Here is a 96,286-nt window from a genome sequence, read left to right as displayed (position 1 = left end):
ACTCTCAATGGTTTGGTGGCGATAGCGAAGAGGTCACACCCGTTCCCATGCCGAACACGGAAGTTAAGCTCTTCAGCGCCGATGGTAGTCGGGGGTTTCCCCCTGTGAGAGTAGGACGCCGCCAAGCTTTTCTAAAATTTTATCATCGCGGGGTGGAGCAGTTCGGTAGCTCGTCGGGCTCATAACCCGAAGGTCGCAGGTTCAAATCCTGCCCCCGCAACCAAAAATTAAATGGTCCGGTAGTTCAGTTGGTTAGAATGCCTGCCTGTCACGCAGGAGGTCGCGGGTTCGAGTCCCGTCCGGACCGCCATTTTTATTGTAAACGAAACGATCATGTTTTCGTTTTTTTTGTGTTTTCTTTTAATGCTGGCAGCTTGGTATCTAACCAAGCTTTCTTTTATATCGTTAAAGTCTTGGATATTGAAACATAATCCGATACACTAGAAAGAGCTGTATTTCACAAGAGCGTCAGAAAGGGAGACGGGAGATATATGGATGAGTTTGAGTTGATTCACAGTATTACGCCGCATTCGCATTATCATCCTTCCGTCGATGTAGGGATCGGTGATGATGGTGCGGTTTATACAGCGTCACCCCATATGCAGCAAATTGTCTGCCTTGATACAATGGTGGAGAATGTCCATTTTAAATTAGAGTATTCCTCTCCTCATGATATCGGTTATAAGGCGCTTGCTGTTAACATTAGTGACGTTGCGGCGATGGGAGGCATTCCGAAGTTTTATTTGGTGTCTCTAGCGGTTCCTTCTTGCTGGCAGAAAGCTGACGTCCAGGCAATGTATGAAGGGATGGCGGAACTGGCGAAACTATACCAAATGGATTTGATCGGGGGAGATACCGTCTCCGCTTCCGGTCAAGCCGTAATTACCGTTACTGTCATCGGTGAAGTTGAGAAGGATTGCGCTTGTCTGCGAAGCTCGGCAAGACCCGGAGATGTTGTGTTTGTTACGGGGGATATCGGCTCGTCCGCAGCAGGACTGTCTCTTTTGTTGGGAGAAACACTTCCTTCTGCTTTTCACACGAGTGATTATTTTATCCGAAAACATAAACGGCCCGTTCCGAGAGTTCAAGTCGGCCGCTTCTGCTCTCAGCTTCAGCGCGCGGCTCTGAATGATATCAGTGACGGATTGGCCAGTGAGCTGCATGAAATAGCTGCGGCAAGTTCAGTTACGATAGAAATTGAAGAACAACTTCTGCCGGTGCATCCGGATTTGCCTGAGGCAGATTCCGAGTGGAAGAAATGGGTGTTATTCGGCGGTGAAGATTTTGAATTGGTTGGAACGGTTTCTCAGCAAGAGTGGATTTCTCTGCTTGATTACTGCACTCAATCGGGCATTCCGATTGCGAAGATAGGAGCGGTATCTGAACGGAAGGAAGCATGTGTTCTTTTGACAGCCAATGATCAGAGACAAATCGTCCTTGAGAAAAAAGGATACAATCATTTTAAATAAGACGGGTGACTCACTTTGAAGACATTACAATGGAGAACGAAAAACCCCGAAGAAACGAAAGCCGTAGCCAAGCTTGCCGCTTCTTTGGCAAAGCCGGGAGACATTTTGACACTGGAAGGCGACTTAGGCGCGGGAAAAACGACTTTTACAAAGGGTTTTGCCGAAGGACTGGGAATCACGAGAGTGGTAAACAGCCCGACTTTTACAATTATAAAAGAATACCATGACGGTTCGATTCCTCTATATCATATGGATGTGTATCGTATGGAGGATGAAAGCGAAGACTTAGGGCTTGAAGAATATTTTGAGGGACAAGGCGTCTGTTTAATTGAATGGGCTCATTTAATTCAGGATCAGCTGCCTGCTGAACGGCTGCAGATCGTCATCAAGAGAGCCGGTGATGAGGCAAGGGACATTACCTTTACGGCTTTCGGAATACGGTATGAAACGCTTTGTGAGGAGATAAATAAACATGACAATACTGGCAATTGATACGTCAAATTACACGCTGGGTGCCGCGCTCGTTCGTGACAAAACGGTGATGGCGGAGTATATTACATATTTAAAAAAGAATCATTCCGTGCGGGCGATGCCTGCTGTCAATTCATTGCTGAAGGATTGCGGCCTAACACCGCAGGACCTTACGAAAATAGCGGTGGCGAAAGGACCTGGATCGTACACAGGTGTCAGAATCGGTGTGACGCTGGCAAAAACATTGGCATGGTCGCTGAAGCTTCCGGTTTCCGCTGTCTCGAGCCTGGAGGTGGTGGCGGCTAACGGACGGCACTTTCAAGGACTGATCTGCCCGTTATTTGATGCCCGGCGCGGACAGGTATATACGGGACTTTATGAATATCAGGACGGCCGATTACAATCCGTTCTTCCTGATCAGAATGTCCTTTTGACTGATTGGCTCGGCATGCTGAAAGAAAAAGCGTCTCCGGTTTTATTTTTAGGACACGATACAGCCATTCATGAAGAAACCATTCTGCATGAATTGACATCTCAAGCAGTGATAGGAACGGCTGCACAGCATAATCCGCGGCCGTCAGAGCTGGCGTTTTTAGGCTTGGAAAAAGAAGAAACGGATGTCCACAGCCTTGTTCCGGATTATTTGCGTCTGGCAGAGGCTGAAGCGAAATGGATGGAATCTCAAAAATAGGGTGATAGGGATGAAAACGAAAACGGCGATTCGAAGCATGCGGCCGGAAGATATTGATCAAATTTATGAAATTGAAACAGCATCCTTTACTTCTCCGTGGACGAAGGATTCATTTTATCATGAGCTTTTGGAAAATCCGTATGCCCACTACCTTGTCATTGAAAAGGACGGCTGTCTGGCGGGGTATTGCGGAATCTGGATTATTATAGATGACGCGCAGATTACGAACATAGCCATTAAGCCGGAATATCGGGGCCAATCGTTGGGAGAAGCGCTGTTTCGCTCTGCGATAGAATTGTGCAGAGAAAAAAAGGCAAGAAGGCTCTCTCTCGAAGTCAGGGTCTCAAATCATCCCGCCCAATCCTTATATAAGAAATTCGGTCTTCAGGCCGGAGGAATCAGAAAACAATACTATACAGATAACGGGGAAGACGCGTTATTAATGTGGGTGACATTACATGAGTGAAAAACAAGATATTTATGTATTAGGAATCGAAACAAGCTGTGATGAAACTGCGGCCTCAGTCGTGAAAAACGGAAAAGACATCATTTCAAACGTTGTCGCTTCTCAAATTGAAAGTCATAAACGTTTCGGCGGAGTCGTGCCTGAAATAGCGTCCAGACATCATGTGGAGCAGATTACCCTTGTGATTGAGGAAGCTCTTTCAAAGGCGGAGATGGGCTTTGATGATCTTGATGCGATTGCCGTAACGGAAGGACCCGGACTTGTCGGAGCCCTGTTAATCGGGGTCAATGCGGCAAAGGCGTTAAGCTTTGCCCATCAAATACCGTTAGTCGGCGTCCATCACATTGCGGGCCATATCTATGCAAACAGGCTGATAGGAGAGCTTCAGTTCCCGGCGCTTGCTTTGGTTGTGTCAGGCGGACATACGGAATTGGTTTATATGAAAGAGCACGGTTCATTCGAGGTTATCGGTGAAACGCTGGATGATGCCGCAGGCGAAGCTTACGACAAAGTGGCAAGAACGATGGGGCTTCCCTATCCGGGAGGGCCGCAGATTGATAAGCTGGCTGCTGTGGGAACGGATTCCATTCCGCTTCCGCGTGCGTGGCTGGAAGAAGGGTCTTACAATTTCAGCTTCAGCGGCCTGAAATCAGCCGTGATTAACACGCTTCATAACGCCTCGCAAAAAAATGAGGTGATTCCTCCGGAGGATCTTGCCGCAAGCTTTCAGCAGAGTGTCATTGATGTACTGACGGCAAAAACCTCTAAGGCCGCGAAAGAATATGGGGTTAAACAAGTGCTGCTTGCAGGAGGCGTAGCCGCTAACAAAGGGCTGAGAGCCGCACTGCAACAGGAATTCAGCCATTCGGGAGATCCCGAGCTTATCATCCCGCCGCTTTCTTTATGCACGGACAATGCAGCGATGATTGCGGCTGCCGGAACCGTTGCTTTTGAAAAGGGGATCCGGGGCTCATATGATATGAACGGACAGCCCGGTTTGGAATTAACATCCTTTGATCGTCTCACGTTGTAAAACGTGAGGCTTTTTTTACTTATTAACAGATAATTCTAACATATCCACAGGATTGTGAATATATTCAGAAATCCAGTCTGGATAAGGGACTGAAAGTTGTTAGTAAAGTGGATAAAGTCAGAAAATTTTGTGGATAGTGTGTATAAAACGCTTACTTAAATGGCTGACAAGGAGGATAGCTGTGGATAAAAAAGCACCCCTTAAAGAGGTGCTTGACTTTTTCTATTCTTCTGAGGAGAGTTCCTCCCATTCTGCTAATAAGTTTTCGAGCTCTTGATTCAGGGCTTCATTCTCCGCGTGAATGGTCTGTACTTTTTCATGATCCTGATACACGTCAGGGTCGCACAGCAGCTCCTCATTGGCACTGATTTTCTCTTCGGCGGATGAGACGGCCGCTTCGATTTCTTCAATGCGTCTCAGGCGCTGCCGTTCTTTCTTCTTCCATTCTTTTTCTTCCTCGTAAGTTCTTTTCGTATCCTGTTTGACCTTGCCGGCAGGCTGAGCCTGCTCTTTTTCCTGCCGTTTCATTTCTTCCAGTTCCAGCTGCTGGGCTTTTTTCTCGGTGTAATAGTCATAGTCACCCAAATATTCTTCTGCATGATCAGGTGACAGCTCCAGCACTCTTGTGGCGATCCTGTTAATAAAGTAGCGGTCATGCGATACAAATAACAGTGTTCCCGGGTAGTCGATCAGGGCGTTTTCCAGCACCTCTTTACTATCCAGGTCAAGGTGGTTTGTCGGCTCATCAAGGATGAGAAAGTTTGCTTTTTGAAGCATCAGCTTGGCAAGCGCGACTCTTGCTTTCTCCCCGCCGCTTAACGAACGGACCGGTTTCAGGACATCGTCTCCGCTGAACAGAAAGTTGCCGAGGCATGTTCTGATTTCTTTTTCCGGCATGTCCGGATATTCATCCCACAGCTCGTCCAGCACGCGTTTGGACGATGTCAGTTCAGCCTGCTCCTGGTCGTAATAGCCGATTGTGACATTGGAACCGTACGTGATCGACCCGGATTCCGGACTGATCGTGTTCATAATCGTTTTCAGCAAGGTTGATTTGCCGATTCCGTTCGGTCCGACGAGGGCGGCGCTTTCGCCTCTTGTAATGCCGAAGGTCAGGTTTTTCAAGAGCGGCGGCTGGCCGTCATAGCTGATGGAAACATCCTGTACGCGCAGGACGTCGTTTCCGCTCTGTTTTGTAATGTCAAAACGGAAGGCGGCGGATTTCTCATCCCCGAGCGGCTTGGCCATGACGTCCATCCGTTCAAGCTGTTTTCGTCTGCTTTGGGCTCTTTTCGTTGTAGAAGCTCTGGCCAGATTGCGGTCGACAAAATCTTGAAGCTTGGCGATTTCGTCCTGCTGTTTTTCATACAGCTTCAGGTCTTTCTCATACTGCTCGGCTTTTTGTTCTAAATAGGCGCTGTAGTTGCCGAGGTATTTTTTGCTTTCTGTCCGGGAGACCTCGTACACTTGGCTGACGACTTTATCAAGAAAGTATCTGTCGTGGGAAACGATCAGGATTGCGCCTGAATATCCCTGTAAATAATGCTCAAGCCATGTAAGCGTATCGATGTCGAGATGGTTCGTCGGTTCATCCAGAATAAGCAGATCAGGCTGGGTCAGCAGCAGTTTTCCGAGCGCAAGCCTTGTTTTCTGACCGCCGCTCAGGCTTTGCACTTTCACGGAATCGTCAAATTTTCCGAAGCCGAGTCCGTGAAGGATAGATCGGACGTCCGCTTCATATTGATAGCCGCCTTTATCCTTGAAATCCTGCTGAAGCCTGTCATAGGTTTTCATCAGCGTCTCAAGCTCCGCCGGGGCGGCCGTGGCCATCTTTTCTTCAATAGAGCGCATCTCTTTTTCCATTGCTTTCAGGAAATCAAAAACGCTCAGCAGTTCTTCTTTTATGGTAAGCTGGGATTCCAAGCCAGTGTGCTGGGCAAGATATCCCATCGTTAATTCTTTCGGTTTGATTAATTCACCCTTTTCATATGAAAGGTGACCTGCGATAATTTTAAGGAGAGTTGATTTGCCGGCTCCGTTTCTGCCTACTATGGCGATGCGATCCCGAGATCTGACTTCAAGCTTTATATTGTTTAAAATAGGATCAGCGCCAAAAGATTTGGATAGCTGATTAATTTGTAAGATCATCATATTATTTCACCTCTGTTATAATAAGTTAAGTGTAGCTTATCAACCTGCTGTCAGCAAACAATACATTAGAATTGGAACATTATAGGATAAGACATCAGGGAGAAAATAGTGTATGATCAGAAGTAAGGAGAGTTTAAATATGAATGGATTTTCTCATTTTAATGAAGAAGGCCGTGCCCGCATGGTGGATATAAGCGATAAATCTTCAACAGTCCGTACTGCCGCTGCGATATCCAGCGTACACATGAAGCATGACGTGTACAGCAGAATCAAAAACCGCGAGATCGGAAAAGGTGACGTGCTGGCTGTCGCACAGGTGGCAGGAATTATGGCCGCAAAGCAGACGTCAGCGATTATTCCGATGTGCCACCCGCTTTCTTTAAGCAGCGTCGACATTTCATTCGGCTGGGAGGAAAAGGATTCCGAAGCCGTTCTTCATATACAGGCAAGCGTAAAAACGAAAGGGAGTACAGGTGTGGAAATGGAAGCGCTAACTTCCGCTTCAGTCTGCGCTTTGACCGTGTATGACATGTGCAAGGCGCTGGATAAAGGAATGGTCATCGGCCCGACCTGCCTCATGGAAAAAACAGGAGGCAAAAACGGTGATTTTAAAAGAGATGCATCTGAGTATAAAGTGGAGGACCAATCATGAACAAGGATCAATCAAAAATTCCACAGGCGACGGCAAAACGGCTGCCGCTTTATTATCGCTTTTTAAAGAATTTACACGCCTCAGGAAAGCAGCGCGTTTCATCAGCTGAACTGAGCGACGCGGTAAAAGTCGATTCGGCCACGATCCGCCGGGATTTTTCCTATTTCGGGGCGCTCGGCAAAAAAGGATACGGCTATAATGTGGATTACCTGCTGTCATTTTTCAGAAAAACACTGGATCAGGATGAAACGACGAACGTCATTTTGATCGGTGTCGGGAATTTAGGGACGGCGTTTCTTCACTATAATTTCACAAAAAATAATAACACAAAAATATCTATGGCTTTTGATGTGAATCAGAGTAAAATAGGAACTGAGGTAGGCGGTGTGCCTGTCTTTGATCTTAATGATTTAGAGCTTCACATAAAGGATGAACCCGTGGCGATTCTTACCGTTCCGGCGGTTGCCGCCCAGTCAATCACCGACCGGCTCGTGGCGCTCGGAATCAAGGGAATCCTTAACTTTACGCCGGCCCGTTTGAATGTGCCGGATCACATTCGAATTCATCATATAGATTTAGCTGTAGAGCTTCAATCATTGGTTTATTTCTTAAAGCATTATTCTGTTTTGGAAGAAATTGAATAGCGAAAGGAGGAGCTGCACATGATCGGTCCTGGAAGCCTGGCGGTTATCGGTGTGGTGGCGGTGATTATTTTCGGTCCGAAGAAGCTTCCCGAATTAGGAAAAGCGGCGGGGGACACGCTTCGTGAATTTAAGAACGCTACTAAGGGATTAGCCGGTGAAGAAGAGGAAAAAAAGAAAGAAGAACAGTAAGATAGGATGACGCGTATGAGAGTGAATCAAATGACGCTTGTGGAGCATATTGCCGAACTTCGGAAACGATTGCTGATTGTGGCGTTATCCTTTACGGTTTTCTTTATTGCCGGCTTTTTTCTGGCAAAACCTATCATTGTGTATCTTCAAAAAGCCGATGAAGTAAAAGAGCTCACCCTTAATGCTTTTAACCTGACGGATCCGCTGTTTATCTTTTTGCAGTTCGCGTTTATCATCGGCATCATTTTGACTTCGCCGATTATTCTCTATCAGATTTGGGCGTTTGTCAGCCCGGGTCTGTATGAGAAGGAGCGCAAAGTAACACTCAGCTATATTCCGATTTCGATCGTGCTGTTTGTCGGCGGTGTGTCGTTTTCTTATTATATTTTATTTCCGCTGGTCGTTGATTTTATGAAGCGGGTCTCGAATGACCTGGATGTCAACCAGGTGATCGGGATCACCGAATACTTTCATTTTCTGCTGCAGCTGACGATTCCGTTCGGGCTGCTGTTTCAGATGCCGGTGCTGATCATGTTTTTAACGAGACTCGGTGTTATCACTCCGATGTTTTTATCGAAGATCAGGAAGTACGCATATTTTGTGCTGCTCGTGATCGCCGCGATGATTGCGCCGCCTGAGCTGCTGTCTCACTTGATGATTACCATTCCGCTTTGCATTTTATACGAGATCAGTATCCTGATTTCAAAAGCGGCGTATCGGAAAAGGCAGACCGGCAGTGAATCTGACCAGGACGTATCAGCATAAAAAAAGCCATTTCTCAATGATGAGAAATGGCTTTTCTTTTATTATTTTTGATTTTTCTTCACTTTAAATGAGAAGGCGAACATTTTAAACGAGATGCTGATATTATAAGCGGCGAAAACCATCAGCAGTATGGAATAAAAAGACCACATGCTTCCCGGAGAGCTTGCGGCCAAATACGTAAAGATACAGCCGACTGCGAAATAAATCAAGCCCCAAGTCATTGGGTTCCTCATACAAACAATCCTCCAATAATTAATTGCATTTGCTCACTATGCTGTTCAATATATTTTTGGGCGGGGCCGAGCTGCATGACCACGACAATGGTATTCATCATGACATGGGCGAATATCGGCACAATAATCCGTTTCGTCTGCACATACAAGAACGCAAAGGTAAAGCCCATGGCCGTATACAGCAGCAGGTGCGTGAGGTCTTGATGCACAATGCCGAAAATGACGGAACTGATCAGTCCGGCGATAAAGAAATTCGTTTTTTCATATAATACACCGAAGATGATCTTCCGGAAAATGATTTCTTCAAGAATCGGCCCGACGATAGAAGAAACGATAATCATGAGCGGCATGGCTTTAATAATGTTGAGAATGGCTTTCGTGTTTTCGGAACCGCTGTCCACGTGAAAGACATACTGCTCAATCATCCCGGCGATTCCCTGAGAAAATAAAGCGAGCCATATTCCCGCGACCGCCCAGAGAACGGACATGCCGGCGGATGCTTTCTTCCCGTTTCTTAATGTCTGCTTCGGCGCGGTTCTCAAAATCAAGAGAACGATAATCAGGCAGATAAAAAAGCTTACGACGGAATAAATCCCCTGAGCCATGGTGAGATTCGCATTCGTAGGGTGCCCGCCCGCATAGCCGAATTTGTACATTAAAGGAATGCCGATCAATGCGGAAAGCTGCATGATAACATATGTCAAAATGATATACCAATACTGTTTTCTCAAATGATATGTACTCCTTTATCCTATAAAATCAACTTATTTGTTCTTATTGTAACACAAGTGAACTTGCCGTGAAAAAAGGAGAAAATCAGTGTGAGAGAGAATCATGTAAGCGTGAAAATTTTTTATTCTTATGACTTGAAATTGGAAGTGAGATTCTTTATTATAATAACTGTGTTAGCACTCTTTAGAGCTGAGTGCTAAAATTACATATTCATACTATTGAGGAGGTTATTACATTGTTAAAGCCATTAGGTGATCGCGTTGTCATTGAACTCGTAGAATCTGAAGAAAAAACTGCCAGCGGAATCGTATTACCGGATTCTGCAAAAGAAAAGCCGCAAGAAGGCAAAATCGTGGCAGCCGGTTCAGGTCGCGTGTTGGAAAGCGGAGAGCGCGTTGCTTTAGAAGTAAAAGAGGGCGACCGCATTATCTTCTCAAAATACGCCGGTACTGAAGTGAAATACGAAGGTACTGAATACTTAATCTTACGTGAAAGCGACATTTTAGCTGTAATCGGCTAAGCAAATAAATATTTTTAAAAATTCGAGGAGGTTTCGTTAACATGGCAAAAGATATTAAGTTTAGTGAAGAAGCACGCCGCGCTATGCTTCGCGGTGTCGATGCGCTTGCTGACGCTGTAAAAGTAACTTTAGGGCCAAAAGGACGCAACGTGGTTCTGGAGAAAAAATTCGGTTCTCCATTAATTACAAATGACGGTGTGACAATCGCAAAAGAAATTGAACTTGAAGACGCGTTTGAAAACATGGGTGCGAAGCTTGTAGCTGAAGTAGCCAGCAAAACAAACGACGTTGCCGGTGACGGTACAACAACTGCAACTGTTCTTGCGCAGGCTATGATCCGTGAAGGCCTGAAAAACGTAACTGCGGGGGCTAACCCTGTCGGCGTACGTAAAGGTATGGAACAAGCCGTAACTGTAGCAATCGAAAACTTAAAAGAAATTTCTAAGCCGATCGAAGGCAAAGAGTCTATCGCTCAGGTTGCTGCGATCTCTGCTGCTGATGAGGAAGTCGGAAGCCTTATCGCTGAAGCAATGGAGCGCGTAGGAAACGACGGCGTCATCACAATCGAAGAGTCTAAAGGCTTCACAACTGAGCTTGAAGTTGTGGAAGGTATGCAATTCGACCGCGGATATGCATCTCCTTACATGGTAACTGACTCTGATAAGATGGAAGCGGTTCTTGACAATCCTTACATCTTAATCACAGACAAAAAAATCACAAACATTCAAGAAATCCTTCCTGTGCTTGAGCAAGTTGTACAGCAAGGCAAACCGTTGCTTCTGATCGCTGAAGATGTTGAAGGTGAAGCTCTTGCTACACTCGTTGTCAACAAACTTCGCGGCACATTCAACGCTGTTGCCGTTAAAGCTCCTGGCTTCGGTGACCGCCGTAAAGCAATGCTTGAAGACATCTCTGTTCTTACAGGCGGAGAAGTAATCACAGAAGACTTAGGCCTTGACCTGAAATCTACTGAAATCGGACAATTGGGACGCGCTTCTAAAGTTGTGGTAACGAAAGAAAACACAACAATCGTAGAAGGCGCCGGCGACACTGAAAAAATCGCTGCACGCGTCAACCAAATCCGCGCTCAAGTGGAAGAAACAACTTCTGAATTCGACAGAGAAAAATTACAAGAGCGTCTTGCGAAACTTGCCGGCGGCGTAGCTGTCATCAAAGTCGGCGCTGCGACTGAAACTGAGCTGAAAGAGCGTAAACTTCGCATCGAAGACGCCCTCAACTCAACTCGCGCAGCTGTTGAAGAAGGCATCGTATCCGGCGGTGGTACAGCGCTTGTCAACGTATACAACAAAGTCGCTGCAGTGGAAGCTGAAGGCGATGCGCAAACAGGTATCAACATCGTGCTTCGCGCGCTTGAAGAGCCGATCCGTCAAATCGCACACAATGCAGGTCTTGAAGGATCTGTCATCGTTGAGCGCCTGAAAAACGAAAAAATCGGCGTAGGCTTCAACGCTGCAACCGGCGAATGGGTAAACATGATCGAAAAAGGTATCGTTGACCCGACAAAAGTGACACGTTCTGCACTTCAAAACGCAGCTTCTGTAGCAGCAATGCTCCTGACAACTGAAGCCGTTGTCGCTGACAAACCGGAAGAAAACGCCGGCGGCGCAGGAATGCCTGACATGGGCGGCATGGGCGGTATGGGCGGAATGATGTAAACCGACAAAAAACCCTTGATTTACAAGGGTTTGTCGGCAACGGACGTCATTTTTAATGCCCTCTTGATGCCATTTAACTTTTCGAGGCTTCTCATGAGTTCACCGAACTTGTGAGAAGCTTCTTTTTTTCTGTCTTGCGGGCTTTCGATTAAATTATGTAATCGATTAAAGCTTCAAATTCAAAACAAAAAACATAGCATGTTCATCAATGAAATATTAACAGCCGCTTTTTCTATAGCTTAATATTATATTTGTCTATAATTTTTTGCATGTACTCTTCTACGTCTGGTTTATTTTCTGGGTGTCGTTCTAGATATTGATCAACAATTTTATTTAAATATTTATAGAAATTTTCGTAATCTAAAATTACTTCTTCATCTTCTTTGACTGCTGGGTAGTCGAAATAAAAAGCAATACCTTCATCTCCAAAGTAATCATCTTCCCACTCTTCGTAGTCATCAGCAAATACACACCAGACATTCTCTATACCATAACCTTCCCCGTTGGAGAATTTCTCTAAAATTCGTAAAAAACGTTCATCACCCATCACCTGAAAAAAGTAGTTAATTAAATCTTTACTTTTATTATCCATTTCATTTTCACTCCGAATTATTTAATCATTTAAAGTTGGGAAAAAATTTGTTATTTCTCCAGTTGCTTCATCAATATAACCTTCAAACTTGAGACCGTTTTTAGCGTATCCAGTTACTTTTCTCCCGACTACTTCTCCATTTCTCATTGCTTCTTCTCCCCACTGCAACATTTGTTCGTTTGAGATCTTCTCGGGATCATAAACTGTCTTTGGAGTACGAACTTTTTTTAGTTCTCCAGGTTTGATATTTCCCTCTCTATCTAATGCAGGTAATCCATATTCAATTTCATAGATACCATCAATTGTGGGGTGTTCCCTTTTTGAAATTATACAACTCTTTAAATCCCAACCTTTATCAATAAATGCCTTCTCAAAACTCTGTAGATTGTGACCGCCGACAATACCTTTATTTTTCTTTCTGACTATATCTTCTACCTCAACTAAATGGGTATCATATCCTTGCCTAAAAGTAACATTTATTTTGGAAAAAGCATTATTTTTTTCTTCTTCAATTATACTTTTTAACAATGGTGTGTTTTTAACATTGTGAGTATTCTCAATATCTTGTGCAATTCCTACAAGTGCAGGTTCATATCTGTTTTTAAAAAAGGGATTAAAAAAATTGTTGCCTTTTGTAATTCCTTTATTTACATGAGCAGCAGCTGTTCCGCTCTCAACCACTTTACCTACTTTAGAAAGCTTGGCAGTGGTTTGCACTGCGGCACCTGCACCTTTTGGACCAACGATATTACCGACCGCATAACTGATATAATGTGCTCTTGTGTATGCATCGCCATTTATCATTTTATCATTCCATGAATCGACGATGTTTTTCCAAATTATTTTAGGGTAGGAGGGGACACTTAAGACTGTTGTAATCGTTTTTGTAAGTTTTAGTTCAATAGGGAGTTGTGAAAATTCCCATGCGCCCACAACCAAGTCCTTGATGCCATATATCGTATCATCAATCGCATCGTTAAGCCCATCATTAACCCCATCGATGATATCCAATGCCGTTTTACCTGCGTTGATTACACTTTCACCGACAGCCTTCAGCTGTTTTGCTTGTTCAAGCTGTACCACATACTGAAGCTGTTCAGGGGTAAGACTCTCATACCCGACCTTCTTGGCAATTTCTAAGTAATCATCCGGGTCCGTCACTCCGTCAGCCAGTTTCTTCTTTAATTCTTTGATTTCTCGTTCTTTTGCTTCATCTTTCTTGATCTTCAGATAAGCTTTAGTCTGTTTCTCGATATCTCCTTTCTTCTTATGTATGTCACTTTCTCGATAAGCATTGGCATTGTAGTGAATGGGTGTAGCATTCTTGCCCTTGCCTGTAGATTCCTCAAGCTTTTGGAAGTCTTTCTTGATGAATTGCTCGATTGGCTCTGACTGGGCATATTCAGTAACAAGTGCTTCGTCCACGCTTCCTAATTTATCGACTGTTTTTTTACGTTTGTCCTCTGCATCTGCAAGTTCGTCTTTGAAGTCTTCTGTCGAGAACAAATCAAGCGGAAGAATATCATTGATATCAAGTAGGATATCTTTCATTGCTTTCTTCTGTTCAGACATAATGGATTTTGACTTGGTGTAGGCATTAGCCAGTTCGTGTTCCAGGAAGGATTCTTCTATGTATGCGCCAGACAAGCTGGCGTCCTCTAAAGCGCCTGAAATGCTTGTTAAAAAAGCAATCTTCATATCAATTAGATCAATCCAATTGTCAGCCACACCAGCGTGATCATGATAAAATGCTTTGATGTTGTCAGCGCCTTTTCCGGAAAACTCACTGTCATCTAAATCAGCTACGGCTTTGAAGGCTTTTTTAAGATTGACCATCTGGCTTCTTAATTCTTTGTATTCTTTTGCACGTTTATCTGCTTCTGAAAGCAGTGTTTTGGCTTCAAATACTTTCATATTCATATCCTTTCATTTAAATAGATCAACAAGATTTTACCATGGGAAAATGAAGAAACAGACGAAATGTGATACAAAAGTGTGAAATGATCAATTTGATCTGTGTTATTTTACCTATATGAATCACTTTTTGGGAGACTGGCAATGTCGTTAGACGGTTCCAGTTGGATGTAAAGCTGACGGCTTTGATGAATCTAAGAAAAAGCGAAAATTGAAGAAGCGCTATTAATGAAAAGGATCCATCTTTTATTAGGATCTCAGAGTCGAGAAAATTTCTATACCCTGTTTGCTTACATTTGGTGGTGTAATTCTTAAAAAGTACATAAAAGATGTTGACGGAGTATTTTTGAAGTGATAAGATTCAATGGCAATGAAAATCAGTAATTTTAAAGAATTACTTTTTGAAGAGGGCGGGATATGCGACTTGAAGAGATTGTGACGGTTAAAATAGGGAGAAATCTTTCTAGAGGACACGAAAAAAATGATCCGACATTAGTTGCTTATACATATGAGGATTTAATAAATGATTTAGATGGCTCGTTTCTAGACTCACAAGTTAGTCTTGGTGCTGAACAGTCAAATCATAAAGAAAGCTATTTGAGCAGTGCCGGGGATGTTGTTTTCAGCTTTGTCAGTTCCAAGGCTGGGATCGTGAGTAACTTACATCACGGAAAGGTGATAAACCAAAACTTTGCGAAACTCATGATTGAACACAATGATTTGGATAGTCGATATTTATGTTATGCATTAAATGAGTCGCACACAATGAAAAAGCAAATGGCGATTTCCATGCAAGGAAGTACTGTGCCAAAATTGACTCCAGCGATATTAAAAGAATTGGAGATTGAATTACCAAGTATTGAGAAACAACGGATGATTGGAAATGCTTATTTCTGTTTGAGAAAGCGTCAAGCTTTGGCGAAGAAACAAGCGGAACTTGAAGAGCAACTTTATTTAGAGGCATTGAAGAGATTAGACCAACAATAGAAAAAGTGAGGAACACAACTATGGCTGAATTACACTCAAATTTATTTAGTGCCGCAGACAGCTTGCGAAGCAAAATGGATGCATCAGAATATAAAAACTACTTATTAGGATTGATCTTTTACAAATACTTATCTGATAAGTTATTAGAAAAAGTCGTTGAAATCGCAGATGAATCTTTAGAAGAATACAACACACAAGAAAAACAAACGCAATTGTACCGGAGTTTATTAGCGGATGAAGAGATCAAAAATGATTTGATCGAGACGTTAGTCGATACATTAGGTTATGATATTGCGCCAAAGCATTTATTCAATGTATTAGCCAATCAAGCGAAACAAAATACGTTTCAGCTGAATGACTTGAATAAAGCATTTATCGATTTGTCTACGAAATATGACCAATTCAACGGTCTGTTTGATGATGTGGATTTGACCTCAAAAAAACTGGGATCAGATGATCAACAACGAAACATTACGATAACGGAAGTACTGAAAGAATTAAATGCTGTCAATGTAATCAGTCATGATGGAGATGTGATTGGGGATGCTTACGAGTACTTAATTGGCCAATTTGCTTCCGAAGCCGGTAAGAAAGCGGGAGAGTTTTACACGCCTCACCAAGTATCTGACATGATGGCGCGTATTGCCGCAATCGGTCAAGAAGACAAAAAATTGTTTAGCGTATTTGACCCCACGATGGGTTCTGGTTCTTTAATGTTGAATATCCGAAACTACATTCATTATCCAGACAGTATAAAATATCATGGGCAAGAGCTAAACACAACGACCTTTAACCTAGCGAAAATGAACTTAATCTTGCATGGTGTGAATAAAGAAGATATGCGGTTACGCAATGGGGATACATTGAACAAAGATTGGCCGACAGATGAGCCATATACCTTTGATTCTGTTCTTATGAATCCGCCTTACTCTGCAAAATGGTCTGCAGATGCTACATTCCTAGATGATTCGCGTTTCAATCGTTACGGAAAGTTAGCGCCAAAATCAAAAGCAGACTTTGCTTTTCTTTTACATGGGTTCTACCATTTGAAAGATTCGGGAACAATGGCCATCGTCTTACCGCATGGAGTATTATTCCGTGGAGCGGCAGAAGGTGTAATCCGTAAGAAACTATTGGAAGATGGCAGCATTGATGCCGTAATCGGCATGCCGGCAAACTTATTCTTTGGCACATCGATCCCAACAACAGTCATCATCTTGAAGAAAAATCGCAGCACTCGTGATGTGTTATTTATTGATGCAAGTAAAGAGTTTATAAAAGGAAAGAACCAAAATAAACTTTCTAAAGAACATATTGATAGGATTGTCGAAACGTATAAGAAGCGAGAAGACGTTGAGAAATATGCCCACGTTGCAACATTCGAGGAAATCAAAGAGAATGATTTCAATTTGAACATCCCTCGATATGTCGATACGTTTGAAGAAGAAGAACCTGTGGATATGGCTGCAATTGGCTCGAAAATCAAAGATATTCGAAAAGAAAAAGCGGAACTAGAAGCTAGCTTGTATGACATGGTTTCTTCATTGCAATATGATGAAGAAAATGCAGAATGGGTCAAAGGTGCGTTAGAGGTGTTTCATCGTGGGAAATAAACGAGTGCCAGAAGTGAGATTTGAAGGATTTAGTGGAGAATGGGAAGAGCGTAAGTTGGGGGATTTCACTGAATCTTATTCGGGTGGAACACCGAGTGCAGGAAATAAATTATATTATGGTGGAAGCATTCCTTTTATCAGGTCAGCAGAGATTAATTCAAAAAGCACTGAACTGTTCATAACGGAAGATGGATTAAATAACTCATCAGCTAAAATGGTGGAAAGAGGTGATATCCTGTATGCTTTGTATGGTGCAACTAGCGGAGAAGTTGGTATAGCAAAAATACATGGTGCTATTAATCAAGCAATATTAGCAATAAAACCTAAGTTCGATGATGATTCATACTTTATTATGCAATGGCTTAAGAAACAAAAAAGTACAATTATTAATACCTACTTGCAAGGCGGACAGGGAAATTTATCAGGCTCTATAGTAAAAGATTTAATTATACCATTACCTACCAATAAAGATGAACAAGTGAAGCTAGGAGATTTTTTCAAAAAAATAGACGACACGATCGCTCTTCATCAGCAAGAACTAACCACCCTCAAACAAACAAAACAGGGATTCTTGCAAAAAATGTTTCCAAAAGAAGGGGAGTCTGTGCCGGAGGTTCGGTTCCCTGGGTTTGATGGAGAGTGGGAAGAGCACAAGTTAGATTCAATTGTGGATAGAGTAAAATCATATTCTTTATCTCGTGATGTCGAGACGACTGAATATACAGGATACAAATATATACATTATGGTGACATCCATACAAAAGTTGCCGATATAATAGATGAGTTTAGCGATTTGCCAAATATTAAAGCTGGAAACTATGAACTTCTGAAAAAAGGAGATTTAGTATTAGCTGATGCTTCAGAAGATTACCAAGGAATAGCCGCACCTGCAGTAATTACTATAGATGTGCCATACAAATTAGTTTCTGGACTTCATACGATAGCTTTGAGACCGAAGCAAATAGATTCTTTGTTTCTTTACTATTTGATTAACTCCCAAACTTTTAGGAAGTATGGTTATAAGGCTGGAACAGGAATGAAGGTATTTGGAATTAGCGCAACAAACCTTTTAAGGTTCGAAAGTTTGTTCCCAACATTTGAAGAACAAACCAAAATCGGCAACTTCTTCAAACAACTAGACGACACGATCGCCCTTCACCAACGCGAATTAGATGCCTTAAAAGTAACGAAAAAAGCTTTCCTACAAAAGATGTTTGTTTAACGAATAAAGAGGGGGAGAATCATGGCAACGATCCAGCATAAAGATGAAGCAGAGGTAGAGCGCCGCCTGATTGAAGTGTTAGGTGAAGGGTATAATCAGTGGAATTATCGTCCAGATTTAAAATCGGAAGAAGACCTATGGGAGAACTTGCGTCAAAAAATCACGCAAAACAACCTATCAGAAATTGGGGAACATCCCATGACTGATAAAGAATTTGACAAGATAAAGACAGAGTTATTATCGAAAACACAGACTCCCTTTGATGCAGCTAAGTGGCTCAAAGGGGAAAATGGAATAGCTCGAATTACGATTGAACGTGAAGATGTCTCTTTAGGTTCGATGTCTCTGGTGCTATATTCCAATCAAGACATTGGCGGAGGAATTTCTACATACGAAGTCGTTCACCAGATAGCGAAACAAAAAGCAAACGTTGACGGTCGAGATCGGCGATTTGACGTGACACTTCTCATTAATGGATTGCCCATTGTTCAAATTGAGTTAAAACAGGCCAGTGCAAAAGACGGCGTATTCCAAGCCTATCATCAAATTAAGAAATACGCAGAAGAAGGAATGTTTCGAAACAATATCTTTTCTACCCTGCAGTTATTTGTCATTTCCAACGAACAAACGACTCGCTATTTTGCCAATGCGCTTCCAAAAGATATGCATAAGAAATTGATCTTTAGCTGGCGGACAACGGATAATCGAAAAGTAGAAAATCTCTATGAATTTGTGAAACAAGTGTTAAACATTCCAGATGCACACCGTTTAATTGCCAATTATACAATTGTGAGTGAAGACCAAGACAACAAAGCTCTAGTGGTGTTAAAACCGTATCAAATTCATGCCATAGAAGCCTTGTTTACATCCGCCATGAGGCATCAATCCGGCTTTGTTTGGCATGCGACCGGATCAGGAAAAACGTTGACAAGTTTTGTGTCTACCAAGTTATTGGCTCGCAAACCAGGTGTAGACCGTACCATTATGCTGATTGACCGAAAAGACTTAGATAATCAAACGACGACAGAATTCACCAAATTTGCTTCCGAGTTTAATACCGGTATTTCTTCTGGTGATGCAATATCGAATAGCTTGATTGTCGGAACTGGAAGTGCCAAGGAGTTAAGTGATACTCTACTGTCTGATGCCAATTCCAATACAGTTATTATTACCACTCGTCAAAAACTAGAAGCTGCCTTGCGCTATGCCCAAAGGCAAGAGGAGCAAAAAGGCACTCAGCGCTTTAAGAAACTGCTGGGGCAGCATATTGTCTTTGTCGTGGATGAATGCCATCGTGCGTTAAGTGCAGAAGGCATGGAGGTCATTAAGGGGTTCTTTCCAAATTCAACTTGGTTCGGATTTACAGGGACACCGATATTTAATGAAAATAAAAAACAAGCGAAGGGCCGATTAGCTCGCACTACTCGTGACCAATATGGAGACGTTTTGCACACCTATACCATTAAGAATGCGTTAGACGATGGTGCTGTTTTAGGGTTTCAAGTAGAGCATGAAGATACAATTGACCCCACTTCATTAAATAATCATATTTTCGAACTGCTGCGTCATCAAGAAAAATACGCCAATTGTAGTGATGATGAAATCAACGATATGATTGATCAAATGGATGGAATCGAAAAAGAAGCATATCTTGAACCATCTTCGTTCCAGAATGATGAACATATTCAAAAAGTTATTCATAAGATTTTTAGGCCGGATAATGCCTATATTAAATTTGATTTTCAAAACGGCCGCCCGCAAAAATCAGCTATTTTAACAACGAGTTCCATTGATATGGCGAAACGTTACTATCAGGCAATTAAAGAAATGACGAAAGATCCAGATTGGTTAACAAAAGAGTTTGCGGGACACCCGATCCGAATAGGGCGTACAATTGAAGATCCTGATTTTCCTCGGATTGCAATTACGTATTCAATGCAAGAAAACGAGGAAGATTCCAAGCAAACTCACGATGAAATGATGGAGATCATCAAAGATTATAACGATTACTATCATACTGCCTGGTCGATAGAAGATATTGAACGGTATAACGGCGATATTAACAATCGGTTAGCTCGTAAAAAAGGGGAATTCAAAGAAATTGGGAAACAAATTGACCTTGTCATTGTTGTCGATCGATTATTGACTGGTTTTGATGCCCCAACGATTCAAACGTTATTTGTGGATCGGAATTTAAGTTATGCCAATTTGATTCAAGCATTTTCTAGGACCAATCGTACTTATCCAGGAAAGACAAAAGGATTGATTGTGACATTCCGTAAACCTTTTACAATGGAACAAAACGTAAAGAATGCGACGAAGTTATATTCTCATGCACAAGAGGAATCTAGTCTTGTTTATCCAACGTATGATGAATCGAAGAAACGTTTTAAGAAGGCCCACAAAGTCCTAACTACGTTAATTCCCAATCCAATCGATATTGATGAGCACACATCTCTTGAAACCCGAATTGAGTTCGTAAAAGCATTTCAAGAGCTAAACAATTCTTACGAAGCGTTAGTTACATATGATGACTACAACGATGATATGGAGAAATCAGCAGCACTTCAAGAACAGGTGAAAACACTAGAAGAATATATTGGTATCTATAACACGATTAAAGGTTCACTTATAGATGAAGAGCGTCAAGATGGACCGGAGCTGGACTTTTCGGACATTGAATTCTATGGAGAAAACGCAGTGAAGATCTATGATATTGATTCAACGTATATTGATCGACTATTAGAAACATACTCGGCCAATAACCAGAATATCCGTGATGAGATCGAAAGCGCACTTCAAAAACTGGAGAAATCAGACACTGTTAAAGATGTATACCGTGAGATGTTAAATGCCATTGATACGAAAAACGTAGATGAAGAGGAAGATATTCTTGTCGTGAAACGAAGCTTTTTCACGAAAGCACGAGACAAAGCAATTCATGAATTTGCAAATACTTGGTTTGTGGAAGAAGATGAACTGCATTTATCTGCAGTTCAATATGTGATAGGGGCAGATCCTATTCCGAATATCGGGGGAATCATCAATAGCAAGCAATTTGATCGGTACAAAGCCGTACATCCAGATGCAAAACCATTGAAATACGGACCAGAGTTGAAGCGTCAGTGGAGAAAAACGTTAGATGAAGTCATTGTACCTTTGGATGGCGAGCTGAGATAAAGTCTATATAGGCCAACTACTGCGAATCTTGAGTTGGCCTATTCTATTTATTATGAAGAAATATCATGAGATTGCTGACAGAACGACTATGCGTACTAGTCGTTTTCTTTAATCATCTTTTCCAGCTGTTCCACCTCACCCCGAATCCCAATCCCAGGCTCCCACGAATCAATCAGACGAATGGCTTTCTGATTCGATTCCATCGCTTTCGTTTTCTCTCCTTTTCGGTACAACAGCTGTGCCATTCCGTAATAATAGTAGATCAGTTCAACCTGATTGGCGTTGTGTTTGTCATAGAGCATTTGTTCAAAGGCTTTTTCCGCTTTTTCGAGCTGATCACACTTGACGTAAGCCATGCCCAGGTTGAAATAGGCTTCTATCGTTTTTTCGCCGCCGTATGCGGCGCTGGTTGTGTTTGCCGCTTCGTATAATGTGATGGCTTCTTCGTAGTGAGAGCGGGCGAAACTCAGGTCGCCGCGGACCAGAAGAACCCTGTGCCGGATAATGGGGGAGACGGGCTGATCTTTGATGCCATCCAGCATTGCTGCCGCTTTGTCCGGTTCTCCGGTTTTTAACAGCAGCCTCGATTGCAGGGCGGTTCCCCATACTTTCAAGTCGTCGTGATCCGGCGCGCCTGATTGTTCGAGTATCTTCAGGCCGGCTTCTATTTGCCTGAGGGCTCCGTCTGAATCATTGACTTCCATCAGCGCCCAGCCTGCCGTGTCGATCCGAAAGTAAGCTTCCCGCGTGTGTTCGCCTGATTGATGGGCGGCATCGGCGGCTTTTAATCCGTATTCGATTCGCAGGGGCAGGTTGATTCTGCTTAGAAAATGGCTGATGCGGATGATGAGTTTGATCAGGATGTCATGTTGTCCTGTTTCGCTCGACCATTCGATGACCTTTAGGATGTTCGGCCATTCTTTTTTCATTTGCTCTAAATTCCGTCCCAGCAGGTAGCTCCAATAGACGGAATTCGGCCGTTCCCGTTTTATATGGGTTTCCGCATAATCAATATAATAATGCGCCCAGCGGCTGCGGGCTTCTTTTGCAAATTCGTGATTTTCGGATAAGTGCTGTTCTCCGTAAGCGACAACGGTTTGATGGGCTGCGTATTGAATTCTTCCTTCGCTTCGTTCCGGCTGTATTAAAGCATATGACCTCATTTGCTCAATCGCGTAATGAAACCGCCGGACGTCTAATCCGGCCGCTAGAGCCAAGCTTTTCTCATCAGGGGGCTTAGCGAAAAAGCAAAGCGTCTGCCATAGTTTTCGTGTGTCTTCATGACATCTGTCCCATGTGCGGCCAAAGAGAACCTCAAACAATTCCAATAATGAGTAGCCTGCTTGTTTAAGTTCTTGAATGAGCTGGGGAGCGGGGATGTCGTCGTCTGACATGTATGCAATGCTCAGTGCCATGGCCTTCGGGTTGCCGGCGGCTGCCGAGATGAATTCATTCTTAAGGTCAGGCGATAGCCGCAGCAGCTGCTCCAGCTTTTCCCGTTTTTGCGGGAGGTTGCATGTTTGCAGACATCGGTGCACTTCTTGCTGAAAAAATTCAAGGGCATCCGTTTGTTCAAGGCCGCTCAGCTGGATGGCCGCCAGTTCCCCGAGGCCGTCCCGGTAAGTCTGTTTTACGTTTTCCCGTGCCGTAAGGAGGACTTTTACGCCTTGCGGAAGGCCGATGATAAATTCGTGAATGTCACGTTCCGCTGTATCAATGCTGTCAACGATCAGCAGCACGGGTTTTTCATTTGAATGAGCGGCTAATGCATTGCGGACGACGAACCGTTTTTCGTTGATGGATTTGTCGATTTGTTCTGCGCGTCCGAGCTGATAGGCGATCGTGTTTAAAAAATCGCTGAAGCTCAATCCTTTCCAGTCCGCGCTGATCCAGATGATGCTGTTGAATGCCGGCCAATCTGGTGAACCGCCGGCACAAAGGTAGGCTGCTTCAAGAGCGATCGTTGTTTTTCCCATGCCGGCCCAGCCAGTGATTAAACAGACCGGTGACGGAGACAGCATCCATTGCCGAATCGCCTCTATATCAAAGCCGCGTCCGATAAAGTTCCCGGTCCGGCGTGACGGTAAGTTATGCGTGACGGACTGTTCTGTAAGCGCATTCGTTTCATGGCTTGGTCTGTCATGAAACAGCCGCTTTACTGCTTTTTCAACATCTTCATCACTCGGCGCTCCGAATGATCCGTCTTTCCGGCGTATTTTTGCTTTTTTTAGACAAGACGCCGTCCAAACGGGCAATGCGGGTTTGATGACAGGAATGGTGGTGGTTTCCAGAAGGCCGGTCAGCCATTCAGGATCCATGTCGGTCTTTTCGATAATGATCCAAATCAAGCCGAACAGCTTTCCGTCGTCAATTCGTCCGGGAATGTAGTTTGCGCCCATCTGTCCGATCCAGCTTTTGATCGTGTTAGAGGAAACGCCTAATCGGAGTGCGATTTGATCTATATAAGACTGTCCTGTTTTTTCGTTCTTTTTCCTTCTGACTTTATAATCAGGATGATGTTTCAGCGATTTGACGGCAGGTGCCAGCAGTTCTGCAAATTGTGTCCGGTTTTCTAGTTCAGCCATTAGCCTGCACCTCCTATTAGTACTATTTTATCAATTCAGTGTTTTTTGTATATGAAAAATTAAAAAGTACAGTGCGGCTGTCCTTTTATACAGCAGGAAAGGCTGTTGAACGTATGGAAAAGCAGATAAAATAGGGGCAGTAATAGAGAAAACAAAAATGTATGCACTTACATTTCAAAGCAGAGAAAGGATTTTGCCAAATGACTCACACAGTGCCTCAAAACATGAAAGCGGCGGTTATGCACAACACGAGAGAAATCAAAATCGAAACATTGCCCGTGCCTGACATCAATCATGATGAAGTGTTGATTAAGGTGATGGCTGTCGGAATTTGCGGATCTGATCTGCATTACTATACAAATGGCAGAATAGGCAATTATGTAGTGGAAAAACCATTTATCCTCGGTCATGAATGCGCGGGAGAAATTGCCGCCGTCGGATCGGCTGTCGGTCAATTCAAGGTGGGAGACCGTGTCGCCGTCGAACCCGGTGTCACATGCGGACGCTGTGAGGCGTGCAAAGAAGGGCGTTATAATCTTTGCCCGGATGTACAGTTTTTGGCGACACCGCCGGTTGACGGCGCGTTTGTCCAATATATCAAAATGCGTCAGGACTTTGTTTTTTCGCTTCCGGATTCACTTTCCTATGAAGATGCGGCTTTGATCGAACCGTTTTCTGTCGGCATTCATGCGGCCGCGAGAACGAAGCTTCAGCCCGGTTCAACGGTTGCGATCATGGGCATGGGTCCTGTGGGGCTGATGGCCGTTGCGGCAGCGAAAGCATACGGGGCAGGCACAATTATTGTGACCGACTTGGAGCCGCTGCGGTTAGATGCCGCGAAAAAAATGGGCGCGACGCATGTCATCAATGTCCGGGAACAGGATGCCGGTGAAGAAATCAAAACGATCACGAATGGCAGAGGCGTTGATGCTGCCTGGGAAACAGCGGGGAATCCGGCGGCATTGCAATCCGCACTGGCTTCCGTGCGCCGGGGCGGAAAACTGGCGATTGTCGGTTTGCCTTCTCAGAACGAGATTCCGCTCAATGTGCCGTTTATTGCAGATAACGAGATTGATATATACGGAATCTTCCGTTATGCGAATACGTATCCGAAGGGAATTGAATTTCTCGCTTCCGGTATAGTGGACACGAAGCATCTTGTAACGGACCAATATCCGCTGGAGAAGACGCAAGAGGCGATGGAACGCGCCTTTCAATACAAAAATGAATGCTTAAAAGTGATGGTGTATCCAAATCGCTGAGTGAACGGGGAGGATCTTTGCATTCTCCCTCTTGCTTATCAAAAATGAAAACGGATTCTTGGGGTGGGAAATGATGATTGAAACAGAAAAAGCAGCGGCAGTAAAGACGAAACATCGCGGCCTGTCCTGGATGGAACGGATCGGCTACGGATTCGGCGATATGTCGTACAATATTATCTTTCAGTTTGTAAACGCATACTTATTATTCTACTATACAGATGTCGGCGGCATTAAGCCTGCGGTCATCGCAGCTTTGTTTCTTATCGTAAGGGTGCTGGACGCTATTTTTGACCCGATTATGGGCGTGATTCTAGACAAGACGAATACAAGATGGGGAAAGGCAAGGCCGTATCTTTTGTGGGTGGCGTTTCCTTTTGCGTTATTTACGTTCTTATGCTTCACGACCCCTCATTTCGGCGAGACGGGGAACATGGTTTATGCGTACATCACTTATATTCTGCTTGGGATGTCCTTCAGCATGCAGACGATTCCGGTCAACAGCTTAACGGGTCGGATGACGAATTCCGTGGAGGAACGGACGGTTCTGACGACGACCCGGATGATTTTGGTTTATATCGGAATTCTGTTGTCGATTTCCTGTGCGACACCGCTTGCGGACGCCATCGGCGGGAAAGATCAGGCGTTTGGATTTCAGATGACGGCGCTTATCTATGCGGCGGTGAGCATCGCATTGAATCTGTTCAGCTTCTTTACCGTGCGGGAACGGATTCAGCCTGAAAAAAGAAAAAAACAAGGAATGAAAAAAACGTTGTCTGTTTTGTTCCGAAACAAGCCTTTGCTCATTTTGGTTTCTGCATTTTTGGCGTTTGCGATTGGGTTTAACATTAAGCTCAGCACGATGGTGTACTATTTTACGTATAACGTCAGCCATAAGGAATTTGTGTTTTTAGGAACCGTGTTGTTTTTCGGCGCCGCGCTGATCAGCAATCTGTTTATTCCTTTCTTTTCTGAGAAGCGGGGCCGGAAGCAGGTCATGATCATCACGGCGGCGTTATCGCTGATTTCTTATGCGGGCCTTCAGTTTACATCGTATTCCTCGATTCCCCTTATTTTCTTTTGGCTTTTCGTTTCGGGATTTTTTACGACGCCTTTAAATACGCTTGCTTGGGGAATGGTTGCCGATTGTGTCGATTATGCGGAATGGAAAACCGGAGTCCGGGCTGATGGCGTGGTGATTTCGAGCATGAGTTTCATCAATAAGCTCGGAGTTGCGTTAGCCGGGTCATTTTCGGCCGTTTATCTCGGAATCGCCGGGTATGCCGCGAATACCGAACAGGCCGCCTCGTCATTGAATGCGATTAAAAATATGAATGCGCTCATTCCGGGATTGTTCATTCTGCTGTCTATTATTCTTATTTCTTTTTATCCTTTAACTGAAAAGAAATATCAGCAGATGATGTCTGATCTGGAGCAAAGGGCTGCAAGATGAGTATACGTAAAATTTAAAATATTCTATGTAAACGGTTGTATTTATGACTGAAAGCACTATACTGAAACTATAATCGAGAATTGATAAATGAGTGTGATAATGTGGGAAGCCAATCTGTTATTTGTATTGGAGAATTGTTAATTGATTTCTTTTGTACCGATGTGGATGTTGATTTGACGGAAGGGCGCAATTTCTTAAAAAGTGCCGGCGGCGCACCGGCGAATGTGTCGGCAGCCATTGCTAAGCTGGGCGGAGACGCGGCTTTCAGCGGGAAAACAGGCAAAGATCCGTTCGGGTATTTTCTGAAGCAGACATTAGACGCCGTACACGTCGATACCTCTATGCTCGTCATGGATGAGAAAGCGCCTACAACGCTTGCGTTTGTTTCATTAAAACAAAATGGGGAGCGCGACTTTGTGTTTAACAGAGGAGCGGACGCTTTGTTTACGCTGGATGATATTGATCTGGAAAAGGTAAACGATGCGAAAATCCTTCATTTCGGATCAGCGACGGCATTGTTATCTGATCCGTTTTGCTCAGCCTATTTACGGCTGATGTCGATTGCGAAAGACAATGGACAGTTTATTTCCTTCGATCCTAACTACCGTGAGGATTTATGGAAAGGAAGAGTTTCAGAGTTTATAAACACCGCAAAAAAAGCCATCGCCGTAAGTGATTTTGTGAAAGTCAGTGACGAAGAGCTTGAGATCATCAGCGGTGCGAAGGATCATAAAGAAGGCGTTGCGGTTCTTCATGAGCTCGGGGCCGGTATTGTGGCGGTGACACTCGGGAAAAGCGGCACCCTTCTTTCAAATGGGAAGGATATTGACGTCATTCCGAGCATTCCGGTGACATCAATAGACTCAACGGGAGCGGGAGATGCGTTTGTCGGCGCGGCGCTGTATCAGCTGGCGCGCACGGATGAGGTTCAGACGGCAGCCGAAGATTTTGCGAAGCTGCGTGATATTGTCTCATTTGCCAATAAGGTGGGGGCGCTCGTGTGCACCAAAATCGGTGCGATTGATGCTTTGCCGAGCTTAAAAGAGGTTGAAGTATCACTGTAAAGTATGGAGGATGTTTCTTGAAAGTCATCGGACTTCGGGAAGCATCCTCTTTATTTAGGTCTGAAACCCTTTTCGATATACGGTATACTTTAGAAAGGCATCCAGTAAATTGAACCGCTGTGAAGTACATACAATAATGTTTTTATCCGTTCTGAGTAAAACCAAGTTTCTGCTGCTGCCGTCATGTACAGTGTGACGGCCTGTGATATTGAACCGCGGAGGAATGTTTTTTTATGAAACATGTTTTTCTTATTGTGCAATGCGCGTTTTCTGTTTTTTGTTTTCTTTGTCTCGCCGCTGTCAATTGGTATCAGGGGAGTGAGCTTGTTTCTGATTCGTTTGATTGGAATGATACGGCTAAATTCTCAAAGCTTTTGAATGGGACGGATACGATTACAAGTCCGGAACAGATTTCGCAGTTGGATTTCTTTGTGTATGCTGCGAAGCATTATCCGTTAGTGAGCGGGTTGATGATCGGGCTGTTTGTTTATTTTTTGTTCTCACTGTATCTGCTTGTGAGGAATTTCCGTCGGCACAAATGGGCTGAATGAGACTATTTTCATATAAAAATACATAAATTCAAGAGGAAATGAAACCTTTTTCGAAAAAAACAGTATATATAACTGTGAACTTGTTACTATTAAATTTTGGGAGGAAAATGAAAAATGAGTATTTTAGGAAGATTTAAAGACATTATGTCAAGCAATATCAATGCGCTGCTGGATAAAGCTGAAAACCCTGAAAAAATGGTTGATCAATATTTACGGAATCTGAACAGTGATTTAGGAAAAGTGAAAGCGGAGACAGCTTCTGTCATGGCTGAGGAACAGCGGGCGAAAAGAGCATTAACGGAATGCCAGGCTGATGCCGAAAAGATGGAAAGTTATGCGATGAAAGCGTTGCAGGCCGGCAATGAAGCCGATGCGCGGACATTTTTGGAAAGGAAAACGGCTGTTGAATCAAGACTGACTGAACTGCAAACGGCTTATCAGCTCGCTTCTTCCAACGCGTCTCAAATGCGCAAAATGCATGACAAGCTTGTCGCTGATATCGGAGAGCTTGAGTCGCGAAGAAATGCCATCAAAGCGAAGTGGTCTGTGGCAAAAACGCAGGAGAGAATGAACAAATTGGGGTCCTCTGTGTCAAATGCGGGCCAATCGCTGACAGCTTTCGGCAGAATGGAAGACAAGGTCAACCGGGCGCTTGATCACGCCAATGCGATGGCTGAGCTGAACGCGTCTCCGAAAGACGATATTGACGAGCTGACGGCTAAATATGACAGCAATCAAAGCAGTGTCGACGATGAGTTGGCGGCGCTTAAGCAGAAAATGCTTTTCAGTAAAGATCAATAGACAGCGGGCTGCAGTTTTGTCCGATATAAAGAGAAAGTGAGAGAAACAGAATGATCATTTCTTATAAATGCCCGAACTGCGGCGATGATATGGTCTTTGACAGTTCATCCGGCATGCTGACATGTCACAGCTGCGGGCGGCAGGATCAGATTGAGAGCCTGCCAAAAGAGTATATAACGACGAGATTTTCCGAAAATGAGGCGAACGAGTACCGTTGTGAGAACTGCGGCGCAGTATTAATGACTGAGGCGGAAACGACGGCCACGACGTGCGGGTTTTGCGGAGGAGCCGCTGTTCTCGCCGACCGATTATCGGGAAATCTCGCGCCTTCGATGGTGATCCCTTTTACGATCAGTAAAGAAGAGGCCATGAGCGCTTTTAAAAAGTGGTGCCGAAACGGCCGTCTGACACCGAAAGGATTTATGACTGCCGATCGGGTGAAGAGCATAACCGGCATGTACGTGCCGTTTTGGATGTTTGACTTAAACAGCAAGGTTCAGGTCAATGCCGTTTGTACGAGAGTGCGTCACTATGAAGATGGAGAATACCGGGTGACGGAGACCGAGTATTACAACGCGTACCGCGATATCAATCTTGATTATCTCAAAATTCCGGTCGACGCTTCAGAAAAAATGAATGATGAATTAATGGACAAATTGGAGCCTTACTCATACAGTGAGCTGAAGGAGTTTAATACGGCCTATTTAGCGGGATATATAGCGGAAAAGTACAATTATACCGATGACGATCTTTTTCCGCGGGCGAAGGATAAAATCAGCCATTATATTGATTCTTATATCAGATCCACCTTCTCCGGGTATACGACGGCTGACATTACGGATGAGCAGATTCAGACCGATAAAATCAGCAGCTTTTACGTACTGCTTCCGGTCTGGATGGTCAGCTACGACTATGAGCGGGCTGAGCACATTTTTGCGATGAACGGGCAGACGGGCAAGGTTGTCGGCAAACCGCCGATCAGTGCCGGAAAAGTGGCCGCGTGGTTCGGCGGCATAACCGCCGGTGCGTTTTTAGCATTAAGACTCGTCTCACTTATGATAGGAGGCGGTTTTTAATGAAAGTACCGATGAAAAAAGCGTGTCTCTTCTGCTTCGTCCTTTTTCTGATGCTGTCTTTTTCTTTACATACATCGGCGTCTGCCGCGGAACAGAAGCAATATGTTTATGACAATGCTCATTTATTAACGAAGGATGAAACGAAGAAACTTGAGGAATTGGCCGGGAAGCTGGGAGAAAAGCGCCATACCGATTTTATCATTCTTACCGCAAACGGAACGGGCGGTAAGGAGATCGAACAGTATGCCGGTGATTTTTATGACAGTCATTTTAGCGGAAGCACGGCCATATTGACAATTGATATGAAGGATCGGGAAGTATTTCTCTCCGGATATAAAAAGGCGGAGACGTATTTGAACAGCAGCCGGCTGAATACGATCAGAAATACGATCTCGTCAGATATTTCCGCAGGCCATTATGAAAAGGCGTTTCAGACCTACATCAAGATGGCTTATAAAGATATGGGGAAAAGTCCGGACGACAAGTCTGACAATCTGCTGCTCACATGGTGGTTTCAGCTGATTATCGCTGCAGCCGCGGCCGGAATCGCCGTCACCGTGATGGTGTACAATTCCGGCGGCAAGGTCACCGTCACCGGCAGCACGTATATGGATCACGATACGTCTGAAGTGCTGAGCCAGCATGACACATATATCCGGACCGACATTACAAGAGAAAAAAAGCCAGATAAAGATAATGACAATGACGGCGGAGTCACGAGGGGCGGCACGAGTTACAGCGGAAGCAAGGGAAGTTTTTAATTTATATGTAAAGGATTTGAGCATACATGGGTTTTTTCAGAAATCAGTTAGCAAATGTGGTGGAATGGGAAGAATTCAGAGACGACATGGTTTTCTATAAATGGAACAACCGTGAAATTAAAAAAGGCAGCCGTCTGATCATCCGGCCGGGACAGGATGCCATCTTTTTATACAACGGGAAGATTGAAGGGATTTTCCGTGATGACGGCGATTATGATATCGAATCAGAAATCATTCCGTTTCTATCGACACTAAAAGGGTTTAAGTTTGGCTTTAACAGCGGCATGCGGGCGGAAGTGCTGTTTGTGAATACGAAGGAGTTCACCGTGAAGTGGGGCACAAAAAACGCCATCAACATTCCGGCGGCAGGTATGCCGGGCGGTATGCCGATCCGCGCAAACGGCACATTTAACTTCAAGGTCATTGACTACATCGGATTGATTGATAAGATTGCGGGTGTCAAAGACAGCTATTTAGTAGAGGACATTAAAATCCGGATTACGTCTATTCTCGATCAGCTTTTGATGAAATGGATCACCAGAGAAGGAAAAGACATGTTCAATCTGCAGTCGAATTCATTTGAAATCGGAAAAGGGATTCAAGAAGATCTTGATATGCAGCTGATCGGAGACGGCATGTCGATTACGGGCTTCAATATTATGAGCTTTAACTATCCGCAGGAAGTTCAGGATATGATTACGAAAAACGCTTCTTACGGCATGGTGGGCGATGTGAACCGCTATCAGCAGATTTCCATGACGGACGGCATGTCATCCGGCAAAATGAGCGGAAGCGGCGCCGCCTCAGACATGGCGGGCATGATGATGGGAATGAATGTGGCAAATCAAATGATGAACCAAATGAATCAAAATCAGCAGAATCAGCCGCAGCAAGATCAAAGTCAGCAGGATCAGGGGACGGCGCCGGCAAACAGCTCGGAAGGAGCGGCTAAGCCGAAATTCTGTCCGAACTGCGGAACGAAAACGGAAGGCGCGAATTTTTGCCCGAATTGCGGACAGAAACTTGCCTGATGATATACGAAAAAGAGGCCTTTTTGGGGCCTCTTTTTTTTGTCATGATTTCATTGTTTGAACGATGAGGGATGTCAGTGCTTTTGATCCCTCAGGTATGAGATGGACGCCGTCCGGTGTGAAGTATTCAGGGTGCTGCAATGCTTTTGCGTGCCAATCGACAAGCGTCACATTTTTGCGTGACTCGGCCTGCCGGCGCAATGATTCGTTTACTTTGCTTTCCCACTGCCGCGGTACACGCGTGTTGACAAGATAGATATCGGCTTTTGAAAAGGAGCTGATCAGTGATTCAATTTGGCTGTTTGTGAAATAGCCATTCGTCCCTAACTCGATGATGACCGCTTTGTTCGGCTGATTAAATGACGCATATTCCGAAGTGAGCTGGAGTGCTTGAGAGACTTGTCTTCCTACCTTTCCGTCGATGGTGACATGAGGGAGGGACTGCCGCAGGTATGACGCAATGTCCAGCATCACCGAGTCACCGATGGCCAGCACGTCTTGCTGAGGCTGTGCTTGTTTTGAATCAGCCGTTTTTTGAGATGACCGTTCCTTTTTCTCGTCGGTTTTCTTCGTTTCTGATTTGTCTGCTGGTTCTTTCTTGTTTTTGTCTGACGCGGTATCCGTTTTTTCGCCGCCGTGTTTTTTCTTGCTGTCTTCTTCTTTTGCAGGCTGATCGTGATCGGCCGTTTTGTGCGAAGAGGCGGCGGTTTCTTGCTGATCATTCTGCGCGTACGTCCATTGCGGCTGTTTTTTCTCTTCGGCTATCCCTGACAGCCCGCCCGCAAATACGAGAATGGCGGCAAGAATGAGGCCGAGCAACATTCTGCTGATGACAGAGGACGTCTTCCATTCCAGAAAGCGGTTCAGAAACACGCGGCGTAAAAATGGCCGGAAGCCCGCAGTGCGGATCGGCTGTTCAATGAAATGGTAAGATAGCTCGGCAAGAATGAAAGTGGCGCCGATTCTGACGGCGCAGTGCCAATAAACCGGATTTCCGATTTCCTGCACGGGTGTGCTCAGTACGAAAACCGGGTAATGCCAAAGGTAGATTCCGTATGATCTCGTTCCGATCCAGCGAAGCGGCTTCCATGAAAGAACATGTCCCAAAAAGCTGCTCGGATGGCATAAACATGCGACAAGAACCGCTGCGGTGATGCTGATTAAAAGCATGCCGCCCTTGTACAGGAAGGGTTCATATTCATCCGTGTAAAAGACGCAAAGCAGCAGCGCGGCAAAAGCGGCAAGCTCCGTCCCGTGAAGCAGGTGTTTCATGCTGCTCGGCAGCCGTTTGGAAGATAATCGTTTCATCGGCCACACTAAAGCTAAAGCGCAGCCGATCAGCAATTCAAATGACCGGGTATCCGTCCCGTAATAGACGCGGCTCGGATCTCCGCCGGGCACATACATCATACTCATTACGACTGCCGAACATAACGCGATAAACATGACCGCGGCCGCAAGCCGGGCCCGTGTTTTACATATGTACATTCCCGCAAGCAGCAGGAAGGGCCATATGATATAAAACTGTTCTTCAATCGCCAGCGACCAAAGGTTTTTTAATGGCGAAGGGGAGCCGAAGCTGTCGAAATAAGAAAGTTGATGAAAGATAAACCACCAATTGCTTATGTAAAAAAGTGAGGAGACCGCATCTCCGCGTACGGTATGCAGGAGCTCGCTGTTAAACAATACGACCCAAATGACCGTCGCGATAATCATGAGATAAGCCGCCGGCAGAAGCCGTCTGATCCGGCGCACCCAAAAATCACGCAAATCAAGGGTGATGTCATTGCCCTGGGCAGGCAATATAATAGATGTAATTAAATACCCCGATAAAACAAAAAAGATATCAACACCAATGAAACCGCCGTCGGCCCAGTTAAAATTCAGATGATATGCGATAACTGCGAGGACGGCAAAGGCGCGAAGTCCATCCAGTCCGGGAATATAGCGGTGATGCAGTGACTTGTCTGACATGGTATTCCTCCAATAATGTGTGCGGAAATTCTCGCTGTTTTGCGGATAGCTATAGCTGATTTCTGTACAGTCTTCCATTTGTTCCGTTAATTAGACGCATTCGGAAGGGGATTTTGTTTCAGAAAAAATGTATGAAATGCTGTGATTTTCTTAAACTTTTCAGCCTCCGTCCGGCGTCTGTTATATGAAAAGGGTCCCTTATGCATCTTGGCTGTTGCGGGACGAAAGAAAAAATCCATGATCTGCGGATATCATGGATTTTTTTCTTTCTTTATCTGATGTAGCGGTCTCCGACAAGCAGCTTGGAGATGACGGAGGTCGGTATTGTAAACTCTGTAACGCCCATATATCCGGGTGCCGCTTCGTATTCATCAAATGAAATAACAAGTTTGTGCTTATCTGTAATATAAAAATTCTGGTCGGCGCGGATGGCTTTAAAAGGCTCCGTCATATCATCTTCTTCGACCCAGTATATTTTATTCGGATCTTCTTTCATCTGTTTTTTCATTTGTTCTTTAATATTTTCGCTGATGACTTTAATATAACGGTCATCTTTAAATAAGCTCTTTAACGTAAGCACGGCCTCATTCTTTTTATCAATCGTGATGTATCTGCTTTGCGTATAAGCGGAAGCTTGTGTTTTTTCGATATCACGGCGGATTGAGATCAGATCCGCTGTGTCAGTAACGGTTTCATAATCGCTGTAAATACTGAGGTGGCCTTTTTTGCTTTTTGAGGTCGCCTTCATAAATTCCTGATACAGCTCTTTGCTTTCTTTCATATAATGCCGGTTGATGCTGTCTTCGAGTTTATGATCGGAAAGTCCGGACAGAGCGGGCGTTTTCACATCAATGCTTGATTGGTTCTTTTCTTCCTTCATCTCCACGAATGTGATGGCTTGGACGACTTTGCCGATGACGGGGATTTTAGACATGGCTTGTGCGGCATCCGGGTTGATATTGACAACGGCGGTAAATAAGACGGCCGCAGCGACTGCCGCGGATGTCGGCCACATCACGATTCGTTTTTTCTTCGGTTTTTGCTGAAGGGCTTTTTCGACAATGCTGTCCAGTTCCTTAGGAATGGGCACACTTTTATACTCTTCTCTTAATTGTTCTAATCTCTTTTCCATTAAGAAAGATCCTCCTTCGTCAGCTGAATGCGCATGAGCTTCAGCCCCCTGTAAAGGCGTGTTTTGACGGTGTTGATGTTTTCCCCCGTGATGTCCGCGATTTCTTCTAATTTCAGGTCTTCAAAGAAACGCAGAATGATAATGGTTTTATATTGATGCGGCAGGTCATCAAGCGCTTCGTGAAGGTCTGTGTCTTTGTAGTGATCTTCCTTTCCGCGGCTTAAAAACTCGATCGTTTCATCGTCCATCACTTTCAGTTTTTTCTGTTTGCGGAGAAAATCAATGGCCGTGCGCACTAAAATTTTATAAAACCAGCTTTTGATCACATCGGGGTTTTTGACGGATTCGACCGATGTCAGCGCTTTTTGAATTGATTCCTGAACAATATCTAACGCGTCATCCTTGTTCTTTACGTAACTGTACGCAAGCCGGTAAAAGTCTTCCTTGCGCTCAGTTATGCACGTCACAAGCGACGCTTTGGCTGTTTCGTTCTTCATTGCTTCAAAGGGCTCCTTTTTAAAAAATACGTATCATAGGCTGCTGCCTAAGGATAGACGGGACAGGGTGAAAAATAGTTTGCGCAGAGGGGGTCATTTTTAAAAGGAAAAGGAAGGAAAGACGATGAGATGAAAAAAAGAGCCGGAACGGCTCTTTTTTGGATGTGTCTGATATTCAGCTGAACGGTTTAGTTCGGTTTGACTAAGATTTTTACTTGGTTTTTCTCTTTGATTAAAGCGCCGAAGCCTTCTTCAATGAGATCGTCGAGCACGATTTTTTTCGTGACGAGCTTATCTGCTGAGAAGTAGCCCTCTTTCATCAGTGCAAGAACGGAAGGGAAGATGTCACGGTATCCGATAATCCCTTTTACGGTCCGTTCTTTGATGACGATATCGTTCGGATGAATTTCCGCTCCTTTTTCCCAGATGCTGACGATAACCGTTTCACCGGCAATGTTTGTTGACTGGATCGCCTGGCGGAGAACGACAGGAACGCCTGTTACTTCATAAGAAACATCAACGCCGCCGTTTGTGCGTTTAGCGATTTCTTCAACGACATCGTCCGTTTTTGACGGATCAATGATGATAGCGCCGAGTTCTTTCGCTTTTTCCTGACGTTCCGGTGAAAGTTCAACCGCGTAAATATCTGTGGCGCCGGCCGCTTTCAGGGCTTCAATCACAAGCAGCCCGATCGGTCCGCAGCCAAAAACTGCCGCCTTGTCGCCCGCTTTTAATTTGCTTTGGCGGACGGCGTAAAGCGCTACCGCTGACGGCTCAACAAGCGCGCCCTGTTCGTAAGAAAGCTCTTCAGGAAGCTTAAACAGCAATTCTTCGTCAACCGATACATATTCAGAAAATCCGCCGCCGCCTCCGGCTAAGCCTAAGAATCCCATTTGTTCATCAAGGTTATAGGCTCCCTGATGTCCGTGTGTGGCAAAAATCGGTTCCACGACGACACGGTCGCCGACGCTGTAATTTTTGACGCCTTCGCCCACTTCCACGACTTCTCCTGAGAATTCGTGACCCATCGTGACGGGCGCCATTTCGTTTGTTAACGGATGAGGTTCGCCGACCGGAATAAAGATCGGGCCTCCCAAATATTCATGAAGGTCGCTTCCGCAAATCCCGCACCATTTGACTTTAATTTTGACTTTACCCGGTTCTGCTTTAGGTTCATCAATGTTTTCGATTCGAATGTCTTTTTGATTGTGCCATCTTGCCGCTTTCATTGATTATCACTCCTAGTCTGATTGAAACGAGTATAGGTACATGATCAATATGAACCACGGTTAAAAGGAATAAAGTGCTTCCTAAAGCCTGATTTCTCAAAATATATCATATTATGCAACTATCAATAGGCCTTATAAAAAGTCCATATTGAATGCAGAAATACTCTATGAATATTATAACGCTAATGAATTAAATTTTGTAGTATAATTTACCATGGAATTATATAGAACAGGTAATTGTGCCGTCGTTATGTGCATGTCTCATCACGTTGTAATGAACATGTAAAGTGATTGAAATATTATAATCGTCTTCTTGGTGTATAATTTTGCCTAGAATAAAGAATCAGGAGGACGAAAGCTTGAAGAAGTTATTCTTAGCCTTATTGATTTTAGCAGGAAGCACGCTGGGAGCGATCAGTTACTCTTCTGATGCAAGTGCTAAAAAAGTGAACGGAAATATTACATGGTATAATGGAGTCGGTAAAAAAGGATCTTCCGGTAAAAAACTGGGACACTGGGATTGCGCGACAAAATTAGGATTTGACGTTCCGAGAAACGGAACGAAAATCAGAGCTTATGCGAAAGCAAAACCGAAAAAGGTTATCACAGTATACAAAAATGATGTAGGCCGTCTGCCGAATGCCGTGTTGGATGTCAGCCCGAAAGCGTTCAAAGCGCTCGGATATCCATTAAGCAAAGGAAGAGTATCCGGACACTACAGCTATTAAAATAGACCATCTTAAAAAGCAAGGACTCTGATTCTTGCTTTTTCTGATTGACGGAGAGATTGATAATGAAGAAGAAACGATGGATCTGGATTTTGCTGGCCGCCGTTTTGGCGGCGGCGGTCATCGCGTCCGTTTTACTGATTAAAGGAAAAAGCGACGGCGGCGGAAAAGCTGTTGTCTCCGGCGGCCATGACAAGCTGCTAGTTTCCATTACAGACAAAGATCTGATGACGAAATATTACGAGGACGGCCGCGTGCTGTACGAGGAAAAGCTTTCGGCATATCCGGCGTTTGCACTCGATGACGCCCATCAGGTGCTCTATTTTGTCGGGAATAATGACCAAAATGAGATGCGTCTGTATAAGCTTGATCTGAAGACGAAAAAGAAGACGGTGCTTTATAAAGGAACGGCAAGCGCTGACAGTCTGTTTTTATCAAAGGATCTGACGCACATTTATTTCCGTCTCGGAAAAGCGGATGAAGATATTTTCCGTCTCGCATCTTTTGATTTGAAAACGAAACGTTATGAAAATCTGTATCCTGCCGCTGATGAGAAAGACGACAGTGTAAGCAGCTTCTTTTATAACCGCAGCCAAAACGATTTTGCGCTTCTGCATTATTCCGTCAAAGAGGATTATCAAAAAACGGATGAGGCAAATGAGAAGGGGATTGACCCTGAACCGACGAATATCCGGTTTGCAGCAGGAGCGGGCGAACACCTTCAGGACCTGACAAACCTTGAACAGTTTATCAGCGGCGTGGCGGTGTCACCGGACGGTAAGAACCTTGTCTTTACATCTTATACACAAAAAGGGACGGAACAAAAAGCGTCCATCCGTCTGATGAATGTCAAAACGAAAAAAGATGAAACGATTATCTCAAACGGGAAGGACTTCGCTCCGCTGATTGATGCCCAGCCTCAGTTTTCTAAAGACGGCAGCATCATTTATTTCATGGCGGAAGCAAAAGGCGCTAAGCGTCTGAAGGATGAAACGGGGCGGAATGCGAAGGTCCGGACCATTTATGCTTATCATTTGGATACGAAAAAATGCGAAAAAGTCTGGGAAAATGACAACGGCATTATCAATAGTTTTTCCGTCATCCAATCATGAAAAAAACACTCAGCGCCCGCTGGGTGTTTTTTAATGAACAAAGCTGGCTGCGGCTGAGGCGAGCCGTTTGAAAAAACGGAGAATCGGAACGGCAAAATGAAGCGTTTCGATGAATGACTGTGCGGCAAGGTTCATTTTCCGCCGTTTTGCCATTTCCTTCAGATCTTTCTGCTGCCGATCGTTTTTCATGTTCATTGCTCCTTTGCATCGTAAAAGGACATGATAACGCAAAGGCCTCTCATGAGACATGGAGGCCTTCTCTATGTTGAGACTCGTAAAAGGGAGGTCTAACTTGATGCCGTTTGATTATTGTTTTGGAGATTTACCAACGAACGGACGCCGTCGATCATTTTACTGCCGCAAAGGGGGCAAGTCGGGGTATCACTGCCGGCAAAATTCTTTCTGCTCCAGCCGATACAGTCCTCTTTTGTGCATTCCCACGTACTGACATCTTCTTTAGGCAGCGGTTCCTGATTACGTTTGTTGTAGTAAGACATAAAGTCACTTCTTCCCTTATGAATTTTCGTGCACTCCTTCATTGTCTCATACTTTTCCCTAATCTCCTAATTCCTTTTTCTATCCAGATTTCCAATGAGGGTGCATCGTCTTCCTGTTATTACAGTATATGCAAATAAGCGCCTTCTTATTTTTTCTTTTTGGATAAATAAAAAAAGCCCCTTCTGGAGAAAGGGGGGGATGTTTGTTTACTGCTTATCCGTGACGTCCATCGGTCTCATCATGTCGTAATCTTCGTGCTCTAAAATATGACAGTGCCATACGTAGCGTCCGCTGTATGGAGCGAAAGTCGCCGCGATTCTGATGACTTCCCCCGAGTGCGCCTGCACGGTGTCTTTCCAGCCTTTTTCACTTGGAGGAGGCGGGACGGCGGGGCCTGTATACACAATGTCGCCGAATTTGTTATAACGCTCTAAGTCAAAGGGACGCCGGTCAAGGATTTGGAAGGAAACAAGGTGCAGGTGTATCGGATGGGTTCCCCCCATCGGATTGATAATCGACCAGATTTCCGTTGTGCCAAGCTTCGGCGCTTCTGTCACAGGATCATGCCATCGCTTGTTATTCAGCGTCAAAACGGGCCGGCCGTATTTGTCTTGCGTATTTGTGAGTTTAAGCGTCCTGATATTGTGTATTCTCTTTGATGTCACATTAGGCATTGTTGAAAGATATTTAGGCTTCCGGCTTGTGTCTTCTCCCTTCAGCGGTTTTGTGACGCGGAATTGCATCACATTGGCGTCTGTATCCGGATCGACGTCGCCCCCGCAGCCGGTGCCGTTCGTTAAAATGATATGTTCTCCGTCAAAGGAGGAGAAATCGATGAGCACATCATACCGCTCTGCCGGGGCTAAGCTGATAGATTGTGTTTTGACCGAGCGGGGAAGCAGTCCGCCGTCAGAACCGATTTGGATAAACTTCCCGCCGTTATTGAGCGAGAGAGAAAATGTTCTCGTATTGGAAGCATTAAGGATGCGGAAACGATATGTCCGCGGTTCAACTTCCATATACGGCCACGCTTTACCATTGACGAGAATGGTATTTCCGCAAAAAAACGGGACGATGGAAGGGTCGGGCAGCGTTTCGGAAGGGTTAGCAGGTCCGCTCGGATAAGACAAGGAACCGTCGTCATTTAACGTGCGGTCCAAAATCATAAGCGGTACGTCGTACTCTCCGGAGGGAAGCTTCAGCTGCTTTTCTTTTCGCTCGCGGATGATATACATCCCGGCAAGCCCGGCGTACACATTGAGCCTCGTAATCGCCATGGCGTGATCGTGATACCATAACAGAGCCCCGCGCTGTTTGTTTGGATAATGGTATACCTCTTTCTCAAAATAAGGACCCGTTTCCTTAAAGTCCTTCGTGAACCATGCTTCCGGGTAGCCGTCGCTGTCCGGCGGCGTTGCTCCTCCGTGTAAATGGACGACGGTTTTGACATCGGGGTCCTGATGGCCGCTTTCTGAATGGTGAATGGTATGATCCACGGGCAGAAAATGCTTATCCGGCAGGTCATTCATCCATTTAATATAGACGTTTTCATCTTTGTTCACGTCGATCGTCGGGCCGGGAAACAAACCGTTATACCCCCAAAGCCGGGTCGGCGGGAGATCGCGGTGCAGCTTGTGAAAGCATTCCTTCATGGTGACTTCATAATACGTGCTGCCGTCTGATTTCTTCTGCGGCTGGAGTGTTTCGATAATCGGCAGTTCATCTGCAAATTTTTCTAGTGCCATTTTTCATCCTGTCCTTATCATTTATTGAAATCCTGTACTACAGTTAATGCTGCCTAGAACAGGTTGGTTAAAAAAACACCCGCCCTTTTTTGAGGGGGGGTGTTTGCGGTTATTGCGCAACCCGGCTTTCGGAAGCGCTCTCTTTCGGTTTTTGTTTTTTGCGGAATACATATGAGGCAAGTACCAGCAGAGTAATAAATCCTGTCAGCAGAAATTCAGACCGCATTGAACTGATAAACAGCATAGATAACAAGATGGCGCAAATGGCGATGATCGTCAGGTAGGTTAAGTACGGATAAAACCACATTTTGATTTTAAGAGATTCAGGGTTTGTCCGTTCGATTTTCTTTCTCATTCTCAGATGTGAGACGGCGATGACGAGATAGACGAGCAGTGCGATCGCCCCTGATGAATTGACCAGGAACAAAAATACGGAGTCGGGAGAAAAGTAGTTCATAACAACGGCAATGTAGGAGAAAAAGGTGCCGGCGATAATGGCTTGAACCGGTACGCCTCTTTTACTCAGTTTCATAAAACGCCGCGGCGCTTCATTTCGCTCTGCCAGTGAATACAGCATCCGTGACGTCGTATAAAGCCCGGAGTTCAGGCAGGACAGAACGGCTGTCAGGACGATGAAATTCATGATTTGAGCGGCTGCGGGAACCCCGATATGGCTCAAAACGGCAACGAAGGGGCTTTCCAAAATATTGGCTGAATTCCACGGCAGCAGTGTGACCACAACCGCAATGGAGCCGACGTAAAAAATAATGATCCGCCAAACGACTGAGCGGGTCGCCTTTGTGACGGATTCGACCGGATTTGACGTTTCTCCCGCTGCGATTGCGACGATTTCAGATCCCATGAAAGAAAAAATGACAACGACGATGCCGAGCAGAACGGAACTTGGACCTTTAGGGAAAAATCCGCCGCTGCCCGCCAGATTTTCCAGCCCGACCGGCTTGCTGCCGGGGACGATTCCGAAAATGAAAGCAAATCCCGCGATTAAGAAGACAACGATCGTCGCTACCTTCACTAAGGAAAGCCAGTATTCAAATTCGCCGAATGATTTAACTGAATAAATATTCGTCAGTGTTAACAGCACGGTCAGAAGCAGACTCGTCAGCCATAACGGAATCCCGGGGAACCAGTACTGTATGATTCCGGCGCCCGCAATGGCTTCAATGGCAATGACGATGACCCAGAAAAACCAATACAGCCATCCGATGGTATAACCGGCCCACGGCCCGATGGCGTCATGCGCGTACTGTGAAAACGAACCGCTTGTCGGGTTGACGGAGGACATTTCCCCCAGCATTCTCATAATAAAAATCACTAATAATCCTGCTAAAGCGTAGGAGACAATCGCTCCGGGTCCGGTGGAATGAATGACGGATCCGCTTCCGACAAATAATCCGGCGCCGATCACGCCGGCAATTGAAATCATGGTCATATGCCGGGTTTTTAATCCCTTAGATAAAGAGTTAGGCTGATTCATTCTTTGCCTCCTTTTGGTTTGTTTATGCTGAATATTCCGACAAGTATTATTCTATCATAAATGCTATAGACAGTTGAAAATGATGTAAGAAAATATGACATTTTTTTCGCATTCGTACAGCAGAAGGCGCCGGGATGAAAGAGGAACATGCCATTGACCATTCACACGTTCATATGGAGCCTCTCCAGCTGAAATAAAGCTTCCTTTCTAAAGGGAGCTTTTTTCCTTTTTCGGACTGGAAACAATTCGCTGGAAACGTTTTTTTATACTGTTTATATTTTGTGGTAAAGTTAGGTTACGATAATTGAAATTTGAGAGATGACTAGGAGGAGAAGAATGGCTTATAAAGAAGAGCTGCATCCGATGCTGGAGAAAGCCGTTGAGCATATTGAAAACATCATCATAGGAAAACGGGATATCGCCATACTCAGTCTGGCCGCCATTCTCGCAAAAGGGCATGTGCTGCTGGAAGACGTGCCGGGAGTCGGAAAAACGATGATGGTCCGGGCTTTGGCCAAGCTGATCGGAGCTGACTTTAAGAGGATTCAGTTCACGCCGGATCTTCTGCCGTCAGATGTGACGGGTGTCTCTATTTATAATACGAAAACAATGGAATTTGAATACCGCCCGGGGCCGATCATGGGGAATATCGTGCTGGCTGATGAAATTAACAGAACCTCTCCGAAAACTCAGTCTTCCCTGCTTGAGGCGATGGAGGAAGGGAATGTCACGATTGACGGAAAGACAATGCGGCTGGCTGAGCCGTTTTTCGTCATGGCCACACAAAACCCGGTTGAATATGAAGGAACGTATCCGCTTCCCGAAGCCCAGCTTGACCGGTTTTTATTTAAGCTGCGCATGGGCTACCCGACTGCCGAGGAGGAGCTTCGGGTTCTGTCTTTGCAGGAAGGGCGCAATCCGCTTGAAACAATCGAGCCCGTCATTTCTAAAGAACAGTTTATCAGCCTTCAGCAAAAACTGGAGCAGGTGCGGGTGGATGATGGAATTAAAGCGTACATCGTCGGCATCATTCAGCATACCCGTCGGCATCCGTCCGTACATCTGGGCGTCAGCCCGCGCGGTTCAATTTCATTAATGAAAGCCGCACAGGCGTACGCGCTGCTTCATGACCGCGATTACGTCATTCCTGATGACGTCCAGTATTTAGCTCCGTATACGCTGCCGCACAGAATGATCTTGACCGCCGAGGCGAAATTTAACGATGTGACGGCGGAAGCGGTTATAGAAGACATCATGCAAACGGAAAAAGTTCCCGTTCAAAGGATGTCGGTCCGCTAATGAGAAAGAAGATGCATTGGCTTCTATATGGCTGGAAGCTGCTTATGTTGGCCGTACTGACGGCGGCTGTCTTTTCTTATGCCATGTTTCAGGGCGGATTTGTGAGCTGGTTTTTATTTTATGCGTTTTTGCCGTTTACCGTTTACGCCGGGCTGGTCGCTGTGTACCCGCTGCGGGCGTTTCAGGTGACGCGTGACGTGTCCTCCGCCCAGTTAACCTCAGGCGACAGGCTGTCTGTCACCATCAGGCTGACGAGGCGCCTGCCGTTTCCGCTGACATATATGGTCATTGAAGATGTGATGCCGGAAACGCTTGGCGAGAGGCGCAGTGCGAAACAGCTTGTGTTTCCGTGGTTTCAAAGGAAGCTGATGTTACAATATGAGCTGCCGCAGGTGCCGCGCGGAGAGCATCATTTACATACGATCAGAGTGCGGACGGGAGATGTTCTCGGGCTTTTGGACAAGACGGCGTCGTTTTCCGTAACGGATACGGTTCTGGTTTTCCCGGCGTACGGGCCTGTTCACTATAAGCCGCAGGCTGCATCAGGAGAAGAGGGTGCGGGTGCCGGCGCTCCGTTTCAGGTACACCGCACAGCAATGGCTGCGAGCGTCAGAAATTATCAGCCGGGCGACCGGTTTTCCGCACTTGACTGGAAAACATCGGCGCGGCGAAATGAACTGATGACGAAGGAATTTGACCCGCTGCAGAGTATGAATATGATTCTCCTTTTGGACTGCAGGCCGTCCCCTTCGTTTGAAGCCGCGGTGTCAGCTTCGGCATCCCTGCTTTACACGGCGCTTGTGAAGGGCTCTCCCGCAGGATTTATTTCATTGGGGAGCGACCGGACTGTATTTCCCGTCCGGGAGGGAGAGCGGCATTTCAGACAGATGCTGCGTTACCTGGCATCAGCTTTAGAATCGGAAGAAGCCGATGCAGGCGGGCGTTTAGGGAAAGAACTGGGTAAAGCTTCCGTTGCCGTCGTGACGGGCAGTCTTACAGAAGACCTTCTCAAACAGGCTGATCCCGGCCGTGCTGACATGACGGTGTTTTTGGCGAAAGAAACGAATGCCGCGCTTTCGGAGAAAGAACGGAAACTCGCTCTCATCTTCGCTCAGAAAAATATTAAGGTGCAAATGATCAGGGACAAACGGGTGTCCCATGTTGTTTAGAAAGAGAGGTGGCGCGCCATGCCGCATGACGAGAACCAGGGAAGCAGGCTGAGTCTGCTGCTGTTTTATTTTCTCGCTTTTTTATTGTTATGGGAATGGCTCAGGCCGCTGCACAATTTTACGGATACAAAACATACCGGTTTTTTCATCGTTTTTATCGGTTTGGCATTTCTGCTGTCATTCTTCCGGATGAGGTGGTACGTCACCGTGCCGTCCTGCATTCTGTTTACGTTGATCAGTATTCACATCCTGTTTTATAAAGGTTCTATTTTTCAGCCGGAATGGCTCGTTTCTTTTTTGCGGGACGTGATGCAAAATGCCCGCCACATCGGAACCGGAAGATGGAATGATATGAATCCGTCATTCCGCACGTTGCTGTTTTTTGTGCTTTTATGGCTGCTCGTGTATTTGCTGCATTACTGGGTGATCTATCAGCGGAAAATATTATTCTTTTTTATCATGACGGTGGCGTATATCACCGTGCTTGATACGTTTACTCCTTATGATGCCGCGTACGCCGTCATCCGGATCGTCTTTATCGGCTTTTTGATGATGGGGCTTTTGTATATGGAGCGCATCCGGCTTACGGAACACATAGCGTTTAAAAAAAGATTGATACTCAAATGGTTTCTGCCGCTGATGCTGTTTATCTGCGCTTCCGTCGTGTTCGGTCTGGCGGCTCCGAAATCAGACCCGAACTGGCCGGATCCCGTGCCGTTTCTAAAAAAAATCACAAACCACAAAGAAGTGCCCGCCGCCGAAAGCAAAATCGGCTACGGCAATCATGATGAAACATTGGGCGGTCCTTTTCAGGAGGATGATACGCCGGTTTTTACATGGAAGGGAAAAGAACGGGCGTACTTCCGGGTGGAAACGAAAGATACATACACGGGGAAAGGCTGGGTGGAGACCGATCAGGGCATGTCCTATAAACTGAACGGCGGCAATGTGGAAGATGTATGGTTTGACCGGAGTGTGCAGACGAGACGGTATACGGCACAGGTGTCCATTGATGAGAATTATCTCTATAATCACGTCATGTATCCGATCGGCGTCTCCAATATTAAACCGAAGCACTCGATTCAGCTTGAAATGAACGGAAACACCGAGCAAATTACGCCGGTCAGTGAACAAGTGGGCAACATCCGCAATATGGGACGGTACACGGTGACTTTTCAGGCGCCCGTCTTTAAGCTGAATGATCTCAGAAAAGTGAAAGTGAAACGATACCGTGAGCAGAATCAATTCAATGACCGGTATTTACAGGTCCCCGACAGTCTTCCGGGAAGAGTGAGACAGCTTGCGGACAGACTGACGCGGAATCATCATAATATGTTCGATAAAGCGAAGGCGATCGAGGATTATCTCGGATCTTCCGCATTTTCGTATAATACACAGGATGTCGCGGTTCCGGAGCACAATCAGGATTATGTCGATCAATTTCTGTTTGAAACGAAAAGAGGATATTGTGATAACTTTTCATCGGCAATGGCGGTGCTGCTCCGCTCCGCGGGAATTCCCGCCCGTTGGGTGAAGGGCTATACATCCGGCGAATATAAAGGGGCAGGCGACCATAACGGCCACATTTATGAAGTCACAAACAACAACGCCCATTCGTGGGTAGAAGTGTATTTTCCCGATCAGGGCTGGGTGACGTTTGAGCCGACAAAAGGCTTCACCAATCCGACGGAGTTTACGTCAGAGCAAAATCATACCGCGGCAAAAGACAGCGGAGGCTCAGCGGGGGGTTCGGATTCACCGTCTGACAAGCAGCGTCAGGAAACAAAGCCGGAAAAAGAAGAAACACCGAAAAAGCGGGATCACAGCGCGGCACCGCATCCTGTGATCCGCAACAAAACCGCGGCACACCTGTGGCCGTATGCAGCCATCGTCATCGTGATTTCAGCCGCGGCGGCACTCGTCTGGCTGTTCCGGGCGCGCTGGATTCCGCACGTTACAGCAGCCAGATTGAAGCGGCGAACGGATGAAGACGTCTTTTTCGACGCATATGCCGCGCTGCTCCGCCAGCTGAAACGAAAAGGTTTCAGCAGGGGAGACGGAGAAACACTCCGCGATTTTGCTGCGAGGATTGACGAGGCGCACCATACAAACGACATGTCCGAGCTGACGCTGCGCTATGAGCGGGCCTTATACCGCAGGGATAATGCCGCAAAGCTTTGGAATGAATCGGGACAGTTGTGGGAAAATATAATTAAAACAAGATAGTCTTGACCGCATATCGTCCTGTTGTTAGAATAAATGAATGTTAAATGGGAGCCCGGGAGCGTTAAAAAGCCGGGCTTCCGGACAAGTCTTGCGCGACAGAGGGCTGAACGTTTGTCCTCCGTTTTTTCTGTGTCAAAAACTTAGAGGAGATTAGGTGACAACCATGACGAAGTTAGTGAATGAAATGATTCTTGTTCTTGATTTCGGCAGTCAGTATAACCAGCTGATTACCCGCCGGATCCGTGAATTTGGCGTATATAGCGAGCTGCACCCCCATACGTTGACAGCTGAGGAAATCAAAGAAATGAATCCAAAAGGAATTATCCTTTCAGGCGGACCGAACAGTGTATATGATGAAGGATCTTTCCGCTGTGACGAAAAAATCTTTGAACTCGATATTCCTGTATTAGGCATCTGCTACGGCATGCAGCTGATGACTCATTATCTCGGAGGAAAAGTCGAGGCGGCAAGCCAGCGCGAATACGGAAAAGCGAACATTCAGATTCAAGGAACTCCTGACTTGTTCAAGGATCTTCCGGAAGAACAAGTTGTCTGGATGAGCCACGGCGATTTGGTTGTAGAAGTTCCAGAGGGCTTCACTGTTGACGCAACAAGCCATCACTGCCCGAATTCAGCGATGAGCAAAGCGGACAAGAATTGGTACGGCGTACAGTTCCACCCGGAAGTGCGCCACTCTGAATACGGCAATGATCTTCTGAAAAACTTTGTCTTCGGCGTTTGTGATTGTGAAGGCAAATGGTCAATGGAAAACTTTATCGAAATCGAAATGCAAAAAATCCGCGAAACAGTCGGAGACAAGCAGGTTCTTTGCGCGCTAAGCGGCGGTGTTGATTCCTCTGTTGTGGCTGCTTTGATTCATAAAGCGATCGGCGACCAGCTGACTTGTATTTTCGTCGATCACGGCCTGCTTCGTAAAGGCGAAGCGGAAGGCGTCATGAAAACGTTCAGCGAAGGCTTTAATATGAATGTCATTAAAGTTGATGCGAAAGACAGATTCTTAAACAAGCTGAAAGGTGTTTCTGATCCTGAGCAAAAACGCAAAATCATCGGCAACGAATTCATTTACGTGTTTGATGATGAAGCGGACAAGCTTAAAGGCATCGATTACCTTGCGCAAGGAACGCTTTACACGGATATTATCGAGAGCGGTACTGCAACGGCGCAAACGATCAAATCTCACCACAATGTCGGCGGACTTCCTGAAGATATGCAGTTTGAACTGATCGAGCCGTTAAACACGCTCTTCAAAGATGAAGTGCGCGCGCTTGGCACAGAGCTCGGCCTTCCGGATGATATCGTATGGCGTCAGCCGTTCCCGGGCCCTGGACTTGGCATCCGCGTACTCGGCGAAGTAACGGAAGAAAAACTTGAAATCGTTCGTGAATCAGACGCGATTCTGCGTGAAGAAGTGGCGAATCACGGCCTTGAGCGCGACATCTGGCAGTACTTCACGGTTCTTCCTGACATCCGCAGCGTCGGCGTCATGGGAGATGCGAGAACGTATGATTACACAATCGGTATCCGTGCCGTAACATCAATCGACGGCATGACATCTGACTGGGCGCGTATCCCTTGGGATGTGCTTGAAGTGATTTCAACACGGATCGTCAACGAAGTGAAACACATCAACCGCGTCGTGTATGACATTACGAGCAAGCCGCCTGCAACGATTGAGTGGGAATAGTCAAAAGAAGCTTAGAATCCTTGGTTTATAAGGGTTCTAAGCTCTTTTTTTCTTTTATAGCAACAATTGATCCAATATTATTAATTGAACCGTGAATTTTAAAAACTCTCTTGGAACAAGTATTCCTTAATGAGATAATAATTAATGTTGTTTTAGAATAAGGTTTGTTCAAATTAAGCAAATTAAAGGAACCTCCTTATTCAAATACAACCATTTCACCGACATCTGTAAATCCAAATCGCTTATAGATATTTTTTCCATCATCTGAAGCCTGTAATACCACTGGTTTTTGTTTATCCTTTGTTTGATTTAGAAGAAATTGAAACATTTCACTGCCAATTCCTTTACCTCTAAATGTTTCTTTTGTCATCACATCATAAATACCATAGCTATCTTTGGTTTCTATTAATAAACCAGTAGTTACAGGCATTTCATCTATGCATCCAATAAACATTTGAACTTCTGAACCTAATTTTACTTGTGAAAACCTATTAAAATAACTTTCTAATGCATCTTTTTCTGGTGTTCCCTCAAATAAGCTCATGAATACGTCTATATATTTTAAAAGTTCTTCATCATTTTTCACAGCAGTAATCATAAGCTGATGGGAAATTCTTTGCCCGGCATTAAGAGTATTTTCAAGTTTCATCATTACATTACGTTCCGCTTCTTTTAGATCATATTCTTGTATAAGTTTAGTCCAATCCTCAGTTAAATACTGAGCATCAATCCAAATACTAAAGGGATATTTTTTATATGAAAAATTATCGATTCCATGTCTGATCTTAACTGTATTTTTGATATTTGGAGATTTCGGCAATATTACATTGAATGTATCAGTAGGAATTTTTGTATTTGCTATGATGAAATCTTCTTCCTTTGTAAGCTCTCCGCTAACTGTATGAGTAAATGATTTTAATTTTTCTTCCAAATTGTTTATGACTAATTGTTGATTTGTAATCATGTTTTTGCACCTTTCAATTTGATTTAGTGCGCTTTTTTTATTATAAGGTCAACTAAAACACTAAAAATACAGTGTTCACAGTATTTCCCCCCTCCCATAATATTCAGAACACGGGGGGCAATATTTTTATGGTAACTTCTAAATGAAGGAACTGCAAACCCCCAAAAGGCTTGATATTCAATAAATTAATTCTTATAATGTTTAGAAAGCATTGAGTGGGAATAAATGAAGATAAAAAACGCCTCTTTTTAAAAAAGAGGCGTTTTTTTTTTATCTTTTTGAAACCGTTTTGCTCCGATTCATATCTAACAGCATAGGAGGTGGATAAGGTGAAGGAAGAACGATTGATCAAAAAGGCGAAAAAAGGTGATGCCTCAGCCTTTGAAAAACTGATCACAACCCATCAGGAGACTTTATATAAAACAGCTTATCTCTATTTGCATCACAAGGAAGATACACTGGACGCAGTGCAGGAAACGGCTTACAAGGCTTTTCTTCATATCGCGCAGCTGAAGGAGCCGAAATATTTTAAAACGTGGCTGATCCGGATTCTGCTTCATACGATTTTTGCGATGAGGAAAAAGCACGGAGACGTCATTCCGTTTGAGCCGCAGCATGATACGCGCGCGGAGAATAAGAACATTGAAGAATACATAGATCTTCGGAATGCCCTGGAAACGCTTGACGAACATATACAGCTGACCATTCAGCTTTATTATTTTCAAGATTTCTCGATTGCTATGATCGCTGAACAGACCGGAATGGCGGAAGGCACTGTAAAAACGCATCTGCACAGGGCGAGAAAAGCATTGAAGCAGGAGCTGGAAAAGGAGGATAAACACATATGGAAAAGCATCAAATGAAGCAATTGTATCAGAACATTGACGTGCCGAAAGCTGAATTGAAAAACGTGATACATAGCGCCGCTGTCCGTGCCGGAAAAGAAGGCGCCGTCAGACGGAGATGGGGACGAAAAGTGATAAACGGCCTTGCGGTTGCTGCTGCTTTGTTTATTCTGTATCTGTCCTCAGGCTTGTTCATGCCCTCCGTTAATACGGCTATGGGAAACATTCCTGTTGCCGGACAAATTTACAGTCTGTTTCAGGATAAGGCAGGTTCTGCGCTGTTTAAAAGCAATTTGGTGACAAAACTGAACGAGAAAGCGGAATCACGCGGAATCACGGTGACAGTGAAAAGTGTGTATTACGACAGCGGACAGCTCGTTTACAATTTTATCGTTGATAATTTGAAATCAGATGAGGAGAGCATCTCTTTTCAAGTTGATTATAAAGATCCACGGAATATGTTAGCAGAGGATTATGACAGCAGTGATATGAAAAAAATGAAAGACGGGCAGTACGCGGGGCAGCTTCGCCTGTTCACGGACGGCTCAAAGCTGAAAGACGGTGATAAGCTTCCGCTTGTCATTACACAAATCAAGGATATCCCTGGAAACTGGCGCTTTACACTTCCGATCAAAAAACAAAAGTCCGTTTCTCTTGAAGGAACGAAAGCTGTGAATGTAAATCACGGATTATACCGCTTTTTCGATATCCGGGCGGAAAACGGAACGATGGGATCGGCTCTCCTGTATTCTATCGACTTCTATGATGCAGCTAAAAATGATACCATCTCGATTGACGAAGCAACGGATGATGCTGGAAACCATTATGAAATGACGATGTCGAATATTGAACTTGGCGGAAGGAAGAATCTTCCTGGCGGCGGGAAAAGAATACGCGGCCAAACTCAATTCAGCAAACCGATAGACCCGAAAGCGAAAACACTTTTCATAACGGGCGATATAAAAACAGAATCAGAGCCGGGAGAAATCGTGCCTCTGAAAACAAAACTGCCCGTCAGTTATAAAACGAAACATCATCATGTCGGCATCACCATCAAAAAGATCAAACAGCAAGACAGACGGGTAATTGTCGATTATCAATTCAGCGGAATTGATGTAAGCAAGGCGGATGAAGATCAGCTGATGAATGTCGGTGAATCAATCGGTCTCGGCAATACGAAAAAAATGAAAACTTGGCCATCGCTTAATGAGTATGAAAAAGGCTATTATCTGAAAGGGAATAAGGCGAAAGTCACGAATCTTAAAACGGGTGAAATGGAATCCGTTTTTGAATTAGATGATTCATCCGATAAAGACTATTCATTGCGCGATTTCTCATTCGATTCATATGCTTTGTACGTCAATCAAACGGTTATGAACTTGCTGGCGGATGACAAGGGGATCATATTCGCGGTGCCGGTTCGGCCTGCGGACGGAAAATAATGTCGGGAAGGCGGCTTTTGCCGTCTTCCATTTTTGGTCAATTAACGAATAAACCAAATTTTTTTAACGGGATTGTTCGTTTTTTTTATTGAGTTTTCAAAATTGAATTGATACAATAGACTCAGAAATCAAATATGCAGATATCGTATAATGGCGGGGATATGGCCCGCAAGTTTCTACCAAGCTACCGTAAATGGCTTGACTACGGATCAATCTCAATCGTTTGATATAAATAATCCATTCTTATTTATTCAGACTGAACGTATGTAGTCAAGCGTCCCAAAATGTTATTTGGGGCGTTTTTTATTTGGCGGATAACGGGCAGAATAAATGGGAGAGAATGAAGGAGGCAATTGGCTTGAAGCAATTTTTTCAGTTTGATGAGCTGGGGACAAGCTATCGTAATGAAATCATCGGCGGTTTAACGACCTTTTTGTCAATGGCGTACATTCTGTTCGTCAATCCGCTGACATTGTCTTTAAACGGTGTGAAAGGATTTCCCGAAGCATTAAAAATTGATCAGGGCGCGGTGTTCACCGCTACAGCCTTGGCATCTGCGGCCGGCTGTATTTTAATGGGGCTTATTGCAAAGTATCCGATCGCGATTGCGCCGGGTATGGGATTAAATGCGTTTTTTGCTTTCTCTGTCGTACTCGGCATGGGGATTTCATGGCAGGCTGCGCTTTCCGGCGTCTTGATTTCCGGAATTATCTTCGTGGCGCTTTCGCTGACGGGATTGCGGGAAAAAATCATTAATGCGATTCCGCCTGAGCTGAAATTGGCGGTCGGCGCGGGTATCGGTTTGTTTATCACATTTGTCGGTTTGCAGGGTTCGGGCATTATTGAAGCGAACTCATCGACTTTGGTGTCTATCGGCAATATTCACAGCGGCCCTGTGCTGCTGACGGTTTTCGGTGTTATTGTGACGGTCATTCTGATGGTGCTTCGCGTAAACGGCGGCGTGTTTATCGGAATGCTTCTGACGGCGGTTGCCGGTATGATCTGCGGGCTGATTCCGGTTCCGACACACATTGTCGGCAGCGTGCCGAGTCTTGCGCCGACTTTCGGACAGGCGTGGATGCACCTTCCGGATATCTTCTCCGTACAAATGCTGATTGTCATTTTAACTTTCCTGTTCGTCGGATTTTTCGATACGGCCGGTACGCTGGTAGCTGTAGCGACACAGGCCGGACTGATGAAGGAAAACAAACTTCCGCGCGCGGGAAGAGCGCTTCTGGCAGATTCAACATCAATCGTTATCGGAGCCGTGCTCGGTACGTCTACAACGACTTCTTATGTTGAATCCAGCTCAGGCGTTGCGGCGGGGGCGCGCTCCGGCTTCGCGGCTGTTGTGACGGGCATTCTCTTTTTGCTGGCGATGTTTTTCTCGCCGCTTCTGTCAGTTGTTACCACGAATGTGACGGCTCCGGCTTTAATTATCGTCGGCGCGCTGATGGTGGCGCCGCTCGGTAAGATCGCCTGGGATAAATTCGAGGTGGCTGTTCCGGCATTTTTAACGATGATTATGATGCCGCTGACGTACAGCATTGCGACGGGGATTGCGATCGGTTTTATTTTCTACCCGATTACAATGATCTGCAAAGGAAAAGGAAAAAGCGTTCACCCGATTATGTACGGGCTGTTCGTCATCTTTATCCTGTATTTCATCTTCTTGAAATAACGGAAAAACCGGCTGAGGACAGCCGGTTTTTTGTTTTTGTCCTATTCCGTAAAACCAATACATACTATAAAACGTCATGTGGGTGTCCGGGTGAAGAAAACCGCTTGACTGTTTAAGGCCGCTTCGGTACCTTATATAAGTGTTTTATTTTCTTGCTAAACAAATTCCGCCGTATTTTTTTGATAGGAGTTGCTGACATGACGGAAGAAAGAAAAGAAACGTTGGAAGAAGAAAAACAGCATCAGGGAACTGATGAAGAACCGCTGTCGAGAATGTCCAGAAATGCGGGACGTTATCAAAAGCAAAAGAAAAAAGAAAAGGAACGGCGCCCGGCTCCGGCTTTTACAGAAAAACTCGCTTCTGCATGGGCCGCGGTCAAACGTTATTGCCGTTTCGCGCTGCGCATTTTGACATCACCGGTGAAGGTCGTTGGGGAAGACGGCTTTTCCCGCTTTAAATATGCTCTTATTTCAATGCTTGTATTCAGTATCTTTTTCTCAATCGGAAATTGGTTTCAGCTGAGGGCAAGCCAGCAAAGGCCTCTCGGATACGGGGAGCGGCATCATACGTTTTTTGACGGCTTTACCGTCGTTCTCGTGTACACGCTCGTCTTTTTTGCCGCTGCGGCGGGCGCGGTCTGGCTTGTATCACGTTATATGATGAAACAGAAAATTACGATGCGGGATGCGGCCGCGGGGGTCGGATCGCTTTTGGTTCCGGCTGTCGCCTGCTCTATCGTGTGGATGATTTTCGCGATATTGAATCTGCCGGTCATCACCGTGGTGTTTACGGCGCTGACCTTGTTTCTGGCCGCCTCGGCGATGGTGCAGTTTGTGCAGATTCTATACAAATCGGCTGAAAAGCCTGCGGCTGACGTGATGTACTGTATTTCCGCGGCGGTCATCATCATGCTCGTTTTTACGGCTGTGACATGGCCGCTCATTTCCGAGTACTTTACTGCTTCGCTGATTCCTTTATAAGTCGAAATTTGTCTTTCACAATGTTTACAAATTTTTCTAATAAAGCGTGTTGTTTTGAGGACCCGGCCGAGATATGATGAGAGCAACAGCAATTCGAAAGCGGCACTACTCTTTATGATTCGGAAAGGGATGATGAAGATGGCCCCGTTGTTGCGAGAAGCCATTAATCGGAAAAAACAGCACCTGAGGACAAAACTGATCCGCTCAGGGTTTTATCAAGACCATGTTCAGGAACTGTCCGGATACACGCTGAGTGAACTTGAGAAGGAATATGAAGCTGTCAAACGATTGAAAAAAGCCGAGCTTCACTGATAAGAGCTTGAAAGTCTGCCTTGCGGGGCGGGCTTTTTTTTCTTTTGAAAATGATGAAAAGAGGGTAAACTATCCTTAATTGAAAGATTGGCTTTTCAAAGTCAGAGGAGGGGAATCAGTGATGCAGACAATTTTATCCAACAGTATAGGTATGGTTCTCATTATTCTCATCATTAACATTATATATGTCTCTTTCTTTACGATCAGGATGATTCTGACATTAAAGGGACAGCGCTATTTCGCCGCAGGCATCAGTACGATTGAAATCCTTGTGTATGTGACCGGCCTGAGTCTCGTTCTCGGCAATCTGAATCAAATTCAAAACGTCATTGCCTATGCGCTCGGCTACGGCCTCGGCGTCATAGTGGGAATGAAAATTGAAGAAAAACTGGCGCTCGGCTACATAACAGTCAACGTCATTACGAAAGAGCTTGATCTGGACCTGCCGAAACAGCTCCGGGAAAAAGGATACGGTGTTACAAGCTGGGTTGCGGGCGGACTTGAAGGAGACCGGACCGCCATGCAGATTCTGACGCCGCGCAAATATGAGCTTCAGCTTTATGATACGATTAAAACGCTTGATGAAAAAGCGTTTATCATCGCCTTTGAGCCGAAAACGATCCACGGCGGATTCTGGGTGAAAGCAGTGAAGAAGAGGAGAATTAAGGAATGACAAAGCCAAAAAAGAAACGGTTTGAAGTAACGGAAGATGAAACGATTGACACCATTCTCACTTTAATGAAGGAAGAGGGTTATACGCCCGTCCGGCGGATGGAAGAGCCGATCTTTACAGAAAAGAAAGAAAATGGATCAATTCAAGTCGTTCCTTGCGGGAAAAAAATCGTATTTGAAGGGAAATTGATCTAAACACGAACATTAAAAGAAAGAATTTTTATATCGTTCGATAATGTCGTTGACATTATCCAAGTCCGTTGTTAAGATAAACATGAAATCAAAACACGACCTCATATAATCTTGGGAATATGGCCCATAAGTTTCTACCCGGCTGCCGTAAACGGCCGGACTATGCAGGAAAGTGATAAACAGCTGACATGGATATCGCAGAAGCGAACGACTGACGATACGCGCGCCATGCCCGGTTTGTATTGCTTCCTCATAGTTGCAATATAAGCCGGGCTTTTTTTTCTGAAAAACAAAGCATGAGAAGGTGGGAACAGAATGCAGCCGCTAGCAGGAATCATCATGGGAAGCACCTCCGATTGGGAGACAATGAAACATGCATGCGACATACTTGACGAACTTCACATTCCTTATGAAAAACAGGTAGTATCCGCGCATCGGACGCCTGATTTGATGTTTGAATATGCAGAAAGCGCTAGAGACAGAGGCTTAAAAGTCATTATTGCCGGAGCCGGTGGAGCGGCGCATCTGCCGGGTATGACGGCGGCCAAAACGACACTGCCGGTGATCGGCGTACCGGTTCAGACAAAATCGCTTAACGGGCTTGATTCTCTTCTGTCTATCGTACAGATGCCCGGCGGCGTGCCGGTCGCGACGACGGCGATCGGAAAAGCGGGCGCAGTGAACGCGGGTCTGTTAGCCGCGCAGATTTTGTCGGCATTTGACGGTGACATTGCGGATAAACTAGAGGCGAGAAGAAATGCGACAAAACAAACGGTGCTGGAAAGCAGTGATCAGCTTGTCTGATAAAAAAACGATTTATCCCGGCGCCGTCATCGGCATTATCGGAGGCGGACAGCTCGGAAAAATGATGGCTGTCGCCGCAAAACAGATGGGCTATAAAGTCGCAGTCGTCGATCCCGTGAAAGACTCGCCATGCGGACAGATCGCCGATATTGAGATTACCGCCCAGTATAATGACCGTGAAGCGATTCAAAAATTGGCCGGAGTCAGTGACATCATTACGTACGAATTTGAAAATATCGATTACGAGGCGCTCAACTGGCTCAAAGAACATGCATATCTTCCCCAGGGAAGCGAGCTGCTGCTTATCACCCAAAATAGGGAAACGGAAAAAAAGGCGATCCAGTCAGCAGGCTGTCAAGTCGCTCCTTATCGGATCGTAAACAGCGGACGGGAGCTTGAGGAAGCTGTTCAGGCACTGGGGCTCCCGGCTGTGCTGAAAACATGCCGCGGCGGATATGACGGCAAAGGCCAATTTGTCATTAAGGAAGAAGGACAGACAGATGAAGCGGCCGCGCTGCTAGAAAACGGCACGTGCATACTGGAAAGCTGGGTATCATTCCGGATGGAGCTTTCCGTTATCGTGACGAGATCGGTGCACGGTGAGATTTCAACCTTTCCGGCTGCTGAAAATATCCACAAAAATAATATTCTGTTCCAAAGCATCGTGCCCGCGAGAGCGGAGGAAACGGTTCAAAAGCGGGCAGAGGCGCTTGCCGTTCAGCTCGCGGAGAAATTGGAGCTTGTCGGGCCGCTTGCGGTGGAAATGTTCGTTACGGAAGACGGAGACCTTTTGATCAATGAACTGGCGCCGCGTCCTCACAACTCCGGGCATTATACGCTCGACCTTTGTGAAACGAGCCAGTTCGAACAGCACATCAGAGCGGTCTGCGGACTTCCTCTCGGCAGAACCGATCTTCTCAAACCGGGAATGATGGTGAATCTGCTCGGTGATGAAGTGAAGCTTGCGGAGGAGCATACGGAGCTTTTAAAAGAAGCCAAACTGTACCTGTACGGAAAACATGAGATTAAAAAAGGCCGCAAAATGGGGCATATGACATTTTTGCGGAAGCCTGATGAAACATGGATTCAGGACATCACGAACATATGGATGAAAAGAGACGGAGGACGAGCATAATGATCGAACGTTATTCAAGACCTGAAATGTCCGCGATCTGGACGGACGAAAACAGATACCAGGCATGGCTGGAAGTCGAGATTTTAGCCTGTGAAGCCTGGGCTGAGCTTGGCGTCATTCCGAAAGAAGACGTCAAGGTCATGCGCGAAAACGCGTCTTTTGACATCAACCGCATTTTGGAAATCGAGCAGGATACGCGCCATGACGTCGTTGCATTTACCCGCGCGGTTTCAGAATCATTAGGCGAAGAAAGAAAATGGGTCCACTACGGCCTGACGTCAACAGATGTCGTGGATACCGCTCTTTCCTATCTATTAAAACAGGCGAATGAGATCTTGCTCAAGGACATTGAGAGATTTGTTGACATTATAAAAGAAAAAGCGAAAGAACATAAATACACGGTCATGATGGGCCGCACGCACGGCGTACACGCGGAACCGACGACATTCGGCCTGAAACTCGCGCTTTGGCACGAAGAAATGAAACGCAACCTTGAACGTTTCAAGCAGGCAAAAGAAGGGATCGAAGTCGGGAAGCTTTCCGGCGCGGTCGGCACATATGCAAATATTGATCCGTTCGTAGAGCAGTATGTCTGCGAAAAACTCGGCCTGAAAGCGGCGCCGATTTCCACTCAGACATTACAGCGCGACCGTCATGCGGATTACATGGCGGCACTGGCTTTGATCGCGACGAGCATTGAAAAATTCGCAGTGGAAATCCGCGGTCTGCAAAAGAGTGAAACACGTGAAGTGGAAGAGTTTTTTGCAAAAGGACAAAAAGGCTCATCGGCTATGCCTCATAAACGGAATCCGATCGGGTCGGAAAATATGACGGGCATGGCGCGCGTGATCCGCGGGTACATGCTGACGGCATACGAAAATGTACCGTTATGGCATGAGCGTGATATTTCTCATTCATCAGCTGAACGCATCATTCTTCCTGACGCGACAATCGCGCTGAATTACATGCTGAACCGATTCAGCAACATCGTCAAAAACTTAACGGTATTCCCGGAAAATATGAAACGCAACATGGACCGCACACTCGGTTTAATCTATTCTCAGCGCGTGCTGCTCGCTTTAATCGACACGGGTCTGCCTCGTGAAGAAGCATATGACACGGTTCAGCCGAAAGCGATGGAAGCTTGGGAAAAACAAGTGCCGTTCCGCCAGCTTGTCGAAGCGGAGGAAAAAATCACGTCCCGCCTCACACAGGAACAGATTGCCGATTGCTTTGACTACAATTATCATCTGAAAAACGTCGACTTGATCTTTGAGCGTTTAGGTTTATAGAAGAAGCCAGCCGGAGGCGGCTTCTTCAGCCGCCGTAGATTGAATATTCCCAACATTCGGGTTAGGAGGCCTTCCGTGAATATTGTGAACAATAATCTTCTTTATGAAGGAAAAGCGAAACGAATTTATCAAACTGAAGACGAACAGATTCTCCGCGTGGTCTACAAGGATTCCGCAACAGCCTTTAACGGTGAGAAAAAAGCGGAGATCAGCGGAAAGGGCCGTCTGAACAATGAAATTTCAAGCCTGATTTTCAAACATCTGCACGCCAAAGGAATTGACAACCACTTTGTGGAGCGTGTTTCAGAATCAGAGCAGCTCATCAAAAAAGTGAGCATCATTCCGCTTGAAGTCGTGGTCAGAAACATTGCCGCCGGAAGCATGTCGAAACGTCTCGGCATCCCGGAAGGAACAGAGCTCCCGCAGCCGATTATCGAATTTTACTACAAGGATGACGCACTGGGTGATCCGCTCATCACTGAAGATCATATCTGGCTCTTAAAAGCGGCGGCTCCTGAGCAGGTCAAAACGATCAAATCGATTACAAACCAGGTGAATCAAGAACTGCAGCATATTTTTGAAGACTGCGGCGTCAGATTAATAGATTTTAAGCTGGAATTCGGCTTAGACGCAGAGGGACGGGTGCTTTTAGCGGATGAAATTTCTCCTGACACGTGCCGTCTGTGGGACAAAGACACAAACGAAAAGCTCGATAAAGATTTGTTCAGACGGAACCTGGGAAGCTTAACCGACGCATATGAAGAGATTTTCAAAAGACTGGGAGGCATTTCATAATGTATAAAGTGAAAGTTTATGTCAGCTTAAAAGAAAGTGTGCTCGATCCTCAAGGAAGCGCGGTGCAGCATGCATTGCACAGCATGACCTACAATGAAGTGCAGGATGTGCGCATCGGAAAATACATGGAGCTGACGATCGAAAAATCTGACCGCGATCTTGACGCGCTCGTGAAAGAAATGTGTGAAAAGCTTCTTGCCAATACAGTCATTGAAGACTACCGATATGAAGTTGAGGAGGTTGTCGCACAGTGAAATTTGCGGTGATTGTGTTACCCGGCTCCAACTGTGATATTGATATGTTTCACGCCGTAAAGGACGAACTCGGCGAAGAAGTCGAGTATGTCTGGCACGAGGAAACAAGCCTTGACGGATTTGACGGCGTACTCATCCCCGGCGGGTTTTCATACGGCGACTACTTGAGATGCGGCGCCATCGCCAGATTCGCAAACATCATGCCGGCCGTGAAAAAAGCGGCTGCCGAAGGAAAACCGGTTCTCGGCGTCTGCAACGGATTCCAGATTCTGCAGGAGCTCGGACTTCTGCCCGGCGCCATGAGACGCAACAAAGATTTAAAGTTCATCTGCCGCCCGGTTGAATTAATCGTGCAGAACGGCGGTACGTTATTCACATCTTCCTATGAAAAAGGACAATCGATAACGATTCCGGTTGCCCACGGCGAAGGCAATTTTTACTGTGATGACGAAACGCTTGAAAGATTAAAAGAAAACAATCAAATCGCCTTCACATACGGCGGCGATATTAACGGAAGCGTCAGCGGCATTGCCGGCGTCGTGAATGAGAAAGGCAACGTATTAGGCATGATGCCTCACCCTGAGCGCGCAGTCGATGAACTGCTCGGCAGCGCAGACGGTCTTACATTGTTCCGGTCTATCGTGAAAAATTGGAGGGAAATTCATGTCGCTACTGCTTGAACCAAGTAAAGAACAAATAAAAGAAGAGAAACTCTATCAGCAAATGGGTGTCAGTGATGACGAGTTCGCACTCATTGAATCTATTATCGGAAGATTGCCGAACTACACGGAAATCGGGATTTTTTCCGTGATGTGGTCAGAGCACTGCAGCTATAAAAACTCAAAACCGGTTTTACGCAAATTCCCGACTAGCGGCGAACGCGTGCTGCAGGGTCCCGGAGAAGGCGCGGGAATCGTTGACATCGGTGACAATCAGGCGGTCGTGTTCAAAATTGAATCGCATAACCATCCGTCAGCGCTTGAGCCATACCAGGGTGCTGCGACGGGAGTGGGCGGCATTATCCGTGACGTTTTCTCAATGGGCGCCCGTCCGATAGCTGTATTAAACTCTCTTCGATTTGGTGAACTCACTTCACCTCGTGTGAAGTACTTGTTTGAAGAAGTAGTGGCGGGAATCGCGGGATACGGAAACTGTATCGGCATCCCGACGGTCGGCGGAGAAGTGCAGTTTGACGCAAGCTATGAGGGCAATCCGCTTGTCAATGCAATGTGCGTCGGCTTGATTGATCATAAAGATATTAAAAAAGGCCAGGCGAAAGGTGTCGGCAACACGGTCATGTACGTCGGCGCTAAAACGGGCCGCGACGGCATACACGGCGCTACTTTCGCATCAGAAGAAATGTCAGATTCATCTGAAGAAAAACGTTCTGCGGTGCAGGTCGGCGATCCTTTCATGGAAAAACTTCTCCTGGAAGCATGCCTTGAAGTCATCCAATGCGACGCCTTAGTCGGCATTCAGGATATGGGGGCGGCCGGTCTGACAAGTTCGAGTGCTGAAATGGCAAGCAAAGCCGGCTCCGGCATTGAAATGAATCTTGATCTCATTCCGCAGCGGGAAACGGGTATGACCGCTTACGAAATGATGCTTTCCGAGTCTCAGGAACGCATGCTTCTCGTCATTGAACGCGGACGTGAACAGGAAATTGTCGATATTTTTGATAAATATGATCTTGAAGCGGTTTCCGTAGGTCATGTTACGGATGATAAAATGCTTCGCCTCCGCCATAACGGAGAGGTTGTTTGCGAACTTCCGGTCGACGCACTGGCGGAAGAGGCGCCTGTATACCACAAACCGTCAGCGGAACCTGCGTACTACCGCGAGTTTCAGGAAACAGAAGTTGCCGCGCCTGAAGTGAAAGATGCGACAGAGACGCTTTTTGACCTGCTGCAGCAGCCGACAATCGCCAGCAAAGAGTGGGTGTATGATCAATATGACTACATGGTGCGCACCAATACGGTGGTCGCTCCCGGCTCTGACGCGGGAGTGCTCAGAATCCGCGGCACGAAAAAAGCGCTGGCGATGACGACGGATTGCAACGCCCGTTATTTATATCTTGATCCAGAAGAAGGCGGAAAAATCGCCGTTGCCGAAGCGGCGCGCAACATCGTATGCTCCGGCGCCGAACCGCTTGCGGTCACGGATAATCTGAATTTCGGAAACCCGGAAAAACCTGAAATTTTCTGGCAGATCGAAAAAGCGGCCGACGGCATCAGCGAGGCGTGCAATGTTCTCAGCACACCCGTCATCGGCGGTAACGTATCACTTTATAATGAATCGAACGGAACGGCCATCTACCCGACGCCTGTTATCGGCATGGTCGGCTTAATTGAAGATACCGCTCATATTACGACACAGCATTTCAAACAAGCGGGGGATCTTGTATACGTGATCGGCGAAACAAAACCTGAGTTTGCCGGAAGCGAACTGCAAAAAATGACAGAAGGCCGCATTTACGGCAAAGCGCCGCAAATCGATCTTGATATAGAGCTGTCACGCCAAAAAGCATTGCTTGACGCAATTAAAAAAGGCCTCGTTCAATCCGCGCATGATGTGTCTGAAGGCGGCTTAGGCGTAGCGATTGCTGAAAGCGTCATGACGACGGAAAACCTTGGTGCCAACGTGACTGTTGAAGGGGAAGCGGCATTATTATTCTCTGAATCTCAATCCCGCTTCGTCGTTTCGGTCAAAAAAGAACACCAAGCGGCGTTTGAAGCAGCTGCGGCTGATGCGGTTCATATCGGTGAGGTAACGGCTGACGGACTTCTGGCGATTCAAAACCAGGACGGACAACAATTGGTTCACGCGCAAACGAAAGAACTTGAGCGCGCGTGGAAAGGAGCTATTCCATGCTTGCTGAAATCAAAGGCCTGAATGAAGAATGCGGTGTGTTTGGCATCTGGGGACATGAAGAAGCCCCGCAAATTACGTATTACGGCCTCCACAGCCTCCAGCACAGAGGACAGGAAGGCGCGGGAATTGTCGCGACTGACGGCGAAAAACTGACGGCGCACAAAGGCCAAGGGCTGATCACTGAAGTATTTCAAAACGGCGAGCTCAGCAAAGTAAAGGGAAAAGGCGCGATCGGGCATGTTCGTTACGCAACGGCTGGAGGAGGCGGATATGAAAATGTTCAGCCGCTCCTGTTCCGTTCGCAAAACAACGGCAGCCTTGCGCTCGCCCATAACGGCAACTTGGTCAACGCCACACAGTTGAAGCAGCAGCTTGAAAACCAAGGGAGCATTTTTCAGACTTCCTCCGATACGGAAGTGCTGGCTCATCTGATTAAACGCAGCGGACACTTTTCGCTGAAGGATCAGATCAAAAATTCGCTGTCTATGCTGAAAGGCGCTTATGCCTTTTTAATCATGACAGAAACAGAGATGATTGTAGCGCTTGACCCGAACGGACTCAGACCGCTGTCAATCGGCATCATGGGCGATGCTTATGTGGTCGCTTCAGAAACGTGCGCATTTGACGTCGTCGGCGCAACGTACCTTCGCGAGGTAGAGCCGGGCGAAATGCTGATCATCAACGATGAAGGCATGAAATCAGAGCGCTTTTCCATGAATATCAACCGTTCCATCTGCAGCATGGAGTACATTTATTTCTCAAGACCTGACAGCAATATCGACGGCATTAACGTGCACAGCGCCCGGAAAAACCTCGGGAAAATGCTTGCCCAGGAGTCCGCGGTTGAAGCGGATGTCGTCACAGGCGTGCCTGATTCCAGTATTTCTGCGGCCATCGGCTATGCCGAAGCAACGGGCATCCCGTACGAACTCGGTCTCATTAAAAACCGTTATGTCGGCAGAACGTTTATCCAGCCGTCACAGGCTCTCCGTGAGCAAGGCGTCAGAATGAAGCTGTCCGCCGTCCGCGGTGTTGTCGAAGGAAAACGGGTCGTCATGGTTGATGATTCCATCGTGCGCGGGACGACAAGCCGCCGGATTGTCACAATGCTCAGAGAAGCGGGGGCGACAGAGGTGCACGTCAAGATCAGTTCACCGCCGATCGCTCATCCGTGCTTCTACGGCATCGACACATCAACCCATGAGGAGCTGATCGCTTCCTCTCATTCCGTGGAAGAAATCCGTCAGATCATCGGAGCCGACACGCTTTCTTTCTTAAGTGTAGACGGATTGTTAAAAGGAGTCGGCCGAAAATTTGAAGACACCAATTGCGGACAATGCCTCGCTTGTTTTACGGGCAAATATCCGACGGAAATTTATCAGGATACAGTGCTTCCTCACGTAAAAGAAGCGGTGCTGACAAAATAAAATGTGAAAATGACATAAAGGCAGCGGGAATTCAGGCTGCCTTTCTCTTTCTGCCTTTTAAGGAGAAACGAATTGACAAGGAGTGATAGGGATGTCTGATGCTTATAAAAATGCCGGAGTTGACATCGAAGCCGGATACGAAGCCGTCAAACGAATGAAAAAACACGTGGAGCGCACGAAAAGGCTCGGCGTTATGGGAAGCCTGGGTGGTTTTGGCGGAATGTTTGATCTGTCAGAGCTTCCGTATCAAAAGCCTGTTTTGATTTCCGGAACAGACGGTGTCGGCACCAAACTGAAACTCGCATTTTCAATGGATAAGCATGACACGATCGGCGTCGATGCGGTCGCGATGTGTGTAAACGATGTGCTTGCCCAGGGAGCGGAGCCGCTGTTTTTCCTTGATTATTTGGCGGTCGGCAAGGCTGATCCGGTGAAAATTGAGCAGATCGTTCAGGGTGTGGCGGACGGATGCGAGCAGTCAGGATCAGCGCTTATCGGCGGTGAGACGGCGGAAATGCCGGGGCTGTATACGTCTGATGAATACGATATTGCGGGCTTTTCAGTCGGCGTCGCGGAAAAAGACGAAATCGTCACCGGTGAACATATCGAAGAGGGGCATCTCTTAATCGGACTTACTTCAAGCGGCCTTCACAGCAACGGATTTTCCCTGGTGAGAAAAGTGCTTCTTGATGACGGCGGACTTGATTTGGATACTGTCTATGAACCGTTTGCGCGTCCTCTCGGCGAAGAATTGCTGGAACCGACGAGAATATATGTGAAGCCGGTGCTCAAGGCGGTGAAAAGCGGTAAGGTGGACGGCATGGCGCATGTGACAGGCGGAGGATTCATCGAGAATATCCCGCGGATGCTGCCGGACGGATTGAGCGCGGAAATTGATCACGGATCATGGCCGATCCCGCCGATTTTTCCGTTTCTGCAGGAGCACGGCAAGCTGAAAGAAGAAGAAATGTTCAATGTTTTTAATATGGGCATCGGTTTTGTCCTTGCCGTTAAAGAAGAAAACCTGACAGACGTCATCGGCACGCTTGAAGCTCAGGGCGAGAAGGCTTATCTGATCGGCCGGGTCAAGCGGGGCGAAGGCATTTCTTTCGGCGGTGCGGCTCTTTCATGAAAAAGTTTGCGGTATTTGCTTCAGGAAACGGATCGAACTTCGAGGCCATTGCCAAACGCATGAGAGAAGAGAAGTGGAATGCGGAGCTCTCGCTTCTCGTGACGGATAAGCCTCAGGCAAAGGCGGTGGAAAGGGCGGAGGCTTTACATATCCCGTCATTCGCCTTTGAACCGTCATCTTTTGAAAACAAAGCGGCCTTTGAACGGGCCATTATTGAACAGCTGCGTCTGCACGGGGCGGAATTAATCGTTCTCGCCGGCTATATGAGACTGATTGGAGATACGCTGCTTGAAGCATACGGGGGCCGCATTATTAATATACATCCCTCGCTTCTTCCGGCATTCCCTGGGATTGACGCTGTCGGACAGGCGTATCGGGCCGGTGTGAAAGTGGCGGGCATTACCGTTCATTACGTCGACGAAGGCATGGACACCGGGCCGATTATCGCGCAAAAAGCATTCGAAATACAGGAAAACGATACGCTTGAAGACATAGAGCATACAATACACGAGCTTGAGCACAAATGGTATCCGAGCGTTGTGAAACGGCTGCTGGGACTAAATAACAGAGGTGAAAAGGCATGACAATCAAACGCGCACTAATCAGTGTTTCTGATAAAAAAAATCTCGTACCTTTCGTAAAGGAACTGACAGAGCTCGGCGTCGAAGTCATTTCGACCGGAGGAACAAAAAAACTTCTTCAGGAAAACGGTGTGGATGTCATCGGCATTTCGGAAGTGACCGGATTTCCTGAAATTATGGACGGACGGTTAAAAACGCTCCATCCTAATATTCACGGCGGTCTGCTTGCCGTAAGAGACAATAAAGAGCATATGGCGCAGATCAATGAGCATGGCATTGCACCGATTGACCTTGTGGTCGTCAACCTTTATCCGTTTAAAGAAACGATTTCAAAAGAAGACGTAACATACGATGAAGCGATAGAAAACATTGATATCGGCGGTCCCGGCATGCTGCGCGCCGCATCGAAAAACCATCAGGATGTGACGGTCATCACAGATCCGGCCGATTACAGCTCCGTGCTCAATGAGATGAAAGAACACGGCGGCGTTTCGCTCAAAAGAAAACGCGAGCTTGCGGCCAAAGTATTCCGCCATACCGCGGCATACGACGCATTAATCGCTGATTACTTAACACGCGAGGCCGGTGAGAAAGACCCTGAGCAATTCACTGTTACTTTTGAGAAAAAACAGTCGCTCCGCTACGGTGAAAACCCTCACCAAGAGGCGGTTTTCTACCAAAGCGCACTTCCTGTCTCCGGTTCCATCGCAGCGGCAAAACAGCTTCACGGCAAAGAGCTTTCTTATAACAATATTAAGGACGCGGATGCGGCCGTTCAAATCGTCCGGGAATTTACAGAACCCGCAGCTGTTGCCGTTAAACATATGAATCCATGCGGAGTCGGTACGGGAGCTTCAATAGAGGAAGCATTCAATAAAGCGTATGAAGCTGATAAAACCTCCATTTTCGGCGGCATCATCGCGCTGAACCGTGAAGTTGATCAGGCAACGGCTGAAGCCCTTCACGGCATCTTTTTAGAAATCATTATCGCCCCTTCTTTCAGTGAAGAAGCGCTGAACGTGCTGACGGCGAAGAAAAACCTTCGTCTGCTCACGCTTGACGTGACCGCATCAGGAAAGAAAGAAAAACAGCTGACTTCCGTACAGGGCGGTCTTTTGATTCAAGATTTAGACGTCCATGGATTTGATGACGCCGACATCAGCATCCCGACAAAAAGAGAGCCGAGCGAGCAGGAATGGGAAGATTTGAAGCTGGCCTGGAAAGTCGTCAAACACGTGAAATCCAACGCGATCGTCCTTGCAAAAGACCATATGACGGTCGGTGTGGGCGCAGGACAGATGAATCGCGTCGGTTCAGCCAAAATCGCCATTGAGCAGGCCGGAGAAAAAGCAAAAGGCAGCGCGCTCGGATCAGACGCGTTTTTCCCGATGCCGGATACAGTCGAAGAAGCCGCAAAAGCCGGTGTCACGGCGATTATCCAGCCCGGCGGATCGGTCCGCGATGAAGATTCGATTAAAAAAGCGGATGAATACGGAATCGCCATGGTATTCACCGGCATCAGACATTTCAAACATTAAGGGGGGAACGAAGCGTGAATGTATTGATTATCGGAAAAGGCGGCAGAGAGCATACATTGGCTTGGAAAGCGGCGCAAAGCCCGCTTGTTGACACGGTGTACGCCGCGCCCGGAAATGACGGTATGGCAGACTGCGCGACGCTGGTCAACATTGAAGAAAGCGATCATGCCGCACTCATTGCGTTTGCGAAAGAACATCATGTCGGGCTGACGATTATCGGCCCCGAAGTTCCTCTGATTGAAGGGATAGCCGACGAGTTTGAAAAAGCCGGACTGCTTGTTTTCGGACCGTCTGAAAAAGCGGCTATTATTGAAGGAAGCAAACAGTTTGCCAAGGATTTAATGAAAAAATACGGCATTCCGACGGCGGAGTATGAGACGTTTACTTCATTTGAAGAGGCGAAAGCATATGTACAGCAAAAAGGCGCGCCGATTGTCATTAAAGCGGACGGGCTTGCCGCCGGAAAAGGTGTCACAGTCGCGATGACGGAAGAAGAAGCGATTGAATGCCTGCACGATTTTCTTGAGGATGAGAAATTCGGGGAGGCGAGCGCATCTGTTGTCATTGAAGAGTTCCTCGCCGGCGAAGAATTTTCTTTAATGGCGTTTGTAAAAGGGGAGACCGTCTATCCGATGGTCATCGCTCAAGATCATAAACGCGCCTTCGATGGAGACAAAGGGCCGAATACGGGCGGAATGGGCGCCTACTCACCGGTGCCGCACATTTCCGATGATATCGTCAGAAGCGCAGTCGAAACGATTGTGAAGCCGGCGGCAAAAGCAATGGTGAAAGAGGGGCGCTCCTTCACGGGCGTGCTGTACGCGGGGCTGATTCTGACGGAAGACGGATCAAAAGTCATTGAATTCAACGCGCGCTTCGGAGATCCGGAAACACAGGTCGTCGTGCCGAGAATGGAATCTGACCTCATTCAGGTGCTCTTAGATCTTCTGCATGAGAAGGATGTTGACCTGAGATGGAAGGACACGGCCGCGGTCAGCGTTGTGCTGGCTTCAGAAGGCTATCCGGAAGGCTATGCGAAAGGGACGCCGATCGGCAGTTTGACGTCCGCTGAAGACGGGATCGCCGTTTTTCATGCCGGAACGAAAAAAGACGGCGGACAATTTGTTACAAACGGCGGCCGGGTCGCCAATGTCACGGCATTTGCTGAAACATTTGAAGCGGCGAGGGATAAAGTGTACAGCGCCGTTTCAGGGCTGACAAAACCCGGACTGTTTTACAGAAGCGATATCGGCGCCCGTGCGCTGAAAGCATCGCAGCGATAAAGAGGAAACCCCCGCGTCTTAAAAGATGCGGGTTTTCTTCTGAATGACGACTAAGATTGTCGATTTGCCGTGAGAGATGGTTCTTCTCGGAATCGTGATAACAGGAGAAAATAAAATAACAAGCCGAAACGGCTTGTTATTTTTCTTGCTGATGGCTGTCATCCTGATTCATTCCTGTCTGGAACATATATGTCACCGGACAGAAGCGGAGGATGCCGGACGCCGCTTTCATCGCGCCCATCATCATACAGAAGAGATGCATCTTGCACCAAGGTTTTCTCGTGTATTTCGCTGAAGCGGCAGACAAAATGGTGAGGCCGCAAGTGATGCGCATAACGGCATTTAATAAACTGATATTCGGTTTCATCATTTCAGCTCCCTTAGAAAAAGTTTTTCATTCATCTTCAATAATTTGTAACGTTTTAGCCGTGCGATAATTGTGCGGATGTGATACGATGGGTCTAATATAAGCGAAGGAGAGTATGTGAATGTCCGAACGTACCTTTAACTGGAAAAATAAAGACATCAGATCACAGGCGGATGTTGTAGACTCAAAGCTGCTTCCAACGCTACTTTTACGGGATGCTCTCGTATTAAATCCTTTTTTAAAACAATGGCTGAAAAAGAACGTCTGGATTTACGGAGACCGAATTGTATATGTTGGTCATGAGCTTCCTGATGCAGCAGAGTACATTCATACCATAAATTGTGAAGGAAAATACATTGTGCCAGGTTACATTGAACCGCATACACATCCTTTTCAAATATATAATCCCCAAACGCTCGCCGAATATGTGTCTCAATTCGGAACAACGACGTTTGTTAATGATAACTTGTTTTTTCTTTTGCACAGCGGTAAAAAGAAAGCGCTTACTATATTGGAAGAACTAAAAAAACAGCCGGTGCAATATTTCTGGTGGTCCAGATATGATCTGCAGACTGAAGTGCTGAATGAGGACCAGCTCCTTTCTTTTGATGTCCGCAAGCAATGGATTGAGCATCCGGATGTCATTCAAGGCGGAGAATTGACCGGATGGCCGCGCCTCATGGACGGCGATGACTTGATGCTTCATTGCATGCAGGCGACAAAGAAACTGCGCAAGCGGATAGAAGGGCATTTTCCCGGAGCCTCTGAAAAAACACTGACGAAGATGAAACTGTTCGGGGCTGATTCTGACCACGAGGCGATGAATGGCGATGAGGTGATGAGACGGCTTGAATTGGGTTACTATGTTTCGCTCAGACATTCATCCATCCGCCCTGATTTGAGAACGATTTTGCAGGATCTCCATCAAAAAGGCTTCCGGCATTATGATCATTTCTTTTACACGACGGATGGAGCGACGCCGCATTTTTATAAAGGCGGCATGACGAATGAATTAATCAAAATCGCTTTGGAGGAAGGGGTTCCGGCGATTGACGCCTACAATATGGCCTCCTTTAATATCGCGAAATATTATCAGATGGATGACTTTCTCGGTGTGATCGGTCCGGGCCGGCTTGCTTCATTGAACATTCTCGATGACCCGATGAATCCGGACCCGGTCACGGTGATCTCCAAAGGCATCCTGCTGAGGGAAGACGGCCGAAATATGAAGGCGTTTACAGAAACGGATTGGAAAAAGGGCGGTCTTGTCCCTCTTGAGCTTTCATATGATATGACGATGGATGATTTACAGTTTTCAATGCCGATGGGTGTGATAATGCGCAACGCCGTCATTATGGAGCCGTATATGATTGCGATTGATAATTCTGTTGACCAGCTTTCTTTTGATCATGATGAATGCTATCTCACGCTTCTCGATAAGCATGGAAAATGGCGGGTCAATACAATGCTGAAAGGTTTTGCCGATCGGGTGCAGGGCTTTGTCAGTTCCTACACGACAACCGGAGATATTATCGCTGCCGGAAAAAATAAAGAAGATATCCTGCTCGCTTTCTCACGGATGAAAGAAATCGGCGGCGGAATCGTGCTTGCCGAAAACGGGAAGATTCTGCATGAGATCCCCCTCGCCTTAAACGGTTCTGCATCCGCGGAGAATTATGAAGAAGTGCTTGAGAAAGAGCAAAAACTGAGGACGTTGCTGGAGGAGCGGGGCTACCGATTCTGCGATCCGATCTATACGCTGCTCTTTTTGCAGAGCACACACCTGCCTTATATCCGCATTACGCCGAGAGGAATATTCGACGTGATGAAAAAAACTGTACTCTTTCCATCGATAATGCGTTAAAATATAAAAGCAGGGAGCCGACATATGAAAAGATGGAAAACCGTTTGTATGCTTTGTTTTGCGTTTTTGCTGCTTGCCGCCTGCCGGCAGAACAATGCCGATCAGGTGCAGCCGAAAGAAGCGGAAGCTCCTTTAACGGGGCTGAAAACTGAGCAGAAGCTTGCAGAACGCCGTCCGATTGCAGTCGCAGTGAACAATCATCCGAAGGCGAGGCCCCAATCCGGGCTGTCAAAGGCGGATGTTGTCATCGAAGCGCTCGCGGAGGGCCGGATTACGCGGTTTCTCGCGATTTTTCAAAGTGAGATGCCGGAAACGGTCGGGCCTGTGCGGAGCGCGAGGGAATATTTTGTCACGCTCAGCAGCGGGTTTAACAGCATATTTGTCCATCATGGCTGGAGTCCCGGCGCTAAAAAGCAGCTGGAGTCCGGAACTTACGATTATATAAACGGTTTGGATTTTGACGGCAGCCTGTTTTGGAGAGCCGATTTCAGCAAGCCGCCCCACAATTCCTACACGTCGTATGACAATATCAGGAAGGCGGCGGAACAAAAAGGATACAAGCTGAACGGAAAAACAGAACCGCTCCCATTTCAGACATCAGATGCAAAACCCGGAAACGAAACCTACAATATTCGGATAGATTATGGAACACAAAACGTTACAAATCTTGTCGAATACGATTATGATAAAAAAGCTGATGCTTATACAAGAAGCTCTGATGGTGTGAAAGCGACAGACCGGAAGACCGGAAAGCCTTTAGCCATGCACAACATTTTTATTGTTGAAGCCGGCCATCGCATGACAGACAAAGATGGAAGGCGGGCCATCGATATTCAGTCAGGGGGGAAGGGCCTCCTGCTTCAGCACGGCGATGTTATAGAGTCAGACTGGGAATATAAAGACGGCCGTATTCTGCCCGTAAAAGGCGGTGAGATTCTTCCGTTTGTGCCAGGAAAGACATGGATTAATATCGTGCCTGATCTCGATGCAGCTTCCATTAGTAAAGGAGAAGGTGTTTGACGATGCAAATCGATAAATTACGCGGAAAAGAACTGGACCAGTTATTTTTATCTATTTTATCGCTGAAAGATCTGGAGGAATGCTATCGTTTCTTTGACGATCTTTGTACGATTAATGAAATCCAATCGCTGGCGCAGCGTTTGGAAGTGGCGAGAATGCTCCGCGAAGGAAATACGTATCACAAAATTGAAAGCGAAACGGGTGCTTCCACAGCGACGATTTCCCGGGTGAAGCGCTGCTTAAATTACGGGAACGACGCCTATGAAATGGCGCTTGACCGCGTAAACAAAGGAGAATCCTCCTCAGCTACGTAAAAAACCGCTCTGCCGATGACGGCAGGCGGTTTTTTTATGCGTGCTGATTCAAAAGGCCGGAAAGTTCCCTCAGGCTTCCGTCTTCCTCCCGGTATACGATGTGTTCAGCTGAGAAATGAATCGGCGAGCTGATACCCGCCGCCGCGGCAAGGTGAAACAGCCCTTCACGCAACGAGAGCACGTAGTTGCAGACGCGGTGCTGTTTATCCTCGATACTGAGCGCGCGCTGAAGTTTTGGATCGGTTGTCGCTACTCCGACAGGACAATGATTGGTGTGGCATACTTGAGCGCGGATACAGCCGACTGAAAACATCATTCCCCGGGCAATATTGACAAAATCCGCGCCTAACGCGAGGGCAACGGCAATCTTATCCGGAGTGAGCAGCTTTCCGGATGCGAAAATTTTCAGCTTATCTCTTATACCGTATGTCTTCAAAAGGCCGTCAACAAGGGGGAGGCCGGTCAGAATCGGCAGGCCGACGGAATCCGCCAGTTCATGGAAAGAAGCTCCCGTTCCCCCTTCACTGCCGTCAATCGTAATAAAGTCGGGAAGTTTGCCTGATGAACTCATACAGGAAATAAGGTCTTCAAGGTCTTTGCGGCTGCCCGGGACAATTTTGATGCCGACCGGTTTTTCACCGACAGTTCTTAATTTCTCAATGAAATCAAGCATGTCCGGAACATTTGAGAATTCGTTGAAGCGGTTTGGGCTGTCAATGGATTGTCCGGGCTGCACATTTCTGATGGCGGCAATTTCTTCGGTCACCTTTGAACCGTCAATATGACCGCCTCTTGCTTTCGCCCCTTGCGCAAGCTTTAATTCAAAGGCTTTAATCTGCTCGAGGCGGCTTTTTTTCTTAAATTCTTCCCATGAAAATTCTCCATCTTCAGTGCGCACGCCGAACAGCCCGGGGCCGATTTGGCAGATAATATCCGCGCCGCCTTTCAAGTGATACTCAGACAGGCCGCCTTCGCCTGTATTCATCCATGTGCCGCCGGCCTGGTGCAGCCCTTTTGACAGGGCGGTGATTGCCCGGTCGCCAAGTGAGCCGTAGCTCATCGCTGATTGTCCGATTAACCCTTTTACATAAAACGGTTTCTTGCATGTGTCGCGGCCGATCACTTGCACATCGTCCGGATGCAGGTAATAAGGGTCCGCTTTTGCTTTTTCACGGTGTTCGCTGCGTTTCAGCAGGTTGTCTTTGTCAATCTTGTATACCATCGTGTCGATCTTCGGCGTCTGATCTGTGCGCAGCTCCTCCCTTTGTTTCGGGAAGAGGGCGTTACGGATATAATAGCCCGGCTGATCGAAATCCCGTTCTGAGCCGAAGCCCATCATTCTGCTTTTATACTTTCCCGACATGACCGTCTGTTCATATTCTCTCCGGGAAAACGGCTGTTCTTCGTTATCATTGCTGAATAAATACTGCCGCAGCTCAGGTCCGATTTTTTCAAATATATAGCGCAGTTTTCCCGCTGCGGGATAATTGCGCAGCACTGAATGTTCTTCCTGCTTTTCGTCTCTTATGTATATCCAGAGAAACAATGCGGCGGGAACTAAAATAATAAAAATCAATATACAAATCAGTACGATAATGGCTTGTTCCATTGAGACCAGACTCCTTGCCTTTTTTCTCTTTGACATTCCACATATTGTCTGTTTTCAAACATAGACGTTTCCCATCGGGCGGAGCGCAATCTTTTTTTGTGAATCAGGTGAATGACGTCTTTTTCCGTTTTTCCGGGCCAAACGAATTTGTTATAATGTTTAAATGGCAAGAAACGAATGGAGGAACGAAAACGCATGTACGATGTTAACGAGTGGAAGCATGTTTTTAAACTCGATCCGAATAAAGATTTACCGGATGAACAGCTGGAACGGCTTTGTGAATCAGGGACTGACGCCATTGTGATCGGAGGAAGCGACAATATCACCGAGGACAATGTGCTGAGACTGATGTCAAAGGTGCGGCGGTTTTTAGTGCCGTGCGTACTTGAGGTGTCGACGATTGATTCCATTGTGCCCGGGTTTGATCTTTATTTCATTCCGAGTGTGCTCAACAGCAAAAAGGCGGACTGGATTGTCGGCATGCATCATCAGGCGATGAAAGAATACGGAGAGCTCATGTCAATGGAGGAAATCGTGACGGAGGGCTACTGCATCGTCAACCCTGATTGTAAGGCGGCCGCTTTGACGGAGGCGGATACACATATAGAAACAGAAGATATTCTCGCCTATGCGCGGGTCGCGGAACATTTGCTTCATCTCCCGATTTTTTATCTGGAATACAGCGGGATGCTGGCGGACATAGAAACGGTGGAGAAAACGAAGGCTGTGCTGGACAAGTCCGTCCTGTTTTACGGAGGCGGGATTAAAGACGCGGAAACGGCGGAACGGTTCGGCCGTCATGCCGATGTCATCGTTGTCGGAAATGCCGTATATGAAGATTTTGATCAGGCGCTCAAAACGGTGGCGGCTGTAAAGACAAAGTAGCCAAGCGAACGAAATTGATTTATGATAGAACATATGTTTGATAGGCGGTGAACGGATATGAATTACATTAGCAATCAATTATTAAGCGGATTAAATCCCGTTCAGCAGGAAGCGGTCAAGACGACGGACGGTCCGCTGCTTCTGATGGCGGGCGCGGGAAGCGGAAAAACACGTGTGCTGACGCACAGAATCGCATACTTAATGGCGGAAAAACACGTGGCGCCATGGAACATTCTGGCGATTACCTTTACAAATAAAGCCGCCAGAGAAATGAAGGAGCGGGTGGAGAGCATTCTCGGACCCGGCGCGGATGAAATCTGGATTTCCACCTTCCACAGCATGTGCGTGCGGATTCTGCGCAGGGATATTGACAGAATCGGCATCAACCGAAACTTTTCCATTCTTGATACGGCTGATCAGCTTTCCGTTATTAAAGGGATTTTGAAAGAGCGGAATATCGATCCGAAAAAGTTTGATCCGAGAAGTATTTTAGGCTCCATCAGCAGCGCCAAAAACGAGCTGATCGAACCTGAGGAATTCGCAAAAACGGCCGGCGGCTACTACGATCAGGTCACGAGTGACGTGTATACCGATTATCAGAAAAAACTGTTGAAAAACCAATCGCTCGATTTTGATGATTTAATCATGACGACGATTAAGCTTTTCGATCGTGTGCCGGAAGTGCTTGAGTTTTATCAGCGCAAATTCCAGTACATTCACGTAGACGAGTACCAGGATACGAACAGGGCGCAATACCTGCTTGTGAAGCAGCTTGCGGCCCGCCTTGAAAATATCTGCGTCGTCGGTGACTCCGACCAGTCCATTTACAGATGGCGCGGGGCGGATATCGCGAATATCCTTTCCTTTGAAAAAGATTATCCGAGCGCAAACGTGATTCTGCTCGAGCAAAACTACCGCTCAACAAAGCGGATTCTGCAAGCGGCTAACGAAGTGATCAAAAACAACTCAAACCGCAAGCCGAAAAACCTGTGGACGGAAAATGACGAAGGCATCAAGCTTTCTTATTACAGCGGCGACAATGAATTCGGCGAAGGCCAATTCGTCGCGGGCAAAATTTATGAGCTGCACAGCTCGGGGCGGCGGAAGCTTTCCGATATCGCGATTTTATACCGGACAAACGCCCAGTCGCGCGTCATTGAGGAAACCCTTTTAAAATCCGGTCTGAACTACAATATCGTCGGCGGAACCAAGTTCTACGACAGGAAAGAAATTAAAGACATTCTTGCATATCTGCGCCTTGTGTCAAATCCGGACGACGACATCAGTTTTACACGGATCGTCAATGTGCCGAAGCGGGGCGTCGGCGCCACTTCGCTAGAAAAAATCGCGTCATATGCGGCGATGAACGGAATGTCAATGTTCCAGGCGATCAAACAGGTTGATTTCATCGGCGTCAGCGCAAAAGCGGCAAACGCGCTTGACGGCTTTGGCGCGATGATTGAAAATCTGACGAACATGCAGGATTACCTGTCCATTACGGAACTCACGGAAGAAATTCTCGAAAAAACAGAATACAGAGAAATGCTGAAGGCTGAAAAATCAATCGAAGCCCAAAGCCGCCTTGAAAATATCGACGAGTTTCTTTCCGTGACGAAAAACTTCGAACAAAAAAGCGAAGACAAGTCTCTCGTCGCGTTTCTGACCGATCTGGCGCTGATCGCGGATATTGACCAGCTCGACCAGAAGGAAGAAGAAGCAGGCGGAAAGGATGCCGTCACTTTAATGACACTGCACGCCGCTAAGGGGCTTGAATTTCCAGTCGTGTTCTTAATGGGCATGGAAGAAGGCGTGTTCCCGCACAGCCGCTCCCTGATGGAAGAAGCCGAGATGGAAGAAGAACGCAGGCTCGCATATGTAGGCATTACGAGGGCGGAAGAAGAACTGTATTTAACGAATGCCAAAATGCGAACCTTATTCGGCCGCACCAATATGAATCCGGAATCCCGCTTTATCAGGGAAATACCTGGCGATTTATTGGAGAACCTAAATGAGAAGAAAACACCTCGCATGCAGCCGGGACGAAAAGTGCAGCCGAAACGCGGGCCCGTATCCCGTCCTGTTTCCTATGCGAACAAAACAGGCGGCGACTCGCTCAGCTGGGCGGTCGGCGATAAAGCGGGCCATAAAAAATGGGGCACCGGAACGGTTGTCAGCGTAAAAGGAGAAGGCGAGAGCACCGAGCTTGATATCGCATTCCCGAGCCCAGTCGGCGTGAAGCGTCTGCTTGCAGCTTTTGCGCCGATTGAAAAGCAGTAACCTGAAGAGGAAAGGAAGAACATGATGGACAAAGAAACAGCGAAACACCGGGCAAAAGAATTGCGCCGCACCATCGATCAGTACAGTTATGAATATTACACCTTAGATGAACCGAGCGTGCCGGATTCCGAGTACGACAGACTGATGCAGGAGCTGATTGCCATAGAGGAAGAGCACCCGGAGCTCAGAACGCCTGATTCGCCCACACAGCGGGTCGGGGGAGCGGTGCTTGAATCTTTTCAAAAGGTGCAGCACGGCACGCCGATGCTCAGTCTCGGCAACGCATTTAACGATGATGATCTCCGCGATTTTGACCGCCGCGTCCGTCAGGCTGTCGGTGACGGCGTCGCTTACAATGTGGAGCTGAAAATAGACGGTCTTGCTGTTTCTCTCCGTTATGAAGACGGCTATTTCGTCAGAGGCGCGACAAGAGGAGACGGAACGACGGGCGAAGATATCACGGAAAACTTAAAAACGATCCGCAACATTCCGCTGAAAATGAAACGGAATCTTTCCATAGAAGTGCGCGGAGAGGCGTACATGCCGAAACAGTCATTTGAAGCGCTCAATGAAGAAAGGCTGAAACATGAAGAGGAGCCGTTCGCCAATCCCCGGAACGCGGCTGCGGGCTCACTCAGACAGCTCGATCCGAAAATTGCAGCGAAACGAAATCTTGACATCTTCGTCTACAGTATAGCGGAGCTTGACGAAATGGGTGTGGAAACACAGAGTCAGGGCCTGGATTTTCTGGATGAGCTCGGTTTTAAAACAAACCAGGAACGGAAAAAATGCGCCACGATAGATGAAGTCATTGAAATGATCGAAGAGCTGCAGGCGAAGCGGGCCGATCTCCCTTATGAAATTGACGGAATCGTCATCAAAGTCGATTCGCTCGACCAGCAGGAAGAACTCGGGTATACGGCAAAAAGCCCGCGCTGGGCGATTGCTTACAAATTCCCGGCGGAAGAGGTCGTGACAAAACTGCTCGATATCGAACTGAATGTCGGAAGAACGGGCGTTATTACGCCGACCGCCGTTCTGGAACCGGTAAAAGTCGCGGGAACGACGGTCTCAAGAGCATCCCTTCATAACGAAGATTTAATTAAAGAGAAGGATATCCGCATTCTCGATAAAGTGGTCGTCAAAAAAGCGGGCGACATCATCCCTGAGGTCGTCAATGTCTTAATTGAACAGCGGACCGGGGAAGAAAAAGAATTCAATATGCCGACCAGCTGCCCTGAGTGCGAAAGCGAACTTGTCCGCATTGAAGGGGAAGTCGCGCTGCGCTGCATCAATCCGGAATGTCCGGCGCAGATCAGAGAAGGCCTGATTCACTTTGTCTCACGCAACGCGATGAATATTGACGGACTCGGAGAACGTGTCATCACACAGCTTTTCCGTGAACATCTCGTCCGTAATGTCGCTGATTTGTATAAGCTGACGAAAGAACAGGTTATCCGGCTTGAGCGGATGGGGGAAAAATCAACTGATAATCTGATCAGCTCCATCCAAAAGTCGAAAGAGAATTCGCTGGAACGCCTGCTGTTCGGTCTCGGCATCCGTTTTATCGGCTCAAAAGCGGCCAAAACACTGGCCATGCATTTTGAAAGCCTGGAAAATCTGAAACAAGCCACGGAAGAAGAGCTGCTTGCGGTAGATGAAATCGGCGAAAAGATGGCCGATGCCGTTGTCACCTATTTCCGCAAAGAGGAAATGCTTGAGCTTTTGAATGAACTTGAGGAACTCGGTGTGAACACACTCTACAAAGGCCCGAAAAAAGTAAAAGCGGAGGACAGCGACTCTTATTTTGCCGGCAAAACCATCGTGTTAACCGGAAAGCTTGAAGAGCTGTCCAGAAATGAAGCCAAGGCGCAGATTGAAGCGCTCGGCGGAAAGCTGACGGGATCTGTCAGCAAAAAAACAGACTTGCTGATTGCCGGAGAAGCGGCCGGAAGCAAGCTGACAAAAGCGCAGGAATTAAACATTGAAGTATGGAATGAAGCACAGCTATTGGGAGAGCTAAAGAAATAAGAGGAGTGTTTTCTATTGAAAAAGATGTTGGCATTGGCGGCGACGGCAACGGCGGCAGTACTCATGCTGTCGGCCTGTTCGCCGAGTTTCGGGGGAAAAAAAGAGGAAGAGATCACGCAGAAAACGGCAAAGTCTTCTGAAAAAGCGATCATACCGAAATATAATATCTCTGATTCCTACTATAAAATGGTGCTCCCGTTTAAGGCCGGAAAAGCGCGCGGCCTGACCGCGGACCGGCTGAACACGAGGCTGGACATCGATGAATTCGAGACGGGGCTGATGCGGCTCGCTCAAGACACGTTCCCGACGGATGACTATTTGTATCAGGAAGGCCAGTATTTAGATGAGGACACGGTACTCAGCTGGCTTGACCGCAAAAAAGAAGGCAGTGATCTGAAAAAGGCGAAAAAGGCAGACGCCAATTTCCAGAATCTCGGCTTAAACCCGGTACTGCCAAGTTCGGGATCGGCAAAAGAGAAAAACGAAAACAGCCCGATTTACTTAGCGTCCATGCTTGAGCAGGATTACTTAGTAAGAAAAGATAAAAATTCCATCCAGCTTGGAGGTGTCATGATCGGTCTCGCTCTCAACTCAGTATACTATTACCGCGAAAACACAGGTGATCCGCAGCAGGAAGTGGAGCTCAGCGACAAAACGATCCGCAACCACGGTGAAGAAATCGCACAGGAAGTCGTTAACCGCCTTCGGAAAATGGATAACCTGAAAAATGTGCCGATTACCGTCGCCCTTTATAAACAAGCGCCGAAAACATCAATCGTACCGGGGAATTACATTGCGAAAACAGAAGTCAAGGCCGGCTCATCCACCATTTCAAACTGGGATGATGTCAAAGAAAAGTACGTCTTCTATCCGGCGGATACAGACACGGCAAAGAAATACCCTGATGATTCCGAAGTGTTTAAACGCTTCAAAAACGCCATCGACAGCTACTTCCCGAATTACACCGGAGTTGTCGGAACGGCAATGTACGAAAACGATGAAATGAGAAAAATGAAGATTGAAATCCCGATGCAATTTTACGGGAAAAGCGAAGTCATCGCCTTTACCCAATACTTAACAGGTGAGCTGATGGATTATTATTCAAAAGGCTCAGTTGATGTCGAAATTAACATTACCTCGTCTGACGGGCAGGAAGCGCTGATCGTCCGCAATGCGGGTGACAAAGAACCGACCGTCCATATTTACGATTAACCAAGATGCCCTTGTTCATTTCTGTATGAGCAAGGGTTTTTTAGTGTGAATATCGTTGGAGAGAGGAATGAGGTATGTTAAGATATTTGTATAATTAGGAATTAACAGGAAAACATATTTCATTTCTAAGCGGATGTTACGAATCTGCTGTGAAAAAAGAAGGGCAGGAATGTTGATGAATGACATTTGCTGAGTACACACACCGCCTACAAATGTTATGAAAAGGGTGAATCAGCATGCATAAAGATATTAAAGCGATTTTTGAGGAAGATAAGGTACTGGCTGAGGCCGGTGAAATATACGGATTTACCAAGTTTCAATTTATTGCGGACGCAGAGAACTACGTATATGAAATTGTGAAAGATAACGAACCGTATATCTTAAAAATTACGCATACGATCAGAAGAACGCCGGAATATATTCTCGGGGAAATGGAATGGCTTCATCATCTGGCAAAGGGAGAGCTTTCAGTAGCAAAGCCGATTCCTTCATTAAATGGCAAAGATGTCGAAGAAGTCCCGGATGGAAAAGGCGGAGCGTTTTTATTAAGAGTCTATGAAAAAGCGCCCGGACGAAAAGTGGAGGAATCAGACTGGAACGGAACGCTGTTTTACCAGCTTGGAAAGTACACGGGGAACATGCACCGGCTGACAAAAAGCTACCGTCTGAGCGATCCGGCATATAAAAGGCAGGAATGGGATGAAGAGGAGCAGCTGAAGCTGAGAAAATACGTGCCCGCAGATCAGCATCTCGTATTTGAGCGGGCGGATGCTCTAATGGAAAAACTGCGCCGTTTGCCGAAGAATCCTGAAAACTACGGCCTTGTGCACGCCGATCTGCATCATGGCAATTTTAATTGGGACAACGGAAAAATCACTGCATTTGATTTTGATGATATCGGCTACAATTGGTTTGTGAATGATATCAGTATTCTGCTGTACAACATGTTGTGGTATCCGGTCATCCCGTATGAAGACAAGGCCGCGTTTACGGGTGAATTCATGACTCACTTTATGAAAGGCTACAGGGAAGAAAATGACCTTGATTCCGCATGGTTTGAACACATCCCGGATTTCCTCCGGCTGCGCCATATGCTGATCTACGGATTATTGCATCAGGCGTTTGACCTCAATTCACTCGGGGACGAGGAACTCGGGATGCTGAAAGCCTTCAGGCGCGATATCGAAAATGAAACACCGATTACGGAGTATCAATTTTCTGCATTCGTATAAATAGAAAAACGCCGGCTGAATCCAACCCGGCGTTTTTTATAACGTATCACATTTCACTCCGACGACGCCCTGAATTTCTTTAATATCATAATAGACGTCAGTGGTGTAGCGGCTTTTATGAACACTGACTTTCACTTCCATAATCGGAAATTCTTTTTCACCCAGATCATCAATCCGGACGGAGTGAATGCGGAGCTGTTTGCTTTTCATTTCCTTTAAAATCTCGGTCATTTTGTCTTTATCGGAAAGAGACATTCTCACGCGGATATCCTTTTCCTTCAAGCGGTTGGGACCGATTTTTCTGATCAGCCACGGAAGAAATTCGACACTGATCAGGATAAACAAGAGGCTTGCGAACGCCTCTTTATAAAAGCCGGCACCTGTAGCCAGACCCAGCCCGGCCGCGCCCCAGATGATAGCCGATGTCGTCAGGCCGGATATGACGTCATTGCTTTTACGCAGGATCACGCCCGCGCCGATAAAACCGACGCCGGAAATGATTTGGGCGGGAAGGCGGAGCGGATCCATCATGATACGGTAATATTTTGGGAAATGATATGCCGCATTAATGCTGACGATCGTCAGCATACAGGAGCTGACGGCGATGACGATACAGGTTTTCAGTCCGAGCGGTTTGTTTTTCAGTTCTCGTTCAAGACCGATGATCATGCCGATCAGCGTGGCAATGCCCAGCTTTAATAAAATGTCTGGTTCGATAGGCCAGCTCAATTTGCACAGCACCTCCGCAATTTTTCTTATAATAAATTGATATGATTTTCTCACAGTATTTATAGCAGGACAAGTGCGGAAGAAAAAAGCCGTCAGGGATAAAATCTGACGGCTTTTTGTCTATTTCTTGTTTTTCAAAAGAGCTTCCATCCGGCTGAACAGCTGATAAGAAGCATCGGCCGGTTTTTTGGTCAGCAGGCTGACGGCAATACCGGCAATCAGACTGAGGAAGAATCCCGGAATGATTTCGTATACCCCGGTTGAAGCGGCAAGCCCTGTCGTAATCCAGATTAAAACGGCCGCGGCCCCGGTAATCATCGCCGCAAGCGCTCCCCATTCATTCATCCGTTTCCAGTACAGACTGAGCAAGAGCGCCGGGCCGATAGCCGAACCGAAGCCAGCCCACGCATATCCGACCAGATCAAGAATGGTGCTGTTCGGATTCATGGAAAGCAGGATGGCGATAACGGCCACGATCAATACCGACAGGCGTCCGGTCATGACCAATTCTTTATCGCTCGCTTCCCGTCTGAAAAAGGCGCGGTATAAATCTTCCGTAATGGCGCTTGCCGTTACGAGAAGCTGTGAGGAAATGGAACTCATGATCGCCGCTAAAATCGCAGACAGCAAGAAGCCCGTAATCAGCGGGTGGAACAAGATTTTAGAAAAAATAATGAAAATCGTTTCCGGATCTTTTACGGAGACCCCGAAGTGATGAGAATACGCAACCCCGATAATCCCGGTCAGCAATGAACCGACAACTGAAATAACCATCCAGCTCATCCCGATTCTGCGGGCGGGTTTTAAATCTTTCACTTCTTTAATCGCCATAAATCGTACGATGATATGAGGCTGGCCGTAATAGCCGAGTCCCCATGCCAAATAAGAAATAATGCTAATGACGCTCGCGCCTTTAAAGATATCCAATAGTTTCGGGTTAACGGCGTTGATCGAATCAATCGTCGTTGAAACGCTCCCGAGCTGGGTAAAAGCAACGATCGGCACAAGCACTAATGCCGCAAACATGATCGCTCCCTGTACAAAGTCAGTCAGACTGACAGCGAGGAAACCGCCAAACAGCGTGTAAAGGACAACAACACCCGCCGTTAAAAACAAACCGAATTTGTAGTCGGCGCCGAATGCCGATTCAAATAACCTGCCTCCGGATACCATCCCGGACGATGTGTACAGTGTGAAAAAGATCATAATAATCACGGCGGAAACAATTTTCAGCAATGATGACGAGTGGCGGAACCGTTTATCGAAAAAATCGGGAATCGTAATCGCATCATCCGCAACTTCCGTGTAAGCGCGCAGCCTCGGAGCAAGCAGCAGATAATTTGAATACGCGCCGATCGTCAAACCGAGCGCCAGCCATAAGGTCGATAACCCCGTTGCGAACATTGCGCCGGGAACTCCCATCAGCATCCATGCGCTCATATCCGCCGCACCTGCGGACAGCGCCGTTACGAACGGGCCGAGTCCTCTTCCGCCCAGCATGTAATCATTAATATTCGTTGTCTTCCTGAATGCGTACCAGCCGATTAACAGCATGGCAGCAAAGTAAATGCCAAGAGATATAATTAATTCAATACTCACGTTTTTGGACCCTCTCTTCTTTCATGTAAATGTTGCATCACCTCTGTAGATTAGTAGTGCCGGAATATGCGCCGGCGATCCAGCCTTTAGTCATCATTCCATGCGAATCACATATTTAGTGCCGGCTATGGTTACTAAACCTAACAAAGTATCCCCGATCAATCAACTCTCGAAACCTGGCCCGCTCAAGGAAAAAATCCCCGCCAACATAGAACAGCTTAGAGATGAAAACGCTACCAATAAATTATAAAAGTAAAAATTTTCTGACATATAATTCGTTTCTCTTTCTCCCCGATTTAGGATAAAATAGAGAGGGTTTCATCATGCCTCAGAAGGCGGCGTTTTGTTGCTTTAGAGGGCTCGTTTTTGATATGATCAGTATTATATGACGAAACGGAGAATTATGCGGAGGTGGATCTTATGTCACGAATTTCTATAGAAGAAGTAAAGCATGTCGCTCATTTGGCGAGACTCGCCATTACGGATGAAGAAGCTGAAATGTTCACAGAACAGCTTGACAGCATCATCTCGTTTGCCGAGGAGCTTAATGAAGTGGACACGGATAACGTGGAACCGACAACACACGTGCTGAAAATGAAAAACGTAATGAGAGAAGATGAAGCGGGTAAAGGCCTTCCGGTCGAGGATGTCATGAAAAATGCTCCCGATCATAAAGACGGCTATGTCCGTGTGCCATCTATTCTGGATTAAAGGAGGGAGACAGTATGTCATTATTTGATCACAAAATCACAGAACTGAAACAAATGATACATAAAAAAGAAATCAAGATTTCCGATCTTGTTGATGAATCTTACAAACGGATCGCATCCGTGGATGATAAGGTGCAGGCATTTTTACAGCTTGATGAAGAAAGAGCCCGCGCTTACGCGAAAGAACTTGACGAAGCGGTTGACGGACGGTCTGAACACGGTCTTCTCTTCGGAATGCCGATCGGCGTCAAAGACAACATCGTGACCAAAGGGCTTCGCACAACATGCTCAAGCAAAATCCTCGAAAACTTCGATCCGATTTACGATGCGACGGTTGTGGAGCGTCTTCAAGCCGCTGAAGCCGTCACGATCGGAAAGCTGAATATGGACGAGTTCGCGATGGGTTCTTCTACTGAAAACTCCGCGTACAAAGCGACGAAAAACCCTTGGAATCTCGATACGGTTCCCGGCGGATCAAGCGGCGGTTCCGCAGCTGCGGTTGCAGCTGGCGAAGTGCCGTTTTCACTCGGATCTGATACGGGCGGCTCCATCCGTCAGCCGGCTTCTTTCTGCGGCGTCGTCGGATTAAAGCCTACATACGGACGCGTGTCACGTTACGGATTGGTCGCTTTTGCGTCTTCATTAGACCAGATCGGACCGATCACAAGAACCGTAGAAGATAACGCATTCCTGCTTCAGGCGATTTCAGGCCCGGACAAAATGGACTCTACGAGCGCCAATGTCGAAGTGCCGGACTTTCTTTCTTCATTAACTGGCGATATTAAAGGCTTAAAAATCGCCGTGCCGAAAGAATATCTCGGAGAAGGCGTCGGCAAAGAAGCGAAAGAATCGGTTTTAGCCGCTTTAAAAGTGCTTGAAGACCTCGGAGCGACATGGGAAGAAGTATCTCTGCCGCACAGCAAATACGCGCTTGCGACGTATTATCTGCTGTCTTCTTCCGAAGCGTCTGCAAACCTTGCGCGCTTTGACGGCATCCGCTACGGCTACCGCTCAGACAATGCGGACAACCTGATTGACCTTTATAAACAGACACGCTCAGAAGGCTTCGGCAACGAAGTGAAGCGCCGCATCATGCTCGGCACCTTCGCGCTCAGCTCCGGCTACTATGACGCGTATTACAAAAAAGCGCAAAAAGTGCGCACGCTTATTAAAAAAGATTTTGAAGACGTATTTGAGAAATACGATGTCATCGTCGGACCGACAACGCCGACACCGGCATTCAAAATCGGCGAAAAAACCAGCGATCCGCTCACAATGTACGCCAACGATATTTTAACGATCCCTGTCAACCTCGCGGGTGTGCCGGGAATCAGCGTGCCGTGCGGATTTGCGGACGGACTGCCGCTCGGACTGCAAATCATCGGAAAACACTTCGATGAAGGCACTGTATACCGCGTCGCTCATGCTTTTGAGCAGGCAACAGATCATCATAAAGCGAAACCTGAACTGTAAGGGGTGAAATGAAGTGAACTTTGAAACGGTAATCGGACTTGAAGTCCATGTGGAATTAAAAACAAAATCTAAAATTTTCTCAAGCTCACCGACGCCATTCGGCGCGGAAGCGAATACCCAAACGAGCGTCATCGACCTCGGCTATCCCGGCGTGCTGCCCGTTTTGAACAAAGAAGCGGTCGAATTCGCGATGAAAGCCGCAATGGCTTTGAACTGTGAAATCGCAACGGATACGAAGTTTGACCGGAAAAACTATTTCTATCCGGACAACCCGAAGGCATATCAAATTTCTCAATTTGACAAGCCGATCGGCGAAAACGGCTGGATTGAAATCGAAGTCGGCGGAAAAACGAAAAAAATCGGCATTACCCGTCTTCACCTTGAAGAAGATGCGGGAAAACTGACGCATACGGGCGACGGCTATTCCCTCGTTGACTTCAACCGCCAGGGCACGCCGCTTGTCGAGATTGTATCTGAGCCGGATATCCGCACACCGGAGGAAGCTTACGCATATCTCGAAAAGCTGAAATCAATTATCCAATACACAGGTGTTTCCGACTGTAAAATGGAAGAAGGTTCACTGCGCTGTGACGCCAACATTTCCCTCCGTCCGATCGGCCAGGAGAAATTCGGCACAAAAACGGAGCTGAAAAACCTGAACTCCTTCGCGTTCGTGCAAAAAGGACTTGAGCATGAAGAAAAACGCCAAGAGCAGGTGCTTCTGTCAGGCGGAGTCATTCAGCAGGAGACGCGCCGCTACGATGAAGCGACGAAAAAAACCATTTTGATGCGTGTCAAAGAAGGTTCGGACGACTATCGTTATTTCCCTGAGCCTGACCTTGTCGAGCTCTGCATTGATGACGAATGGAAAGAACGCGTAAGAGCAACCATTCCTGAGCTTCCGGACGAGCGCCGCAAGCGTTATATCGAAGAGCTCGGTCTGCCGGCTTATGACGCAATGGTTCTGACGCTGACGAAAGAAATGGCTGATTTCTTCGAAGAAACGGTCAATAAAGGCGCGGAAGCCAAGCAGGCATCAAACTGGCTGATGGGTGAAGTCTCAGCTTACCTGAACGCCGAACAAAAAGAGCTTGCGGATGTCGCACTGACTCCTGAAGGCCTTGCCGGCATGATTAAGCTGATTGAAAAAGGAACCATCTCGTCCAAAATCGCGAAGAAAGTCTTTAAAGAATTAATTGAAAAAGGCGGCGACGCAGAAAAAATCGTCAAAGAAAAAGGCCTTGTGCAGATTTCTGACGAAAGCGTGCTTCTGAAGCTGGTAACAGATGCGCTTGACAGCAACCCGCAGTCAATTGAAGACTTCAAAAACGGAAAAGACCGCGCGATCGGCTTCCTTGTCGGGCAGATTATGAAAGCCTCAAAAGGACAGGCCAACCCGCCGATGGTCAACAAAATCTTACTTGAAGAAATCAAAAAACGATAAAAAAAGCAGCCGTCTGAAAGGGCGCTGCTGACACGGAGACCGGTAAGCGCCGGTCTCTTTTTTTATAAGCTGAAATAGGTTTCAATGGAAGCCCGCAGCGTTTCAATCTGCTCATTTCCGCTGCCTGCCAAGTTGGATAGCATTCCTTTAATAATCGGTTTTCGCGGCTCTTCCTTTGCGTATTCCTCTTCAATGACTTCAAGCGATACGAGGACGTCCTCAGGCAGCCCCTGCTGTGCTTTTATCTTTTGAATATCCGCAAGCAGTCTTTCTCTGTCCGCCGCCGGCTGAGTGAAGATATCCTCAGGCAGCAGCGGATCGGGATTGTCTCTTATCAGTCCCATAATCAGGTCATCGATTCTGGCAATCAGAAAGGCCGCCACGTTTTCCGTCCGGAATGCCGTATGTTCATTAAAAATCAAGAAATGAATATAGGAGCTCACTATTCCTTGCGCCATAACGGACGCATCCGCTATAAACGGTATGACGGCATCTCCGTAAACGGAGAGCAAAGCATCCCGGTACAGCATGTTAAATTGAATATTGGCCTCATGAAAATACTGTTTGACCTTTTGATTTTCAGGAATGACCTTTTCGCTCAGCAAGAGAATGATAAAGTCCTTGTGCTCCATAAATTCCTGGAATTGATAAGCGATTTGTTTTCGGAATACGTCCTTAGGCGATTTATGCTGATGTTCTGTTTTGATTTTCTTTATTTCTTCCATAGACATGCCGATGTAATACTCACATGCTGAGAGCAAAAGGTCTTCTTTTGATTTAAAATGAAGATAGAAGGCCCCTTTTGAAATTCCGCATTCACCGGCGATTTCCTGAATGGTTGTTGAAGAAAACCCTTTTTTGGCAAATAAATGGATGCCTGTTTTTATGATTTTCTCTTTTTTTTCGTTCATGACGTGCTTCCCCTTAATCCTGAAAAATTTAGAAAAATTTACTGCCTTATTAGTTGACGATGTTGAGTTATACCGTTTAGTATTATATAGAATGACCAGTCAGTCAATAAAAATTAACGGAGGACATGATGAACCACATTATTAACTTTGTACTGAAGAACAAATTCGCAGTTTGGCTGATGACGATTATCGTTACTGTAGCAGGGCTGTATGCCGGTATGAATATGAAGCAGGAATCCATACCGGACGTCAACATGCCTTACCTCTCAGTAAATACGACTTATCCCGGAGCTGCTCCGAGTCAAGTTGCGGATGACGTGACAAAACCGATCGAGCAGGCGGTGCAGAATTTAGAAGGAGTGAGCGTCGTAACGTCCACATCCTCTGAAAACGTCTCATCGGTTATGATTGAATATGATTACAACAAGGATATGGACAAGGCGAAAACCGAAGTCGCTGAAGCGCTGGACAGTGTCAGCCTTCCTGATGACGCGAAAAAACCTGACATTTCCCGTTACAGTCTCAACTCTTTCCCGATTTTGACGCTCAGTGTGACAAGCGGCAAAAGCTCGCTTGAAGATCTGACTAAAAATGTGGAAAACACTCTCGTTCCTAAGCTTGAAGGCATTCAGGGCGTTGCGTCCGTACAAGTTTCCGGACAGCAGGAAGAGCAGGTGGAATTCTCTTTCAAAGATAAAAAAATGAAAGAGTACGGACTTGATGAAGATACCGTCAAGAAAGTGATCCAAGGCTCTGACGTCAATACGCCGCTTGGGTTGTACACATTCGGCAACAAGGAAAAATCAGTTGTCGTTAACGGAAATATTACGTCAATTAAAGATCTGAAAGATATGAGAATTCCGGTCACATCTTCTTCTGCCGCTCAAGGTCAAGCGGGCGGAGCCGGTGCGGCATCTGCGGCGGACGCTCAGGCTATGCAGCAGGCACAGCAAAGCGCGTCAGCAGGGGTGCCGACAGTCAAGCTTTCTGACATTGCCGACATTAAAGATGTGAAAAAAGCTGAATCCATTTCCCGCACGAACGGAAAGGACAGCATCGGAATTAATATCGTAAAAGCCAATGACGCCAACACGGTAGAAGTGGCCGATGCGATTAAAGATGAACTGAATCAATACAAAAAAGACCATAAAGGGTTCAAGTACAGCTCGACTCTTGATATGGCAGAGCCGATTACAGAGTCAGTGGATACGATGTTAAGCAAAGCGATTTTCGGCGCGATTTTTGCGGTCGTGATCATTCTCTTATTCTTAAGAGATATTAAATCAACGATGATTTCTATCGTTTCCATCCCGCTGTCACTGCTGATTGCGCTTCTTGTGCTGAATCAGCTTGATGTCACATTGAACATAATGACGCTCGGTGCGATGACGGTCGCCATCGGACGGGTAGTCGACGACTCGATTGTCGTGATCGAAAACATTTACCGCCGCATGAGGCTGAAAGATGAACCTTTACGCGGGAAGCAATTGGTGCGTGAAGCGACGAAAGAAATGTTTAAACCGATCATGTCATCAACGATCGTAACCATTGCCGTATTCCTGCCGCTTGCCATGGTCGGCGGACAGATCGGTGAACTGTTTATGCCGTTTGCCTTAACAATCGTCTTCGCGCTTGCCGCATCACTGTTGATTTCGATCACACTGGTGCCGATGCTTGCGCACAGCTTATTCAAAAAATCGCTCACAGGCGCACCTGTTAAAGCGAAAGAGCATAAGCCGGGCAGATTGGCCAATTTCTATAAAAAAGTGCTGAATTGGTCATTAAGCCATAAATGGATTACATCTATCATCGCGGTTCTGATGCTTGTCGGAAGTTTGTTCCTCGTACCTCTGATCGGCGCGAGCTACCTGCCTGCGCAAGCGGACAAAACGATGCAGCTCACATACACGCCTGAACCGGGCGAAACGAAAAGCGAAGCTGAAAAAGCTGCCCAAAAAGCGGAAGACATGCTGCTTAAACGCAAACATGTCGATACCGTTCAGTATTCTTTAGGCTCGCAAAGTCCGCTCGGCGGAAGTTCAAACGGCGCATTGTTCTACGTGAAATACGAGGATGACACGCCTGATTTTGACAAAGAAAAAGACAATGTCTTAAAAGAAATCAAAAAAACATCCAGCCGCGGCGAATGGAAATCACAAAATTTCAGTTCGTCAGGCAACAACAACGAATTAACGTACTATGTGTACGGAGATTCAGAGTCTGATATTAAAGGCACGGTCAAAGACATCGAAGGCATCATGAAAAAGGAGAAGGATCTGAAAGACGTCAACTCAGGCCTTTCCAGCACATATGATGAGTACACGTTCGTCGCTGACCAGGAGAAACTCAGCAAGCAGGGCCTGACGGCTTCGCAAATCTCCCAAGCCCTGATGTCCCAAACGTCACAGTCTCCTTTGACAACGGTGAAAAAAGACGGCAAAGAGCTTGACGTCAACATCAAAACAGAAAAAGACCAGTATAAGAGTGTAAAAGAATTAGAGGATAAAACCATCACATCGCCTGCAGGCCAAGAAGTAAAAATCGGCGATGTGGCGAAAGTGAAAAACGGCACGACATCCGATACCATTTCCAAACGCGACGGCAAAGTGTACGCTGACGTAACGGCAACCGTCACTTCTGACAACGTCACGAAGGTGTCATCAGCCGTTCAAAAGAAAGTTGACAAACTGGATAAGCCGGACAATGTATCCATTGATACCGGCGGTGTATCAGCGGATATTGCAGATTCCTTTACGAAACTCGGCTTAGCGATGCTTGCCGCAATCGCCATCGTATACCTCGTTCTTGTGATCACGTTCGGCGGAGCATTAGCGCCGTTTGCGATTCTGTTCTCGCTTCCGTTTACAGTCATCGGCGCATTAGTCGGACTGTATGTATCCGGAGAGACGGTCAGTCTGAATGCCATGATCGGTATGCTGATGCTGATCGGAATCGTCGTCACAAACGCGATTGTCTTAATTGACCGCGTCATCCATAAAGAAGCGGAAGGCCTATCGACGAGAGAAGCGCTCCTGGAAGCCGGCTCTACGAGATTGCGTCCGATTCTGATGACGGCGATCGCGACAATCGGCGCCCTGCTTCCATTGGCATTGGGCTTTGAAGGCGGAAGCCAAGTCATTTCTAAAGGACTCGGTGTCACCGTTATCGGCGGTTTAATCAGTTCGACTCTGCTGACTCTTCTGATTGTGCCGATCGTATATGAAGTATTAGCGAAATTCCGTAAGAAAAAACCTGGAACGGAAGAAGAGTAAGACAGCGGGCCTTGGCTCCTTAAACGGAGCCGGGGCCTTTTTTCTTCTGGCAATTCCTGTACATATTGTTGCGATTTTCTCAAGTCATAGTATAATTAAAGGTTGTTAGTGTTAATAATGGATCGGATACTCTTAAGTAGGATGATGAGATAATGAAACGTGCACGCATAATATACAATCCGACTTCAGGACGGGAGCTTTTTAAGAAAAATCTTGCCCAGGTCCTGCAAAAATTTGAACAAGCCGGTTATGAAACCTCCACCCATGCCACCACATGCGCGGGGGATGCCACCCACGCCGCAAAAGAAGCCGCTTTGCGGGAGTTTGACCTGATTATCGCAGCCGGCGGAGACGGAACGATTAATGAAGTCGTCAACGGTCTTGCGCCGTTAGACAAACGCCCGACACTCGGCATCATTCCGGTCGGCACGACAAATGATTTCGCCAGAGCGCTGGGCATTCCGAGAGAGAATATACTGAATGCCGCTGATACCGTCATTAACGGCGTGGCCCGCCCGATCGACATCGGACAGGTGAATGGTCAGTATTTTATCAACATCGCCGGCGGAGGCCGTCTGACGGAGCTGACGTACGATGTGCCAAGCAAACTGAAAACGATGCTCGGCCAGCTTGCTTATTATTTAAAGGGAATGGAAATGCTGCCTTCACTTCGACCGACAGAAGTCGAGATTGAATATGACGGCAAGCTGTTTCAAGGCGAAATTATGCTGTTTTTAGTGACGCTGACCAACTCGGTCGGCGGATTCGAGAAGCTGGCCCCTGATTCCAGCCTGAATGACGGCATGTTTGATTTAATTATTTTGAAAAAAGCCAATCTCGCGGAGTTTATCAGAGTCGCGAGCATGGCGCTCAGAGGCGATCATATTAACGATCAGCACATTATTTACACAAAAGCGAACCGTGTGAAAGTCAATGTATCAGAAAAGATGCAGCTGAACCTGGACGGCGAATACGGCGGCATGCTGCCGGGCGAATTCGTGAATCTGTATCGGCATATTCACGTCATCATGCCGAAGGAGAAAGCGGAACAGCTGGATGACTAATACGCGGACAAAATCCTAAAACAGTATTCGTTTTAGGATTTTGTCATCTTTTCAGCGTGATCGGAAACCTTTGAAGGCTGACATTGAATTTGAAGGTTTGCCAGCACGCTGAAACAAGGCTTTTGGTAAAACGAGAGGTGATTATAGATGAAAATGAAACCCCCGATAGAAAAAAATGAATACTATGACGTGACATTTGAGGATTTGACGCATGAAGGAGCGGGCGTCGCAAAGGTTCAGGGCTTCCCGATCTTCGTGCCGAACGCCCTGCCTGACGAAAAAGCGCAAATCAAAGTGACACGCGTCAAAAAAGGCTTCGCTTTCGGCCGTTTGATCGAGCTGAAGGAAGAAAGCCCGCACAGAACGGATGCCCCGTGTCCGATCTACAAACAATGCGGCGGCTGCCAGCTTCAGCACATGACCTATGAAGGCCAGCTCTTGTTTAAACAGAAACAAGTCAAAGACGTCTTAGAACGGATCGGCAAGCTGGACCTCTCAAAAGTCACCGTGCACCCGACGCTCGGCATGGAAGACCCGTGGAACTACAGAAACAAAGCGCAGGTGCCGGTAGGAGAAAGAGAAGGCGGACTCGTCGCCGGATTCTATCAGCAAAGAAGCCATGACATCATCGACATGAGCGCCTGCCTGATTCAGCAATCCAAAAACGATGAAGCCGTCCAAGCCGTCAAAGACATCTGTGCAGCATACGGTGTCAAAGCCTATAACGAAGAACGCCACAAAGGCTGGCTTCGCCACATCATGGTCAGATACGGCGTCGTCACGGGCGAAATGATGATCGTCTTCATCACAAGAACAAGCGATTTTCCGCACAAAGCGAAGATCATCAAAGACATTACGGCGCAATTCCCGCACGTCAAATCGATCGTGCAAAACATCAACCCAAATAAAACAAACGTCATTTTTGGGGACGAAACAAACGTCATCTGGGGCGAAGAATACATCTACGACCTCATCGGAGACGTCAAATTCGCCATCTCCGCCAGATCGTTCTATCAGGTCAACCCGGAACAGACAAAAGTGCTCTACGACAAAGCGCTTGAGTACGCAGAGCTGCAAGGAGAAGAAACCGTCATCGACGCCTACTGCGGCATCGGTACCATTTCTCTATTTCTGGCGAAGCAGGCGAAAAAAGTGTACGGCGTCGAAATCGTGCCGGAAGCCATCGAGGATGCGAAACGCAACGCTGAGCTGAACGGCATCACAAACGCGGAATTCGCAGTCGGAGAAGCGGAAACCGTCATTCCAAATTGGTACGAAGAAGGCATCACGGCCGACACCCTCGTCGTCGACCCGCCAAGAAAAGGCTGCGACGAAGCCCTCCTGCGGACGATCATCGACATGAAACCGAAGCGGGTGGTGTATGTGTCCTGCAATCCAGGCACGCTTGCAAGAGACCTGAGGGTGCTTGAGGATGGCGGGTATGCGACGCTCGAAGTGCAGCCTGTGGATATGTTCCCGCATACGAATCATGTGGAGTGTTGTGCATTGCTCGTAAAAAAATAGAAGATATATAAGGGTCCGAGAATCGGTAATGGATTCTCGGACTCCCATCTGTTTTTGTTGAAGTAATCCCTTTTCTAATTTTAACTTTTCCTTATTTAGTTTAGCGAGTTGGATACCATTATCCTGAATGAGCAATCTGTATTCTTCTTGTTGGGCTTTACCCCGTATTTTTCTGCAAGTGCAGCCGTTTTGTCTTTCTTTATGTTTTCTATCTCCTTGAGAATGTTAGTGGGTTGTTTGTGATCCCACTGAATTAAGTTTGTTTGCAGCCTTTTTATCAATGTCTTTTTGAATAGATTTTGTAGAGAGTGTTGAAAACATTTGCTTTATATCATTTGAAATTGCTTCAATCAGTCCATTTTCTCTTACATGATGATCTGAACATTTTGTATGACCATACTTATTTTATGCCCCACAAATATATCCCTTACGATTGGCTTTATAGTACATTCTCTTACTACAATCAGCACAAGGAGGAAATATTTGTTAGTGGGTGTTTTTTAGCTTATTGTCCGTTTGCGTTTTCTTTCAGAGATTAACTGTTGAACAACATGAAAATCATCTTTTGAGATAATAGACTTATGAGTGTTTTCGATGACAACGTAATTTGCTGGATTAATCTTTTTACGCTTTTCAGTTGTTACACTAATTGAAATTTCCTTTTGTTGAACCAATTTGATCCTCTCAACTATAAAAGGTAGCACGATAACTGGCAGTGTTGATGGTGAAGGTAGATTTGGAAAGTAAAAGGTACGGAGAAAAATTAAAAGAGGTGTTTCTCATGTTGGACAATAATGTAGTTGAATGTATAAAAGAAATCACAGAATCCTCAAGGAATGGAAAACTTGTCTTTTTTGTTGGCGCGGGAGTTTCAACACTTTCAGATTATCCTCAATGGTGGAGGTTGGTAGATAAGTATCATGAAGAGCTCTATGGGAGTCCAAAGAAAGAAAACTATTCTTCTGATGAATATCTTCGAATTCCTCAAATATTTTATAATGTCAAAGGTGAAATGACATTTGATGGTATACTAAAAGATTTTTTTCAGGTAGATAAGCCTACGAACCCGATACATGACAAGATATTAGCTATGAACCCAGCACATGTAATTACAACTAATTATGATAATTTGATTGATACTGCATGTTGGAAGAGAGGGAAATATTTTAGTGTAATAAGTGCTGAAGAAGACGTTGCTAATGCTACTTCATCAAGATATTTACTAAAGGTTCATGGGGATTTTAGACGGGGCTTTAAAGGGGAAAATGTAGTTTTAAAGGAAGATGACTATCTGAATTATGATCAGAATTATCCTCTTATCAGTAATCTCATGAAGACAATAATTGCAACGCATACCATTGTTTTTATAGGTTATGGTTTAGGAGATTATAATATTAATATGTTGTTAAATTGGGTAAAAAAGTTACAAAAGGACAGTTTTCATAAACCGTTTTTTATTAGAACAGATCCTTCGCCCATTGAAATTGAGACTTCAATCTATTACGAAAATAAAGGATTACGAATAATTGATGCAGCTAGTTTGGTAGATAGTAATGAATATGATTATTTAGAACGTTATTCAGCAGTAATGGATCTTCTTATTGAATCAAAAGAAAATAAATTTATCACTAAAGATGACGAAGTAATTGATTATATATACGGAAAAATAAGCCCATTATTTGCCCTTCAGTATATTCGTAAAATTGATCTCAAACATGTCTTTGAATACGATTATTACTTTGAAGTCAATGGTACTGTTGTTCGGCACAAGAATAAGGGATTTGGTTACATGGAGCGTTTTTTTGAATTAAGAGAGAGCTGCAATGAGAGAAGTAAACTTTCCAAAAAACAATCTGAAAGGTTTAATGCTCTTTCTAATTTCTTTGAGAAGAATGGAGTTATCTGTATGGCGAAAGATGCAAGTACTCTAAATATTTCAATAGAGATTAATAGTTTGGC

Annotated in this window: 85 protein-coding genes, 2 tRNA genes, 1 rRNA gene and 2 riboswitches (1 of these 90 only partly in view); of the genes, 66 read left to right on the top strand and 22 right to left on the bottom strand. The window is 46.2% G+C overall.

Annotated elements, in window-relative coordinates:
• Positions 1 to 11 precede the first annotated feature (11 nt).
• From rrf to tsaD, 8 genes are all read left to right on the top strand, one after another.
• A 5S ribosomal RNA gene (gene rrf / locus OWN49_RS16265) occupies positions 12 to 127 on the top strand.
• 19 nt (positions 128 to 146) lie between these two features.
• Positions 147 to 223 (top strand) — tRNA-Met (locus OWN49_RS16260).
• Positions 224 to 233: 10 nt separating this feature from the next.
• Positions 234 to 310, top strand: a tRNA-Asp gene (locus OWN49_RS16255).
• Between the two features lie 181 nt (positions 311 to 491).
• Positions 492 to 1,469: a thiamine-phosphate kinase gene (gene thiL, locus OWN49_RS16250; protein ID WP_070081449.1), complete on the top strand. Its 978-nt coding sequence runs from the start codon at positions 492 to 494 to the stop codon at positions 1,467 to 1,469.
• A gap of 15 nt (positions 1,470 to 1,484) precedes the next feature.
• Positions 1,485 to 1,961 (top strand): tRNA (adenosine(37)-N6)-threonylcarbamoyltransferase complex ATPase subunit type 1 TsaE, encoded by a 477-nt coding sequence (gene tsaE, locus OWN49_RS16245; protein ID WP_071391370.1) that lies wholly within the window; start codon positions 1,485 to 1,487, stop codon positions 1,959 to 1,961.
• Positions 1,942 to 2,631 (top strand): tRNA (adenosine(37)-N6)-threonylcarbamoyltransferase complex dimerization subunit type 1 TsaB, encoded by a 690-nt coding sequence (tsaB, locus tag OWN49_RS16240; protein WP_176283144.1) that lies wholly within the window; start codon positions 1,942 to 1,944, stop codon positions 2,629 to 2,631. The genes tsaE and tsaB overlap by 20 nt, the downstream gene beginning before the upstream one ends.
• Positions 2,632 to 2,641: 10 nt before the next feature.
• Positions 2,642 to 3,097, top strand: coding sequence for a ribosomal protein S18-alanine N-acetyltransferase (rimI, locus tag OWN49_RS16235; protein ID WP_003155993.1), 456 nt, complete (start codon positions 2,642 to 2,644; stop codon positions 3,095 to 3,097).
• Complete coding sequence (gene tsaD / locus OWN49_RS16230; RefSeq protein WP_077721880.1) at positions 3,090 to 4,130, top strand: tRNA (adenosine(37)-N6)-threonylcarbamoyltransferase complex transferase subunit TsaD; 1,041 nt, start codon at positions 3,090 to 3,092, stop codon at positions 4,128 to 4,130. The genes rimI and tsaD overlap by 8 nt, the downstream gene beginning before the upstream one ends.
• A gap of 222 nt (positions 4,131 to 4,352) precedes the next feature.
• Here tsaD and OWN49_RS16225 read toward each other — a convergent pair whose 3' ends face one another.
• The gene (locus OWN49_RS16225) at positions 4,353 to 6,281 is read right to left on the bottom strand and encodes an ABC-F family ATP-binding cassette domain-containing protein (protein WP_020953910.1); all 1,929 of its coding nucleotides are present in this window, start codon (positions 6,279 to 6,281) and stop codon (positions 4,353 to 4,355) included.
• A gap of 139 nt (positions 6,282 to 6,420) precedes the next feature.
• Here OWN49_RS16225 and moaC point away from each other — a divergent pair, with 139 nt between their 5' ends.
• Genes moaC through tatC form a run of 4 tightly spaced genes read left to right on the top strand, consistent with a single transcriptional unit; the run spans position 6,421 to position 8,531 of the window.
• Positions 6,421 to 6,933 (top strand): cyclic pyranopterin monophosphate synthase MoaC, encoded by a 513-nt coding sequence (gene moaC / locus OWN49_RS16220; RefSeq protein ID WP_003155986.1) that lies wholly within the window; start codon positions 6,421 to 6,423, stop codon positions 6,931 to 6,933.
• A complete protein-coding gene (locus tag OWN49_RS16215) occupies positions 6,930 to 7,577 on the top strand; it encodes a redox-sensing transcriptional repressor Rex (protein ID WP_015416944.1) in 648 nt (215 codons plus the stop codon). The genes moaC and OWN49_RS16215 overlap by 4 nt, the downstream gene beginning before the upstream one ends.
• Positions 7,578 to 7,595: 18 nt before the next feature.
• Positions 7,596 to 7,766, top strand: a complete 171-nt coding sequence (locus OWN49_RS16210) for a twin-arginine translocase TatA/TatE family subunit (protein WP_003155981.1) — start codon at positions 7,596 to 7,598, stop codon at positions 7,764 to 7,766.
• Between the two features lie 6 nt (positions 7,767 to 7,772).
• Complete coding sequence (tatC, locus tag OWN49_RS16205) at positions 7,773 to 8,531, top strand: twin-arginine translocase subunit TatC (protein ID WP_088005343.1); 759 nt, start codon at positions 7,773 to 7,775, stop codon at positions 8,529 to 8,531.
• 41 nt (positions 8,532 to 8,572) lie between these two features.
• On the opposite strand, the gene OWN49_RS16200 is transcribed toward tatC, so the two are convergent.
• Positions 8,573 to 8,764: a YdiK family protein gene (locus OWN49_RS16200; RefSeq protein WP_003155975.1), complete on the bottom strand. Its 192-nt coding sequence runs from the start codon at positions 8,762 to 8,764 to the stop codon at positions 8,573 to 8,575.
• Positions 8,761 to 9,495, bottom strand: a complete 735-nt coding sequence (locus OWN49_RS16195; protein ID WP_015416945.1) for a CPBP family intramembrane glutamic endopeptidase — start codon at positions 9,493 to 9,495, stop codon at positions 8,761 to 8,763. The genes OWN49_RS16200 and OWN49_RS16195 overlap by 4 nt, the downstream gene beginning before the upstream one ends.
• 236 nt (positions 9,496 to 9,731) lie before the next feature.
• Between OWN49_RS16195 and groES the strand changes: the two genes are divergently transcribed.
• Both groES and groL read left to right on the top strand, forming a co-directional pair.
• Complete coding sequence (gene groES, locus OWN49_RS16190) at positions 9,732 to 10,016, top strand: co-chaperone GroES (RefSeq protein ID WP_003155970.1); 285 nt, start codon at positions 9,732 to 9,734, stop codon at positions 10,014 to 10,016.
• Between the two features lie 41 nt (positions 10,017 to 10,057).
• Positions 10,058 to 11,692 carry a chaperonin GroEL gene (groL, locus tag OWN49_RS16185; RefSeq protein ID WP_003155941.1) on the top strand — a complete coding sequence of 545 codons (1,635 nt, stop codon included), beginning with the start codon at positions 10,058 to 10,060 and terminating at the stop codon, positions 11,690 to 11,692.
• A gap of 232 nt (positions 11,693 to 11,924) precedes the next feature.
• On the opposite strand, the gene cdiI is transcribed toward groL, so the two are convergent.
• Entirely contained in the window at positions 11,925 to 12,284 is a 360-nt protein-coding gene (gene cdiI / locus OWN49_RS16180) for a ribonuclease toxin immunity protein CdiI (RefSeq protein WP_020955422.1), read from the bottom strand.
• Positions 12,285 to 12,305: 21 nt separating this feature from the next.
• Positions 12,306 to 14,198, bottom strand: coding sequence for a T7SS effector LXG polymorphic toxin (locus OWN49_RS16175; protein WP_176283145.1), 1,893 nt, complete (start codon positions 14,196 to 14,198; stop codon positions 12,306 to 12,308).
• Between the two features lie 417 nt (positions 14,199 to 14,615).
• Here OWN49_RS16175 and OWN49_RS16170 point away from each other — a divergent pair, with 417 nt between their 5' ends.
• Genes OWN49_RS16170 through OWN49_RS16155 form a run of 4 tightly spaced genes read left to right on the top strand, consistent with a single transcriptional unit; the run spans position 14,616 to position 21,200 of the window.
• Positions 14,616 to 15,185, top strand: a complete 570-nt coding sequence (locus OWN49_RS16170; RefSeq protein WP_077721883.1) for a restriction endonuclease subunit S — start codon at positions 14,616 to 14,618, stop codon at positions 15,183 to 15,185.
• Between the two features lie 20 nt (positions 15,186 to 15,205).
• Complete coding sequence (locus OWN49_RS16165) at positions 15,206 to 16,798, top strand: type I restriction-modification system subunit M (RefSeq protein WP_176283146.1); 1,593 nt, start codon at positions 15,206 to 15,208, stop codon at positions 16,796 to 16,798.
• Complete coding sequence (locus tag OWN49_RS16160; protein ID WP_212102598.1) at positions 16,788 to 18,020, top strand: restriction endonuclease subunit S; 1,233 nt, start codon at positions 16,788 to 16,790, stop codon at positions 18,018 to 18,020. The genes OWN49_RS16165 and OWN49_RS16160 overlap by 11 nt, the downstream gene beginning before the upstream one ends.
• Positions 18,021 to 18,041: 21 nt before the next feature.
• On the top strand, positions 18,042 to 21,200 hold the full coding sequence (locus tag OWN49_RS16155) for a type I restriction endonuclease subunit R (RefSeq protein WP_176283147.1): 3,159 nt from the start codon (positions 18,042 to 18,044) through the stop codon (positions 21,198 to 21,200).
• Between the two features lie 95 nt (positions 21,201 to 21,295).
• Here the strand turns inward: OWN49_RS16155 and OWN49_RS16150 are convergent, their stop codons facing one another.
• Positions 21,296 to 23,785, bottom strand: a complete 2,490-nt coding sequence (locus OWN49_RS16150) for a tetratricopeptide repeat protein (RefSeq protein WP_176283148.1) — start codon at positions 23,783 to 23,785, stop codon at positions 21,296 to 21,298.
• Between the two features lie 200 nt (positions 23,786 to 23,985).
• Here OWN49_RS16150 and gutB point away from each other — a divergent pair, with 200 nt between their 5' ends.
• The 8 genes from gutB to OWN49_RS16110 all read left to right on the top strand — a co-directional run bounded on the left by gutB (position 23,986) and on the right by OWN49_RS16110 (position 31,781).
• Positions 23,986 to 25,047, top strand: coding sequence for a sorbitol dehydrogenase (gene gutB / locus OWN49_RS16145; protein ID WP_176283149.1), 1,062 nt, complete (start codon positions 23,986 to 23,988; stop codon positions 25,045 to 25,047).
• Between the two features lie 73 nt (positions 25,048 to 25,120).
• Positions 25,121 to 26,497 (top strand): MFS transporter, encoded by a 1,377-nt coding sequence (locus OWN49_RS16140; protein WP_176283150.1) that lies wholly within the window; start codon positions 25,121 to 25,123, stop codon positions 26,495 to 26,497.
• Between the two features lie 101 nt (positions 26,498 to 26,598).
• A complete protein-coding gene (locus OWN49_RS16135) occupies positions 26,599 to 27,561 on the top strand; it encodes a carbohydrate kinase family protein (RefSeq protein ID WP_176283151.1) in 963 nt (320 codons plus the stop codon).
• 233 nt (positions 27,562 to 27,794) lie between these two features.
• Complete coding sequence (locus OWN49_RS16130) at positions 27,795 to 28,112, top strand: YjdJ family protein (RefSeq protein ID WP_176283152.1); 318 nt, start codon at positions 27,795 to 27,797, stop codon at positions 28,110 to 28,112.
• Positions 28,113 to 28,226: 114 nt separating this feature from the next.
• Positions 28,227 to 28,913 (top strand): PspA/IM30 family protein, encoded by a 687-nt coding sequence (locus tag OWN49_RS16125; protein WP_025853951.1) that lies wholly within the window; start codon positions 28,227 to 28,229, stop codon positions 28,911 to 28,913.
• Between the two features lie 50 nt (positions 28,914 to 28,963).
• A complete protein-coding gene (locus tag OWN49_RS16120) occupies positions 28,964 to 29,989 on the top strand; it encodes a TFIIB-type zinc ribbon-containing protein (RefSeq protein ID WP_176283153.1) in 1,026 nt (341 codons plus the stop codon).
• Positions 29,989 to 30,750, top strand: a complete 762-nt coding sequence (locus OWN49_RS16115; protein ID WP_173613080.1) for a TPM domain-containing protein — start codon at positions 29,989 to 29,991, stop codon at positions 30,748 to 30,750. The genes OWN49_RS16120 and OWN49_RS16115 overlap by 1 nt, the downstream gene beginning before the upstream one ends.
• Before the next feature lie 26 nt (positions 30,751 to 30,776).
• Positions 30,777 to 31,781 (top strand): SPFH domain-containing protein, encoded by a 1,005-nt coding sequence (locus OWN49_RS16110; protein ID WP_146276245.1) that lies wholly within the window; start codon positions 30,777 to 30,779, stop codon positions 31,779 to 31,781.
• 42 nt (positions 31,782 to 31,823) lie between these two features.
• Here the strand turns inward: OWN49_RS16110 and OWN49_RS16105 are convergent, their stop codons facing one another.
• The 4 genes from OWN49_RS16105 to OWN49_RS16090 form a co-directional block, all read right to left on the bottom strand.
• Complete coding sequence (locus tag OWN49_RS16105) at positions 31,824 to 33,755, bottom strand: acyltransferase family protein (RefSeq protein WP_176283154.1); 1,932 nt, start codon at positions 33,753 to 33,755, stop codon at positions 31,824 to 31,826.
• Between the two features lie 271 nt (positions 33,756 to 34,026).
• The gene (gene rsiV / locus OWN49_RS16100) at positions 34,027 to 34,887 is read right to left on the bottom strand and encodes an anti-sigma-V factor RsiV (protein WP_176283155.1); all 861 of its coding nucleotides are present in this window, start codon (positions 34,885 to 34,887) and stop codon (positions 34,027 to 34,029) included.
• Positions 34,887 to 35,384 carry an RNA polymerase sigma factor gene (locus tag OWN49_RS16095; RefSeq protein WP_003155802.1) on the bottom strand — a complete coding sequence of 166 codons (498 nt, stop codon included), beginning with the start codon at positions 35,382 to 35,384 and terminating at the stop codon, positions 34,887 to 34,889. The genes rsiV and OWN49_RS16095 overlap by 1 nt, the downstream gene beginning before the upstream one ends.
• Positions 35,385 to 35,572: 188 nt before the next feature.
• The gene (locus tag OWN49_RS16090; RefSeq protein WP_003155800.1) at positions 35,573 to 36,613 is read right to left on the bottom strand and encodes a 2,3-butanediol dehydrogenase; all 1,041 of its coding nucleotides are present in this window, start codon (positions 36,611 to 36,613) and stop codon (positions 35,573 to 35,575) included.
• Positions 36,614 to 36,972: 359 nt separating this feature from the next.
• Here OWN49_RS16090 and OWN49_RS16085 point away from each other — a divergent pair, with 359 nt between their 5' ends.
• Both OWN49_RS16085 and OWN49_RS16080 read left to right on the top strand, forming a co-directional pair.
• Positions 36,973 to 37,341, top strand: a complete 369-nt coding sequence (locus tag OWN49_RS16085) for an RlpA-like double-psi beta-barrel domain-containing protein (RefSeq protein ID WP_007408877.1) — start codon at positions 36,973 to 36,975, stop codon at positions 37,339 to 37,341.
• Between the two features lie 65 nt (positions 37,342 to 37,406).
• On the top strand, positions 37,407 to 38,453 hold the full coding sequence (locus OWN49_RS16080; RefSeq protein ID WP_176283156.1) for a TolB family protein: 1,047 nt from the start codon (positions 37,407 to 37,409) through the stop codon (positions 38,451 to 38,453).
• Between the two features lie 30 nt (positions 38,454 to 38,483).
• Here the strand turns inward: OWN49_RS16080 and OWN49_RS16075 are convergent, their stop codons facing one another.
• The 4 genes from OWN49_RS16075 to gabP all read right to left on the bottom strand — a co-directional run bounded on the left by OWN49_RS16075 (position 38,484) and on the right by gabP (position 42,191).
• Entirely contained in the window at positions 38,484 to 38,642 is a 159-nt protein-coding gene (locus OWN49_RS16075; protein WP_176283157.1) for a hypothetical protein, read from the bottom strand.
• Between the two features lie 98 nt (positions 38,643 to 38,740).
• Entirely contained in the window at positions 38,741 to 38,950 is a 210-nt protein-coding gene (locus OWN49_RS16070; protein WP_007408879.1) for a cold-shock protein, read from the bottom strand.
• 207 nt (positions 38,951 to 39,157) lie between these two features.
• Entirely contained in the window at positions 39,158 to 40,696 is a 1,539-nt protein-coding gene (gene cotA, locus OWN49_RS16065; protein ID WP_101562785.1) for an outer spore coat copper-dependent laccase CotA, read from the bottom strand.
• Between the two features lie 109 nt (positions 40,697 to 40,805).
• On the bottom strand, positions 40,806 to 42,191 hold the full coding sequence (gene gabP / locus OWN49_RS16060) for a GABA permease (protein WP_176283158.1): 1,386 nt from the start codon (positions 42,189 to 42,191) through the stop codon (positions 40,806 to 40,808).
• A gap of 336 nt (positions 42,192 to 42,527) precedes the next feature.
• Here gabP and OWN49_RS16055 point away from each other — a divergent pair, with 336 nt between their 5' ends.
• The 4 genes from OWN49_RS16055 to guaA all read left to right on the top strand — a co-directional run bounded on the left by OWN49_RS16055 (position 42,528) and on the right by guaA (position 48,590).
• Positions 42,528 to 43,490, top strand: coding sequence for an AAA family ATPase (locus OWN49_RS16055; protein ID WP_176283159.1), 963 nt, complete (start codon positions 42,528 to 42,530; stop codon positions 43,488 to 43,490).
• Positions 43,490 to 44,659, top strand: a complete 1,170-nt coding sequence (locus OWN49_RS16050) for a DUF58 domain-containing protein (RefSeq protein WP_176283160.1) — start codon at positions 43,490 to 43,492, stop codon at positions 44,657 to 44,659. Before OWN49_RS16055 ends, OWN49_RS16050 begins: the two co-directional genes overlap by 1 nt.
• A gap of 18 nt (positions 44,660 to 44,677) precedes the next feature.
• Positions 44,678 to 46,885, top strand: coding sequence for a DUF4129 domain-containing transglutaminase family protein (locus OWN49_RS16045; RefSeq protein WP_176283161.1), 2,208 nt, complete (start codon positions 44,678 to 44,680; stop codon positions 46,883 to 46,885).
• Between the two features lie 163 nt (positions 46,886 to 47,048).
• The gene (guaA, locus tag OWN49_RS16040) at positions 47,049 to 48,590 is read left to right on the top strand and encodes a glutamine-hydrolyzing GMP synthase (RefSeq protein WP_007408887.1); all 1,542 of its coding nucleotides are present in this window, start codon (positions 47,049 to 47,051) and stop codon (positions 48,588 to 48,590) included.
• Positions 48,591 to 48,786: 196 nt separating this feature from the next.
• Here the strand turns inward: guaA and OWN49_RS16035 are convergent, their stop codons facing one another.
• On the bottom strand, positions 48,787 to 49,554 hold the full coding sequence (locus tag OWN49_RS16035; protein ID WP_049628018.1) for a GNAT family N-acetyltransferase: 768 nt from the start codon (positions 49,552 to 49,554) through the stop codon (positions 48,787 to 48,789).
• Positions 49,555 to 49,883: 329 nt separating this feature from the next.
• On the opposite strand from OWN49_RS16035, the gene OWN49_RS16030 reads away from it, so the two are divergent.
• The 19 genes from OWN49_RS16030 to purD all read left to right on the top strand — a co-directional run bounded on the left by OWN49_RS16030 (position 49,884) and on the right by purD (position 68,790).
• Entirely contained in the window at positions 49,884 to 50,417 is a 534-nt protein-coding gene (locus OWN49_RS16030) for a sigma-70 family RNA polymerase sigma factor (protein WP_025649887.1), read from the top strand.
• Positions 50,399 to 51,841, top strand: coding sequence for a DUF4179 domain-containing protein (locus OWN49_RS16025; RefSeq protein ID WP_176283162.1), 1,443 nt, complete (start codon positions 50,399 to 50,401; stop codon positions 51,839 to 51,841). The genes OWN49_RS16030 and OWN49_RS16025 overlap by 19 nt, the downstream gene beginning before the upstream one ends.
• Positions 51,842 to 51,964: 123 nt before the next feature.
• Positions 51,965 to 52,066, top strand: a riboswitch (purine riboswitch).
• Positions 52,067 to 52,199: 133 nt separating this feature from the next.
• Complete coding sequence (locus tag OWN49_RS16020) at positions 52,200 to 53,522, top strand: NCS2 family permease (RefSeq protein ID WP_003155780.1); 1,323 nt, start codon at positions 52,200 to 52,202, stop codon at positions 53,520 to 53,522.
• Between the two features lie 197 nt (positions 53,523 to 53,719).
• Complete coding sequence (locus OWN49_RS16015; protein ID WP_014304542.1) at positions 53,720 to 54,502, top strand: hypothetical protein; 783 nt, start codon at positions 53,720 to 53,722, stop codon at positions 54,500 to 54,502.
• 138 nt (positions 54,503 to 54,640) lie between these two features.
• Positions 54,641 to 54,814, top strand: coding sequence for a Fur-regulated basic protein FbpA (locus OWN49_RS16010; RefSeq protein WP_003155777.1), 174 nt, complete (start codon positions 54,641 to 54,643; stop codon positions 54,812 to 54,814).
• Between the two features lie 118 nt (positions 54,815 to 54,932).
• A complete protein-coding gene (locus OWN49_RS16005) occupies positions 54,933 to 55,487 on the top strand; it encodes a DUF2179 domain-containing protein (RefSeq protein WP_014469850.1) in 555 nt (184 codons plus the stop codon).
• The gene (locus OWN49_RS16000) at positions 55,484 to 55,681 is read left to right on the top strand and encodes an NETI motif-containing protein (RefSeq protein WP_176283163.1); all 198 of its coding nucleotides are present in this window, start codon (positions 55,484 to 55,486) and stop codon (positions 55,679 to 55,681) included. Before OWN49_RS16005 ends, OWN49_RS16000 begins: the two co-directional genes overlap by 4 nt.
• A 78-nt stretch (positions 55,682 to 55,759) precedes the next feature.
• A riboswitch (purine riboswitch) is annotated at positions 55,760 to 55,861 on the top strand.
• 132 nt (positions 55,862 to 55,993) lie between these two features.
• On the top strand, positions 55,994 to 56,482 hold the full coding sequence (gene purE / locus OWN49_RS15995; RefSeq protein ID WP_003155768.1) for a 5-(carboxyamino)imidazole ribonucleotide mutase: 489 nt from the start codon (positions 55,994 to 55,996) through the stop codon (positions 56,480 to 56,482).
• Positions 56,436 to 57,617 carry a 5-(carboxyamino)imidazole ribonucleotide synthase gene (gene purK, locus OWN49_RS15990; protein ID WP_042634928.1) on the top strand — a complete coding sequence of 394 codons (1,182 nt, stop codon included), beginning with the start codon at positions 56,436 to 56,438 and terminating at the stop codon, positions 57,615 to 57,617. Before purE ends, purK begins: the two co-directional genes overlap by 47 nt.
• Entirely contained in the window at positions 57,617 to 58,909 is a 1,293-nt protein-coding gene (purB, locus tag OWN49_RS15985; protein ID WP_146276266.1) for an adenylosuccinate lyase, read from the top strand. The genes purK and purB overlap by 1 nt, the downstream gene beginning before the upstream one ends.
• Positions 58,910 to 58,984: 75 nt before the next feature.
• Positions 58,985 to 59,704 (top strand): phosphoribosylaminoimidazolesuccinocarboxamide synthase, encoded by a 720-nt coding sequence (gene purC / locus OWN49_RS15980; protein ID WP_014417101.1) that lies wholly within the window; start codon positions 58,985 to 58,987, stop codon positions 59,702 to 59,704.
• The gene (gene purS / locus OWN49_RS15975; protein ID WP_003155758.1) at positions 59,704 to 59,958 is read left to right on the top strand and encodes a phosphoribosylformylglycinamidine synthase subunit PurS; all 255 of its coding nucleotides are present in this window, start codon (positions 59,704 to 59,706) and stop codon (positions 59,956 to 59,958) included. Before purC ends, purS begins: the two co-directional genes overlap by 1 nt.
• Positions 59,955 to 60,638 (top strand): phosphoribosylformylglycinamidine synthase subunit PurQ, encoded by a 684-nt coding sequence (purQ, locus tag OWN49_RS15970; protein WP_176283164.1) that lies wholly within the window; start codon positions 59,955 to 59,957, stop codon positions 60,636 to 60,638. The genes purS and purQ overlap by 4 nt, the downstream gene beginning before the upstream one ends.
• Positions 60,622 to 62,850, top strand: a complete 2,229-nt coding sequence (gene purL, locus OWN49_RS15965; protein ID WP_176283165.1) for a phosphoribosylformylglycinamidine synthase subunit PurL — start codon at positions 60,622 to 60,624, stop codon at positions 62,848 to 62,850. The genes purQ and purL overlap by 17 nt, the downstream gene beginning before the upstream one ends.
• A complete protein-coding gene (gene purF, locus OWN49_RS15960; RefSeq protein WP_060674456.1) occupies positions 62,826 to 64,256 on the top strand; it encodes an amidophosphoribosyltransferase in 1,431 nt (476 codons plus the stop codon). The genes purL and purF overlap by 25 nt, the downstream gene beginning before the upstream one ends.
• 91 nt (positions 64,257 to 64,347) lie before the next feature.
• Positions 64,348 to 65,388, top strand: coding sequence for a phosphoribosylformylglycinamidine cyclo-ligase (gene purM, locus OWN49_RS15955; protein WP_003155753.1), 1,041 nt, complete (start codon positions 64,348 to 64,350; stop codon positions 65,386 to 65,388).
• On the top strand, positions 65,385 to 65,972 hold the full coding sequence (purN, locus tag OWN49_RS15950; RefSeq protein WP_176283166.1) for a phosphoribosylglycinamide formyltransferase: 588 nt from the start codon (positions 65,385 to 65,387) through the stop codon (positions 65,970 to 65,972). Before purM ends, purN begins: the two co-directional genes overlap by 4 nt.
• A complete protein-coding gene (gene purH / locus OWN49_RS15945; RefSeq protein WP_176283167.1) occupies positions 65,969 to 67,507 on the top strand; it encodes a bifunctional phosphoribosylaminoimidazolecarboxamide formyltransferase/IMP cyclohydrolase in 1,539 nt (512 codons plus the stop codon). Before purN ends, purH begins: the two co-directional genes overlap by 4 nt.
• Positions 67,508 to 67,521: 14 nt before the next feature.
• The gene (gene purD / locus OWN49_RS15940) at positions 67,522 to 68,790 is read left to right on the top strand and encodes a phosphoribosylamine--glycine ligase (protein WP_176283168.1); all 1,269 of its coding nucleotides are present in this window, start codon (positions 67,522 to 67,524) and stop codon (positions 68,788 to 68,790) included.
• An 18-nt stretch (positions 68,791 to 68,808) separates the two neighbouring features.
• Here the strand turns inward: purD and OWN49_RS15935 are convergent, their stop codons facing one another.
• Both OWN49_RS15935 and OWN49_RS15930 read right to left on the bottom strand, forming a co-directional pair.
• Positions 68,809 to 68,952, bottom strand: coding sequence for a hypothetical protein (locus tag OWN49_RS15935; protein WP_164672385.1), 144 nt, complete (start codon positions 68,950 to 68,952; stop codon positions 68,809 to 68,811).
• On the bottom strand, positions 68,927 to 69,157 hold the full coding sequence (locus tag OWN49_RS15930) for a YgaP family membrane protein (protein ID WP_017419030.1): 231 nt from the start codon (positions 69,155 to 69,157) through the stop codon (positions 68,927 to 68,929). Before OWN49_RS15930 ends, OWN49_RS15935 begins: the two co-directional genes overlap by 26 nt.
• Before the next feature lie 121 nt (positions 69,158 to 69,278).
• On the opposite strand from OWN49_RS15930, the gene OWN49_RS15925 reads away from it, so the two are divergent.
• The 3 genes from OWN49_RS15925 to OWN49_RS15915 are packed head-to-tail and all read left to right on the top strand — an operon-like array spanning position 69,279 to position 72,355.
• Positions 69,279 to 71,021, top strand: coding sequence for an adenine deaminase (locus tag OWN49_RS15925; protein WP_176283169.1), 1,743 nt, complete (start codon positions 69,279 to 69,281; stop codon positions 71,019 to 71,021).
• Positions 71,022 to 71,045: 24 nt separating this feature from the next.
• Positions 71,046 to 72,041: a DUF3048 domain-containing protein gene (locus OWN49_RS15920; protein ID WP_176283170.1), complete on the top strand. Its 996-nt coding sequence runs from the start codon at positions 71,046 to 71,048 to the stop codon at positions 72,039 to 72,041.
• 2 nt (positions 72,042 to 72,043) lie between these two features.
• Positions 72,044 to 72,355, top strand: coding sequence for a YerC/YecD family TrpR-related protein (locus OWN49_RS15915; RefSeq protein WP_003155745.1), 312 nt, complete (start codon positions 72,044 to 72,046; stop codon positions 72,353 to 72,355).
• A 34-nt stretch (positions 72,356 to 72,389) separates the two neighbouring features.
• Here the strand turns inward: OWN49_RS15915 and OWN49_RS15910 are convergent, their stop codons facing one another.
• Positions 72,390 to 73,964 carry an FMN-binding glutamate synthase family protein gene (locus tag OWN49_RS15910; protein ID WP_167859952.1) on the bottom strand — a complete coding sequence of 525 codons (1,575 nt, stop codon included), beginning with the start codon at positions 73,962 to 73,964 and terminating at the stop codon, positions 72,390 to 72,392.
• A 195-nt stretch (positions 73,965 to 74,159) separates the two neighbouring features.
• On the opposite strand from OWN49_RS15910, the gene OWN49_RS15905 reads away from it, so the two are divergent.
• From OWN49_RS15905 to OWN49_RS15885, 5 genes are all read left to right on the top strand, one after another.
• On the top strand, positions 74,160 to 74,849 hold the full coding sequence (locus OWN49_RS15905; protein ID WP_003155740.1) for a heptaprenylglyceryl phosphate synthase: 690 nt from the start codon (positions 74,160 to 74,162) through the stop codon (positions 74,847 to 74,849).
• Positions 74,850 to 74,906: 57 nt separating this feature from the next.
• Positions 74,907 to 77,126 carry a DNA helicase PcrA gene (gene pcrA, locus OWN49_RS15900; protein ID WP_176283171.1) on the top strand — a complete coding sequence of 740 codons (2,220 nt, stop codon included), beginning with the start codon at positions 74,907 to 74,909 and terminating at the stop codon, positions 77,124 to 77,126.
• Between the two features lie 24 nt (positions 77,127 to 77,150).
• Positions 77,151 to 79,157 carry an NAD-dependent DNA ligase LigA gene (ligA, locus tag OWN49_RS15895; RefSeq protein ID WP_063174589.1) on the top strand — a complete coding sequence of 669 codons (2,007 nt, stop codon included), beginning with the start codon at positions 77,151 to 77,153 and terminating at the stop codon, positions 79,155 to 79,157.
• A 15-nt stretch (positions 79,158 to 79,172) separates the two neighbouring features.
• Positions 79,173 to 80,369, top strand: a complete 1,197-nt coding sequence (locus tag OWN49_RS15890; RefSeq protein ID WP_176283172.1) for a CamS family sex pheromone protein — start codon at positions 79,173 to 79,175, stop codon at positions 80,367 to 80,369.
• 236 nt (positions 80,370 to 80,605) lie between these two features.
• Positions 80,606 to 81,601, top strand: coding sequence for a phosphotransferase enzyme family protein (locus tag OWN49_RS15885; protein ID WP_070081470.1), 996 nt, complete (start codon positions 80,606 to 80,608; stop codon positions 81,599 to 81,601).
• 36 nt (positions 81,602 to 81,637) lie between these two features.
• Here the strand turns inward: OWN49_RS15885 and OWN49_RS15880 are convergent, their stop codons facing one another.
• The gene (locus OWN49_RS15880) at positions 81,638 to 82,330 is read right to left on the bottom strand and encodes an MgtC/SapB family protein (protein ID WP_129093615.1); all 693 of its coding nucleotides are present in this window, start codon (positions 82,328 to 82,330) and stop codon (positions 81,638 to 81,640) included.
• Positions 82,331 to 82,450: 120 nt separating this feature from the next.
• Entirely contained in the window at positions 82,451 to 83,929 is a 1,479-nt protein-coding gene (gene putP, locus OWN49_RS15875) for a sodium/proline symporter PutP (RefSeq protein WP_007408914.1), read from the bottom strand.
• 420 nt (positions 83,930 to 84,349) lie between these two features.
• Here putP and gatC point away from each other — a divergent pair, with 420 nt between their 5' ends.
• Genes gatC through gatB form a run of 3 tightly spaced genes read left to right on the top strand, consistent with a single transcriptional unit; the run spans position 84,350 to position 87,556 of the window.
• Complete coding sequence (gatC, locus tag OWN49_RS15870) at positions 84,350 to 84,640, top strand: Asp-tRNA(Asn)/Glu-tRNA(Gln) amidotransferase subunit GatC (protein WP_003155732.1); 291 nt, start codon at positions 84,350 to 84,352, stop codon at positions 84,638 to 84,640.
• Positions 84,641 to 84,654: 14 nt separating this feature from the next.
• On the top strand, positions 84,655 to 86,112 hold the full coding sequence (gatA, locus tag OWN49_RS15865) for an Asp-tRNA(Asn)/Glu-tRNA(Gln) amidotransferase subunit GatA (protein ID WP_007408915.1): 1,458 nt from the start codon (positions 84,655 to 84,657) through the stop codon (positions 86,110 to 86,112).
• A gap of 13 nt (positions 86,113 to 86,125) precedes the next feature.
• Positions 86,126 to 87,556 (top strand): Asp-tRNA(Asn)/Glu-tRNA(Gln) amidotransferase subunit GatB, encoded by a 1,431-nt coding sequence (gene gatB, locus OWN49_RS15860; protein WP_176283173.1) that lies wholly within the window; start codon positions 86,126 to 86,128, stop codon positions 87,554 to 87,556.
• A 62-nt stretch (positions 87,557 to 87,618) separates the two neighbouring features.
• On the opposite strand, the gene OWN49_RS15855 is transcribed toward gatB, so the two are convergent.
• Positions 87,619 to 88,467 carry a TetR/AcrR family transcriptional regulator gene (locus OWN49_RS15855; protein WP_077721907.1) on the bottom strand — a complete coding sequence of 283 codons (849 nt, stop codon included), beginning with the start codon at positions 88,465 to 88,467 and terminating at the stop codon, positions 87,619 to 87,621.
• A 128-nt stretch (positions 88,468 to 88,595) separates the two neighbouring features.
• On the opposite strand from OWN49_RS15855, the gene OWN49_RS15850 reads away from it, so the two are divergent.
• From OWN49_RS15850 to rlmD, 3 genes are all read left to right on the top strand, one after another.
• A complete protein-coding gene (locus OWN49_RS15850) occupies positions 88,596 to 91,739 on the top strand; it encodes an efflux RND transporter permease subunit (protein WP_101562797.1) in 3,144 nt (1,047 codons plus the stop codon).
• Between the two features lie 152 nt (positions 91,740 to 91,891).
• Positions 91,892 to 92,803, top strand: coding sequence for a diacylglycerol kinase (locus OWN49_RS15845; RefSeq protein WP_020955460.1), 912 nt, complete (start codon positions 91,892 to 91,894; stop codon positions 92,801 to 92,803).
• Positions 92,804 to 92,950: 147 nt separating this feature from the next.
• On the top strand, positions 92,951 to 94,327 hold the full coding sequence (gene rlmD / locus OWN49_RS15840; RefSeq protein WP_176283174.1) for a 23S rRNA (uracil(1939)-C(5))-methyltransferase RlmD: 1,377 nt from the start codon (positions 92,951 to 92,953) through the stop codon (positions 94,325 to 94,327).
• 500 nt (positions 94,328 to 94,827) lie between these two features.
• On the opposite strand, the gene OWN49_RS15835 is transcribed toward rlmD, so the two are convergent.
• Positions 94,828 to 95,031: a recombinase family protein gene (locus tag OWN49_RS15835; protein ID WP_229153850.1), complete on the bottom strand. Its 204-nt coding sequence runs from the start codon at positions 95,029 to 95,031 to the stop codon at positions 94,828 to 94,830.
• Between the two features lie 77 nt (positions 95,032 to 95,108).
• Between OWN49_RS15835 and OWN49_RS15830 the strand changes: the two genes are divergently transcribed.
• On the top strand, positions 95,109 to 96,286 hold the 5' portion of the coding sequence (locus tag OWN49_RS15830; protein ID WP_176283175.1) for an SIR2 family protein. Its footprint extends 1,777 nt past the window's final position; the window shows 1,178 of its 2,955 coding nt (coding positions 1-1,178); it begins with the start codon at positions 95,109 to 95,111; the stop codon falls past the right edge of the window.

Origin of the sequence: Bacillus sp. NEAU-242-2 (assembly GCF_027853835.1) — a bacterium.
GTDB lineage: Bacteria > Bacillota > Bacilli > Bacillales > Bacillaceae > Bacillus > Bacillus velezensis.
The sequence above is the reverse complement of the archived record's forward strand: the minus strand, read 5'-3'. Positions and strand labels throughout refer to the sequence as shown.

Bases quoted from the DNA above. Each gene is read 5' to 3' on its own strand.
- thiL (WP_070081449.1), top strand. From the start codon at position 492: ATGGATGAGTTTGAGTTGATTCACAGTATTACGCCGCATTCGCATTAT.
- tsaB (WP_176283144.1), top strand. From the start codon at position 1,942: ATGACAATACTGGCAATTGATACGTCAAATTACACGCTGGGTGCCGCG.
- rimI (WP_003155993.1), top strand. From the start codon at position 2,642: ATGAAAACGAAAACGGCGATTCGAAGCATGCGGCCGGAAGATATTGAT.
- tsaD (WP_077721880.1), top strand. From the start codon at position 3,090: ATGAGTGAAAAACAAGATATTTATGTATTAGGAATCGAAACAAGCTGT.
- OWN49_RS16225 (WP_020953910.1), bottom strand. From the start codon at position 6,281: ATGATGATCTTACAAATTAATCAGCTATCCAAATCTTTTGGCGCTGAT.
- moaC (WP_003155986.1), top strand. From the start codon at position 6,421: ATGAATGGATTTTCTCATTTTAATGAAGAAGGCCGTGCCCGCATGGTG.
- OWN49_RS16215 (WP_015416944.1), top strand. From the start codon at position 6,930: ATGAACAAGGATCAATCAAAAATTCCACAGGCGACGGCAAAACGGCTG.
- OWN49_RS16210 (WP_003155981.1), top strand. From the start codon at position 7,596: ATGATCGGTCCTGGAAGCCTGGCGGTTATCGGTGTGGTGGCGGTGATT.
- tatC (WP_088005343.1), top strand. From the start codon at position 7,773: ATGACGCGTATGAGAGTGAATCAAATGACGCTTGTGGAGCATATTGCC.
- OWN49_RS16200 (WP_003155975.1), bottom strand. From the start codon at position 8,764: ATGAGGAACCCAATGACTTGGGGCTTGATTTATTTCGCAGTCGGCTGT.
- groL (WP_003155941.1), top strand. From the start codon at position 10,058: ATGGCAAAAGATATTAAGTTTAGTGAAGAAGCACGCCGCGCTATGCTT.
- cdiI (WP_020955422.1), bottom strand. From the start codon at position 12,284: ATGGATAATAAAAGTAAAGATTTAATTAACTACTTTTTTCAGGTGATG.
- OWN49_RS16175 (WP_176283145.1), bottom strand. From the start codon at position 14,198: ATGAAAGTATTTGAAGCCAAAACACTGCTTTCAGAAGCAGATAAACGT.
- OWN49_RS16170 (WP_077721883.1), top strand. From the start codon at position 14,616: ATGCGACTTGAAGAGATTGTGACGGTTAAAATAGGGAGAAATCTTTCT.
- OWN49_RS16165 (WP_176283146.1), top strand. From the start codon at position 15,206: ATGGCTGAATTACACTCAAATTTATTTAGTGCCGCAGACAGCTTGCGA.
- OWN49_RS16155 (WP_176283147.1), top strand. From the start codon at position 18,042: ATGGCAACGATCCAGCATAAAGATGAAGCAGAGGTAGAGCGCCGCCTG.
- OWN49_RS16150 (WP_176283148.1), bottom strand. From the start codon at position 23,785: ATGGCTGAACTAGAAAACCGGACACAATTTGCAGAACTGCTGGCACCT.
- gutB (WP_176283149.1), top strand. From the start codon at position 23,986: ATGACTCACACAGTGCCTCAAAACATGAAAGCGGCGGTTATGCACAAC.
- OWN49_RS16140 (WP_176283150.1), top strand. From the start codon at position 25,121: ATGATTGAAACAGAAAAAGCAGCGGCAGTAAAGACGAAACATCGCGGC.
- OWN49_RS16130 (WP_176283152.1), top strand. From the start codon at position 27,795: ATGAAACATGTTTTTCTTATTGTGCAATGCGCGTTTTCTGTTTTTTGT.
- OWN49_RS16125 (WP_025853951.1), top strand. From the start codon at position 28,227: ATGAGTATTTTAGGAAGATTTAAAGACATTATGTCAAGCAATATCAAT.
- OWN49_RS16120 (WP_176283153.1), top strand. From the start codon at position 28,964: ATGATCATTTCTTATAAATGCCCGAACTGCGGCGATGATATGGTCTTT.
- OWN49_RS16115 (WP_173613080.1), top strand. From the start codon at position 29,989: ATGAAAGTACCGATGAAAAAAGCGTGTCTCTTCTGCTTCGTCCTTTTT.
- OWN49_RS16110 (WP_146276245.1), top strand. From the start codon at position 30,777: ATGGGTTTTTTCAGAAATCAGTTAGCAAATGTGGTGGAATGGGAAGAA.
- OWN49_RS16105 (WP_176283154.1), bottom strand. From the start codon at position 33,755: ATGTCAGACAAGTCACTGCATCACCGCTATATTCCCGGACTGGATGGA.
- rsiV (WP_176283155.1), bottom strand. From the start codon at position 34,887: ATGGAAAAGAGATTAGAACAATTAAGAGAAGAGTATAAAAGTGTGCCC.
- OWN49_RS16095 (WP_003155802.1), bottom strand. From the start codon at position 35,384: ATGAAGAACGAAACAGCCAAAGCGTCGCTTGTGACGTGCATAACTGAG.
- OWN49_RS16090 (WP_003155800.1), bottom strand. From the start codon at position 36,613: ATGAAAGCGGCAAGATGGCACAATCAAAAAGACATTCGAATCGAAAAC.
- OWN49_RS16080 (WP_176283156.1), top strand. From the start codon at position 37,407: ATGAAGAAGAAACGATGGATCTGGATTTTGCTGGCCGCCGTTTTGGCG.
- OWN49_RS16075 (WP_176283157.1), bottom strand. From the start codon at position 38,642: ATGAAAAACGATCGGCAGCAGAAAGATCTGAAGGAAATGGCAAAACGG.
- OWN49_RS16070 (WP_007408879.1), bottom strand. From the start codon at position 38,950: ATGTCTTACTACAACAAACGTAATCAGGAACCGCTGCCTAAAGAAGAT.
- cotA (WP_101562785.1), bottom strand. From the start codon at position 40,696: ATGGCACTAGAAAAATTTGCAGATGAACTGCCGATTATCGAAACACTC.
- gabP (WP_176283158.1), bottom strand. From the start codon at position 42,191: ATGAATCAGCCTAACTCTTTATCTAAGGGATTAAAAACCCGGCATATG.
- OWN49_RS16055 (WP_176283159.1), top strand. From the start codon at position 42,528: ATGGCTTATAAAGAAGAGCTGCATCCGATGCTGGAGAAAGCCGTTGAG.
- OWN49_RS16050 (WP_176283160.1), top strand. From the start codon at position 43,490: ATGAGAAAGAAGATGCATTGGCTTCTATATGGCTGGAAGCTGCTTATG.
- OWN49_RS16045 (WP_176283161.1), top strand. From the start codon at position 44,678: ATGCCGCATGACGAGAACCAGGGAAGCAGGCTGAGTCTGCTGCTGTTT.
- guaA (WP_007408887.1), top strand. From the start codon at position 47,049: ATGACGAAGTTAGTGAATGAAATGATTCTTGTTCTTGATTTCGGCAGT.
- OWN49_RS16035 (WP_049628018.1), bottom strand. From the start codon at position 49,554: ATGATTACAAATCAACAATTAGTCATAAACAATTTGGAAGAAAAATTA.
- OWN49_RS16025 (WP_176283162.1), top strand. From the start codon at position 50,399: ATGGAAAAGCATCAAATGAAGCAATTGTATCAGAACATTGACGTGCCG.
- OWN49_RS16015 (WP_014304542.1), top strand. From the start codon at position 53,720: ATGACGGAAGAAAGAAAAGAAACGTTGGAAGAAGAAAAACAGCATCAG.
- OWN49_RS16010 (WP_003155777.1), top strand. From the start codon at position 54,641: ATGGCCCCGTTGTTGCGAGAAGCCATTAATCGGAAAAAACAGCACCTG.
- OWN49_RS16000 (WP_176283163.1), top strand. From the start codon at position 55,484: ATGACAAAGCCAAAAAAGAAACGGTTTGAAGTAACGGAAGATGAAACG.
- purE (WP_003155768.1), top strand. From the start codon at position 55,994: ATGCAGCCGCTAGCAGGAATCATCATGGGAAGCACCTCCGATTGGGAG.
- purK (WP_042634928.1), top strand. From the start codon at position 56,436: ATGCGACAAAACAAACGGTGCTGGAAAGCAGTGATCAGCTTGTCTGAT.
- purB (WP_146276266.1), top strand. From the start codon at position 57,617: ATGATCGAACGTTATTCAAGACCTGAAATGTCCGCGATCTGGACGGAC.
- purS (WP_003155758.1), top strand. From the start codon at position 59,704: ATGTATAAAGTGAAAGTTTATGTCAGCTTAAAAGAAAGTGTGCTCGAT.
- purL (WP_176283165.1), top strand. From the start codon at position 60,622: ATGTCGCTACTGCTTGAACCAAGTAAAGAACAAATAAAAGAAGAGAAA.
- purF (WP_060674456.1), top strand. From the start codon at position 62,826: ATGCTTGCTGAAATCAAAGGCCTGAATGAAGAATGCGGTGTGTTTGGC.
- purM (WP_003155753.1), top strand. From the start codon at position 64,348: ATGTCTGATGCTTATAAAAATGCCGGAGTTGACATCGAAGCCGGATAC.
- purN (WP_176283166.1), top strand. From the start codon at position 65,385: ATGAAAAAGTTTGCGGTATTTGCTTCAGGAAACGGATCGAACTTCGAG.
- purH (WP_176283167.1), top strand. From the start codon at position 65,969: ATGACAATCAAACGCGCACTAATCAGTGTTTCTGATAAAAAAAATCTC.
- OWN49_RS15935 (WP_164672385.1), bottom strand. From the start codon at position 68,952: ATGACAGCCATCAGCAAGAAAAATAACAAGCCGTTTCGGCTTGTTATT.
- OWN49_RS15930 (WP_017419030.1), bottom strand. From the start codon at position 69,157: ATGAAACCGAATATCAGTTTATTAAATGCCGTTATGCGCATCACTTGC.
- OWN49_RS15925 (WP_176283169.1), top strand. From the start codon at position 69,279: ATGTCCGAACGTACCTTTAACTGGAAAAATAAAGACATCAGATCACAG.
- OWN49_RS15920 (WP_176283170.1), top strand. From the start codon at position 71,046: ATGAAAAGATGGAAAACCGTTTGTATGCTTTGTTTTGCGTTTTTGCTG.
- OWN49_RS15915 (WP_003155745.1), top strand. From the start codon at position 72,044: ATGCAAATCGATAAATTACGCGGAAAAGAACTGGACCAGTTATTTTTA.
- OWN49_RS15910 (WP_167859952.1), bottom strand. From the start codon at position 73,964: ATGGAACAAGCCATTATCGTACTGATTTGTATATTGATTTTTATTATT.
- OWN49_RS15905 (WP_003155740.1), top strand. From the start codon at position 74,160: ATGTACGATGTTAACGAGTGGAAGCATGTTTTTAAACTCGATCCGAAT.
- pcrA (WP_176283171.1), top strand. From the start codon at position 74,907: ATGAATTACATTAGCAATCAATTATTAAGCGGATTAAATCCCGTTCAG.
- ligA (WP_063174589.1), top strand. From the start codon at position 77,151: ATGGACAAAGAAACAGCGAAACACCGGGCAAAAGAATTGCGCCGCACC.
- OWN49_RS15885 (WP_070081470.1), top strand. From the start codon at position 80,606: ATGCATAAAGATATTAAAGCGATTTTTGAGGAAGATAAGGTACTGGCT.
- gatC (WP_003155732.1), top strand. From the start codon at position 84,350: ATGTCACGAATTTCTATAGAAGAAGTAAAGCATGTCGCTCATTTGGCG.
- gatA (WP_007408915.1), top strand. From the start codon at position 84,655: ATGTCATTATTTGATCACAAAATCACAGAACTGAAACAAATGATACAT.
- OWN49_RS15855 (WP_077721907.1), bottom strand. From the start codon at position 88,467: ATGAACGAAAAAAAAGAGAAAATCATAAAAACAGGCATCCATTTATTT.
- OWN49_RS15850 (WP_101562797.1), top strand. From the start codon at position 88,596: ATGAACCACATTATTAACTTTGTACTGAAGAACAAATTCGCAGTTTGG.
- OWN49_RS15845 (WP_020955460.1), top strand. From the start codon at position 91,892: ATGAAACGTGCACGCATAATATACAATCCGACTTCAGGACGGGAGCTT.
- rlmD (WP_176283174.1), top strand. From the start codon at position 92,951: ATGAAAATGAAACCCCCGATAGAAAAAAATGAATACTATGACGTGACA.